Genomic DNA, 115,343 nt, shown 5'->3' with positions numbered 1-115,343 from the left:
TCACTTTCGATCAGCTCCTTGTACCTCGCTTCACTATAGCCGACATATACGCCCACCCGTGAGCCACGGATACGTTCTCCGCCATAACCTGCATCCTCAATGGCCTCATAACCGGTTTCCATAAACATACGCTGCTGCGGGTCCATATATTTGGCTTCCCCTGGGAGGATATTAAAGAATGCAGCGTCAAACGTATCAATTTCGTCTAGATAACCTGCTGGCATATACGGCCCTTGATTGTGTTCATCCAAAAAAGGTCGGATCTGCTCCAAACGTGAGCTTGGAAACATTCGTATCCCATTCAGACCATGAACCAGATTGTTCCAATATTGCTCCTTGGTATCTGCCTGCGGGAATCGTCCAGCTACGCCGATGATGGCTATATCCCTGTTGCGGTTTATCCCCTCGTGGACTGCAGACGATGACGCAGCTTTGAGCTGAACTTGATATTGCTTGATCAGAGAATACGCATGCTCTTCAGATAATTCCTGTTTGGCTACAAGCTGCAAAATGGCTTCAACAAACGTATCCCTCATATGCTTTCATATCCTTTCATAGCCTCATCCACTGAAATAGCGTCCTCCTTTACCCGCTTGATCAGACTCCGCAAATCCTCATCCGCATGGTCAAGGTCAGAAGCTTTGACCGATGATTGCGGGCCTTCGGTTATCACTTCTCTCGTACTGGCAGCAAGCCTGCCTTCTATAAATTGCGCCAGCTGTGAAACTGTACCGTATGAGAACAGGTCTCCGGCCTCCACTTCAGGATCAACCCGTTCATTCAGAAGACTCAGCACTTTTAAAATAAGCAGGGAATCCCCACCAATTTCAAAAAAATGTTGACTCACATTAATTTCCTCGTATCCCAGCACCTCGGCCCAAATTTGAGCAATCTGCTGTTCCAATTCTGTGTAAGGTTCTGTCGGTTTCCCTTTCAGACTGACCTTCACATCTGTCACCAAACGGTTAGGCTTGACGAATGACGGAGCTCCTACCTCCTTAGTGGATTGCGGTACAGCTCGTCGTCGATCCGTCAGCATATCCGGTGCAAGCTGAATTTTCATCATCGGCGCCCATTCACGGAGCTTCTGTGTATCAAACTTGCCAATAGCCACTTGATCCAGCGGACAAGACAAGCTCATGTGGAAAGCAGCCAGTGCATCCGGTACAGGCATATAATCCATACAGCCTGGTCCTGTAAGTCCCTCCCATGCGTACCAGTTGATTGCCAACGTCGTTTGCCCCCGCATGTTCCGCTGTGCGCTGAAGGCATCCATAAAATTGTTGGCAGCCGCATAATCCCCACCGCCAGCTCCGCCCCATAGCGAAGCTACCGAAGAGAAGAGAACGAAGAAATCTGTCTCTCGCTCAGCTAGAAGCTTATCCAGTACTAACGTGCCATGAATTTTGGGGCAAAGTACCTTCCCAAAGTCATCCCTATTCTGAACTTCCAGCGGACGGCTGGTATCGCCGCTAGCTGCTGCGCAATGAACCACTCCTTTAATGGGGCCAAAACGAGCTTGCACATCTTCAAAAATCAGCTGCACCTGCCTAAAATCAGACACATCTCCCGCGTAGTAATGGACCTGTGAGCCGTGTTTTTCCATATCTACAAAGGCTGACAACTTACGATAAGTTGCAGTATCAGCTTGTCTTTCCACCGGATCATGTATGATTTGTGACCAATGCTCTTTTTCCGGTAGCTCCGTCCGATTCAGAATGACCAGATGGATCGGAGCTTGCTGGGACAAATACCGGCAGACCTCCAGCCCCAAGCCTCCTGCGCCACCAGTCACGATATACACCGCACCCGGACGAATGGTGACGGAACGCCGAGGTGGAGTATTCAGATGATTCCGAGTATCCGGGGTGCTTACCATGTCCGATTCCAGACGGGCCATGCCTTGGATATATCGTTCCTGACGGACGACAACGAACGAGTCTGTTTTATTTTCTTGCAGCTCGGTCATGATCAGATCCGCAACTTGCTCCCTCGTGTGGTGGATCGTATCAACATCCAGTCCGAAACATTGCAATTGTGGATGCTCCTGAGAAATAACCTTCACTAAACCGTGAATCGCAGATTTTTCAGGTGATATATACTGTTCATCCGAAATCCGCTGTGTAAAGTTCGAAACCACTCGCAAATCGAACGTTTCATGTAAGCCCTGATGCAGTAATGCTTTTGTCAGAAAATAAAGGCTATAAACACCTGACTCCAAAGCAACATCAACAGTTTCAATATTGACTGGAGTTGAAGGGGGATCTGTGCAGGTCCAGAGATGAACGATACCGTTCAAGCGCTGATTCCGTTGTCTCAGTTCACTCATGAGTTGAAGGTAATCTGCTTCTACACCCGCCCGGATGGTGTATTGATGATGGCTCTGTTTTTCAAACATCTGCCCCATCTCTACGGTCACCACTTGATGGTCAGAATGCGTCAAGCGAAGCGCCAGCTCGTCACCAATTCCCAGCTTGTCTTTAAAGATTAGCCAGTTTCCCTGAACTAGTGCACCTTCTCTTGTCTTCTTCAGTTCTTTTGGAGTCCAGCGAACACGGTACATTAAATCTTCGATTGTACTCACCTGTGCTTGTTCACTCATTCGACCGATAATCAGTGCGGTCTCAGCCTTAGTACGGTTTGGCAAACGCACAGGGAAGGTCCGTACTTCCGTGAATTGCTCTTCCTTCAACAACTGCTCCCATGTTTCCGTCGGAACCAGTGGAGAATCCTTTCGTATATCCTGATCTTCGAACAGCCACCATCCCTCTGTCATTCCCCACACGAGATTTTCCGCAGGCTCGTTCTGCACCTTTTCGATCATAAACAGGGCTCCACCAGGGGCAAGTACCTTTTTCAACTGGGACAAGGAGGTTCGCAAACGGCTCGTGGCATGAATCACATTCAGACCAATAATGATATCAAACTGTTCCGGCACAAAGCCTTGCGTCAAAGGATCTTCTTCAATATTAAAAGTTTGATATTGAACAAACGGATACGCTGCAAACTGCTTTTGTGCTTCCAAAATGATGCCTCGTCCCAAATCGGTATAGCAATACTCCACTTGGAGACCTGCTATGACTGGAAAAAGTACCTTACCCACCGTTCCCGAGCCAGCCCCGACTTCCAGAATGCGGAGTCGTTTTCCCGCTTGTGCTAAAATATGCTGCTTTAATGCGTCCAGCGCCATCGTCTCACACAGATCGCCCAGGGTACGTCCCTGATTGGCAAAGCCCGCCAGAAATTGCGGTGTGCCATCGGGAAACAGTACACTCAAAGGCGATCTTTTCCCCGTTAACACAGCCGGATAGGCGTCCAGACAATACTTCAACACCTTGAAGGTTCCAGCAAATGCCGGATATTGCTCGATGTATTGGGTACATAACACCGACAGGTCGGGAACAGACTGTTCAACGGTCAGCATGATATTTTCACCGTCCAAGCGTACGTGGCCCTGCTTCTCTACGAAACGCAGCATGAACTGGAAGAGACGCTGATATGTGGAGGTGATCCCTATCGTATGCAGCATTTCAGACTCTTTGTATACTTTTCCAGGTTCTGTGAGCGTCCCCCATTGCCTGAATAGTTCGATGATAAGCTGGGCCGCAAATTCATCAACCGCCTCTTTATATCCCTGGACTACCGCGAATCCGCTCTCCTCCAATAACCGTTCACCGAATTGAAAAACCATCTCGGTAGCCTGCCAGAAATCGGGAGCTCCCTTCTGTGTGTCAGCGATCAATTCCGCACTGGCTGGTACATCCGGTGATTGCTGAACTTTAGGTTCAACCCAGTAGCGCTTCTCTTCAAACGGGTAGCCTGGAAGAGGGACACGCACCCGGTTCTGTCCGCGATAATAGTCATCCCACTCCAGCTCACTGCCCTGCATATAAGCCTCCACCAAACGTTCCAGTGATTCCGCAGGCTGGACTCTGTACGGCGCTGGATTTCCCCCTGTTTTGCCTATCGTATTTACGTATATTCGTTCGCGATCTAGTAATATGGAAGCCGCATTTTGATCGCCCTGCTCTGCAAACAGCTTGAGTTTACGCTGTAATTCTTCCTGCGAGCTGACGACGGTAGCCAAACGATAAGCATCGTTTCCACGACTGATATTGGTGCAGTAACAAATATCTGCCAAAGCTTCGTGGTTATTTCCCAAATAAGCCGCAAACCTCTCGGCATAAGCGTAGAGCGCTTGTTCGGTCCGGGCAGACAAAGTGAACAAATATTCTTCGCCCGGAGGCGGAGCTTCTCTTTGGAGCGTATATTCCTCCAATACAACATGGCAGTTCGTTCCGCTCAGACCAAATGAGCTTACACCTGCACGACGAATCCCGCATTCAGGCATCCATTCCTGAAGTGACGGAGCGACATAAACCGGAGAATTGACAAAATCAATATGCGGGTTAGGCACTTTAAAATGAAGGGATGCTGGAATCTGACGTTTGGTCATGGCCAGCACTGCCTTCATAAACCCGGCAATCCCTGCTGCTGAATCCAGATGCCCGATATTGCTCTTGACCGATCCTACCGCACAGAACTGTTTACGATTTGTATAGCGTCCAAAAGCCCGCGCAATGCCTTCCATTTCAATAGGATCGCCTAGCTTGGTGCCTGTTCCATGTGTCTCGATATATGAAATTGTCTCTGGATCAATCCCCGCGCGCTTCCAGGCTTCCTCAATCACATCAGCCTGCGCAGCGGCATTAGGAGCGGTCATTCCGTTGGATCGCCCATCCGAGTTAGCCGCGCTTCCTTTGATCACTGCGTAAATATAATCACCATCAGCCACGGCCTGCTCCAGTGACTTGAGTACAACAGCACCTACTCCTTCGCCACCACCTGTACCGTCCGCCGATGCGTCGTACGCTTTCGTCTTGCCATCAGGCGCTGCGATTCCCATGTTGAAGAGATTTTCATCTACCATCGACAGGTACAGATTGACACCGCCAGCCACGGCCATTTCGCAGCTACCAGACGTGATCTCCTGTACCGCATGATGCACAGCCATGAGTGAAGAGGAACAGGCCGTGTTAATGACCTCTGCCGGGCCTGTCCAATTAAAGACATAAGCAATCCTTCCGGCAATCACAGCTTGTAAATTCCCCGGTATAGCAGAGGGCTCAATCTGTGGCATCAGGTCCAAATATTGCGGTGTACCTGTTCCTACAAATACTCCCGTCTTCGACCCGTACACCGCTTTTTCCGAGTATCCCGCATTCATCATTGCTTCCCAAACAACTTGTAACAGCAGGCGCTGCTGTGGGTCCATCATTCGTGCTTCATTTGGAGCTATATGGAAAAACGATGCATCAAAGCCATCAATTCGCTCCAGATATGCCCCTTGCGGTAACTGCCCTAACTGTCCAGCTACATTATCTGAACCATGAACTATATCCTGTAACCGATGAGTTGGAATGTCGCGAACAGCATCCACCTCGTGACACAGATTGTCCCAGAAGGCATCGCAACTGTCCGCCATGGGAAAACGACAAGCCATGCCAATCACAGCAACATCACCGTGTCTTCCCTTGGCCCCAAGCTCAGCCCTGTGGATATGTTGCCGTCTTGTATCCATTTCGCCAAGGGGTTTGATAGGTTTCTCCACACCGCCGGACTGAATGATTTTGGCCTGCATCGCGATCGTATGATGTGTAAAAAGCTGCGGAATGGTCAGCTGAGTCTTTAGTAAATGGTGGATTCTGCTTTGCAGTCGCACGATAGACAACGAGTTGCCACCTGCTTCAAAAAAACTGTCCTCCACACTAACGGCAGGCACGGACAGCAACTTCTTCCAGATATCCGCCAGTTGTTCCTCCAACTCATTACGTGGTGCCACATATGCACGAGTATGGACTACTCCAATCCGATGCAAAGGCAGCGCCTTTTTATCCACTTTGCCATTTACCGTGACAGGCATGGACTCCAGACAAACTACATGTGCCGGAACCATATAGTCCGGTACATATTGCTTCAGGTACAATTGGATGTCATTGGTTCCTAACGGAGATGCTTTCGAGGTCTTCAGCCTCTTCAATGTATAAAAGGTTGCAAGTTCCTCGGTGTGCTCCCCTGATCCATGCGGGATGACCACCGCTTCTTTGATAGACGGATGACTTCTGAGAAGAGACTCAATCTCTCCCAGTTCCACACGCATCCCTCGGATTTTAACCTGGTCATCCGACCTGCCGACAAACTCCAGATTACCGTCTGGCAACCATCTCACCAGATCGCCTGTTTTATACATCCGCTCTGCTTGGGTTCCAAACGGGTTCGGCACAAAGCGTTCGTCCGTCAAGCGTGGATTGTATAAGTATCCTTGCGCCAATCCAGCTCCAGCGATGAACAGCTCTCCAATCGCCCCAAAGGGCAGCAAGCGTTGCTGTGGATCTAGAACATACACCTGATAATTTAATAGCGGCTTGCCTATGGGTAGAGTTGCCCGTTGCTCTACAGGTTGGCATTCATACAAAGTCGTATTAATAGCCGCTTCTGTCGGGCCGTAAATGTTAAACAGCTTGTCTATGTTCAGCTTATCGCGTAATTGCTGTACCAGTTGCCCGCTACAAACCTCACCTGCCATGATGATAAAAGCAAAGGGATGCTCAATATCCGGTGCCTGCTCCAACAGCACTTCCATTAGTGAAGGTACGGTATTTAACACATTAATCCGTTCCTTCCGTACCAATCCCCAAAAGGCGCTTGGATCTGTCTTGGCTTCTTTTGGAACCAGATACAGTGTCCCTCCGGTAGCTAAAGGCAAAAAAATCTGCTGCACAGAAGGATCGAATGTGAATGGAGCCATCAAAATATGTCTCAATTGTTCATGGAAATCATAGCTGTGTTTCAGCCCAGCCAATTGATTAACAATATGTCGATGCTCTATCATCACGCCTTTGGGCGTTCCAGTCGAGCCTGATGTATATATGACATACGCCATATGATCAGGTCTGCCTTGAACTGGCAGATTGGACGTCTCGCCTGTATAGAAGGCGGGATTGGACAGATCAAGCACTGTTCCTTGAAAAGGATGGGCATCCACATACTGTGGCGGTGAGATCAGCAACTCCATCCGACTATCCGTAAAAAGCTGCTGTACCCGCTCTGCTGGAAACGCCGGATCTATCGGACAATACGCCCCTCCTGCCTTTAGTACCGCCAGGATTGCCACGATAACTTCCACCGTCGGCTCAGTCATGATGCCGACAATATCATCTGGACCCACTCCATGACGTTGTAAAGCACGGGCAAGTTGATTGGCTCTTGCATTTAGCTCTCTGTAACTAATGCAATATTCTGCTTCGACTACAGCAGCTTGCTCAGGCGTTTGTACCACCTGTTCTTCGAACAACTGATGCAGCATATTCACATCCGTCAGTTCTACAGCCGTCTGATTTAAGCCCTTTACTAGAAGCTCTCGTTGCTGTGGAGCCAGCATATTTGCCGCATCATCCTCCAGAGAAACCGCTGATTTCTTAGGCCATTGAGCCAGAACATACAGCAAGTTGGCAGCAAAGGATTCAATCAAGGACATCGAGTACACCTCAGGTCGATAAACGAGTTGCAGTATCCGACCTTCTTCTTCGTTCGGTACAAGCTTGATTATCAGATCGAATCGATCCAGGTCATCGACCGCCGTTTGTAATCCCTCATCCACACATGCCAGTTGCCACAGTGCTTGCAGCTCTCTCCCATGAAGAGATGTCCACTTGTCATAGAGAAGGGACAAAGAATTGGCCTGATGGTTCAATGTTCGGGAAAACTCGGCCTTCATGTCTTCGTTTAGCTCACGCCACGTTCGACTTCCTTGAACCCGAGGCTTGAGAAAAAGCAGACTCCCTGGCTCGGATTGGCCCTGTACAAGCGTCGTCGTACCAATACATATATCTTCTGACTGCGAATAGCGATGAAGCAGCCCAGACAGCGCCGTCAAGAACAAAATAAAACGTCCCAGCTCTGAACCTTTCGACATTTGATCCAGTTGGCGGATTGTCTCCCTGGGAATAACCCGTTTTAGCGTTTCCCTGCGTGCTCCTGGTTGATAGTTAGACTTGCTTTTGCTTACAGGCAATAATTCCCGCGGCAGATCTTGAGACCATTTTTTCATCCAATATTCTTCAATGATCCGGTCTTTCAGATGCGTACTCTTGTTCATACACACTCCCCTCTCTGTCAACCGTTCCCGGCCTTCATGAGCTGACGAATCCACATGATCTTTAATTGGTGGACTACTTGATTAATTCACTATTTAAAATACTCAATCTCTCCTCAAAAGGAGGATGCACGTGCTTCAATTCTTTCTCCCATTCCGCCTTGCAGCTGCAATCCAGATGCTCCAGAACGCTTGGATCAAGAGTGTGATTATACTCCTTCAACGCCTCCATCACTCGATCACTGCATTGCGGGCAATTGTAAGGCACCCCGACAGGAGAAGGATAAAATTGGAATAATCCGACGATGATCTTCCCCAAATGCGCCGTCCGTTTTACCACCTCAACGATGCTCCAGAGCCATGCCGGTTTATAGGCCTCTTGATCACTTAAATACTGAACCAGTGTATAATCCTGTACGGTACAGCTTTCCAGTGAAACAGTCGTCGTACCGATCTCAAAAGCATGTTCAATCGTTTGTACGGCATGCTCGATAGCCTCTTGTTCCGTAATAAAAGGCGGCTTCAGCAACACATAGCTGCGTAAATTTAGCTCCTGAGTCACCAAGCGGGCGGCCTTGTCAAATTGTTTTAATGAAAAGCCCTTGTTTATGCATACATACCGCAAAAAATCATCAATCATTTCGAGTCCCATGGCGACTTCCACATGCTTATCCGGTAAAAGGCGCTTAATTTCCGCCATATTTTCCTTCGTTACAAACTCGGGTCTGGTTTCAATAACCAGCATTTTGATTTCGGGCTTTTCCCCAACCATGCGTATGATCTCCCACAATGCTTCAGCTGGAACTTCATTGTCGTTGAGGATGGAGCCGTTATTATACAGATTGAGTAAAGGATATTTGGTAAAATCAATCCGATTGAACTCCTTCCGAAATTGCTCCAAATAATAATGGGCGGATAGAGGGCCGTCTTTGCGCGTTTGCTTGGCTAAATGACCGCACATGGTGCAGCCGTTTCCATTTTTCAGAGCCCACTCGCATCCGTTCGACATTAAATACATGACTGCGCGTTGGTAGTTTTTCCCTTGAAAGTTTTCCTCACGAATATCCGTTTCTGTCGCTACTTTGTCCAAATGATACTGTTCATCCGGAATTTTGGCGTGAATTTCCTTCATTAAATTAGCAATGAGTCGGTAATAGTGGGCAGTTTCCTTCGTAGTCATCCATTGATAGGAATCCATTTGTTCCCAGTCCTTCGGCTTTCTCATCTTCATACACCCCTTTTCAAAGTATCCGGGCTATAATCAAATTCAATCGCCCAGACCTCTTGCAGTCCCTTTTCCATCTCCGTCAAGGAGTGAATATCCTGAATAGCACAATCTCTTTCTGTAACCATCAGCCTGAGCAAAGCGACATAACGTTCACATAAGAGTTCTATTGTCGATGTTTCATATGTTGAAGGCTGATACAACATTTGGATGGCTGTTTGCTCCTTTTGATGAATACTCACTAGAAGTGAATAATCCGTTACGCTATGCCCGGCAAAGGATTCCAAGGTCAATTCACTTTGTCGATTGATCTCCAGCGGATAATTTTCAATCACGAGCAATGTATCAAATAGAGGCTCTGTGCTTCTGAAATTTCCGTAAGACTGTATATCCACAAGCGGTGTTGTTTCGTAAGGCTGCCTCGCTATACTCGCTTGCTGAACATCGAGCAGCGCTTGTTGCAGCGTATCGCTATTCCCAGACTGCAACCGCATAGGAACCGTGTTCATCAGAAGACCTACCATTCGTTCAATTCCAGGCAAGCTGCTGGAGCGGCCAGATACTGTTGTGCCGAAAAGCACGTCTTGCCGACCGCTAACCCTTTGTAGCAGAACGCCCCAAGCCGCTGTAAAAAGGGTACCTATCGTTACCGATTCTTCCTTCGCGACAACTTCCAACTCACTCACCAGATCTGGCGGCAATATATACGATTCGCAAGCCGTATCGCTTATTTTTGGGGCAGAAGTGGTATTAAGCAGGTACAGGGGCTGAGCTTCATATCCAGCCAGATAAGCTTGCCAAAATGCCTTGCTTCCGCTCTTATCCTGCTTTCCAAGCCATTTCACGTACTCTCGGAAATGCGGCTTGCTTATCTTTTCCGGTTCTCGGCCTGCACGCAGCGTATGATATGCGCGGATAAACTCACCCAGCACAATGCCATTACTCCAGCCATCCATCACGATATGATGGTTGCTGACCATCATGATATGACGATCATGCATTAGCCTAAACACTGTAATCCGCAGTAGTGGACCCTCGGACAGGTCAAATCCTACAGCACGGTCCGCCGCGCGCAGTTCCTGTATTATCGTCTCTTGCTCCATCTCCTCCATTTCTGTGAGGTCATGGAAAGCGAAAGATAGTACGCGTCCTTTTAGGATAATCTGAACCGGGTTCTGGATCTTTTCCCAGCGGAATACGCTTCTCAGCACTTCATGCTGTTGAATCGTCCATTTCCACGCCTCACAGCAGACAGACAGATCAAGTTGGCCACGTAGCGTGTAGCTGTATTGTTCAAAATAAGCTCCTGTGTCCTTGTCCCGCAAATAGTGGTAGAGCATCCCTTCCTGCATGGGAGTCAAACCAATAACATCCTCCACACGTGTTTTGTTCAATGGACGGTGGCTCATGGTTGTTCCCCCTTACATTTGAATGATAGTGCCAATCCCATATGCGAATAGTCCCTCTTGCGGGTGACGGATAAACGGTTCTCGACAGCCTGTTGGGTCTACAAATTCCTGAAAGGACGGATAACTTTGTTTCACTTCGTCCCAAAAAACACCAACATCGTATCCTCTTCCCCACGTCTCAGGTCGCATGCTGATATCATGAAAAGCAATCATGCCGCCCGGTGCCACCAGCTCTTGATACATGCGGAAATCCGAACTCACACCACCGTAGGAATGATCTCCATCAATAAATAGAAGGTCAATCTGGCGATTTCCCAGAACCTTTTTCAAATCCTGTTTGGTCGAGCAGTGAAATGAACGATCGCGAATAAAAGAAAACTGCTGTTTCGCGCTGCCGAAACTGGAGTAAAGCTGCACCTCATTGTCATCCTGACCGCCTCCATACGGTCCACCCGGATAATCAATACTGACGAGCAGGGCTTCCGGGTCGGCCAGTTGGCTTAAGCAATAAAATACGCCGCCGCTGGCTGTCCCGATCTCAACGACTGTTTTAGGCTTTTGGAGCTTCACGACCTCCAGAAAACGACGCAGCTCATAGGGATTCTGAATGGCTGGAAAAACAGGTACATGCTCAGCGACCTGCTCCAAAATAGCTCTTAACCGGATGGATTGCGGACTGGTTACGTCCTCTTTAAGATTTTCCGGGGAAAGAAGTTCAAACAACTCGGGCACGATAACCTTAGCCAAGAGTCCTTCTACATCAGGTTCATCTTCCCCGTCCACTAACCAGGCTTCCGGCAACTTAGGAAGCTTGTCCTCTGCATTCTCTCCTTTTTCAATGGCTGCTTTGAAGTGACTCGCCTGCTCCCGTGTTAGCTTCACATACCCAGGCTTCCACGCATGAATGAGCAGAAAATCACCTTTCACCTTGATATGATCCAAGCCAAACTTGTGCACCCATGGCAGATCGTTGTATCGCTTTTGCAAATAATAATTTAAGGGGCCTGTCGGAAGAATTCGTAAATGGTCCAATCTGTTACTCATGCTCTCACCTCGTCCTCGTTGAAATCCATCCCGACATTACGCAAAAATGAGCCGGTATGGGAATGCACACAGGCTGCAACCTGCTCAGGGGTTCCAGCCACCACCAGCTGTCCACCTCTGGTCCCTCCTTCGGGACCAAGATCCAACACATAATCTGCCGTTTTGATCAAATGTAGATTATGTTCAATGATGAGGACGGTATTACCCTCATCTACGAGCTGTTGAAGGATGGTTAGCAGGCGCTGGATGTCGTCAGGATGCAAGCCTGTGGTCGGTTCATCCAAGATGTATAACTGGCTGCGCACCTTTTTTAACTGACCTAGCTCCTCCACCAGCTTAATACGCTGGGCTTCCCCGCCAGATAATGTCGTTGCAGACTGACCCAGCTTCATATAACCAAGACCCAGTTGGTTCATAAGCTTCAGCTTGCTGTAAATAACAGGCTGGTCAGCAAAGAAAACTGCAGCTTCTTCAATACTCATCTCCAATACATCCGCAATATTCTTCTCTTGATATGTAATGGCCAGTATATCTTCGCTGTAGCGTCTGCCCCGGCACGTCTCGCACATCATTTCAACGTCAGACATAAACTGCATTTCAGTGACGATCACCCCGAGTCCTGAACAAACTTCACAGCGTCCACCCGGTGAATTGAAGCTAAAATGTGCATCCTTCCGTTGCAGCTGTCTGGCTCTTTCAGTCCTGGCAAACAACTTACGGATAGCGTCAAACACCCCCACATAGGTAGCCGGAGTGGATCGCGATGTTCGTCCAATTGGCTTCTGATCGATACAAATCACCTGATCAATCGACGCTTCTCCTTTCATCTCTACATCGTGCTTCAGATATGCAGGCTTACCATCCAGGTGAGCACGCAATTTTTCATATATAACGTTATGAACCAGCGTGGTTTTCCCTGATCCGGATACCCCTGTGACACAAACCAAGCAACCGAGCGGTATGCGTATGTTCAGGTTCTGTAGATTATTCTCCCTCGCTCCCAGCACCTCCAGATACTTCCCGTCACGAGCCTTTCTCCGCCTTGAGGGCAATGGAATACCTCGCCGGCCGGCCAAATATTGTCCCGTCAAAGAATTGGGATTGCTCATGACTTGTTCCACCGTCCCCTGTGCCACAATTTCACCACCGAGCGCTCCTGCACCAGGTCCAATATCCACAAGATAATCCGCTTGGGCCATAATCTCTTCATCATGTTCGACGACCAAGATGGTGTTTCCCAAATCCCGTAGCCTGTGAAGCATGGCTATCATTTTGCCGGTATCCTTCGGGTGCAATCCGACACTGGGTTCATCCAAAATGTAGATCATCCCCATCAGTCCTGAACTTAGTTGAGTCGTTAAGCGTATGCGCTGCGATTCACCACCCGAGAGCATCGTCACCGGACGGTTCAGACTTAAGTAGTCCAGTCCCATGTCGAGCAGCAACGCCAGACGAGTCTTCATTTCCTGTAAAATAGGCTGTGCGACAGCCGCAAGACTCTGGAAAAATCGGGGGGCCGTTCGCAGTAGTTCATCGCAGTATGCATGCAGCTCAACTAACGGCATATTCGAAAAATCACGGATCGTTTGATCCCCTACACGATACAGAAGACGTTCTGCCTTCAAACGGGCTCCTCCGCAGCTCGGACACACTTGTTCTCTCATGACTTCCTTATCTTCCGCTTTCATGGCGCTCATTTCGTCCTTGGCATTAGCGTTGAAGCGCTCATAAATGAGATTTACAATGCCTGCAAATTTTTCATGCATCGGCTTGCCACCTGTAGCAGGGTTCTCAATGGCAATCTTTTCTCCTTGAGTACCGTATAGCACAGCGTGTAACGCCTCATCCGGCAGGTCTTTTACCGCCGTATTCAGGTCAAAATGATACCGGGTCGCCAGTCCCTCTAAAATTTTTCGATTTTTATGAAATTTCTCTTTCTCGCATTGCCAGCCAAGCAGGTGGATCGCTCCTTCGGCCACACTTTTGGATCGATCAGGAATCACACGTTCGAGATTCACTTCATAATGTGTGCCAAGTCCTGTACATGTCGGACAAGCACCCAGAGGACTATTGGATGAAAAAGCTCCTGCCGAGATTTCACTGACCATCATTCCGCAACGGCAACACCCGGAGTTTGGAGTACATGCAGATCGTTTATCGACCATAGGTCGAATTTGCATCCATCCGTCTCCCACATCCAGCGCCTTGTCTACCAGAACTTGAATATCTTTGACTTGCTCCACGGAATTTGAAATCGTCACTCGACCAACCAGTACCTCCAGCCGGTTGTACTCTTTTCCTAGGTGTACTACCTGTGGAGACATGCTGGAGAACAAAACTTCTGCTTGCTGTACATCCAGCAATTTTTGGTTCCAATTTAACTGGGTATAGCCCTTTTTTCGTATTTCCTTCAGCAACGCTACAGGCCCGCCATGTGGCATGGAAAGAATTGGCGCATATACGTCAATAGATGTATCAGATGGATATTGGAGCACCTGCTCTGTGATTTTCTTTCTGCTTTGAACAGGCAATGCTTCCTGGCAATAGGGACAAACGGCCTGACTTGTTCGTGAAAACAATAACCGCACATAAGAAGAAAGCTCGGTCAATGTTCCCACCGTAGACCTTGGGTTCCGCGACAACGTCTTTTGCTCCATCGCAATTGCCGGAGACAGTCCTTCGATCAAGTCCACATCCGCATCTTCCGTTTTTCGCAAGCCCATTCGCTCATATGCGGACAGCGACTCCATTAAGCGTCGCCGTCCTTCTGCATATAGTGTATTGAACACTAGTGACGATTTCCCTGAGCCGCTTACTCCCGTGAAGACGACCAATTGATCACGCGGAATCCGCAAAGAGATATTTTTCAGGTTATGCTGTCTGGCGCCTTTGACAACAATGTAGTTTTGCATGTTTAAGCCCACACTTTTTTATAAATTTGAATGGATTGGTTATGAGCCACTAACTTCAGCACTCAGTACTTCCAGCTCCTTCATCTGTCCCATTTCCATCTTCAGCAGGCGGTCTGCGGTATGAAAATAATGGTCATCATGCGTGATGGCGAACACAATTTTGCCTGCCGCCTTCATTTCAGGCAGAAGTGTATGATAAAAGAACTTTCGGAACTCTGGATCTTGATCCGCAGCCCATTCGTCAAACAAATATACAGGTCGATTCTCCAGATAACAGATCAATAGCGCAAGCCGCTTCCGCTGGCCGCCAGAAAGCTTGAGCGTGCTGAAATATCCATCCTTAACCGTTACTTTATCCTCCAATCCCAGCCTTTTCAGATAACGCTCAATGTCAGATTGCTTTTCCTTATAATCAATGTCGTACAAACGCTCAAACAAATGGAAATCAGAGAACACGGTGGAGAAATACTCGCCCGAGGTACGTGGGTCAATGACTTCTCCATTGATCGTGATGTTTCCCGTTTGTGGCGGGTAAAGAGCGGTCATTAGCTTGGCAAGCGTTGTTTTACCACTGCCGTTGCCGCCTGTAATAAAAATGATCTGTCCTTTAGCGGCCTCCAGTGTAATAGGTCCGACCACAAAGCTGGACTCTCCAGTCACGTTGCTGTACTCAAAGCTAAGATTGTGAAAACCAATGCGTTCCACAGCAACCTCTTCATCTACCCCACTCGCAGTATCATGTACTTCTCCACTGTCATTAGTTGGCATTTCCGCAATAAAGGTTTTAATTCTTCGCCATGAGGTCCGAATCTGGAACAACTCCGGCACAGCCTGCAACAAGCCGTTGATCGGTCCAATCAAATAAAGAAACACGACAACAAATTGAATTAATGTATAATCCTTTATGTTCGGGAAAATCGTCGGGAACACAAAGGTTACTACACCTAAAATTAAAATCAACAGCGTTTCGCCCAGCACCAGCGCATTGGTAAATTTAATACGGGACACCGAGCGTTTTTGCCGATACTGTTCACAGCTATCCTGAATATCGCTCCCGAACTCCGCCTTTTTGCGACCATGCATACTAAGCTCTTTAAAGCCTTTGAGCATGTGATCGATAAATCCCAAATATACGTTTTGAGTATCCCTCGCCTCTTCCCAATAACGGTTAGCTGTACCGCTGACAAGGCTATAAAATGCGGCAATCACCGCAATCACGACCAGTGAGAGAATTGTTCCCCAAAACGAAATCGTACCGAGATAAACAAAGCAGCAGATGACAGTCAGCAAGCTGGTTGCGAATCCGACCGCCACATTAGCCGAGAAACCGACCATCTCCGTATCATTATTTAAAGTGGCTAAAATTTTGCCATTGTCCATGCGCTCTAATTTGTCATAAGAGCTGTGTAGCACTCGTTGAATGAGTTCCATCCGTTTTCGATAAATCATGTTATAGGTGATCTTCACTAATTTGGTTTCAATCAGCTTGCGGCCGAAAATATATACTGCCAGCGCCAGCCCGAAATAATACAGCAGGTATTTGAGCGGAATCTCGCTGCCAATCGAGAAATTGACGATAAAAATGACAAAGGCATTCGCCGCACCGCTCAGCAAGCTCATCATCACCAACAAAGGAAGCGAACGTCTAGTTTCATCTGCGTTAGGGAAAAGCGTACCCAGCACCAAGTAGACAAAGCTCAAGAGCAATCCTAGGCCCAAGGCCCCGATCGCAAACGGAAAGCTAAACGGAGACCAGACAATCGCGGTTGTCCAGGAAACCCCCTGCATCGCAGTAGGAACCAGATAAACTCCATACAAAAACGGTGTACTGCAAAGTAAAAACACCAGCCATGTAAGCAGCTTTTTTGGATTCAAAGACTTATAAACACGTTGTTTGCGGATGATGTCCCGTACAACTGTAATCAGCAGAACTCCTACAGCCAGCACATAACATGCCAGCATAATCGTAATGACGGACCATGCATTATCTGTTTTCTGATCCGGCTCATACGGAGACACAGGTTGACGATCTCGTAAAATATCCATCAGACCGTGACCCGTAATATACGTTAAAGTGGTACCGTTATTCGCCATGATCCCTACAGCGAGCTGATCTTGAGGGCGAAAAACCATATATGCAGAAAAATTCGGATTTAAACCCGCCTTCGACACCTCTCCATTTCCGCTTTGATAATCAGCCCAGCCCATAGCATAAGACGACATATCAAACTTGCTGGGAGCTACAGTGCGGTCAGGCGCATGCGTTTCCATAATTAATGGAGTCATGGGAGATTTCAGGCTGCCCAGTTGATACTTGAGCCAGGTAGCGAGGTCATTACCGTCCATCATGATATAACCAGCAGGACGATTTCCCCTAAAGACAGGGGATTGATATTCACGTGCTTGAAAAAAGCCGTTCTTGTAGCCTGTTGCCAGTGTGGGTGCGGCTTCTGTGGGGTAAAGAGTGGTCTTATGCAGACCCAATGGCTGAAAAATATGGGCCTTCATATAATCTTCGTAAGGCTGCCCTGTGACCTTTTGAATGACAGCTCCCACGATGGCATAGTTAATGGTGGCATATTCAAAGCGTTCGCCAGGACGGTTATGTAATTCTAAGCCATTCACATTCCTCACGACCTGTTCGAGTGAATCGACGCGGTTGGAGATCGGAATGTCGGTAATCGTATACCATGGAATGCCGCTGGAGTGGTGTAGCAACTGTCGTAGTGTAATCTCGACATTTTGGTGTTTGTACTTGGCTTGGAACCATGGAAAATACTTCGAAACAGGATCATCCAGCTTCAACAAACCCTGCTGCTGTAGCTGCAGTACGGCAAGTGCTGTGAATCCTTTAGAACAAGAGGCAATTTCAAAGCTTGTCTCAGGTGTAACAGGAGCTTGCTTGTCCACATTTGCATACCCAAAACTTTTGAGGTAAGCCGTTTCTTTTCCCCGAACCACCACTACTGTCATTCCGGGGATATGACCTTCCTGCATTTTCTCATGAATAAATGCTTCTAGACGTTGAGTCGTGGCTTGATCCAAACCTGCTGCGGCTTCCGCGTGATTAGGCAGAATACATGCTGCCACTAAAGCGAAAATCAGAATAACCGCTGCCATTTTTCTCATGATCATCTTTTTACATTCCATAATCGCTCCAGCTTTCTTTGTAATATGTAATCAAAGCATGCTTGACCAATATATGTAAGACTAATTATCTAGTAATTATATAAAAACACTAGGATAAATAGTATTCAAAATGAAGCATTCAATATGGCGTATAAATATGCGTAATTTTATATTTATTTTATGGATATTTAAGCAATTTATAATGAATATATATTAAATAGGAATGGGTTTATGTGACGAAAAATCGGGAGATTACCAGGTATTGATCTTAATTCGGAGAGTCAATTGCCAAAAATACGTAATAAACTAATAATTATCAATTTAATTGAATTTGTATTAACACCTTAACATTTCATCCCGTTCGGATGTAGTGAGTTAATTCACACTTTTTCGAAATTCCCTAGTAAACCTACAAAAACCTTTTAAAGGGAACTCGTATGTTTAAATTGGTATACAATTGTCGAAAATCCGTTTTATTTTCCTCATAAAAATACAATTTTTCTGCTTGATTGTTTTTATTTGGTCGGATAGCATCATTTTTATGTAGACTCTACGTTTTTCAAAATCTGCATGTATAAGGAGGCTAATGTATGTTCTATGCATTGACGCATGCTCAAAAAAGAATTTGGTATAACGAAAAAATACATGGCACGACAGCCATGCATAATCTGACCGGACTAGTACGCATTCAAAAGGAACTCGAGCTTGGTGCACTGGAGAATGCGATTCAGCTCTTCATTTCCAAAACTGAAGGCCTCCGTATCCGGATCGAAGAGCAAGATGGAGAACCCGTACAATACGTTAAGCCCTATGAAAAGGAGAATATCGAATATCTTGATTTTAGTCATGAGACTGATCCTTTACAGCATTTTGAACAATGGCTGAAGGTCGTGAGCGGACAAGCGATGCCTCTGTTGAACTCCAAACTATATTCTTTTGTTATCTTTCGGCTGGGACCTGATGATGTTGGTTATTTGGGTAAATTTCATCATATTATTGCGGACGGTTGGGCTTTACATATCGTGTCGGAACGAATTTCGCAGTATTATACTCTACTAGTCAACCACCGTCCTCTCCCTGCTGATGAAGAATATTCCTACATACCTATCATTGATCAAGAACAAGCCTATCTAGCATCTGAACGTTTTATCAAAAATAAAATGTTCTGGAATGAAAAGTTTCAAACCTTACCTGATATGATACCCATCAACAAAAGTAAAGATATTTCGGCCGTTCGCTCATCCTTTGCCATCGATAGCGAAACCTCTCGCATCATCCAGAATTTTATCCAAAGCTCCAAGCTTTCTGTAAATGTGTTATTCGTATCCGCCCTTCTGCTTTACATCTACCGAACGACTCAAGAAACCGATGTAGTCATCGGGACACCTGTCCTGAACAGATCAGGAAAAAAGCAAAAAAATACGTTTGGCATGTTCACCAGCACAATGCCGTTTCGTATCCAAGTGGATGAAGCTTTAGATGCCTACTCCTGGATGAAGCAGGTGGGAACAGAGCTAATGAATTTTTACTTTCATCAAAAATATCCGTATGATCTTCTGGCTGGTGATTTGGAGCTTGCCCAAAAAGGATATGACGGCCTGTTTGATATGTGTGTTAATTATTACAATATGAAATTTAGTCCCCAATTTGATGGATGCCCCTATGAAGTTCAGGAGGTATTCAGTGGTTATCAGCCTTATGCCCTGCAGTTGGTTATACGTGATTGGGAGGGGAGCGGAAAAATTACGCTGGATTTTGACTATAGAGTGAAGGCTTTCAGCGAGATGCAGATTGCCAAAATGTTTGAGCATCTCATGCATATGATTCGCGAGATGATCGAGCAGCCATACACTCCGATTGCGGAAATTGAAATGCTGTCTACGCAGGAACACAATGAGCTAATCTATGAGCTGAATCAAACTCACTCCCCCTATCCTTCGTCCCTAACCATTACTCAGTTATTTGAACAGCAGGTCGTTGAAAAAGCTAATGAAATTGTCTGTTACTTTGAAGAGCAAACGTTAACCTATCGTGAGTTAAACGAACGAGCTAACCAACTGGCGAGGTTTTTAAAAAGTAGGGGGATTGGCCAAGAGAGTATCGTCGGAATCATGGCGGGGCATTCGTTTGAACTTATCATTTCGATCTTAGCTGTATTGAAATCAGGCGGGGCCTACCTGCCGATAGATCCACACTATCCAGCTGACCGTGTTAGCTTTATGCTGGAGGATTCCGGGGCTGCCTTGCTGCTCACCGACGCACCATTGGATGATGATATCTCTTTTTCCAAAGAAGCCTATCGTATGGATGATGCATCCCTGTACGATGGTGATGACTCCAATCTGGAGCCGAAAATCGGATCGGACCAGCTCGCTTATGTCATTTATACCTCTGGTTCCACAGGCAAGCCTAAAGGAGTTGCAGTCCACCACAAGGGACTTGTGAATTACATATATTGGGCGAATAAAACCTACTTTACCGCCGCACGTGAGGTCTTTGCCTGTTATTCGTCAATAGCCTTTGACTTGACCGTCACTTCCATATTCACCCCATTAATCAGCGGTCATGCCATGAGCCTCTACAGGGATGACGATTACAGCGAATTTGTATTGTTTCGCATTCTGAAAGACCAGCGTACAACCATTGTGAAGCTTACTCCCGCCCATTTGTCCCTTCTTCAAGAGTCGAATATTCGTACATCGAACGTCCGCAAATTCATTGTAGGTGGAGAAGATTTCAAAGTCAGTCTTGCCCGGAACGTTCATGACATATTTGGTGGTAATGTTACTCTGTACAATGAGTACGGACCGACAGAAACTGTTGTAGGCTGCATGATCCATATTTATGATGCGAACCGAGATATCCGAAGATCCGTTCCTATCGGCGTACCTTCTGATAACGTGGCTATATATGTGCTGGATGCGTACTTAAAGCCTGTTCCTATGCAGGTAAAAGGAGAAATTTACATTTCCGGTCCCGGAGTGGCGAGAGGATATTTGAATAGACCTGAACTCACAAAAGAAAGATTTCTCGATAATCCTTTTGTTCCAGGAGAACGAATGTATAAAACCGGAGACTTGGGAATACGGCTGGAAAATGGCCTGATTGAATACCTTGGCCGGAAAGATCACCAAGTCAAAATCAAAGGCTTTCGTATCGAACTGGGCGAAATTGAAGGTGCGTTATCTTCATATCATGGTATCCAGCATGCTGTTGTCAATGTGGTGGAATCGGATGAAGATAATAGTCAGCCTATGTTATATGCCTATTATGTATCAGATGCTACTGTCTCTCCCGAGCTTCTTAAGCATTATTTACATGCTTGTCTTCCCCATTATATGGTGCCAAACCATATACTCAGGCTGGATACCGTCCCACTTACGTCAAACGGTAAGGTCGACAAGCGAAAACTTCCTGTACCAGACTTGTCCTCTGGATTAACGAGCATATATGAGGAAGCTCATAATGAGGTTGAAAATATTCTCGTACAGGTTTGGGGAGAGCTATTCCAGATGGTTAACATAGGTATCCATGATAATTTCTTCGCACTGGGCGGAGACTCTATTAAGGCGATCCAAATGACATCCAAATTAAATAACTATGATCTGGAGATAGGCGTACAGGATATTTTAGCGCATCCCAATATTGCGGAGCTTGCTCATTATACACGTCCAAAGCGTCAGCTATACGATTCAGCGCCAGCCAGCGGAGAAATTCTGCCCACTCCTATCTCCAGTTGGTTTATGGCGCAGACATTTTACAATCCTCATCACTATAATCAATCGATCATGCTTCTGCTGAAAAACGAAATGGATCGTTCCGCTTTGGAAAAGGCCTTTCAGAAGGTGATCGAGCATCACGATGCTTTAAGGATGAGCCTGGAGCCTGATGGCAAGTTATTTTATAATCCAGAACTGGCCACCGTCTCGTTCAAGCTGGATTGTTACGATATGATGCATATTTCAGCCGAGGCCCGGCAACATGAATTCAATAACCTGGTGCATAACCTGCAATCCGGTTTCGATCTGTCCCACCGTCTTCCTATCCGCGCAGTTCTATTCGATCACGGACAGGAAACTCGGGAACTGTTCATCACTGCCCATCATCTGGTTGTAGACGGAGTTTCCTGGAGAATTATATTGGAGGATTTATTGAATGCATACCATGCTATAAAAGAAGATGAGGAGGTAAATTTCCCAAGAAAAACAGCCTCAGTTCAAGCCTTTGCCAAGGAGCTGTACCACTATTCTACGACTACGGATCTACAGAAAGAGCAAGATTTTTGGCATGAAATGGAGGGAGGCAGTCGTCATTTTCCAGCATCCATCACATGCCTACCATCCGCTGCCGTAAACTATGCTTCATGCGCTGTGGTTGAAGAACATCTGTCTCCTGTCCAAACATACAAACTGCTTCATGAGATGCCTCAGACTTACCGTACCGAACCTGTAGATTTACTGCTGGCTGCCTTGGCGCTAAGTGTCAAGGAATGGATCGGATTGGACGATTTCACTTATGAGGTTGAGCATCACGGAAGGAGTGTAGATCACATAGATGTATCCAGAACGGTTGGCTGGTTTACTGCGTTATATCCCTTACGTATTCAAATGCCGGGCACAGAAATAGGCAGTATCCTTGCATATGTCAAGGAACTGCGAAGACGTGTTCCCCATCAGGGTATAGGTTATGGCATCTTAAAATATATGCTAGGGGCTATTGAAAAGCATACAGACATTCGTCCTATACGCTTCAATTATTTGGGCCAGTTCGATCACGAAAGTCAAAGTTCAGACTATGTATATAGGCATACTATAGACAATCAAAATGTAGACAACGCCAATCATCTAACAGCCGCTATCGAAGTTAACTGCCTGGTTGTTAACGACCAATTGGTGATCGATATGATGTACAGCACAGAAATGTTTGAAGAAGAAAGTATAACTGAATTTATGCATATGTATGTCCAAGCAATCATTCGGATCATTGATTTTACCGTTCGTCAGCAGAATGTTCATTTCACTCCTTCGGACTTTGAAACCGTTCAGATTAGTCAGGAGGATATTGAATTACTTTTCGAGTAAAGAAGCATTTTCCATTTACCTTTTTTGGGATTCAGCCTATTCAGAGATCCTAAAAAACATCACTAAACCATAAGGGCAGGCGGCTGCATTTAACCGCCTGTCTATTTAGGCTTCGCTCGTAGTTTCTTTACTCATTTCATATAAAAGTGGGATGGGCAGTGTATAAGTTCTTTCGAAGATCATTTGTCTTTTTTAAACACACCCAGACGGTTCAACACGACCAGTAAGCGATAAAAATCATAACTGCTTGGCAGTTTCGCATCCACAATCGGGCTTGCCGGATTAACTGCAACAGCAGCACCCACCGCTTCCTTGGCCCAGGCCGGTACAGGCATCGCCTGACGCGCCTCCAGTTCAGCTACTCGCTGATCCACCTTTTTAATATACGCGCTCTGTTCATTTAAAGTTTGCTTGAGCACATCTTTGCTGTTTTCAAGGGCGTCTATCTGCTGCTGCAGGGCCTTAAATGCCGCTTTTTCCTCTGCTGTCATTGGCTCATCCCTCTCTTCTCCTGCAAATGCTTGGCGTAGCTCGGCCTCTGTTCCGGCATATACATTCAGATCCACAGGCCCTTGAATGCCATCAACCCGTCCACTATCGCTGTATTGCCAGAAATCCCAGCGCTTCCATGCTGTGGTATCACTAGGGAGTCGTGTACTATAACGTGCAATCCACAGATTATAACTACCCAGCGGGTCTTTAAAATGGGCAGCAAAAGCATTGCCCGTATATACCATCGGCTTGCGGCCGCTTACTCGTTCAAATTCCGTCAAAAATGCCAGCGCAACCTCATGAATCGCGGCCGAGCTAAGCTTTCCCGGATTGTTTTCATAATCCATCACCGCTGGTAAGCCGAGCGCTTTCGCGCCTCCCACCTGATCCAGTACCTCGGCGAAATGTCTGGCTTCCGCTTTAGCTGCGTTTACACTGGTTGCATCTACAAAATGGTAAGCTCCCAGCAGAAGCCCGGCTGCCTTGATCCCTTTTGCATTCGTGATAAATGTTGGATCAACGTAACGCTGTCCTTGACTTGCTTTAATAAATGCAAACGATTTACCATCGGCTCGTACGCGTTTCCAATCAATCGTTCCCTGATATCGGGACACGTCAATGCCTTCGGCAGCATTAGGGATGCGATTTTGCATAAGGCGCTCCCTCCTTGTCATTCATAATGTTGTAGCACTCTGTATCTGTTATATATGCTTGGACCAAGGAAACGGTTTAGGCTTTTCCACTTTTACGCCGAAAAAGGGCGATAAGGTAGTCTTCCTTTTTTGTAATGGCAACAGTCAGCACTTTATAAAGCTTTATTTTGCTTGTCAGAAGGATCGGTTGGCTTTATTTTTTCCCCACTCGACTTGGACTCAAAAATGGCGACCGCATTCCGCAAAATATCCGGCATCGGCACTCCCATTCTGCCCACATTTTCTATAATAGACAACAGCTCGTTCGCTAAATAAAAGAAAACGACGGCATCCCGGAAATAGTGTGCATCCCCGAGAATACCGTCGATTAGATGGGCTACCGTAATGAGCAAAAACACGGTAACCTTGCGAAAAATACCGTAATATCCTTGGCGGCTTTTCAGCTCCCCATTAATCCAGGCCGCTGCCCATCCGGTGAAAAAGTCGATCACGACCATCCACCACAGCAACGTCAACATTGTAGTCCACCCCCCGAAAAAATAACCGATCAAGGTCCCCGTGGAAAACCCCAGCCAAATCTGATCGATCTTTTCATGCATATTTGTTCCCCCTTTTGAACCTAGGTGTAAAATGAATGCCCTTGGTTAATCCAAGGGCATTCAACCATTATTTTTGTTTTGTTCTCTATACTGTTTTCTTGCGGAAAATAGAGTTATACCATTTAACCGTTTCTTCCTGTTCATTCGGAGCATCGGTTGATGATGAATCATCTACGTTATCCGGTACTAGATCGGAACGAGTGGATAAAATAATCTTCATTACGTGTTCCCGCTGTTCTTCATTTAAAGCGTAGCTTCCCATGATCGTTACTATATCACCTTCTCCACGATCATAGCGGGTGATGCAAGCATGAGCACAAATACGCATTTGAGCCTCTGTTAAAGCTGCCATGGTTATGACTTCACCTCTTTTTACAAAGATTGCTGTTACATATAATCGTTAGCACACGTTATTTTCCTATGCCACCAAGCATGAGCTGGCTCAACGTCACTTCAAGATCTGCAATGCGCTGCTTCAGTTGATCTGTCTCGCTTGGCTGTTGCTCCGCTTTTTGAGTCAGTTCCTTAATTTCTTCCTCACTCAATCCTTCACTCCAGAACGTCGCCGGGTCTCTTCGTTCTGGGGTCTTAAAAGTGGGAGCAGGATATATAGGTTCATCTCCACGCTCGTTTTCCGGCTTATTTCGCCATTCATCATACTGCTCCTGAAATAAAGCTTGGGATTCGTTGTTCAACTGATCAAAAGCCTTTTGCGCTTCTAACAGATTTTTTGCATATTCTGCTTCGTAGACCAGCCAACCTTGGATGTCAAATCGAGGATGGTATAGACCTGGTGGTACTGGAATCCCTACTGTATAACCAGCAGGGGTGCTTTCTGAATTGATTACATCTATTGTACTAGAGCTACTGTCAGCAAGCCGATGAGTGTCTAGTTGCTGGTTTGTATCAGATAGCGTAGGCGAAGATGGAGTATAAAAAGGGACGACACCTGAAAAGGCATCGTCCACCAGCTCGTCCTCTAGATAGAGGCCGTTTGTATTTACTTTAGGTACTGCTTTCATTTGTTAGACCTCCTTATTGTTCAGCTATAAACGAAACCCCATCCAGCCAAACAGCCGTGTATATAGTGTTCTGGATCAGTACATTTCCGTTCGTGTTTATAACTACGGTGGAATTGCTGGATTCGTTACCCCCGCCGTTTGATCTTACCCGTATCTCCGTTCTTATAGCAGGTCTATACTGCGGAGGAAGGGTGAACAATATAGTTCCAGGTGTTGTAATTCCCCCTGAAATTGAATCTCTGAAATAGACTACGTTATCGCTAAGTTTAATGAAACCGAACAATGAAGAAGCCCACCCATTAATCAACGTAGGTTTGAGCCACGCGGGATTATCTTTTTCAGCCTTCTTGTTCTCAAGTACACTCACACGCGCGGTGTTTTGCTGTACGCTGTCTACCAAGTCCACAAGCAGCGTTGTTTCGTTGGCTGCGTATGTGCCCACAAATGGTACGACTGGCGAGGCTTCGGTAGTTGTATAGGTCGTGCTGTAAGATGCAGACGGGTCAAACTTAGCGGCAGGAGCATAGGCCTGAACAAGACCATATGTGCTCTTGTCAGCATCGGCATGAGTAATTGTTCCCCATCTATCGTTCTTGCTGTTTTTATAAACAACGAAAATTTTATTGGGTCTTTCACGAAGTTTGCCAAGTCCACCTAAAGCGCCGTTAATCCAGTATTGGTTACTTGAAATTGATGGTTTAGATTCCTCCCTAACAATCATCCCTGTACCTACTTCAACCTGGTTGTCGCCCTCAACAAATGATAGTTGCCCCTCGGATACAATAGGTTCCACGGTAGGCGTTGCAAGCTGGAATACAAGTTGATACGGCGTATACCCTGCATAGGATTGTTGCGGTACGGATTGCGTGAAGTTAGGTGCGCCCACACGCTGAACCCAATACTTTGTACCCGTACCGTTCCAAGTTGCCGTAGTTGCTGCTTGTGCTTGTGCTGGTGTTAGGGTATTAGCGTCATAAGCCTTGTACCCGAAAAAGTAGGCTCTGATGTCGTCTAATGTAGGTGGGTAGCTATCAGCCCATCCACTGTCTGAAACAGATACAGAGATGGCAAAATTGGGCGAAGTCGCATCTATCCCCCATCTGTCGGCTGTTGTGTCTTGACCACCCCACAATAGTATCTTACCGTCAAACTTTACTGCCGATCCACTGCCGACAAACGCATAATTTACATCGGGCACTACAGGATAAAGGGCTTTGAAGCCTGTCCCCGACACTACATTATTCACTTTAGTTATTTTACTACCATCTAGTAGGACACTTTCAAACCTTTTCACTTTGAAGTATTGACCATCACGCTCAAAAACTGTATCCGCATTAACTCCTATAACTGGATCAGCGTACAGGTCTGTTTGCAATGCCAACATGGAATCCTCGCGCGGCTTGAATGCTTTAGCTGTGCTGCCCATGTTGAGCATTGGCTTTGTCATGGTAACGGCTGTTGATGATGTCCCTAGCAATCGAATATTAGCAGCTCGACTCGTTGCTGTGAATGTGGCGCTTAACAACCCCGAACCCACTGCCTCAACTATAATAGCGGACTCAGGATCGTCCGTAACCGTAACCCTACCAGTCGCCCCACCCGATTGAACTGATACAGTGTACTTTTGTCCGGGCACTAGCGGCGACACAGTGTGTACTATTTTGTTATCCAACGTGACAGTAATGCTTTTTTCGTCCACTATAATAGGTGTTCCCTGTTTGGCTGACCACTCAAAGAGAGAAGGCAACATATTCTCCCCATATCTAATCACATACGGATTACGAACAGGCATTATGCTGTCCACATATGGATATTTGGTAACTACCTGTTCAGCGGTCATGCTGTCTAAGGCAGCATAATCTGAAGCGCTAATCTCATAAAGACGAATAGCGTCTGCATAAAAAGTTTGGCCAGTTGCTGTTGAAATTGATGCAACTTCCAAGTTGATAGCAGTATCGTTTGTCGGTGCACATTTTGTATAAATCGTTACAAATCGACTCTGATCTTTGGACTGTTTGAGCGCCTTATTACCACCTGTAGAAAAGTTTACATAGATATTATTTGAGGCATTGATGTTTTTAACATCAGCTAGGGCGATATAGTATCTTCCACCAGTAAGCTTTAATCCGGTACTATACACGTTATATACACCGGAAGCATTCTTCGCAGTAACCTTGATAGATCCCGTACCCTGCGCCTTATTAGATGTATCCACTGCAAGATCAGCTTCCCAACCTAAAAGGCTGTCGATTCGGTCACAAGAGCCTGCCCGCCCCAACAAATTCACCAACATACGTCCGCTTATTCCCGTCAACGAAAATGGCGCAGCCTTCTCCGCATGAACAATCTGTACCCCAGGTTCCAAAGCTACCGCCTTGCGTTCCGTCGTATCCAGACGCTTCTTAATCTCGTTTACACCGTCATTCACGTCACCTGCAAATTTATCTACAGACCGCCAGTTTTCATCCAAGTACTTCTCCAGATCAAAATATGTTGTTTTGGGCGATGTACGGTCAATTTGATTTAAACCAAGATTCGGTGTTTTTTCGCTTGCCATGTTATGCGCCACCTCCTAAATATCTATCCTGTGTTGTATGTTCATTTTCATAGAGGGTCATGGACTCCACTTCCGCAATGGTCAAGTAGCGTAATTTATACTCTACCGCCATATGAGCAGGTTTGATCTCCTCAATGGCTGCTTTAAGATCCTCAACGTTGGGCGGAATTCCGATGGTGTCCATAAATTTGACCGTAAATCCCCATTCGGCAGGGTGAAAAGTAACATCTACCGTGCCTCCGTCATACGCCTCAGCTACATTTTTGACAAGCTTGCCTGAAAAGGTTCCTGCCCCCCGTAGCTTCGATTCCACCACTGCGCGCCGCTGATCCAACGGCTTCCCCAGATCGGTTTCGATCCCCAGCTCCGTTTCCCAGCGTTCCAGCCCCCAGGTGGCGGTACGTACGAAAAACTGTCCCACCGTTGCATCCATTGCAAGATACAAGGCGTCCAGTTCGCTTCCTTTAGCATCCATATCGGAACGCATCACACGTGAGGTTTCATAATAGGCAGGCAAATAGGAAAGCAGCTCGCGTCCCCGCTCGCTGCTCATTTGGCTTACTGTATCTCTCGCTATTGCTACCCGGTTAGCAAAGATGTCACCACGGTTTACACGTTTTCCCTGGTCTGGGTCATTCAATAAATCTTCAAAACTGTCTATTCCGTTGTTACTCACCGACGCTCACCGTCCCCAGCACGGCCACCTGACCTGATCCAATCTCAATATTCTGATTGCTCTGTCCGTTGATTTTCAGCTCAGAGAAATCAATAATTATTGGAATGTCTAACAGCACAGCAGAAATCCGGGTGTACCTTACCAACGGATCTGCCTTGTAAAAAGCAAGCTGCTTCAAATACGTCCGCACACCGTTTTCGATCAGCTTTTTGATTTCATCCAGTGTGGACGGCTTCTCTTTGGTGCGCTGTACCTTGACCGAAATGTTTATTTCCACTTCTGCCGCTGGCATGATCGTCACCACAGGACCTGCTGGTGCTAACCCTTCGCCTTGCCCATCCTGGGTCGGATCGATATACTTCTGCACCGCAGCCACGATTTCCGGGCTGGCAGCGCGTTTATCCGTATCCAGCACATATAACCCCACTGTTCCTGGCCCTTTCCAGAGTGGAACAACTTCCACGCCACCCACTCCAGCAATCTCATTCGCCCACTGGGTATACTGCGCCTTGTTGCCGCTTGTACCCTGGTTCCGCACCTTGGCATAAAAACGCTCCAGCAACAGTTGGTCGCTTTCAATGTCTGTGCCGCTTTTGGTTTCCTCCGTATTGATCACGGAGGAAACCCCGCTAATCGGAGTAGCCATCACCTGAATGACACCCGCTGGCACGTTGCCGCTGCGTCCAGGATTGACCGCCCGAATGGCCGCTTCCCCGGTACCCTGTTCATCCAGCGTGACTGAGGTCGTGGTCGCATACTCAATGGAGGCTTCCCCGGATACATCATCTGCCGGAGTCGCCACCAACGTTCCCGCCGGGACGATTGTTCCAGCTGTGCCTGTGAACTTGACCTTCCCTGATGCAGCAACGGCTTCCCGTCGTGTCACTCCATGCTCTGCTGTACGCAAATCCAGTTCCGGCGAGCGAAAATCCGGGTTATCACTGGCTGCTGTGCTGGCAAACCCCCGACGCAGCAGCTCCTGCGCCCAGATTGCCGCTTCAGAAAGCATAAATGCCACTGGCGCCTGCGCATCCCAAATAAAAGAGCCCTCGGACTTATCGATGTCCGAAGGCACTTTTTCCAGCATTCGATTTAAAATTTCCTCTTCCGTCTGGTCTACCAAATATTCCGGCAAGTCTGCCATTAGATCACCACACTTTCCACAATTTCTGTCTCATCCCGCACGTTCGTAATCTGGCAGCTAAAATAGCATGCCTCACCTTCCCATCGAAACGTGAACTGATCCACACTAGCCGTACGTGCATCTGCTAGCAACGCCTCTGTGACCATGCGCTTAATTTCACTTTCTTGCACACCGTGCCCATAGCTGCTGCCAATCAGCTCCTCCAGCTCACTTCCATAATCAGGCGAATAGATTACATGACGGTAGCGAGGAGTGCGTATGGCTTTTTCACACCACTGTACCCAAGCTTCTTTCTCGCCTGTAGTCACGATTTTACGGCTAGGGCTCATTACAAACTCCCCAGCTTCAAAATCAAACCTCCAGCTTCGCCCAAATACCGCACGGTTATCCTCCAGCACATCTGGATTGGTCACATCTATGTCTGTCCAGATCATATCATCTGTTTCGGGAAATAAATTAGCCACGTCCATTCACCACCTTACACACGACCACCACATCGTTACCACTATTCACCCGCACCGCGAGTACACGATCCCCAGGCTTAAGTCCTTTGTTCAGGCTCAGATTTACATCCTCCAGCTCATCCTCCCCGGTATAAAAAGAGGTTTTCAGCTCTTTGCCTTCCCAATTTTCTGATTCTACCGATGTTGAGGTACCTTTGTACATATGGCGTGGTACAGATAGCAGCCCCGGCAGCTCGGCGACCAGATAATCCTGAAGCTCATGTTTAAAATCATCCAGCTTGAGTCCTGTGGAAGTGATGGTACCTAATACTGCACCTACTCCACTCAGCGCTTGCTTGGTGTGTTTATGAAATGAAGATTGCAGCGCAGTGGCTAAATGCCCGTAGGGGTCCTTATTCAAGGTAAAACCTCCTTTTTACATCGTCATACGTTCCGAGTTCTAGCGACATACTGCCAGGGTTGCCCAATTCCCTGCTTACTGAAATCACCATCAGCTTCATGTTCCCTAACATTACCGCGTCTCCTGCTCGAATCGTATTCATATCTGGCGCATTTACCGATATCGTTTGTTGTATGCCTCTCAGCTTACTTTTGGCCAACTCACGTGCTGCCGCACCCGATTTCACCTCGTCATCCTGTACGATCACCTGAAGTGTTCCATATTTGGCAATGTCCTTTTCCTCAAGCGCCATCACCTTGGAAGGAACCTCTTTCCCTGTTTCACTGGCCGCCGTAGCCAACACCTTTACTCTCGTGGCTGCGCCTTCCAACGTACGGGATTGTGTCGTATCGGTCACTTTCTCCAAAACATATACATCTTTGTTCGTGCCCAGTTCGTACAGCTCCAAGCCGGAAGAAATCATACGTGGATGATACAGCTTGCCGCCCGCCTTGGCCGTCTCCCGCAGATCGCCCAGCATCATGGAATAAATGGACTGCGTCCGGTATACGGCGCGCCCGAGCTGCTTTTTTGTGTCCGGCAAAGAAGCGATTTTCAGCTTCCAATCCCTCGCATATTTCTGAAAACGCTGGGTAGCCGTCTGCTTGGCAGGAAGTAAATATTCATCCTCCGACTTGTCCAAATATACCGTACGGTCATACAGCGTCAGCGTCATACGTTTAAGCCCGTTGTTGGAGGTTTCCACTTCCCAGATCACCGCTGGAGACAACAGAGGAACATAGTCTTTTTTACCATAAGGAATACCACTAACCCGGATTGACATCCCTGGAGAAATGACCGGCATATCGGACGTAACGACCAAATTGACCGTCCCCTGATAGGCGATTTGCTCCAGCGAATCCCTTAAATTAATGTTCTCCACAAGTGGCGAAAGATCATATTTATCCTGTAAAATGACTTTATAGCTCATGACAGCACCAGCTTTTGCCCCGGTTTAATCGCATTCGGATTTTTCCCGATGGTCTTTTTGTTAAGCTGATAAATACGACTCCATTGAGAGCTGTCTCCCAGCTCCAGCTTGGCAATTTTGGACAAGGAATCTCCCGATTTAACCGTGTAAGTTTTCTTTTTTTCTTTCATATCCGTGCGAGGCTTTTTGTTGACTGTCGCGGACTTCGAGCCGGTGCCAGCTTTTTTGGCTACCTTCATTTCACTCCAGGTTCGCAGTGACAAATCAAAATTGACATCCCCATATTCCCCGCCCCGAAAGATTGAATTATGAGAAGCGACAATTACTGGCACATTCACGGCTGTCTCCGTAATGATAAAACGTAGCGGACTCTTGGATAACAAAAAGCCATTCAACGTGTTCATGGCCTCCTGCGGATCAGGGATGTCTTCATATGTGCAATATGCTGGATTGTATTCTTTCGGAAAAAAAGAAGAGAAGGAGATTTCCTTCACCTTCTCCCCTTGTGGAAAGTCAAACTCCCCATAGGATAAAATCGTCGTTGTATCAAATCCCTTTTGCCGTGAAATCGTTACTTCCTCAGGATTTACTGGAAACTGAAACTTTTTTCCCTTACCATCCGTCAAACTAAATTCCATCTTTCTCCTCCTTCCCTATTGCTACCATTTACTGCATTACATAGTTCCAGCGCCCGTTGGCTTGGTGTTCTGCGTTGCACGCAAAATTTCAGCTTTAAGACGGTAGCCAATTTGCGTAATAAGCCCATCCACATCCAGCTTGTTCTCATGTACAGTGACCTGTACAGCCCCCGCAGGAAGATTGAATTGGTTAGTAGTTTCGGTTTTAAAATCCTTCAAAAAGCCAGACAATGTTCCCATTTGTTCAGGACTGATCTGTACTACTTGAGGAGTGGGATTACCGTTGGCCTTACCTTTAGCTTTGGCGCCATTGTTCGCATGCGCCGCAGTATTCAACATTGGGCTTGGGTTTACCCCTTGGTTAGCGATAGCCATCGGTCCGTAAGGATTAGGAACGCCTTTGGCGCCCGGTTGTGGAGGCACGAATGCGGATGCACTATATAAAGGCGGCATAGTTGCTAAGGGCTTAAGGGACGCACCTATATTTGAATTAGGTGGGATTGAAGGTTTATGAACTTCAGGTGGCTTAGTTGGCTCTTTTTTAGGTTCGTCTTTTTTACCGAAAGAAAAGAAATCAGAAAAACTTTTACCAAAGTCTCCAGCCTTATCCGAAATCCAGCCTTTGACCTGTGAAGCCTTTTCTCCAAGAAATTTACCGGCGGACTTCGCTTTTTCCATCATAGCTGGACCATAATCTGAGACTAATCCGCCAATTTTACCTCCGACAAAATCTCCCGCCATACCCCCAAGTGTTGAACCAACCACAGTACCAATACCCGGCAGCAAAAATGAACCTATAGCTCCACCTAACGCAGAACCAGCAGTACCGCCTACCGTGGAACCAATAGCTTCTGCGCGTTCTTTACCAGAGGTGGCCTTCGCGATGTTCACAATATCCATTCCATAGCTTAAAGGCCCCAACAGTTTTTTTGCGCCGCCTTTTAAAAGGTTTTTGAACAAGCCTGATCCGGCTTCCTCAGCTGCACCTGCAACACTACTTGGTCTGATAATACTAGAAGCTGCATCTGCAGCAGCACTCGAACTTGCAGCGCTAGGTACTGCACCAGCAGCTTCGCTTGGATTAATCATCCCCCAGCCTTTAGCCTGCTCAAACAATCCCTGTCCACCTTCAATTAAATCTGAGCCTCCTCCAACCTTTTCTAAAAATTCACCTCCAGATTTCCCTACGTTAAATGCTTTACTAGCAAAATCTTTAAACTTCTCTCTTCGGTTAGCTCCCTGGAGCGGTCCCTTTAAAATACCAAAATCGGTTTTAAATTTTTTAAATGCTTCAGGAACTTCAGATATGCTTTTTACCCCTTCACCAACTTTTTTTACATTACCAAGAAAATCCTTTACCTGAGTTAATGCATCCTTAGGCTCTTCTTTTTTCTCTGCAGCTGGTGTCACAGATCCCAACTTAGTACTCAAATCCGCAATAGCCTTCGTATTGGCCTCTACAGCAGTAGTATTTGCTTTCAAAACCGTACTCAGATTGTTATCAGACTTGACCGGGTCTGCTTTAGCAGTGCCGCTATTTACCTTCACATTCACATTCCCAGAGGCATTAATAATCTGAGATTTAACCCGGTTAATCTTGTTTAACAGATTATCCAAGCCTTTGGAGGCCATATCGTTCAGGACAATTTCCGGAGCCATGCGGGTACGACCGATTTTTAGAACGCGTCCCTGAATTCGCTCAAAATAGCGTTCCATTGCGCGCAATTCTCTGTTGGCCTTAATGACGTTTTTGGGATCGATCACAAGGTTCATGCGGTAATTTAATGCTTCTGCCATCTATCATGTTCACCTCCTTGTTTATGCTTTTGAAGCTGCAATGCTATCCATTTCCTGTTCGGCAAACGCCAGCAGCAGCATGCGCTCACCGCGGGGAAGCCGCCAAAAGTCTCCGGGACGGAGGTGGTGCCGGACCCACAAGTGGTACAGCATCGTCGTCATTCCCCCGGAGCCGATTAGTTTTTTAGATCAGCAATCTCAACGCCAAAACCGGACAGTTCCAGCACTTTATCTCCCACTGCATCCAGTTCACCCGCCAGCAGCATACGGCGGACAGACTGTTCGCCACCGGACAGCTTCAAGCGGCTTGTAATCCGGGGATCTCCCCAACCATTAAGGGACAGGCCCTTCACTTCCAACTTTCCGGTGGCTTCCGAAATCAACAAGGCGTTGAACGTTTCGGTATCTACCTTTTCGTCTACAGCACCCTTCACGGTTCGGCGAATCGTGCAACGCTCACGAATGCTGTCCACCTTACTAGAGGTCAGTCCGTGCAGTACAATTTTCATATCGAGGCGCTTGATACGAACCGTTTCTTCCGGTAGTTTCTCAGCGGCTTCAAACAGACTGTCCAAAATTTGTTCTTCTGTCATATTCTCATTCATACTCATAGGTCATTCTCCCTTATTGTTAATTTCAGAATTTCACAAATTCTTATTTTCATTTGGGGAACGGGACACCTGACAGCATCCCAATTCCCCGTTAACCAATTTAGTTCGCTACAATCGGATCCAGCAGCTCATAGCCTTCGAAGGTGAAGGTCGTTTCTTCCTGTACTTCCTCGCCTGCTGTCCAGTTGGCTAGCTGGATTTTGTCAGCAGTGCAACGGATGAGACGAATACTTTCATGTCCAAAAGCTTCTGGATCATCCAGCTTCGTAATAATCTCAAAACGATTAAAACCACGACGAATCATATCGGACGTAACTTTGTAGCCACTCATCGTCCCCGTCCCTTTTTTGATGCCGCGCTTATGCACCTTCCACTCATTGCCCACGAGATTCAGCTCGCGTTTTTCCATTTCCACGCTGGCTTCCAGCTTATTGATATTCGTCTGCCACACCCCATCCACATGCGCCTGACCAAACGTACCTAAAATAACTCTTGAAGCATCCAACATTTCTTTTTCCTCCTCAAAATAATTCATAATATAGTTCGGGATTTCACAAAATCCTCGTTGTTAAATTGCTACTGCAATCCTACTGAGCGCCACCGAAATGCTTAGGCGCGTAAAATGCTTATTTATTGCACGTAAAATGTGCCGAACAGCTGCTCCATCACGTCGGTGAGCTTCACATTCCATTGCAGGAACACTTGATCCGGCTCCGGTTTGATGACTGGCGCATCACCGTAGTAAGCCGGATCGAGAATGACATCGTAGCCATCCGCCTCGATCACGTTGCTCAGCGACAGCTGTGCCAGGTATTCTTTGATCGCACCGATGAGTGCCAGACGACCTTCTACTGTGTTGTTGATTTTGCCAATGTAAGTCTCTTCGGCTGCACGCTGCAAGTCAGCGTTAATGGCATCCATGACACGGATGGAACGGATTTTCTTCCACGCATTGTTTTGTCCGGCAGACGGGTTCACCAAGCTGTTGATTCCACGCAGCGCTTTGACCTGACGGCCATCGAAGAACAGGAGGAACACCCCGTTACGGACAGCCTGTTCCTGCTCGGAACGTGTCCAGCGGCGAGTTACATCCTCAAAAGGCGTAACCGCATACGTTGCGGATTGGTTCAACCGTTGGCCTGCGATCAGTCCGGCTACATAGGCAGCCGTTTGGGCGGAGCTGTAGTCCGTACCTGCCAGACGTACGCCTGTGCCCACGTTTACGATGCCTTCATGGTTCAGTGCCAAAGAACGTGCAGAAGCCAAGCTGACAGCCGTTTTGGACACATCATCTGCCGCAGAACCGCCGAATACAGCGATGACGCCTTTGCCTTCATTCCGGACACGTTTGATCCAGGCAGCAAAGCTTTGCAGCAATGCCAGATCGGCTGCATAATCCAGGGCCAGCACATTAAACTCCTGTCCTTCCAATGCTTCCTGCATGGCGATGTAATCGGCATTAACCAGCTTGCTATTGCCGCTATTGCCACCTGTCAGATGTACGCCGCTGACATCCGCTGGAATGCCGCCTTCGCCGACAACCTCAGCTTTCACCCATACGTTTTCGCTGTTTTCGTTCAGCGCTTTGGCAATCGAAGCAGCCGTACCGTCGCTGCCTTTGTACGTACCCAGCAGTTTGGTTCCTTCATAGAGGCGCACCTCACGAGCTTGCTCGTCGCCCAAAGTTGGCTGTACCGTTACGGCAAAACCATTACCACGGCTACCTGTGTACAAAGCCTTCAAACGCAGCACGTCGGTTGGGGTCTCGCCACCACTTTTCAGCGTTACAGACGCCTCAGCAGCCGTGTCATCTGCCAATCGGTAAGCGAGCAGTTTTTTCGGACCGCCCAGCAAAGCCAGATACAACGTGGAATATGCTGTCGCACCGTTCTCACTGTCGCCGGAGAAGATTTGGCTAATAGCCGTTTCGCTACCCACCTCTACAAACTCACGTACAGGGCCCCAATTCGCCTTGACGGGTACAACGACCGTACCACGTGATCCACCTTGAATCGCTGAAGCTGCTGCTGCCTGAAAATTCATATACAAACCCGGTAATACCGGTTTATTCGTGTTTTCCCATGTTCCGCCTGCCATAATTAATCCACCTTCGCTTTCATAAATTGTTCGATTTTAGTGTGTGCTTCTGCTACCGTAAATAGCTTGTCCTGTGTGCCAAAAAAGGCGCCTGCCAGCACTTCTACCTTTACAGAAAACAATTGTTCTGCGTGTTCCTTTAGTTCCTCTAGCGTATAGCGTGGGCCATTTGCTTCCTGCCCGCTATGTAGCGGGGTCTTCTCATGGCTTTCCAAGGTCACTCGGACCACCTCATTTCAAAATAGGATGAATTTCCACTCTGCGAATCAATGCCGCTTCCTCAGCCGGACGCATACGCCGCTGTACCAGCGTCAGCCGAAGCTGACCGTCTAAAATGGCATCCGCCTGCAAATCGGCTGAGGCTTCAGCCGTAGACATATAACGGCCCTTGTCCTGCTCCAGAGGAAGCTGGATTTGAGCGGCAAAGCCTTCGACCAGCGCGGAAGCTGCGCGGTTCTCTTCGGTGGTGACCGGGGCAGTGATATGCCCGATGAACCGTTTGCGGAGCTCATACATGGAGGCTCCTGCCATCCGGGTTTCACAGCCGCTCAGCCGCCATAATACCGCGTGGCTTCCCGGCTGTGCGGGCCATGCGTCGGCGTATACCGACCACAATTCGCCCAGTTGCTTCTGCGTCCAGCCGACCAGTGCTGCCAGCCATTCTTCCGGCTGTGCTGCACCAGGTGCTGAAGCGGCCGATCCACCTTCTGTTTCAGGCACATACACGCCAAAACGCAGCGTTCTATAGGCCTTGCCCGTAACCGTGTCCAGCATTTCTGCATCCCGCACGCCCAAATAGTGCGCGGTAAAAGCAGACGTGTCCTCACCTTTACCTGTCACCGATGCTCGGTGCAGTCCGGCAATCAGGGTATTCGCCCATACATCGGCCTGCGCCAGCCCCGCTTGTCCTGCGTACAGCTTGATGCGGACAACCTGCCGGTAACCGGCCCAGGAAGACTTCCAGATTTCCTCGCCCAGCACCATAACCGCATACGGCTCCTCTGCCGTCTGCGACGGAGGTTGAACATCGTATACACGCCCTTGCAGCGCCGGAATAATGTCAATGAGCTTTTGCTTAAAGGCTTGTCTCATCCTGTGGCATGCCACCCTTGCGTATCCTGTGCTCGCATGCTGTGGCTGTTTAGCCAGGCTTTTTTCCACTTCCATGCTCTCAGCCGGCGTAGCCTTGTACTCATGCATTGCAGCATCCCTTGCTTAGGCAACACGACTCCTCCTTTCTATACATCGAATTCCCGGGAAGTGACAAAGACGATGACCGCATGAAAAAACCGGCCCTATTGGCCGGCTAACGTTTGACGGTGTGTGTCTTCGGTATGTCCTCTTGTCTTGATTCCCGATGATATAATCTTACACCCTTATAACGAATGCGTTGCCGGGGAAATGGACGATAAAAGTAGAGACTAGGGATGAAGTTAGATGGTATTTCGCGAACGTTTGTTCTTATATTAAAAATGCGTTTAATCTCATTGTTGATGTGCACACAAAAAAATAACCGCCCTTTAAAAAAGGCGGTTATTACATCGTTCAATTCAATGAATTATAAATATTTGCAGTATACCTAGTGATGGCTTCATCGTAATCTGGATACTCATACTCCAAACTTCTGGCCACAGCCTTAGCGTATTTTCTAAACAATGCATAGCAAGTAAGTAAAGACTCCCACATTTCTCGATAGCCATTTTCAGAGTAACTGGATAGTAAACTTTCCCAGTCTTCATTAGGAAGGTACTGATTTATAAATTTATAGTTTTTTCCTACGCTAAAGGTGTACCCTTGCTCTGAGCCAATCTTCCAAGCCATCATTCGCAGCAAATTAGGTCGTGCTATCTCGTGCAAATGGTCAATAGCAAACAGGATTTCTTTTCTCGCCAATCCTTTTACGATATAAGTTGAAACCATCCAAAACTCATTACAGCAATCATCAAATTCCTTTGCCGTGAGCTTTTTAATCCAATATTGATGGTCATTTGCGATCACTTCCTCTTGGATCAGCACATCCTTGTCGAGCAGAACCTCAACTAAACCATCGCTATTCGTAAAATAATCCTCTACCTCGTTTATAGGGATCAGTGTCAGATCTAATTTGTTTCCATCCTCAAAAAGAATGATATATGAAAACCAGTTACCTAGTTCTGATGGAAAAAGTTCCATATCCTCGGGTTTTTGCATCATAAGCCTATCCCCAAACACGTGGAGCCATTGATCACTTTCCTTGAAAGAATCCATATCTGTTACAAAGTAAGAAATATCATAATCTTGAAATGAATCAGGAGGAATATTGAAGTTTGTACGTGATCCTTCCATCGTGACCAATCGTATTCTTTTATCGTTCATAGCAAACTTTATAAGGATATTCATCATTTCTGGTTCACTTCTCAATACATCCGTCCTCCGTTCCTATTTTAATTGAGACCTATGCTTCTTATTCACCGTTGCGGTTCATACTCCTTGCTGTCTAGGTTAATAGAGCCACAGGTTGTGACCCCTATGCATTTACCTACCCCAGTCTTCGATCCGCACCCTTTTGCAAGCTTGCCAGATTCAGAACGCCTTGGTCTGCCAGCGCTAGCGCCATTTTGTAAAAAGCACGTGTGCGAAGCTTCGTATACGTATCTTTGCTGACTGGCGGGTCCAGCACATAATTGTAAACCTTGTAATCGAACACATCATCATCCTTTAAATAACGTTCACGGATCAGCAACTGTTCACGTTCATTCAAGCGGCTCACTACGGCATCCACCATTTGGCAATAGGCCAAGCGGGCGGCAGGAGCATCTACATTATATACAGCAGTCCGAGCCGTTGGGTCGCTTGTCACATTCGTGGGTCCGTTCGGGCGATCCGTATAGCCAGCAGTAATAAAGCTTTCCCGATCCATAAAGGTTATTGTTTTATAAATCCGGTATTTCTCAAATACACCCTCCAATGCATTCTGCGTTTTGCGACGGTCTAATTCGGGTAAGTTATTTCTCATGAAAAGCAACACTCCTTATATTATGCCTTTTGACAATGATGTATTTTCAAATAAAAATGCACTTGTTTACATTTTGTTCCCCTTTTGTTCGTATCTTGAGTATAACATAACATTATTTAGGATAGGTATCCATCGTGAAAAAAAGCAATATAGCTCCAAAAACAGGATATTCGCTCTACTTTTCTATGCCTTTTGGCATATTACGTGCTTTTACTATTTGCCTAATGGTATAATAAGGCTAATTCTATGATTCTATTGCAGAAAGGAGCTCCATTGTGGAACAGCCAGCATTCGGAACTTACCTAAAACAGCAGCGTGAGCACAAGCAATTGAGCATCAACCAATTAGCAGATGCCGCAGGTATTAGTAATTCACAAATTTCCCGCATCGAAAATGGGCTGCGCGGAGTGCCCAAACCCTCCACCCTCCGCAAAATAGCGGACGCGCTCAGCGTATCCTATACCGAAATGATGAAGGCCGCCGGATATTGGGCGGACGATGATTCAATAGAGCAAAACCCACACGAACTTTATCGTTCTACTGTACCAGAATGGGCAAACTCCAAAGACCGCCGGGATTTTAAAAAAATGCTGGAGGAAGACGACGAATTAATGTTTGATGGCATTCCGCTGGATGAAAAAGACCGACAACGAATCAAGGACGTACTGACAGGCCTGTTCTGGGAAGCCAAGCAAATGAACAAACATAAAAAGCCCGCAGATCCCGGTGCGAGCAAAGATCAGGGATAGTAGGTGATCGTATGAAGGAACTCATTCACCAACTTGTCCGAAAATACCGTACCAATTGCCCCTTTGATATCGCAAAAGCCTTAGGCATCCATATCCGATACTGCGATCTGGGTTCCACAACCAAAGGGTTGTATTATCACAAGCTGCGCAGAAGATTCATCGTCATTCACAATGGCCTTACACCAGTATGGGAACGGTTCGTCTGTGCGCATGAATTGGGACATGACCGACTGCATAAAGGTATTAGTCGCTTTTTTATGGAGGAGCATTCCTACTTTTCTCCAGGAAAATTTGAACAGCAGGCTAATCGCTTTGCCGTGCTTTTGCTGAGTGCAGGCAATCCGCCGCTGGCTGACGAAACATTGGATCACTATTTACCCCGGATCGGGCTGCCCAAAGAGACTGCCCTTTTTTTTGATCACAAAACTGAACAATAGTTCCTATTCTATGAGTTGCTGTCTATTACTGCCTCTACAATATAGGTAACTAGACGGTGTGTTTAACAACCGATATCTCAAAAAAATGTAGTGCTTTGATATAAAATAAGAGTTATTTTTACAATCATCTGATAAAATGTGGACGTAAGCGGTTTCTCTAATTCATTCATTTTATGGGAGGTTGAAGGAACAACATGAACTCATGGAAAAAACTCTCGTCGATCTTGACGACCGCCGCGCTTCTGTTCGGATGTCTCGGTACAGCAGCAGCGGACCCAGCTACTACTGCGGGAACGGGGACAACAACGACTCCAGTCAGCGGTAAACACATCACCATCCTACATACGAATGATACCCATGCTCACGTGGTCGCTAACGACAAGGAAATGGGCTTCGCCAAGCTGGCGGGTATCATCGATCAATATCGCGCTGCCAATCCCAATACATTACTGCTGGATGATGGGGATACCGTTCATGGAACGACCTTCGCTACTTTGGTCAATGGTGAGAGTATCGTAAAAGTAATCAACAAGCTGCGCTATGATGCAATGGTTCCAGGTAACCATGAGTTTAACTACGGCTGGAAGCATCTGGTTGAGCTGAGTAAAGAGATTCAGTTCCCTGTACTGAGCGCCAACATTAAGCAAACCGACGGAACACGCTTGTTCCAACCGTATACTATTAAAGAAGTCGATGGCGTTAAAATCGGTATTATCGGCCTAACTACGCCTGAAACAGCATATAAAACCAATCCTAAAAATGTGGAGGGCATTCAATTCACCGACCCTGCGGCTGAAGCCAAAGCGGCAGTAGACGAAATCCGCAGCAAAGTAGATGTCGTCGTTGCTCTGGGTCACCTGGGACAAGATGCGTCCAGCAAAGACACCAGCCTCAAGGTTGTGAAGGAAGTGCCTGGCATTGATATTTTCATCGATGGACACAGCCATACCGTGTTGGAAAAAGGCCTGGTCGGTGACCATGGCACGTTAATCGCTAGTGCAGGTGAATACACCAAGTATCTAGGTGTGGTGGATCTGTGGGTCGATGGCGGCAAGGTTATCCAAAAGCAAGCGAAGCTGATCGATTCGACTCAAGCTGCTGACGTGCAGCCCAACGCTGAAATTGCTGCATTAATCGCCTCCATTCAGAAGGAGCAAGAACCAATTCTTAAAGAGGTTGTAGCACAAACCAGTGTAGATCTGGAAGGCGCGCGCGAAAAGGTACGTGCGGGTGAAACTAATCTCGGCGACCTGCTCACTGATGCTATGCGTGACGTTTCGGGAGCAGACGTGGCTTTAACGAACGGTGGCGGCATCCGCGCTTCCATCAAAGCAGGAACGGTTACCAAGGGAGACATCATCACCGTACTGCCTTTCGGCAACCAAATCGTTACCCTGAAAGTGAAAGGCTCTGACCTTCAGGCCGCACTGGAAAATGGCGCAGCCTCCTACCCGGAACCAAGCGGGGGCTTCCCGCAAGTGTCCGGTATCTCGTTCAAAATAGACACCTCAGCAGCCAAAGGCAACCGTGTTCACTCCATTCTGATTGCTGGAAAAGCCCTTGATCCTGAGGCAACATACACACTGGCTACCAATGATTTTACTGCCGTAGGTGGTGACCAATATACGATGTTCGCTAAATATCCACAGGCAGGTATGTTCGGATCGCTGGATGAAGCGTTAATCCGCTATATGCAAAAAGTGGGCTCTGCCAGCCTGCAAGTACAAGCAGACGGCCGTATTCAAGAAGCCAAGGCAGACGGAAAAACTTCTGTCCCTGCCACACAAGCTGTACCGTCTGCTCCAGCCACGACGCCAGCACCTCTGCAGGAGATACCGCAATCCGATTCCACATCGGCTGCGAAACCAGCACCTGTGAAATCGACACCTGCAAAGTCTCAAACTAGCAAGCCACAGCAGGCTTCGACTACTGCACAAGCTGCAAATAGCCACGTATATGTTGTAAAATCTGGGGATACACTGTATGACATTTCCCGCAAACACGGTACTACCTGGCAACAGCTTCAGCAGTTGAATAAGTTGAAGAATCCTCACCGCATTTATCCGGGTCAAAAGTTGGACCTCCCGGCCTAATTCAATAGCTAGCATAAACAGCATTCAGAATCCAAGTGGTTTCGGATGCTGCTATATGTCAGGAGTTTTTAGATATGCGATAGTCCAAGCTCATTTGGACATCGCATATTTTTTTTGAAAGCAAGCCTTTTAACCGCTGACAAGTTGTGAACCGAGAGGTATGATGGAGAAGAGTTATTCGGGCAGAGAACATTTGTCCCGGTATCCATCGGGATCAGTTATGTGTGTGGAAGGAGTCCATTATATGCAATACATTATTTATGATCTTGAATTTACCGTTAGCCGTAACGCCAGATATTCCTCCGAAATTATTGATATCGGTGCCGTCAAAGTTATTCAGGGAGACGATGGCCTATTCGTTGCGGATACATTTCACAGTTTTGTGAGACCATCGAATCGACCTGTGATCTCTACAGATACCGTTCAATTCACGGGTATTGCTCAACGAGACATTGATGCCGCTCCACTCTTTCCTGAAGCTGTGAAGCAATTTATTGCCTGGCTCGGTACAGATTCGCCCTATTATTTATGCGCATGGGGACCGGATGACCGTCAGAAGCTGGTATCCCATTGTCGTACCCATCATGTAGATCTCGGTTGGATTCATAATACAAATGATATACAGAAGCAAATTTCCCGTCTGTTTAGTTCCAATGGAAAATATCGTCAGTTGAGCCTGTCTCAGGCGTTGGAATTGTGCAACATTGACTTTGACGGTCAACAGCATCGGGCACTGGATGATGCCGTGAACACCGCTCAGGTTTTCATGTACCATTTTGATCGTCTTACATTAGTTCATAATGCTGCCGACGATGAGGAAAGTCGCGGCTCGAAGCTCGTCTACTCCTCACCAGAAGAAGAACAGGAGCAGTACAGTCCCTTCGGCAATCTCGCCAACCTGTTTAAGGACCGTTAAGCAGATAGCTCCCCGGCCCGTTCCGGGGGATCTCCCCCCTGTTATTCTTGATTTCCTGCCTTTTTATCGAAGTAAAACGCCCCCCAGGTTCGCAGCATTTCTTGCATACGTTTGCGGTACCGTAAAGGTTCCAGAATCTCGGCCTCAGCTCCATAGGATGTGAGCCAATCCAGAAATTCACGGTCATGATTGACCGTCACCTCAAACAACAAACTTCCATCTGGCAAATCCTTGAGAAGAGGCTTGATGAACAGCTCCTCTTCTTTGACCCGATATACAGAATCGGCAGAGAAACGTACGACAAACCGAATATTTTGATTTCCTTTGGTCACCGACCAGGTGCCTTTAAAAAACATTTCCATTTCAGATGTATTTTTTTGAAACGTATACGGCAAAATCCTCATATTCCGAAAACGGCTGATCCGAAAGGTTCTCATGGCGGATTGCTTATGACAAAAACCAAGCATATAGAATCGCCGATCTTGAGGAACCAAACAATAAGGATCTACTTGCACCAATGATACATCTTCATTTTGAGGCGAGCTGTATTCCGCTTCAATTGTCTGCTGCGTAAGACTCGCCAAAACAATCAGCCTGAGCAGATAGGGCTGGTTTTCCCGATCAAGTGTCGAGCCGAGCCGGATGATATTTTTCATTTCCTGCGCGAAGCTCGTCTGGTCCATCTTTTTTTTCTGACTAGAGGCCATCACTTTCTCATAAGCACTTTCAAAAGCTGGCGGTAGAAGAGGCTTTATCGTTTCCATCATCTCTCCCAGCTTGGTAAAAGCCTCTGCCTCTTCTTCTGTCCAATTCAGAGGATACAAAGCAAAATTGCTAATAAAAATGTACCCCTTGCCATGCCCCATATTCGTAATCGGAATATGCATAGCGCTTAGCGCCTCCATATCTCGGTATATGGTACGTTCTGATGTTTCACAACGTTCGGCAAGCTCTCTTGCCAATATTCCTGGATTTGCCTGAACAATAGTAATAATCCGCATTAAACGTATCAACCGATCAGTCAAGGAAGTCTCTCCTTTACAAAAAAATAGTAAATTAGACTCACTAATTTGCACAAATAAACTAGCACAATTACCTATCTCAACCTATTATTCTTCGTAAAACGAACATCTCCTAACGATATTTCCTTATTAAAAAAGACCTTAGAACTATACGCAGTAAACGATACAAAAGACCCACTCCATTTATTGCGTATGGATAGAAGTAACTCGGCTTCCTCAAGATAATCCATGTCTTCGCTTCTAGCTGCACATATAAGCAATTCATCTGCTTGTCTCGTAAGGATGAACGCCCCTCGCTCAGGCTCCCCTTTCTCATACATACGTAATGCCTTTTTTACAATTGGGGACGTCTCATTCAGCTTTATGTATTTTTCCACCTTCGGGTTGGATGGAATGCTCAGCAGACCAAGATGATGCGTGTAATGGATATAAAGCTGGTCTGTGCGGATCAGCGTTCGCTTTTCCTGCGATGGCTTGCGCCAGCTCCACTCGATCATTCCAATCGTATGTCTTCCGGACGCGTGAGCCGGTATAGAAAACGTTAAAATAGCTTGTCTATATTTTCCCCGTCGCACATCACCACAGTGAACCAGCATGCAATCTCCGTTTTCTGATTGTTTAAACCCGAGCCTCACCCCTTCAGCTTTTAATAGATTTACCCCGTTTTCTGGAATGAACTGAAGTTGAAGGTCACATCCCGCTGCCTTCGGTATTAGATTCCCTTTTCTTTTACGTATAGCCCCATAGCCCCATTCTATCAGTAGATTTACTTGTTTGGACCCATTCGCCGATATAGACTCTTTGTCCCATGTGTACGTTACATTGAGCATTGACTTCACCACTGGTAAATTCCCCCTAAAAGAACATGTAACTCTAAATTAACAGTGTTATCTGACACTATATTGTCAGGGAACATATGTTTGATTGTGAAAATTATACATGGTAATCTTTATGAAAGGGGACCTAATTCGGCAAATAACATTTTCATCCATTCTAATTACATAAATACGCAAAAATAGCCCGGCTTTTGCCGGGCTACATGATAGTCTGCTTCTATATTTAAAATTATGAAATCGTAGTTTCTGTTAAAGATACTTTCGTATTTGTGCAAATATCGGATATTGGAGCAAAAGTAGTGCTATCCACGATAAGCTCCTTCGATAATGGCTTGCCATTTACAGTGATTTTTAAAATTGTATAGTTTTGTTCTCTCTCATTCATCTTTCAGGATCTCCTTCTATATCTATTTTAATATTTCTAGTTCATATATTTTGTTCAAGCCCTGATCAGGTGCGGATGGTTCTTAATTCGTTTGTTGGGAAAAATGCCGGAATGTTGCCGCTTCCTTGATATACCCGTTTTAGGTTACACTTAAACTAATAATCGAGTTTTTTTGATAATCTTTTCCCGTATTTGTCGTCTATATATTCTAAAAGCTGCATCCAAATCATTATATTATACGTAACCATGTGATGTGGGTAATGATCTGTAACATCTAACATCTTGGTTTCTCAAAAGGGGGAACATCACTTGGCACGAGCAACTTATCGCTTTGCTTTGTACCGCCGCATTGTCTGCGCTGCTATAGCGCTTTTGTTTATTTTTGGAGTAACCCGTGTACCCGAAGCTCATGCTGCTTATTGGGATGATGTATATCAAGGCTTTGAGCAGTTTTCACGTTTGCCAGGCGATGTATATCAGCTCAAGGAAAGCTACCGCCAAACACAGGAAGACCTGGAAAAGGCCCGTACCAGCATCGAGACCTACCAGAAGCAAAACGCCCAACTGCTGGAGCAAAATCGCAAGCTGAACGACACCGTTACAGAACTAAAAAATCTTCAAACCCAGCGCGATCAGGCTTCACACCGAAATAAAATGCTCATCATCACGGCTGTCATTCTGCTGGCCGGTTATTTTATAGGTATCCGACTGTTACGTTACGGGATGCGTCGACGCTCGGGAAGATACTAACTGCCTGAAAGGATGAAGGGTCTGAATGGACATACAAGCAGGACAACACCATGATGAAAGTGTCGGTTCGGTCGTAACGCTCGACCTGGCTGAAGGGGAAAAGCTGCACGTTCTGCATCCGCAGCAAATCATCGCCTATCGCGGACCCAGCTCAGGTCGCAGTGATAAGCTGATGAATATTAAAGGCATGTATCGCAAGCACAAACTGATTCAGGCCGATTTCACAGGCGCTTGCCGGCTAATTGCCGCACTTCCTCCTGGCTTTAGTCTGAAGATGATCAAGCTGGAAGGAAGCGACGATTTGCTATACGATTTCCGCAACCTGTTCTGGTACAGCTCCGGCATCCAAATGCGTACCAAGCTGCTAAGCATGAAAAACATGTTGTTTAGCCGTGATGTCATTAAAATGAAATTTGACGGTATCGGCCACATTGGCATTTTGACGCAGGGATTGGTATGTCAAGAACAGCTTCATCCGTCGGAGCCGATCTACGTCGATGCGAGCAGCGTCATTGCCTATCCCGAAAACGCCAAGCTGGAGTTAACCGTATATGGTAACCATTTGGCCAGCCAGCATATGAACTATCATTTTAAAATGACGGGGCACGGTACCGTACTATTTCATGCTGGTGAGCATCATCGGCGACTTCAGCAGGATATGAACGACGATGGCGTGATCAAACGATTTTTAAGGGAAGTCATTCCATTTGGTGGAGTGTTTATCAAATAGCCCTGCCATGCTATAATGGCAATGCTATCAAGGAAGCTGTCTGTCCTTGTGGCAGCTGCTAATGAAGAAAATCCATGCATAACGCATGGGAGAGGTTCGCGAACTCCCTCTATAAAAAACTAACGATGCTTTGTCCTCCGCATTGAAAAATGAATTTGCGGGGCAAGGCCTGTTTTTTGTTGAAGCCGGTTCAAGAACTCTCCTTCTTCCACGTGACAAGACTCTGTGTCTTACACCATTCCAAGAAGATCGAGAGGTTTTTTTATGTTTACAAACGAAAAAGCAGTCGTCGTATTCAGCGGCGGCCAAGACAGTACAACCTGTTTATTTTGGGCAAAAAAACATTTTGCCGAAGTAGAAACTGTGACGTTCGATTACGGTCAGCGCCACAAGCAGGAAATTGAAGTTGCCGCCGGAATCGCCAGCGAGCTGGGTGTTCCGCAAACGGTACTGGATATGAGCCTGCTCAACCAACTTGCCCCCAATGCCCTCACACGCACCGACATTGACATTACTCAAGAGGAAGGCGAACTGCCTAGCACCTTTGTAGACGGTCGTAATCTTTTGTTCCTAAGCTTCGCAGCGGTTCTCGCCAAGCAAAAAGGAGCGCGCCACATCATTACAGGCGTTTGCGAGACAGATTTCAGCGGCTATCCCGATTGCCGGGATTCCTTTATTAAATCGCTGAACGTCACACTGAACCTTTCGATGGACTATCCCTTTGTGATTCATACCCCGCTCATGTGGTTGAACAAGGCCGAAACCTGGCAAATGGCCGATGAGCTGAAAGCTTTTGAATTTGTAAGAACCCGTACACTAACGTGCTATAACGGCATCATTGGCGATGGCTGTGGCGAATGTCCTGCTTGCAATCTTCGTCGTGCTGGACTGGAGCAGTATCTTGCAGTTCGCGGCGCTTCGTCCCAAGGAGCTGAAGGCCATGCGTGAGCCAGGTACCTTTCGTATTGTCGACAAGCTCCAGCAGTTCGGGACAGACATTGAACACTCTCAGTTGCGTTATCACCGCAAGCGTGTACTTGTAAGCAAACAATTTACGTTCGATGCAGCCCACCATTTGCACTGTTACGAAGGCAAATGCAAAAATCTGCACGGACATACTTATATCGTCGTATTTGGCATAAGCGGTATCCCGAGCGAAATAGGTCTGACGCTGGATTTTGGTGATATCAAAACGATCTGGAAAGAGCGAATTGAGCCTTTTCTGGACCACCGTTACTTGAATGAAACGCTTCCTCCAATGAATACAACGGCGGAAAATATGGTCGTCTGGATCTTTGAACAAATGGAGTCAGCCTTGACCTCGGATGCATACTGCAATCGTGTTGAAGGCGGACGTACCGAATTTGTACGACTGTTCGAAACACCTACCAGCTACGCCGAATTTCGACGGGAGTGGATGTACGATGAGTAATACTGTAACTACTCACCAACCTATGGCAACCCCCGACAGGGCTAAAGCAGCCCCTATTCCTGTGCTGGAGGTGTTTGGTCCCACCGTGCAGGGCGAAGGTATGGTCATTGGTCGTAAAACGATGTTTGTGCGTACCGCAGGCTGCGATTACCATTGCTCATGGTGCGACTCCGCCTTTACCTGGGACGGCAGCGCCAAGGATCAAATCCGTCGTCTCAGTGCCACTGATATTTGGCAGGAACTACAGTCCATCGGCGGCGAACAGTTCTCGCATGTGACCCTTTCCGGAGGCAATCCCGCCCTGCTGCCACAGCTCGGGACGCTGATTACCCTGTTACGCAGTCAAGGCATTGCCACAGCTGTCGAAACACAAGGCTCCCGTTGGCAGGAATGGCTGTATGATATTGATGAGGTGACCTTATCCCCGAAGCCGCCCAGCTCTGGCATGACGACCAACTGGGACGTGCTGGATGATATCGTGGCCCGTCTGACCAACCGGAAAATGGCTGGAGCGTCCAAGTCTACAACAAACGTCTCAGTTACAACGTGCACCCAGGAATCAAATAATGAATCGGTCAGACTATATGCTGGAGCATGCAGCCTGAAGGTCGTCATCTTCGATGACACCGATCTCGCCTATGCCCGCACCGTTCATGAGCGCTATCCACACGTACCGTTGTTCCTCCAGACGGGTAATCCAGATGTGAACACGGAGAACACCGGGCAGATCGCAGAGTCTCTTTTACATCGTTATGAATGGCTTATCGACCGCGTCATGGACGATTCCCGGCTCAACGATGTAAGAGTACTCCCGCAGCTCCACACCCTCGTATGGGGCAACAAACGCGGTGTATAACATGCATATACAATATATTCCAGATGGTCTGTATGTGATACACAAGATACACCAAATTAGTCGAAGTACACCCTCGACACCCAAAGCCATATAAAAAGAGAGAAACGCTCGTCCGCGAGGACGGGGTTTCACAATAAAATATCGCTCCTTAAATATAAGGAGCGAAATTCCATTTCCGCCCAACCCACATGTAAACGAGCAGGGACTTTATGGTGATGACGGCGGTCGGCCAGCGGAGCGGAGGATTTGAAGCTGGAGAAGCGTTAGCGCTCGCCTTTGAAATGGGATTCTAACCTATAGATCTTTTATCAGAAAGAATCCCATTTCAACAGCGATCGGAAGCTCAAATCCTTCGCGAAGCGACCTCCCCACCACCATAACTCCCTCTCTCTTTTACCAGACTAAACCAACTTTAAGGAGCCTCACTCAACATGACCGGAAGAAAACCTGAAGAAATGACCGACGTTACCCTACTTGGCAATCAAGGCACACAATACACATTTGCCTATGATCCCGCCATTCTCGAAAGCTTTGATAATAAACACCCGTACCGCGATTATTTTGTAAAATTCAATTGTCCAGAGTTCACCAGCCTGTGTCCGATCACAGGACAGCCTGATTTTGCAACCATCTACATCAGCTACATTCCTGATATTAAAATGGTTGAAAGTAAGTCCCTTAAGCTATACCTATTCAGCTTCCGCAACCACGGTGATTTCCATGAAGACTGCGTCAATATCATCATGAATGACTTGATTAAGCTGATGGACCCTCGCTACATTGAAGTATGGGGCAAATTTACGCCACGCGGCGGCATCTCTATCGACCCGTACACCAACTATGGCAAGCCGGGAACGAAGTATGTGCAAATCGCAGAACATCGTATGATGAACCATGATATGTATCCAGAGACGGTGGATAATCGATAGGCTGATCCCCTCTATTCGCAAACAAATATAAATAAGGGGCTGTCCCAATAGTCATAAAATGACTCAAGGACAGCCCTCATATTTTTAGTCTATCGAAATCATCCATAAGAGTATAGCGCTTGTGGCGTCGTTTACACACTCAGATCAAATTTTGATTTTTTATATTCATAAGGGGTCTTACCCATAACTTCCTTAAAAGCTTTTCTAAAAGACTTCTCGTTGGGAAAGCCTGCCTCGTAAGAAATTTCTGTAAGTGACTTATTCGTTGTTTCCAATAAATCAATCGCCTTTTCCAAACAAAGAATTTGCTTGTACTCCGTAAACGTCTGACCTGTATATTCATGAAACATTCTCGACAAATAAGCCTCCGAATAGCCACATATTCGAGCTGTTTTCGCTAGGCTAATATTTTCAGCGTAATGTTCTTTAATAAAGTCCATGATCGTCTTTATCTTTTGCTGCTTTTCACTAAATACCTCCGGCTGTAGGTCTGCTGCCTGACTAAAATGATTAACAAGCAAATACTTAAGTTCAATAATTCGGCTTTGCTCTAAAATATAGTCATATTTCCCTTTGGAAATATGCAGGTTATATATATCCATAAATAACTCTCTTAATTTAGAAAGTATAGTATGTTCAACTTGTTGCTCTTGCGTGTTTAATTGGATGGATACTTGTTCATTGGAAAAAAAGGTAGCTGGAAATTGCAGTACAACGACCTGGTTTTCCGTAATACTTTGGGTGGAATGCGGTACATTGCTATTAATGAACAGTGCATCCTTTTCCATCAAAATGGTTATCTTTCCTTCATGCCACACCTTGAGACTTCCACTTGTACAATAAATTAATTCCATATTACTGTGAAAATGCATGGGGATGACTCTTTCTGTATCTGTCGATTGAAACATAAAGAGGTTAATCATTTTTCTTCTGTCTATTTCAATATGTTCATATATTTTCTTCATACGACACCTCATCAACCAGCTATGAGTAATCAACAGTAATTATATTCAGTCATATACTCTAATACTCATACTATACCGATAGTAAAATGCCTACACAAGCTGAAATCTCTTCAGCCGACTAAGACAAAAAAAGGCAGTTCTTCTCGCAAACGGAGAAATGAACAGCCTTTCCTTGCCTGCTTGTAGCTCTCAGGTAAAAGATAAGAATAAAGTTTTAATGATTGATTATGGTATCACATTCCTGCAACTGATAAATCTCAATTTCTCCTTCATTGTCTCCTGCTTCAAGCACCATACTGCGTTGTTCCGTATCTTCCAGGAAATAACGCAGAGAAAATACTTCCTCGCCTTCGTTCACAAAGATCTCCAGACTTGAGCTTTCTATAAATATTTGCATGCCTGCAACTTGACTGGCTAACGTTGCTTTTCTGTACTCTCTCTGGTTCGTCAACCAGTTGGTTCTCCATACGGTTAAACTGTTTTCTTCCAAATCATAGTCAATTTCCACCGCATTTCTGACTATCATTTTGAAGTTCTCTGTAAGCTTCGAAAAATGAACATTGCACTCCACCTGCAGGGAAGGCAGCAGCCAAACCCTATTTTTGTGAATGTTCTCCTTGGAATGTACACCGTCCATTCTTAGCAATTGTAATTCCGGCAATGGTTTCTGGTATAGCACACCGTTAGACAATACGATTTCTCTAGGAAGAGTCAGCGCATGAATCCAGCCTTCCTGAATGGTGGGAACAGCCCTCTCTGCTTCTTCATTCATGGCGCTCATCCATCCGAACATAATGGTTCTATTATTTACCTTGAATGATTGTGGCGCGTAGAAATCAAACCCCCGATCAAGCTCTTTAAAATGGGTAAGGTTTCCGTTGAATTTTCCTGTACTCGTTAATTTCCCAACAACATATCCCGATTGGTTAGGGTTTCTATAATATTCGCCTGCTTCTGGTAAGCCCTGAGGAGAGAACACAAAAATATCATTTTCCGCAAATTGAAGTAGATCAGGGCATTCCCACATATATCCGAATTCATGATCATGGTCCAAAAATGATCCTTGGCATTCCCAATCAGACAAATCTATAGATTTGTAGATAAGCGCATCTCCAGTCAAATCCTCTCTTTGAGCGCCAACGATCAGCCACCAGTTCCCGTTCCGATCTCTCCATACTTTCGGGTCTCGGACATGTCTGGTATAGCCTTGTGGATGTTCAAACAAAGGACCCATTTTCTCGAAATGCTCCCCATCTTCCGAAATGGCTACGCATTGATAGCTTTCTCGGACTCCATCTTCCCTGATTACATTTCCTGTGTAAAACAGATACAGCTTTTCATCATGGACTATGGCGCCTCCGGAATAAATGCCGTCCTTGTCATACCATTCCGAAGGCTCAAGCGCGATGCCTTTCCTTTGCCAATGCACCAGATCGCTCGAAACTACATGGCCCCAGCATTTATTTCGATGTTCGGTTCCTTTAGGGTTCCACTGATAGAACACATGATATTGTTGATTGAAAAAGGCAAGTCCATTAGGATCGTTTAATAGCCCGTAAGGAGGAGTAATATGATATTTAAGATGATAAGCGTCGCTTTTATTCATGTTTATCCTCCGGTAACAAAGTAAAACTAAAGCTTAACAAAATGTCCTGTGAGCTTGAACCGATATAAACCTCAAATTCACCTGGCTCACTCTTGTATTCCATTTCACGCCCATAAAATTTGAGCATGTCTTCATCAATTGAAAATTCCACAACTGTAGTCTCGCCACGTTGTAAAAATACTTTTCTAAAGTCTTTTAATTCTTTCACTGGCCTTGCAACACTTGCAAATTTATCGCGGATATATAATTGAATCGTTTCTTTTCCATCATACGTTCCAGTGTTGGATACAGAAATACGGATATCCACTGATTCATTTGTTTTTATTTCCTTTTGACTGACGGTTAATAGACTGTATTCAAATGAGGTATAAGATAAACCGTAGCCAAACGGATACAAGGGTTCGTTCACTTCATCAATATATCGGGACGCAAAGCGGTAAGATCCATTTTCCTTTAAATTCGGTCTCCCTGTATTCAGCTCATTGTAGTAGACCGGAATCTGACCGACGCTACGTGGAAAGGTCATTGCTAATTTCCCGGACGGATTTACTTTCCCATACAATATATTAGCCAGTGCTTCTCCGCCCATCGTTCCTGGATACCAGGCCTGAACTATAGCGTCAACCTTTTCAACAACATCGGTAAGGATCAAAGGTCTTCCACTATATACGATCAGAACGATCCTTTTGCCCAATAAGCTTAATTCATGAAGTAATCTCAATTGCGGCTCTGGCAGCGTCGGATTCGTTCGTGATCCACCTTCTCCGCTCTGATAAATACTTTCTCCCAAAGCAAGGACTATGACCTCTGCTTCATTTGCATGCCTAATGGCTTCTTGCAGTAGAACTTCCTCAGAGCTTGTTTCAATAGCCAGTTTGTCCGCATATTTATCGAAGGTTTCCCTTGCATCAAGAGGTAGCAGATAACTTCCTCTACATACCGAGAGATTGTCGGGGCCAACAAGCTGTAACAACCCCGTTTTCAAATTAATAGTGTCTGTCTGCTCTCCCTTGATCGCCCACATACCCAGGGTGGAATTTTCTTCTGCATAGGGACCCATTAAAGCTACCTTCGTTTCCTTTGACAATGGCAATACATTATTTTCGTTTTTCAGCAGCACAACGGATTCTTCTACCAAGGACAGTGCCGCTTGTTTATGTTCGTCTGACAGAATGCTGCTGGTTGAACGTTTAACGATTTCCTGTAATCCGCGGAACGGGTCCTCAAACAGCCCCAAATCATTTTTCAGCTGTAAGACACGGTATACAGCCTCATTCAGAAGCTCCAGCATATAGTCGTTACCAGATATTACATTCTTCAATTGATTAGCGTACACTGCCGTCTTCATATCCACATCCACACCCGCCAACAGTGCCAGCCTGGCGGCGGAAGTCTCATCTTCGGCATAACCATGCATGATTAACTCTTCAATAGCGGCGTAATCCGAGATCAATACACCGTCAAACTTCATTTCCTGTCTTAGTACGTCACGGTTAAGCCACTCGTTTCCAGTCGCAGGGATACCATTCAAGGTATTAAAAGCCGTCATGACAAGCTTGGCGCCCGCTTCTATTGCTGCTTGATATCCAGGTAAATAATATTCTCGCAATGCATGCTCCGATAGATCCACGGCATTGTATTCACGTCCCGCTACAGGTGCTCCATAAGCGGCAAAATGCTTGACACAAGCAGCAATTTTATTAGCTGGTACGGCTCCATCTTCCAAGTTGCTGCCCTGGATTCCCAGAACTACGCTTTGCGCATATTTCTGCGCCAGCAAGGTATCTTCTCCAGGCGATTCCATCACCCGCCCCCAGCGAGGATCTCTAACCATATCTACCATGGGGGAAAAGGTTACATGAATGCCTTCCTCGTAGCACTCCTGAGCAGCAATCGAAGCCGCATTCTCTATCCCCTCATAGTTCCAGCTACATGCTTGAGCGATCGGAATTGGGAAAATGGTTCGATAGCCATAGATAATATCCGCCATGAATAACAGTGGAATTTTATGAACCGATTTTTCCAAATAATCGGTTTGCAACCGGATTATTTTTTCCGGGTTGGTAATGTTTAATATGGAGCCCGTGTTATAAATATTATAGTCCGTGTTTAGCCCCAATTTTTTCAAAGGGCCCGTCACAACCGTATCCATGTCTCCTTCAAAAAAATCACCAGTCAGTTGGATGAGCTGGCCGATCTTCTCTTCTATTGAAAGACTGTTCAATTTCTCAAGCAATGTTTTGTTGTCCATGATTTTCTCCACCAAATTTTATTTATTCTCTATTTGTTCTCTATTTTTTCTTTAAATCCAAAGATCCACGTCAACGCAAATGCTACACCAAAACCGATTAAACAAACTAAAGCATACAGAAAAATTTGATTATTCAGATACAATAACAAGCCAGGTATAGCTGTAATCGACATGCCTGTGGCTTGAACATTAAAGATACGTGCGAAGAATCCTCCAACCGCTCCTCCAATCAAGCCCATCACGAATGGTTTACCATACCGAATGTTCACCCCAAAAATTGCCGGTTCTGTAATGCCCAGCAGTGCAGACACGGCAGAAGGATAGGCAATAGATTTGGTTTTTAATCTTTTCGATTTCAGGCCGACAGCTAACGCCGCACCTGCTTGTGCACAAATAGAGGCCGAGCTGATCGGGTTAACCATATTCCAGCCGCCATCCACCAGCATCTGTATTTCGATCAGGTTGAGCGCATGGTGCAGTCCGGTAACGACAATAATCTGATTAATGCCACCATAAATAAACCCGCCAATGCCAAATGGCAATTTTAAAATAGCTGTAACTGCCGATAATATTAAAACCTCTACTTCATGGAAGATGGGACCAATCACGAACAAGCCCAGTACCAGTGTGAGCAACAATGTCAGAAACGGTGTTAGAATCAAGTCCAATGCCTCTGGAACGGATTTTCTAATTCTTTTCTCCATCATCGCTCCCACGATCCCTATAATGAACGCCGGCAGAACGGAGCCCTGATAGCCTGCGATTTTGATGAAGCCCAAAAATAAAAGAGGTTCCTTCACATGTTGAGCGACATCCCAGGAAGTAGGTAAAGAAGGACTTACCAGCATGAGTCCGAGCAAAATTCCCAAGATCGGCGACCCGCCAAACACTCTGAATGCAGACCAGCAGACCAGCACGGGTAAAAATGCAAACGCGGTATCGGTCAGTATTTGCGTAAATAATATGAAATTCGCAGAAATATCATCCGGTGTAAGTCCAAATAACTGTAGCAGTGCAGGCTGAGTTACCAAGCCCCTAACTCCCATAAACAAGCCGGTAGCTACCAATGCAGGGATAATGGGAACGAATACATCCCCAAAAACCCGGATCATTCTTTTGAAAAAGTTGTCATCTTGCGTGGAGGCCTTCTCTTTCAGCTCTGCCTTTGATGTCGCAGATACGTTCTGGCCAACCATCGCTTCGTAAACTTTGTTCACGGTACCGGTTCCAAAAATAATTTGATATTGTCCGGAGGTAAAAAAGACCCCTTTTGCCTTATCAATATTTTCAATAAATTCATCATCAATAATATCCCTGTCTTTTACAATCAATCTCAACCGTGTAGCACAATGTGCCATAGAAATAATGTTGTCTTCTCCGCCAAGCCCTTTAATGACATCCTGGGCTATTTTAACGTATTCTTTCTCAAGACTCATCAGTCTTCTTCCTTTCCTCTGTTCCTCTTAGTTAGTCTGAACCTTTAAAACTTGGACTAATATGCTTCTTAAGAATAACATGACTGCGCTTTCAAACAGTGCGATTATTTTACTACATTAAGGTCAAATTTTGACCTTTTTATACCTTTGGCTATAAATAACTCCGAAAAATAGGCTTTATACTGGAACAAAAAATGCACCTTCAGAATGGGCACTGGATAACTTCATGGTTTATCCGGTGTATTCCAAAGGTGCACTTTTTATTGTCCTATTTGGTTACTTCGTGACTTTCAACTGAACACGATCAGCTGTATAGACAACCTTCACTTTATAGTTGCTCGGCAAACCTGCTACTTCGATGGAAGAAAATTCTCCGCTTCGTTTACCGTAGGTTAAAATGGTCGCACCGCTAGCTGGTACATATTTGTTAGCAAAATTCAGGCGTAATTTCCCGTTAAGTTGGGCGGTTCCCTTAATTTTGAGCACGTCATTTTTACTGCCCAGGTTGAGTTCAAGCTTGCCCTTGGCAGTTTGTTTGTAATTGCTGCCAACAATCAGCTTTCCAGCATTGTTTTTAAGAAGAGTCCCCCCGTTATTTGTAACTGTACCACTTCCGAAAGCTGTCTCCGAATTACCTTCAAGTATACCTTGATCGATCTGTGTACCACCGGAATACGTATTGCTACCCATAAGCTTCAACGTACCTGTTCCCTTTTTAATCAGCTTTCCAACACCAGAAATATGGTTGCGCCAGCGATCCAATGCATTGAAACCGCCTTTGGAAGCGTCCATATTCACCGTAACATTATTGGCAAAAGCACCGTAGCCGTCCGCAGCGGAAAACAGGTTCAAGCGTCCCCATCCTTCGGCATCGTCAAGCACAGGATAACCGGATGGAAGGCCTGTAGTGGCCAATACCCAACGGCGTTGTATGCTGTCAAGGTAAGGCTGACGTGTCTCCAACAGCACTTCAGCTCCCTTAGGTACTGTCATTGGCGTCGTGGTTGGGTTAATTTGATTAAATCCATACGTTAATCGTTCATTATAATTTTTTTTGTTCGTAGCATAATTGCTGAACCGATCTGGGGCAGTACCTTTTTGGGACAGCAATTGTTTATGAGCATCCTGGTAAGCTGCTTTCTTCAAGTTGCTATTGGCTGGATCAGACAGGATGGCAGCAGCCATCGCCGTTGCCATGACACGTCCTCCCATAACATCAAGCGGGGAATGCATGCCAGCAACAACACGGTTATTGCCCAGCTCCGAAGCTCGTGTCAGCAATTCCTGATAACGCTCCGGCATAGCATAGGCCATAGCAATAGAACTGAGATACGCAGCATTGGTATGACCGCTAGGAAAGCCGCCATCATTAGTAGCATCAGATTTGAGGGCAGGGATCAGACTTGGAACAACTACTGAATTGTCGCTCCAACGGAACGGACGAGGATAACTAAAGTAAGATTTGGCCGGGTTCGTCGTAGAGTAGTCCCCACGCAAGGTATTGACCAGATTCACGACGTTGCCGAGACTGGAGCTTATATCCCCTGCATTCGTTCCCTCATCTTCATATTTTTTAGTTGTGGCATCGGCCGGAACGTCGTTGATTGTTGTCGTGGCACCTGCCTTCTTTCGATATATATCAGTCAGCGAACCCAGACCGTCGATTACACTGTAGCTCTGATTTCGGCGGTCGTCCAAATAAGCCGCATCGGCCTCACTGGAAGTGCGACGGGCAGCAATATCAATCACTTTTTGAATATTAGCGTCCAGTACACTGCTGTTTAGTTTGGTCCCTGTGTCCCAGGTAGCGCCAGGAGTCCAAAGCTTATTAAATTCAGAGAGCAACCCGAGAGTCGGATTGGTGCTTTCCGTCTTATTAGCAGCACTATTATTTTTGTAATGATCTACGAAATATCCCCATGACGGTTCTGTTGGAGTTACTGTTGTTGGCAAGGTTGCTGCACTCGCGAAATTTCCACCCAGAGAACCTAGAAGTAATGGTACAGATAATAATGCAACTGATAGTGGTTTTCTTAGCAATTTCATTCTCAAATCAGATCCTCTCTTTTCTTGTGCCCTTCATCCTGTTTCTACGGAGCTATTATCTATACAACAAGTTGTATGACATAAAGAATCATATCTTAAGTTTGTTAAATAAAGAGCCTAGTTTTGTTAAATTCTTCTTGCTTATTTATATGTAAGAGGAATATCAACAACATTCAACCGAGAACCAACTCATGCATGTTAGAGAGTAAAATGATAAGTAAAGGATATCTTATACAGATACCATACACTCAGAGCGAGATAATCTGTTGTAAATTAAAGGATCGAGCAATAAAGAGTATCCAGCAGGATAGGCAAGCAGCGATGAGTAAATAGGGACTTTATCCCACTTTCAGCCATTTGCTGCAAATGGATTGCTTCCTATATCTTAAAATATACATACATACCCGGAGGTTGCCATGACTACTAAATCTGCTACAAAAAAAGAAACGGGCCAATCGCTCCCCCTCCAGGGGCCGCAAGCGAAAGGTACCGTTTTTGCGATTCTGATTGCCATCAGTTTCGTCCATCTGTTCAATGACTCGATTCAATCGGTCATTCCAGCGATCTTTCCGATCCTGAAGGAATCTATGAGTCTGAGCTACACGCAGATCGGCTGGATTTCATTCGCCATCAACTTTACAGCTTCGATCATGCAGCCTGTCATTGGCTTGTTTTCGGACAAACGACCTACGCCCGCTATCCTTCCCATCGGTATGGGCTTTACGCTGACCGGCATGCTGCTGCTCGCCTATGCTGCCGATTATAAAGCGGTGCTAATCGCAGTCATCTTCGTAGGTCTGGGCTCAGCTGCCTTTCACCCGGAAGGCTCGCGCGTGTCCCATATGGCGGCAGGATCACGCCGGGGATTGGCACAATCCATTTTCCAGGTTGGCGGCAATGCAGGTCAATCGCTGGCACCGATGCTCACAAGCTGGATTTTTATTCCGTTGGGGCAATTTGGCGCTATTTGGTTCACAGGTATTGCGGCAGCCGGGATTGTAGTGCAATCATTCATTGCTCGCTGGTACGGTAACGTCCTCCGTACAGAAGGCATTGCACGCAAAAAAGCGGCGACACGCCGCATGAAGCCCGAAGTGCGCAGCCGGATTATGTTTGCCATGATTGTCCTCATTCTGCTGGTATTTGTCCGTTCGTGGTATTCAACCTCGGTGGGAAGCTACTATTCGTTTTACCTGATGGAAGTATTTAAAATGCCATTGGCGGATGCACAGCTGTACATTTTCCTGTTCCTCGGGGCTGGAGCGCTAGGTACCTTCTTTGGTGGTCCGCTGGCAGACCGTTTTGGCAAGCGCAATATGATTTTTCTGTCCATGGTATTAGCTGCACCATTGGCGCTGCTGCTGCCTTATGCCAACCAATTCTGGACGGCGATCCTGCTGGCGATTATTGGATTTATTATGTTGTCCAGCTTTTCGGTCACAGTCGTATATGCACAGATGCTCGTGCCTGGCAAAATCGGGACGGTGTCCGGTCTCATTACTGGCCTGGCCTTTGGCCTTGGCGGTGTGGGTGCACTCGTGCTTGGCAACTGGATCGACAAAGTAGGCATCACCAACATTATGTTCCTATGCGGCTTTTTGCCACTGCTCGGCATTTTAACCTTCTTACTTCCTACAGACAAAACCCTGAATCGCTGGGCGGAAGAAAATGGAGCCGAAGTGTAATAGGCTGACGTGCGGCGGCCAACTAGGCCGCTGCACACCTTTATAGCAAAGGTTTCAATCCATTCTCTTCTTCTGCCAAACGCATCAAAATACGGCGCTTCCGATATAGCATTTTCCCTGCTTCAGCTACGTCACTAATCGCGCTTCGATTGGCAATGGAGCCAAACAAAATGCCCGCAATCGGGACCATTTGCAGCAGCTTTTTCCATCCAAACTGATCACGATAGGTGTTAATGACCTCTTTCCAACCCTGCATCTGGGAAAAAACCTGTGCCTGACGTGAAGGATCATCGAACAAGGCCAGTTCCTCTAATACAGCTTTCTTCCCCACAATATCAGATGAAGCGAATTGCATACATTTAATAATAAAAATGCGCTCCTGCTTATCATGGGGGTTAAACCCATAGCACAAAGCGATTTCCTGAAGCACTTTGAGTGACAAGCCAAGCAAAATAGGGATATCCGCCGCAATCGTAAACACACCGCCAATTCCCGTGGTTGCTCCCTGAGCGGTGGCAAAGGTAATGCGACCCGACGTCATCTCGTCCGCAGTCTGATCCATGATCGTTAGTGGGAGCTCAGCCGCCTGCTTCAAATCCCACGTGGATTCCTCACTATGCTCCGCATCTGCGTTTTCCCCGGAATGGGGCTGATTCTCCGTATCCAAGGCTGAAGCTGCACTATTTTGCTGAATCATATATTCACGGGCCGTCTTGTTCAGCTTACTCAGGACTGTTTCTTCTTTCACCAAATATTTGCCACCATTTTGAATGAAGCTACCCATCTCGTTAAGCAGCTGCTCCAGCTTGTCCTTAATGATTTTGGGCGTCAGCCGATCCAACAGCATAAAGGGCCATCTGCCGATTTTTTCCCAGAAAAAAATATCCTTCTGCTCCTTCTCCCACTTTTCAATCTGCTTCAGCTCTTGGTGCAATACATCCTGACTTTCCCGATATTCTATAAGCGGCTTCATAAGCGTAGACGTCTCCTTTTGACTATGCTAGTTTATGTATGGATAATACGTAAGTAAGGCGAGTTCAGGTTTCTTTTTTTAGCAAACGAGATGTATAGTAAGTTAAAATTCGTACAGATCGGAGTGTAATGATGAATAATGTAGGGCTTGTCCCTTACCATTGTGAGCATGATGCGATTTTACATACCTTTTATTTGCCCGATGAGCAGAAGCAATTTACTGGAATGCCAGCTGAAATGCTGGCACTGGCCAAGGAAGACCCACACCGCCATCCAGTCGTGATTACGGCTACTGGAAGGCCGGTTGGATTTTTCATTTTATACGATGGAGATGAATTAGCAGACTATACGAATACTTCTGAGGCACTGCTGCTGCGTGCGTTTTCTATTCATTATGCAGATCAGGGACAAGGGTTTGCTAAACAAGGACTGCTTCTGTTACCACAGTTCATCTCTACACACTTTCCACATATTCGCGAGATTGTACTAGGCGTCAATGCCCGTAATCTTTCTGCCCAAAGTCTATATCTCAAATGCGGCTTTATCGATGAAGGTAACACTAAAATGGGACAACACGGCTTGCAGCATATTTTTAAAATGAGCCTATAACACTGACTTCAATAGCCCTCGTAAACAAAAGCTTTCGGAACAAAATGCCGAAAGCTTTTATCATTAAATTTCGCCAATGGAAAAGCTCAATTTGTAGTTACCAAACTTCGTAAGTTCATCCAGCATGGTATTTAACTCTGACTGTGATGACATGCGCACCCGCATCCAATAACAGCCCTCCCCACTTACCCGATGGATTTCGACAATAGAGGAATGCTCCCGTGCAAAAGTCTGAAAAGCACTGTGAGTCGTTCCTGAATTCAGAAAAACCGTAATAAAGGCATGAATCGTCTGCCCAATTTTCTCCGGGTTCCAGCGTAGTGTATAGCCCTCAATAATACCTGCATCCTGCATTTTTCGAACACGCGCCCCTACTGCTTGGCCTGTCAAATGAACTAGCTGACCGATCTCCTTATGCGTTAAAGAGCTGTCTTCAATTAAATGATGAAGAATACGCAGGTCGGTCTCATCAGGTACGAATAGTTCCATAGTTATTTTTCCTTTCATGATGAAACGAGAATACTGGTTTTCCTTTCAGCAGGCCGTAGCCTGCATCTGCTTGCGTCAGATATGATTGTAGCAGAAACAAAGAACGGCCGAAAATACATTCGGTCAAAAAAACATTTACGATCAAAGGAGCTTCCATATATGAATATCACACTAATCCGCAACGCAACCTTATGGATCGAATACGCAGGAGTAAAATTTCTGATTGATCCGATGCTGAGTGATGCTGGCCTAAATCCACCAGTTCCCAATACGGAAAACACTCTCCGCAATCCGCTGGTTCCCTTGCCACCACAATGGCAAACGCTTGGACAGCCTGACGTTGTCATCGTCACGCATTTGCATCCAGACCATTGGGACCCGGCAGCAGTACGCTGGCTGGACAAACAGCTTCCCGTCTTCTGCCAGCCCGGAAATGAAGAACAAATCATGGCTGACGGTTTTACACAGGTTACTCCGATTTCGGTGGCTGTTTCTGTCGGAGAAATTGAGATCAACCGTACTGCTGGACATCACGGTACCGGAGAAATCGGGGAACAGATGGGACCCGTATCCGGCTTTGTATTTCAGGCTCCAGGTGAGCCTGTCGTCTACGTGGCCGGGGATACCATTTGGTGCAGTGAAGTCGCGGAAGCACTGGATAAATACCGCCCAGACTGGACGATCGTAAACGCTGGAGGAGCGCGGTTTACAGTGGGCGATCCCATTATTATGACTGCCCAAGATGTAACAGCTGTTGCACAGCATGCTCCTTACACCCAAGTCGTTGCTGTCCATATGGAAGCCATCAACCATTGTGTACTGACTCGCTCCGAGCTTACGGAACATATCCATCGTGAAGGTCTGGAGAAGCGTGTCCATATTCCGGCAGATGGAGCGACGATTTCGGCATAAGACGATAATTCCCGATTCACCGTTTGCGCCTATTTCGAATATATTGGATTTCAAAACGCCTAAAAGAAGGGATTATTCAATGAATTGGCAATATCAGCATCCTTATTATGGTACAGAAACCCAATGTAAAGAAGTTCCGATTGCTTTTCCTCCCCAGCATCAATATAGACAGCCGGGGTTGGAATACCTGGTGGTTCCACGCCCTATCTTTGATAATCCAAAGTATATCGGTACGGGAAAGCTTCAGGATCGGGTGGCGATTATTAGCGGCGGGGACAGTGGCATTGGTCGCGCGGTTGCAGTCGCATTTGCCAAGGAAGGGGCCGATGTGGTCATTGCCTATCTCGATGAGCATCGAGATGCGATGGAGACCCGTGATGTCATTCACCGGCTTGGCCGACGTTGCTTGCTAATTCCAGGTGATCTAAGGCTTAGAAGCAACTGCTGTCTGGTTGTTCAAAAAACGATGGAAACCTTCGGTCGTATTGATATCCTCATTAATAATATGGGTGTTCAGTTTGTGCGCGAATCCTATCTGGATATCAGTGAGCAGCAGCTTCGTGATACGTTTGATACGAATATTATTTCCTTCTTCCATATGACTACAGAAGCCTTGCCGTATATGCGGGCTGGGGCCAGCATCGTCAATACGGCATCGGTTACGGCCTATGTTGGGCAAAAAAATATGATTGACTATTCAGCTACCAAAGGAGCCATTGTCAGCTTCACGCGCGCTTTGGCTAATAATCTGGTCGATCAGGGTATTCGCGTGAATGCCATTGCTCCCGGTCCGATCTGGACTCCGCTGAATCCGGCCACACAGTCGCCTGAAGTCATTCGCACCTTTGGCAGCAATACGCCGATGAAGCGTGCCGGGCAGCCTTATGAATTGGCCCCTGCCTATGTGCTGTTGGCTTCAGATGACGGCTCTTACATTACGGGCCAGACGCTGCATGTAAACGGCGGACAAATGGTGACGACTTAGTTGGGTTAGCTAATAGCCATAAAACCTAACAAAGCAAAAACCTCCAGCATCCACAGTTTCAAGTGGGACTGGAGGTTTGCTTATTTTACAATGTTGAATATAAGCTTAAACTGATCTTTTGTTTTTGTTGTAAATATCGAAGGCAACCGCCAGCAGCAGTACCAAGCCCTTGATCCCTTGCTGCCAGTCAATCCCCAGGCCGATCAGAGACATACCGTTATTCAGTACGCCCATAACCAAACCACCGATAATCGCTCCAAAAACCGTGCCGATCCCGCCCGACGCCGAAGCTCCACCAATAAAGCAAGCTGCGATGGCATCCAGCTCAAAGTTCGTGCCCGCTCTCGGCGTAGCCGCGTTCAGACGTGCAGCAAAGATGAGACCAGAAATGGCAGCCAGTACGCCCATGTTGACAAATACCCAGAATGTTACTTTTTTCGTTTTGACACCAGACAGGCCCGCTGCCTTTTCATTTCCACCCAGCGCATACACATGGCGCCCCATAACCGTGCGGTTCATGACGAAGGAGTATACCACGATCAGGATGAACAGCAGGACGAGAATGTTCGGAATCCCCGCATAGCTCGCGAGCATGAAGGTGAACAGATTAATCACAGCAGCCACCACGATCAATTTGAGTACAAATAACACCTGTGACGGAACCTCAAATCCATATTTAAGCTGAGAGCGGCGTTCGCGAATTTCGTTCACGATAAACCATACCGTAAGTGCAATGCCGACAATGATGGATACCAGGTTATAACCGGTAGATGAAAAATCCGGCAGGAAGCCTGAACTGATTTTCTGGAATCCCCCCGGAAAAGGAGAGATCGATTGGCCTTCCAGCACGATCATTGTCAATCCGCGGAAGAGCAGCATCCCCGCCAAGGTAACGATAAATGCCGGAATCCGTACATAAGCGACCCAGAACCCTTGCCATGCCCCAATTAACGCTCCGACCAGCAAAGCTGCAATCACAGCGACCCACGCTGGAAGCTGCCAATCGACCATCATAATGGCGGCAACCGCACCGACAAAAGCGGCTATGGAGCCGACGGACAAGTCAATGTGCCCAGTGATGATAACCAGCACCATCCCGATCGCTAGTACGAGAATGTAGCTATTTTGCAGAATCAGATTGGTAATATTAATCGGCTTCAATAGCAGGCCGCCTGTCAGCACCTCGAACAAAATCATAATGACGACCAGCGCAATCATCATGCCATATTGGCGGATGTTATTTTTAAATAGTTTAGTTATGGTTTCCATGCTTCACGCCTCCTGACTTGGTCATATATCTCATCAACGTTTCCTGCGAAGCGTCCTCACGGCTAACCTCTCCGGTGATCCGCCCGGCATTCATAACATAAATCCGGTCACACAAGCCCAGTACCTCTGGCAGCTCGGACGAAATAACCAGTACCCCCTTGCCTTCAGCGGCAAGACGATGAATAATCGTATAAATTTCGTATTTGGCACCCACATCTATGCCGCGCGTCGGTTCATCCAGAATCAGAATATCCGGTCCGGCAAAAATCCATTTGCTCAGTACTACTTTTTGCTGGTTGCCGCCACTTAGATTACCGGTTTTCTGTAAAATACTCGGCGCTTTGATGTTCATGCTTTTTTTCATTTCCTCTGCAACGACGACTTCCTCCTGCTCATTAACTACAGCGCCCTTTGCCAGCTTGTTCAGACCGGTCAACGAAATATTGCGCTTGATATCATCCATTAAAATGAGACCGTACTCCTTGCGGTCCTCCGTCACATAGGCAAAGCCATTGTTAATGGCGTCCGTAACCGTGTTGTTCTGGATCGGCTTGCCGTCCTTAATCAGTTGACCCGAGATGTTGCGTCCGTATGACTTGCCAAAGATGCTCATCGCCAGCTCGGTCCGTCCCGCCCCCATCAGCCCGGCAATGCCGACAATTTCACCGCGGCGAATGTTCAGATTCACCTGATCCAGCACCTTGCGGTCTGCATGATGCTCGTGATACACCGTCCAGTCCTTCACTTCCAACACGACTTTGCCAATCTCGGCATGACGTTCTGGATAACGGCTGGTCAGATCGCGTCCAACCATCCCGCTAATGATCCGATCCTCCGTGACCTCATCCTTTTTCATATCCAGCGTCTCAATCGTCTTCCCATCCCGCAAAATCGTAATTGAATCCGATACCTTTGCGACCTCATTCAGCTTGTGGGAGATCAGAATGCAGGAAATGCCCTGTTTTTTAAATTCCAGCATCAAATTAAGCAGATTTTCACTATCATCCTCATTCAAGGCCGCTGTTGGTTCATCCAGAATAAGCAGCTTTACCTTTTTAGAGAGCGCTTTCGCAATTTCGACCAGTTGTTGCTTGCCGACCCCGATGTTCGTAACCAAGGTATTGGGGTTTTCACTCAACCCGACCTTGGACAGTAGCTCGCGTGTCCCGACAAAAGTCTCTTTCCAATCAATCACGCCACCGCTGGCGCGTTCGTTGCCCAGATAAATATTTTCTGCAATCGAGAGATACGGGATCAATGCCAGTTCCTGATGGATAATGACGATGCCCAATTCCTCGCTCTGCTTGATATCCTTGAACTCACACGTTTTGCCCTGGAAAATAATATCCCCTTCGTAGGTTCCATGTGGATATACACCACTCAGTACCTTCATCAGCGTCGATTTGCCCGCCCCGTTCTCGCCACACAGCGAATGAATCTCGCCTTCCTTGACCTTGAGATTCACATTTTCCAATGCCTTTACGCCAGGAAAGGTTTTGGTAATTCCCTTCATTTCCAAAATGATTCCAGTCATGGGATACGCTCCTTTCGGTTGGATTCTTACTCTTATTTCAGTCCGATTTGTTCTTTGGTGTAATAGTGACTGCCGACAATATCCTTCTCTACATTCGTCCGATCCACCGAGATTGGATCAAGCAAGTACGCAGGCACTATCTTTTTACCGTTGTTATAGGATTTAACGTCATTCACTTCCGCTTGCTTGCCTTGTAAAATGCTATTGGCCATCACAACTGTTTGCTCAGCCAGCTTGCGGGTGTCCTTAAATATGGTTTGTGTCTGCTCACCAGCCACAATGGACTTGATCGAAGCCAGCTCTGCATCCTGTCCCGTAATGATCGGCAGCGGCTTGCTCGCTGTTCCGTATCCGACCCCTTTCAGGGATGAAATGATACCGATGCTAATGCCGTCATACGGAGAGAGCACCGCATCCAGATTGGCCCCTGAATAGTAGGCACTCAGCAGATTATCCATCCGCGACTGCGCCAAAGCTCCATCCCATCGCAGTGTAGCGATCTGCGCCATCGTCATCTGCTTGCTGCGCACGACCAGCTTACCGGAATCAATGTATGGCTTAAGTACGGACATCGCACCATTAAAGAAGAAGTATGCGTTATTGTCATCCGGTGAACCACCGAACAGCTCGATATTGAAAGGGCCTTTGCCTTCCTTGAGTCCCAGCTTTTTCTCAATATATGCTGCCTGTAGTACGCCCACCTTGAAGTTATCAAAGGTCGCATAATACGTCAGATACGGTGTGTTGCGAATCAGACGGTCATAAGAAATGACCTGAATGCCTCGGTCGTGTGCCTTCTGAATCACATCCGTCAGCGTGTTTCCGTCGACCGAAGCGATTACCATAACATTGACACCCTTGGTGATCATATTTTCGATTTGGGAGATTTGATTTTCCACTACGTCCTCGGCGTACTGTAAATCCGTTTTATAGCCTTGCTCCTGAAACAACCGAACCATATTCTCCCCGTCTCCTACCCAACGCTCGGACGATTTGGTCGGCATGGAAATACCCACATAGCCTTTTTCCTTGCTGCCCGTTCCACTCTCCGCCAGATTACAGGCCGAGAGCATCAGGGCCAAAACCAGAAGCCAAACAACAACAGCTCCCTTTTTCATATGAAGTTCCCCTTTCCTCATGTGATGCAGGTCATTTGAAGGTAAGGATTTTGCAAAATCCTCAGGTCATTGCTGATTAGACTAGAAGTTAGATAGCGCTTACATAAGTGAGGCGATGAGCACCTCTCTTTTTTTATGTGCAAACACATGGTATCATTCCAGGCCGGGGAAGGTCTTTGCAGGTTTTGAACTTTTTTTATAAAATTTTAACCTTTGTGGTGGGGGAGGTATTACTTAATGACGTTAAGCTTCGTCGACATCAATTAAGAACACCCGCTCCTGGAATCCGCCTCGTGCCTCGGCTTTGTCCGCCCGCAGCTTGTCCAGCTCGGGTACATTCGCTCCATGTACTTCTGCCAGCGCTCGGATGACTTCGAGCATATCCGCTAGTTCTTCCAGCGCATCCTGATCTTTGTCCGCTGCAAAATATTCCTCAGTCTCTTCACGAAGCTTCGTTCGCAGTTCCTGCTTATACTCCTCTAGGTCCAAAATGCGTGTCCGACATTCCTTACCCTGAGACATAATGATATGCGGGATCCGATCCCGCACCAGCTTGTTGTATGTAGGCATTTCAAATAACACCCTTTCTGATATGAAGAATAAAAAATTTTAACAATTTAATTGAACGGGTTTTCTTTAAAAATAGACGGATACCGCTTAGACGGATCAGCTACGATCCGTTGTGACAGAGACTCTAGAATAGAGTCTGTTTTATAAAGCAACATGTCTACTTCCTCCTGTTTCATCGTCTCCTTGGATGGATCATCCTCTCCTGAAACCAGATAATGCACGGTGCCCATAAACAGTACCATATCTAAACAAGGCTCCGCATCCGAGCGAATTAGCCTGAGCAGATCGTTCATGGATAGGCTGATGGATAAAGGCATGATTTGATTTCGATGTACATAGATGGCCTTCGCCATAGAAAACATGGCGCGATCACAAAGAATGAGGCAATTTAGCCATTGATTATGATCACGCATCATCTGGGCAAGCTGCATTTGGTATTGGGCAAGCTTTTGAAAATCCATCATGCAATTCAATATGTGGGTGTCACTATACTTAGGCAATTTGAAATCAGCTTCACTATGTAGTTGGTTGCTTAAGGAGTAGTGTTTCATGGGGGAATCAACTCCTGATTTAGAATTTCATAAATAAGGGTTTTGCAAAATCCTGAAACAAATGTGAGCAACGTAGCATATCATTAGACCACTAAAATGTATAATTTTCTAGCTATCGGACAAGCTTCATAATGAATATTACTATATAGTAGTTTTTAATTCAATTTACTTACTAACGCATATTAATTAGATGTAACTCTTTCTCTACACTTCTAACTATAGAGAGGTGTATTCATGTCAGAACTATTAGAATTAGTCGGCACACGTATTCGAGATATTCGAAAGTCTAAAGGGCTTTCCCAAGAAGCTTTAGCCGAAAAAGCAGGTTTCAATTCGAGTTATATTGGTTTCATTGAGCGTGCGGAGAGAAATATATCTTTGAAAAATCTGGAGAAAATAGCGAAGGCATTGAACGTGGGCGTCTATCAATTGCTTACATATGTGAAGGAAAATGATGAGCTTACCGAAGAAGATTCGAGTATAAAAGCCATTTTGTCTCTCCTAAGAACTCGTGAAACCAAAGATACTGAGCTGGCCTTAAAGATTCTTACGGATATATTTATTAGAATGGATGAACGATGAAACAAAAAAAAGGAACTGCACTCTGCAGTTCCCCACCTACCTCTTACGACAACGCCAGCATCGCTTTCATATCTTCCTCTGCGGTCGTAATTAGCTTCAAGCCAAACATCTCCACCAGTACATCAAGTACACCCGAAGAAATAAACTCAGGCGGCTTTGGCCCAATGCGAATATCCTGGATGCCAAGGCTGAACAAGCCTAGCAGGATGGCAACTGCTTTTTGCTCAAACCAGGACAGCACAATGCTGACAGGTAGCTCATTCACCGTACAACCAAAAGCATCCGCTAAAGCCAGAGCGATTTTCACAGTAGAACCGGAATTGTTGCATTGCCCCAAATCAATATAACGTGGAATGCCAGTATCTCCAACGGTGCCGTAGTCCACATCATTAAAGCGGAATTTACCACAAGACGTGGTCAGAATAACCGTGTCGTTCGGCAAGGATGTAGCCAGCTCGCGGTAATAGTTGCCGCCTTTGCCTGGTGCGTCACAGCCCGCGATGACGAAGAAACGGCGGATATGTCCGTCTTTGACTGCCTGAATGATCTCAGGTGCCAGCCCGATGACCGTCTCATGATGGTATCCTGTCGTAAGCACTTGTTCAGAGTCTACATCTGCGGCTGGCAGAGCCAACGCGCGTTCAATCAGTGGAGAGAAATCGTCGTTCACAATTTTGGCAACACCCTCCAGCCCTGCTACTTCATAAGAGAAGAAGCGGTCTGCATATGTGCCTTTAATCGGCATAACACAGTTCGTCGTAGCAAGAATCGCCCCTGGGAATTCCTCGAACAATCTGCGTTGATCGTACCAGGCCTTGCCGATATTGCCCTTGAGATGTGCATATTTCTTCAACGCCGGATAACCGTGGGCAGGCAGCATCTCCGAGTGAGTGTAGATATTGATGCCCTTTCCTTCGGTCTGACGCAGTAATTCTTCCAGCGCGTACAGATTATGTCCGGTCACGACGATGCATTGACCTTCGATTTTATTTTGGCTGACGGTAATCGGCTGTGGAATGCCAAAACGATCCGTATGCGCACGATCCAGCACATCCATGATCCGTACAGCTGCATTTCCGACCTTCATCGCCATTTCCAAATGCTCTTGTACATTAAAGTTAGAATTGGTTAAGGTCATATATAACGCTTCATGCGTGATCCGATCCACCTCAGGATCGGTATATCCCAACTGACGTGCATGTGTGGCATAGGCAGCAATCCCTTTTAATGCAAAAATCATTGTATCCTGCAAGCTCGCTACTGTCTCATTTTTTCCGCACACCCCAATGACTTTACACCCGCCACTCGGCGTCTGTTCACACTGATAACAAAACATATCGTTTTCCTCCAAATATTGATAGATATTTGTTCGTTATCTACAGCGTAACAAACCCCTGAACGTGCGGGTGTGATTACACACACACTTTTTAGCACAGATTATCATGAGAGGGCGCAAGGCAATTCCGCAATCCAACATTCCTATTCCGACGAATTTTCCTGAATTCCCCCGCCCTTACGGTACTGCACAGGCGACACGCCCATGGTCTTTTTAAAAGCAGTGCTAAAATAGTGCTGACTATCGTATCCCGTACGTTCTGCTATATCAAGCACAGATAACGTCGTAGAGTCCAGTAGCTGCACTGCTTTGCGGATACGGGCACGCGTGACGAGGGTCACGAAGCTGTCGTTGAGCTCCTTTTTGAGCACACGGCTAAGATATACAGCCGATACCTGTAGCCGCGAGGCAAGAGCTTCCAGCGTCAGCTCGCGATCGGCATAACCTTCCTGAATAAGCTGCCGTGCCCGGCGTACGATGGGAGATAGCTGCGCTTCACCGTACACCCGATCCCGGCTCACCCGGTACGCATTGATTGCGCCTTCCAGCCCACCCTCGTTGGACTCCACATGGGTGTGAACCGCTATATTCAGGTAGCCTCCAATGGCCTGCTCTATAGAAGCGCCGATCGTCTCGGGTGCCTCCTGCCACAGGCATATGCCGATCAGCCCGTTCGCATCGCGAAACAACACATGCGATCGGTCCTCCAGCAGTTCGCCAATAATATTTTCAGCGGCGAAAAGAAACAACTGGCGGTCATTCTCACGCATAATCGTCTGCCGTGCTTCTGCTGCAGGCCACCGTACCGCGCCGATTTGTACAGGCGGCCGGGATGGAAGACGTAAAAACGCCAACTGCTCCATGACGTCTTTTCCCGTGTGCTGTCCTTCCAGCCATTCCAGGCAAAACCGCTGACGCAGCAGCGGAATATTCCGTTCAATCTGCCCGGCAGCTTGTTCTACATAGGCGGCGCGTTTGTGCTCCTCGTCCAGTCGCTGACGAAGCCGTGACAATGCAGCGTGAAGCTGATCCGCATTTACCGGCTTCAGAATATAATCTTCTACGCCAAGCCGTACAGCTTCCTGTGCATAAGCAAATTCATCATGCCCGGAAATGATCAGGCAACGGCACTCCGAGCGTCCTTCCCGCAGCTGCCGAATCAGTTCAATTCCATCCATGAATGGCATATTCATATCGACCAGCACGATGTCGATGCTAAGCTGACCAATCAGTTCCAGCGCTTCTTCACCGTCCTCTGCCTCTGCTACAACCTCCATGCCCAGAGCCGTCCAGTCTAGGCAGTCCCGAATCCCCTCACGGATGATCGGCTCATCATCTGCGATCAATACTTGATAACGTCGGGCCGTCCCTATCGTCACTTCTGGTATGGCTTGGTCAATCAGACTCGCCGTTGTCGCGTTGTCTGTTCCCTTGGATTTCGTCATCCTGACCCTCTCCTTTGTCATAAGGCTTCTTCAGTTGCGCCATATCCAGCAGCAACGGATGAGTGATTGTAACGCAGGTACCTGTCCCTTCCTTACTGTCCAATGTAATTCCATATTCCTCGCCAAAAGACAATCGGATACGCGCTTGTACATTCAGCATGCCGTAGCTTCTGCCATTTGTACGAACTTCCTTTTGTTTCCGTTTTCCTTCCATCGCCTCCAGCGGTATTTCCAGCCATTCACGCAGCTCACGCAGACGCTCTGCCGTCATCCCTGCACCGTCGTCACGTACCGTCAGCAGCAGCTTGCCGTCCTCGGCTTTAGCTTCTACGCAAATCGTGCCTGGACCACGTCTGGCCTTAATGCCGTGGTAAATCGCATTTTCCACCACAGGCTGAAGCATAAGCTTCAACACAAACAGATCCTTCAGCCCGTCGGGTACATTTAATTCCCAGCGAAGTCGGTCACGATAACGGGTTTGCTGGATTTGCATATAGCTTGAGATATGCTCAATCTCAGAGCGCAGCGGAATAAAGTCATCCCCTTTGCTCAGTCCAAGGCGGAACAATCTCGATAACGCCCCCACCATATCGGATACGTCGTCTGCTCCATTTTTTCGGGCCATCCAATGAATGGTATCTAGCGTATTGTATAGAAAATGCGGCTTAATATGCTCTTGAAGACTGCGTAGTTCGGCATCCCGTTTTTGTCGTTCCCTCAGTTCGCTAAGCGACATGAGACGGCGGATTTGCTCCAGCATCCGGTTAAAGCTCCGGCCCAGCATTCCGATTTCATCCCCGCGCTCACTCCATTGGCGAACCGTAAGATCCCCCGTCTCTGCTGTACGCATATAAGACATAAGCCGGAAAATTGGCTGCGCGATAGAACTGGACAATCGCAAGGATGCCGTTAAGCCAAACAGACATACAATGAAAACAAAACAGACAACGTAGAACTGAATTTGCCGCACTTCCAGTGTAGATTCGCGTGCCGGGAATACTCCCACGGTTCTCCAGCCCGTGAACTCGGAAGCCTGGAACATGAACAGCAATTCCCTGCCTCCGGCTTCACGGGTAAACATCCCGCTATCCTCTGGCCCGAACCATTGCGACGGAATGCGCTCAATCAAAGGCATATCTGGCATATATACACTGCGTCCCTTGGCATCTGTCACCATGACATACCCGCTTTTGCCCAAGGTTACATCTCTGGCAGCTTGCGACACAGCCCGCAGCTTGAGATCAATCATAATTACACCCAGTACATGTCCTGTCTCCGAATCCGTGACCGAACGGACGACAGAGACAATTTCACTGTCCTTGTACCGGACATGAGTGGTCACATTACGGTGACTTGGCTGTCCCAGCACAGTGAATATCCCTGCATGCTGCGCCGCCTGTGTGTACCAGTCTTCTTCCGTCAGACTGCGTGTGCTTCGAGCATACATTTCATTGCTGATATAATCTCCTTTTTCGTTCACGATCAGAATCCCGGCAATTTCAGGATATAACGTGGTAAAACCCTGCAAAAATTGCTTCATTTCATACAAGGTATCCTGCTCCTGTACGGAACTTACAACCTGCTTGGAGCCGGGAGCCTGGTTAAGGAGAGGCTTCTGTGCTTGCTCCGCCTGATTTTCTGGCATTACACTACTCGTATGACCCGCGTGACCATCAGCCAGCGTCCGCCCTTTCCAAAACTCCCCAACTTCAGGATTAAACGCAATCAGATACGTCATGTTCTGTAAATTTTCCATTTTGGTATCCAGTGCTTCGTTCACCTTGCCAATTAACTGCATCGTATGGTTTTCCACCTGCCGCTCAATAATCCGTTCCACCGTCCAATTCACCAGCAGGCCTAGTCCCAGTGAAGGCACGATGCCAAACAGCAAGAACAGCACCATGAGCTGATAGCGTAAAGGCATATTGCGCAAGCGTAACCTCGGCATCATTTGATGCATCCCTAAGTGGATGCGCTTCCAATATTTATTTTGCATAATAATCATCTACATTCGCTCGGGTGACGACGGAAATCCCAGTATCCACCCGCACGGGGAGCGGGGTGTTATCTCCAGACGAAGAAGGTGCAGGAATCGTCAAATGATGATGCAGATGGAACAGATATTGAAGTGACCAATAGCCCATATTCCATGTCCCTTGGGCAATCGTTGCCGAGATGGTCCCATCACGAATCATATCCAGTGTCGCTTTATTCGTATCAAAAGAAATAATTTTTAGCGGATGACTGCCTTTTTGGCTCAGTGCCGCCTCACCCACACCTGTTCCTCCGGTGGCTTCGGTCACAAAAATACCCGCCAGTTTCGGATAAGCTTTCATCAACCTTAGCGATTCATCCCTGGACACCATCACGTCAGCACGACCATCTACCACTTCCACCACCTTCATGGCAGGATACTGCCGCTGAATGGTATCGCGAAAGCCGCGCGAACGTTCCTCATGATTTTGCTGCCCCGGCAGTGTCAGAACAGCGACTTGTCCTTCACGTCCCAACAGCTCAGCCATTTTTTCCGCAGCGGTCACGCCCGCCTTATAATTATCCGTGCCCAAAAAGGTATACGCCCGGCTCCCCGGCGCTCCGGCGTCAAACAGCACGACAGGAATGTCCGCATCCAGCGCCTTATTAATGACCGGGATCAGGGAGTGTGGATCAATCGCTGATATGGCAATGCCTGCGGGTTTACGGGCAATCGCCTGCTCAATGATGGTCATCTGCTCCTGTGCATCATACCGGGTAGCCCCCCGGTACTCCACCGTTACCCCCAAGGCATCCCCAGCATCCTCGAAGCCTTTGAGCCCGCTTTTCCAATACTCCAAACCGGACTGGAACGTAATCATCATATACGTTTCTCCGATGCTGCCTCGCAGCCCTTTTTCCTCCCAAGCTCCATTCAACCGCTCGGATTGTTCATATCTGAACACATAGAGAGCAAAGGCCGCAATCAACAGCATGTACACCAGCAGCGTTTTCTTCATCCTTCCTCTCCTCTTCCTATGCGCATCCTTAAATTTAATTTGCTTTGTTTTTATTTAGATTGTAAACGCAATCATATTAAATTGGAACCACTTCACTCTCCATACTTTCAGGTAGCGTTAATCCTGCACTAATGTTCCTACGGTACAATACCTACAATTGTGCTAGGAAAAACATGTGCGAATCTTGAGGAAAAGGAGTGATATGGATGAGCAAGCCGCGTATCGCAGAGTGGACAGAACTACGGGGTCTTGCCTACCTCGCTGTCGTGCTTCAGCATTGCATTGGCGAATATATTTATCGCAGCGACATCCAACAGCCGGATTCCGTTATGCTCGCGATGCTGTACCATTTGACACGTTTTGGCACACCGACGTTCGTTTTCCTGTCTGCGGCGCTGTTATTTTATAATGGTAACAAACCGATTGGCTATTCCCGTTATATTGGCAGACGGTTTCGAGATATTTATGTTCCTTTTCTCTGCTGGACGGTTGTCTATTGGGTGTGTACTCAGAACTGGTCAACCGCGCAGTGGGGAAATTTATCCTTTTACAAAGGTATGTTCGAGGAAATGATCATCCCTGTCAGCGGATATCATCTATGGTTTGTGGTCATGATCTTTCAGTTTTATATTTGGTTTCCTTTATTTGCAAAAGCAACCGAGCAGATTCGAACGTTTCTACGTCGTTATAGCACCAAAAAGCGCAAGCAGCTTGTTTTGGCTGTTATGCTGATTGCTGCTGCGGCTTATGCGTTGCTGTTACAATGGTCCTACTATGACATGTCTGCATGGAGCGCTTGGTTGCCGTCCTTTGGGCAGACTTTGTTAGATTACCGCACTTATAACTTTGTTATGTATTTTTTCTATTTTATGCTGGGCGCAGTGTGCGCCTATATGACGGACACCTGGCGGGGATTGGCCCAGCAGACGTTGCCATGGAATGTATTTGTTTTTATTGGTCTGTTCATGCTCATGGGTCATACGATGCTGATCCAGTCGGGCGATACGATCAATCTCAATATTTCTACCTATCTGAAGCCAAGCACCTTCGTACTGATTGTCTCGCAGTTGCTTTTGTTGTATGGGCTGCTACTTCATCTGCAAAAAGACCAGCGTTCCGAGCCGTTTCGTCGTATGCTAAACTGGATCGGACGCTATTCCTTCGGAGGATATCTGGCCCATGCGCTCGTGCTGTCCTTCATATCCTTTTACACCCGTCCGCTTGCCCTAGGGGATCATCATTTTACAGCTACGCTCATTACATTTGTCGTCGTGGCAAGTGCTTCTCTCGGTATCAGCTGGCTCTTTGCCCATCTGCCTGGCGGCAACTGGATTGTTGGCTCCAAAGGCAGACAGCGATTGAACTGGCGGCTTCATTTTCAGTTACTTTCCTCCAAACGTGCTTCCAAAAGCACGCAGGAGCTTGGCTAATCTTCTGTCCCAGCGTTTCAGCATAGGGATTCAAATACCGTCAAAGGCTTTTGCAGGGCTCACATATTGAGCTCTGCTTTTTTGCTGTCTAAGTGTGATGAATCATGTTCCAAACTGATTAACATTTTATGACATGGATATGTATTTTATTTTAAAATAAGTCATTATATTGAATAATTATAAGCATTACGTGGGAGAAATCACAGTTTTGCATAATAGAAATGGGGGGATGAACTCAGCATACCATCGTCGTTGTTAAGGATCTGGTCCAAAACTTGGTGAGGCTGCTTCCTGGTCTGAAACATACGGTTGAACTGATTAATCAGTTCATCCAAACGCATAGACTGCTCCAGTACACAGGCATGTCCTAGGCCATACTCTGCGTAAAGATCATGCATGTGTTGTCTGGCATGTTCCATTTGTTGAATTAACGTTACCTTTTCATCCTTGTTCATCCTACATACCTCCTCTGAATTTCATTTTAAGAAGGGATGTACAAATAGGCCAAGATCAATTTTGAAGCAAAAAATTACAAAATAATACAAAAAGAGACCAGCAATAAGCTGGCCAATAAAAAACTAAAATATTGTTTAAGCTGTGCCAATGTGTCCTTGAACTTGGATTGTGTTAGCGCTTGGGATTCCAGTTGGAACTGGTAATGCAAATACCAGTAAAAAACTAATTGTTGCCAAAACTAAAGCCGTCTTCTTGATCATTTCTTTTCCACACCTCCTCATAAGCAGAGTGAAATTGTGCCTGCATTTCAGGAGTAGCAAGCTCACTGAAACGGAAAAATAAGCCTGCACAATTAGAAATAAGTAGTGCATGGTTAATTATACCAGCTTTTTTCAACGCTTCTATTAAGCATTTAAACCCATAAAGGTACCTTCCTTTATATAAGTTGTATTTAGCCAACTTATACCAGAATCGCACGGTTTCTTCGTGTATGACTTGCTGCTCTGTTAATGTACTCGTATATTCTTGATTTCGATAAGCTGTAATTTGGGGTTCGAAGTGCTGAAGAATATGATCAATGTCAATGTTGTACCGATTAGCTACTTCTAAGACATTTAAAAGTTCCGCAAATATATGTTGTTCTCCAGATATATAACTAACGTAATCCGGCAGCGCCCTAATATCTCCAGACATAAGCTTATTTACACAGGTATTAATTTTTGCCCAGTGCTCAAATTTTCTTAGCCAATGGAGTGTATCTGGATCATTTTCCTTAACCCAGCTTAGATCGGAATAACCACGAATATGTGCTAATGCTTGTTCATGATCTCCTTTTGCATCACAAGCATTAGCACACATCAATTCTGCGTAAGCTATGTATACAAACAATGGTCTGCTTAGCTTTTTTCGTGGCTCTGTTCCTTTTCGCTTGGAATTGTGAACCAGATGATATTGGAGTTGTCCTAACTGACCCATTTGATGTGCGAATTCATACACCTTATCCCACATGCTTAATGATCTATAGACATTCGCCAAATCTTTTAAAGCATCCAATTGCTCTATCTCATCTAAGCGATCCACAAAAGGGGCGAATTCAATAGCAGCCTGAAGGTTTACAGCCTGATCCTGTCCGACTTTGATTTGGAACAAGCGATACTGGCAGATTGCCAATCGCTCTGAATGTTGCTGCTTTTCGCTTTCAGCTACCTTTTTGTATAAGTAAGCGGCTGCTTCGTTGTAACCGTCTTGGTATACATTTTCGGCGACTTCAAAGAGCGATGGCAGATAATTAGGGTTATCCAATAATAGAATTACAACTCGCTGCAAGCAGTCCAATCGCCCTAGCTCAATGCATCGGTACAGGAACGGGCTGATTTTTTTCCAGTTGAGTGGACATTCTTCAATGCATTCTTCAATGTAACGTTCGTAAAAATAATCCGGTGGTAAATTCATTCCCGCAGTAATACTATCCAGTTGGTGAACCGACATAGATCGATTGCCCGTCACAATACCACTAACTGTACCTACATTCAAATCGATCGTGTGACCAAACTCGGTCATGGTTAAGCTTTTGCGTTTTAGATAGGTTTGAACTTCTGCCTGTATCGTAGGTGTGATTTCCATGGATAAACCACCCTTTCAGCATCTTCATAGATTCCCATTTCAATAATTCATATAGTTTTGAAACTAATAGTATACTTATTGTTTTTCATTCATGATAATACCATCTTTTGGAACATCGATAAATACTTTTACTTTATAGATTTTTATTTTTTTATTAGGAGATTATTGGTTGATAGATTATTATGATAAGGAGAAGGTCACTTGAAAAATACAGGTATGACACGTCCCTTGGACACGCTTGGCCGGATTGTTATTCCTAAGGAAATGCGAAACTCTATGGGAATTCAAGCTGGCGAGTCTTTGGAATTTTACTTGGATGTTGAAACAGGATTGTTAAGTATGCGGAAATATATTGGTGTCTGCTGCCATTTATGCTATTCGGTTCAGGATTTAAGCTATTTCAGAGATTCATTTTTATGTAAAAAATGCATACACGATTTGAAAGGAAACAGCGTCAATTGATCGTCATCACAACTTTGGTTGAACATCTAAGAAGCCTCATCCGTGAGCATCCCACAGCCAAGCAAGGCGAATATGCTGAATGGATTGGCGTGTCACATATCCGTATTTCCCAAGTTAAAAAGCTATTGTAGTTTCACTTCACTCGCATCCGAGCAAAACTCAATAACCAGTCGCTGTTTATTTCAAGGTGACTGGTTATTTTTTAATTTGAATCCATACTGACCAAAATTCAACAAGTTAGATTACCAAAACTTATTGATATTGCTGTAAAATATGGATTTAAACTCTTCAAGATGATATATTCTGACTATATGTAATCTTCCTAAAGGCTTTTAACGGACTTAAACTAAAAAATTGTTAGTGGGTGTATAAATGAAGTCACATGTTCTAATTTATGATGGTTATGTTAGTTTTGAAATTATGCTGGCAACCTATTTTATGAAAACCAAAGGGGATATTGTTACGATTGGAGTAACCAAAGAACCTGTTATTTCCTATGAGGATTTTAAAGTTACGCCTGCGGTAGCCCTTGATGAAGTGGCTGCGGAGGACATTCAACTCCTCATTATACCTGGTGGAGATAACACTCAATTGAAGACAAACAAGCAACTTCTAGCTCTCATCAAAGCACTAAATAATGATCATAAAGTGATTGCAACCATTTGTTCTGCCAATGAACTATTGGAGCTAGCAGGTGTTTCCCCTAAAAATCATGTGAGTCATCCATCGGGTCTGGAGATCCACAAGAATATAATATCTGCTAAACCCAATAAGTATGTAGATTTTGCAATCGAAATAGGCAAGGTTATGAACATTTATACGGACGATGAAGATTTTAATGAAACCATTGACTTTTTTAAGCTTTTTAAAGATAGCTGATTCTCCTCACAACAGTCACTTTATGAAGGAAGTTGAAATATAAGGATGGGTTCTCCCCATCCTTTTTTATTGTAAAACAATTTTATTCCCCATCTAACGCTTCAATTGAGCCTCATTCGAAGTCCCGGACTTACGATCGAAGGTAATCGGACCTTTACGGTTTACAAGCCGCTTCAAATCCACGGTCATTTCATTCTTCAATTTATCAATAAGTTGATCCTCGCGAATGCCTTTGCTTTTAGCAACGTCGGCCAACGATTTCCCTTGCCCCAGCTCTTTCTCTAACTGGACAGGGGTGATACCCAGCAGCCTAGCTACTTTCTCGTTGAGATGGTGATTCAAGCCGCCCGGCCTTTTGCCGTGTCTATGTCTATGCACATGTCCATGCCCGTGGTCATCCTGTGGATCAATATTCCACTGGTGGGCTTCTCCTTGGACAGAATCGTTGGGAGTGAGAGCTTGCAACGGATTACCCGATTCAATACCAGATGCTCCTGCACTCGCAGTACCATACATCATCACTCCTCCATATAGGATAGCAGCGGTCAATTTCCATTGTTTTTTCATGTTGTGGCCCCTCCTTTCATCCTTTTTCATCTATATTTTCTCTTTCAGCTTTTTTTATTCATTTTATATGTTTTTCACAACATTCCTTATTTGAAAATAACAAATTCTTGAAAATTGCAATCTGTTGTACAATGGCGGGTAACAACTAGAAGTCGCTACAAAAACATTTATAAGAGATGCGGGTGATGGCCATGGAGTGGTATTTTGCATACAAAGAAGAATTGGAAAAGGTATTTCGTCAAGCGGAGGAACGGACGGCCACATTTCAGGCTCCCTTTCAGCAAGAGGGGTTAGACTACCTGGCACGGTTTAATCCGTTGCGTGAAGACAGTACGCGTAATTACATATGCTATTTGCTTCCATTTTGGCTGCAGGAACTCACCGGACTGCCTCCCGAAACATGTCGCAAGCTGTCACTCGGCAACGTGTTCGTCATGGCTCATTATTTAATCCAAGACGACGTGATGGACACAGCAGCAGACAACCGTAAAACGCAACTTGCCTTAAGCCAGCTTTTCTATACCGAGTGCCAAAACATTTATCAGGAGCTTTTTCCGGCAACCTCCCCTTTTTGGACATATGCCCGGACGTATGTGGACGAATGGGCCGTTAGTGTGGTATCCGAAGGAGCAGCAGACTATTTTCAAGGTGACAGAAATAAGGTCGCACTGAAAGCCAGTCCATTAAAAATGGCCGGAACGGGTGCTCTACTGCTCGCAGACCATGCTGACCTGATCGAGATCGTTACAGCGATGACGGATTTGACCCTGCTCGTGCTCCAAATGTCGGATGATTGGGCAGATTGGGCAGAAGATTTGATGGAGCATAGCTATAACTGCCTATTGTCCCATATTAGCGCCGAGCGGAAGAAGCCGTACTGTGAAGGACTAGGACCACAAGAAATTCAGGAAGCGATTTATGTGCGAGGCGCACTCGCTAGCTATGTAAATATTGCGAATCAAGCCGTTCAGGAGCTAGAGACGATGGAGCCTACTATCCACGGCCTGCATAGGTTCGCACATTCCATTGCAGCAGAACTCAGCGAAGAGGCAGCAGAAATTGAAGGCGGACGCTCACATTTGCGAAGAGGCGGGCTTGATTATTGGCTCTCCAAAAATATGAAGTAATGCTAGATTTTTCTGAGTCTTACGTGGTATACTGACTAGGTAAATATAACCAATCGAATGAGAGGGTGATTTTTGATGGCTACTGAAGTTCTTCAAACACAAGTCATTCAAAAAGCTTGGGAGGATGCCAGTTTCAGAGAAAAACTGATGGCAGATCCCAAATCTGCAATTCGTGATGTGTTAGGAGTCGTGATCCCCGATCATATCCAAATCAAAACGGTAGAGGAAACGTCTGACCAGTTCTATCTAGTAATCCCTCCAAACCCTTCAGGTGTGCTTGCTACATCCCAGAAGCCTCGCTCGATGTGGTAGATTGGCACTTGTAGCTTATTTAATCTATACTTCTTAATCTCAGGCGGGTGGGCTCAGCAAGCTTCCCTCCGTTTTCTCCGAAAGCAAAAAAGCCGGATGTTATCCGGCTACGGGGAAGCGGATGGTCGCTTCTGTTCCCACCCCTTTTGCACTTGTAAAAGATATTTTACCATTCATCGTTTCAATAATCCGAAATGTCACCATCATCCCCAAACCCGTGCCTTTAGTCTTATTCGAAAAATAAGGCTCACCTAGTCTGGATAAGGTCTGAGCATCCATCCCTTCACCATTATCCCGAATATGAATGACTGCTTCTCCATTGTCCACATAAGCCCATATATGAATATGTCCCTGTTCTCGCAGCGCTTCAATACTATTTTTGATAATATTGATAAATGCCTGCTTGAATTTGGAGGAATTCCCACGCACTTTAATTTCCTGGGGAATATCCAGCGAAATTTTGCCACCTTGCAAATTTGCCATTGGACTGATAATTCCTTCAATATGCTTGAACTCATCCAATATGGTCAACGTTTTGGTATGGTCAAACTCCGGCTTGGCAAAAGTCAGAAAATCGGTAATAATCGCGGACGCTCGATCCAGCTCCTCCAGAGCGATATGCAGATAGTCTTTGTTTTTACCATCCTCCTGCTTGCTCATCAACTGAAGAAATCCACGTGTAACCTGAAGCGGATTGCGCACTTCATGAGCTACAGATGCAGCCAAATCGCTAATAATCTCCATTTTCTCTGAACGTTGAAGCTCATTATTGAACATCTCCAGTTCTCTGGAATACCGAACCACCTGCTTGTGCTTTTCCGCCAGCCTTCTGCCCAAGATCGCAATCAATGCCAGGACAAAACCAAACACGCCCCATTTCCATAAAAACATATTGTAGTGTCCGTCCCGGATAAAGAACCAGCTGAGTTCTGCGATAGTGATGACTGCAAAAAATGCAAAGCCTGTCGATAAAATGATCGCTTCGTGGTCTCCCTTAAGCGCCATGCGAACCGAAGCAAATACCAAAAGTACCATCAAAGCTACGAGCAATATACCGAGGACGATTACACTAAAGAAATAATATACATCGTTGAGTCGCTCCTGTGCTCCTAAATTCACAATCATGATGATGAAGCAGAACAAAGAGTAGGCGGTTAACAATTTTCTGAATTTCCGAATCAGTAAAATAGAATTGATATTTTGCTCAAAAAAGAAGGCTAATGAAGGCAGCAGAATAAATAGCGCCACATCAAAAAGTTGTAAATACAGCTTGCCATAGCCGCGATAGAACGTATATAAAAACGGTGAATACGTTACAATCATCAAACCGATAGACAATACAATCGCACTTAGGGACAACCACATCGCCATACTTGGACGGAACAGGAAAAACGAGCAAATCAATAGCACCAGGGCGATAAAGATAAATGTACTGCCTAGTACAATATCCAAGACATCCATTCTGACCAAGTTTCCCAACAAGTCACGATAATCACCAGTCATCACATTTCCGATAATGCCCAGTCTATTTTTGCTGCTTTCCGTCCATATGTATAATGTTTTACCACTGTCTTCTGGCTTCAGCGGAATCAGAATACGATTATTCTCATAATTATAGCCACGGTACGATTCATAAAAATTGGTACCATCCTTATACAGCGTAATGTGCCTGCCATAAATATTTTCAAAAAGCACCGCTGGTGTTTCATCATTTAACGAAGGTAGCTTAATACGAATCCAGGCGGTGCCTCTATTGCCTGGCTGCTTGAGTAGCTGTGTATCATCTTCAATATGCATCCAGACCTTACTGTGATCATTTACCTCATCTAAAGAGCCATCCTCGTCTTCTGCTCCCCATCTCATATCCCAGGAGGGTATCTTATACTCCCTTTCCGGGGTCATTTTGGCCGCATAGCCAATGTGGTCCAGCGACAATAGTATCACAATGACCGCTAGCAGAGCGGCGACAGCTTTGGGCACATGCCTCATATTAAGCACCTCAAAGTTACGTAGTAGGATTTACAAATTTGTATATGTTTTAACATTTTTATCTTCCTGAAATTATATTATTCTATACGATGATGTTCATACCTTCTTCATAATAAGGGTATCATGTTCTTTTTAATCATTATTTGTAAAATCTTCATATTGGTTAATGATCATTTCCTGTTCGCGTCGCTCCATCTGCTCTCTAAGCCCTATCCAAGGTTCACATTCTTCATCCTCATAGATCGTCCAAATATCGGAGAATAAATAATCGCGTATTTCTACTACTTTTCCGGCCTGTCCGCCGTCTGTCCAATATAAACCATTCGGACGCCGAATAACGGTACGCGAATAGCCTGGAGTAGACGCCTTTTGACCTACTCGGATTCGGCTAATCATCGGACCAAACATGTACCATTCCAATTCATATCCCTCCAACTCCTCTTTATCATATCACAGCAGTTACCAAAAAAACGCTAATTGGGAAAGAGCATATCTCTATTCGCATGATTTTAACTTTTTACAGACACACTAACTCTAAGTTTAGCCATTCTGCGGTTTGGGTAAGGTCGAAATAAGCAACAAAAAGTAAAGGAGCTGAGTTAGATGGCAAATCGCGACAATCAAAAGACTGAGCTACAGGATCATGATTTTGAGCCTTCCCTGCAAAATGCAGAAACAAACTGGGAGAATCTGATTGAGGGGCCGGATACTCCTCTGGAGGACGTGCCTGATGCCGATGAACTAACACCGAATAGTCCTGTTGATCCCTCTGCGCCTGCTGAATTCCTGCATGGTACAGATTTGCTGAACGGTACAGACGGGGATGAAGAAGAGCAACTGGACAGTGACGATATTCTGGATTAATTACTGCATATGATAGGATATAAGAAAGCGATTTCTCCTCCTGCTATGCGGGTAATGAAGTATATACACCGAAAGGAGTTGACCAATCTCCTATGTATAAAGATCCGATGTCTCAGGCTGATATGGAGTACAAACGCTATAAAGCCTTGAATCCTGTAGAAGAGGATGACCGCAGGACTGCGGACAAGACTCATACGGATGATACCTTAGCCGAAGATAACCCACGAGGAGTCGCATCAGCGAAGCCCGAACCCAGGGATCAAGCAAGATGAAAGAACAGATAGGGAATGCAAAAACTAGAATCGGAAATCAGGGCTTGCCTTCTGCATCCACTTTGTTTAAAATAAGGTCAAATCTTTTGAATACCATGAACAAAGACATAGACGGAGACAAGTAAGCGTCATCGGATTCCCACAGAAAGGTACGTATTGCTGAGAGCGTACCGCTATCCCGCGTTGAAATTCACTCCCGAGTCGAGCCTTGAACCGACGACAGAAGGATTCATTCTTTTGGCCGCAGTAGAGGTTTCCGGAAGCCCCCGTTACGGGCATCAAGCTCAGAGGTTACTGCCGTCGATTGAATGACGTTGACGACTTGCATGTATACTTCTGTAATTAGGGTGGTACCACGGCATTCGTCCCTTGCGACGAGTGCCTTTTTGTGTTATTTTCTGCAAAAAGTCTAAGGGCTGAAAGAAAAAACAATTTAAATTCGGGAAGGGTGTACTGTATGTCAACCAATGAAAATTCTTTGGAGCTGTTGCGGGAACAGCTCGATGCTACAAACTTGCAATTGCTGGAGCTGCTGTCCCAACGCGCTGAACTGGCGGGACAGCTTGGAAAATTGAAAGAAGCTCAAGGAGTGCCTGACTTTGATCCAGTGCGCGAGCAACAAATGCTGGACAAGCTGATTGCAGCTAATCGTGGACCTTTCGACGATGCTACAATTCGCCAGTTGTTCAAAAATATTTTCAAGGCTTCTCTGAACTATCAAAAAGAAGAACACAAAAAACATTTGATTGTCAGCCGCAAAAATCAGCCGGATAGCACGGTTATCAAGGTTAAAGACACACTGGTAGGTGGCAAAGCCTCCATCATGGTTGCAGGTCCTTGCTCGGTGGAAAGCTACCAACAAACGCGCGAGGTAGGTGCGGCTCTCAAGGAAGCCGGTGTGCCGATTCTGCGTGGTGGTGCGTTCAAACCACGTACATCTCCGTATGATTTCCAAGGACTGGGTATTGAAGGCCTACAAATTCTCAAACGCGTTGGCGACGAGTTCGGGCTGGCTACAATCAGTGAGATCGTCGATCCAAGACATTTGGAGGAAGCGATCCCTTACATCGATATCATTCAAATTGGCGCGCGCAACATGCACAACTTTGAATTGCTGAAAGCTGCGGGTGAAACGAGAACTCCGGTTCTGCTCAAACGCGGATTGGCTGCCACCATGGAAGAGTTCCTTCATGCTGCTGAGTACATCGTATCCCGTGGTAATACACAAGTCATGTTGATTGAACGCGGTATTCGTACGTATGAAAAATGGACACGTAACACGCTGGATATTTCCGCTGTTCCGATTTTGAAAAAGGAAAGCCATCTGCCTGTATTGGTGGACGTAACTCACTCTACAGGACGTAAAGACATCCTGGCCCCTTGTGCCAAGGCTGCCCTGGCTGCTGGTGCCGACGGCATCATGGTAGAAGTTCACCCGAACCCGGCAGTCGCTTTGTCCGATGCTCAGCAACAGCTGAACATCCCTGAATTCCACAACTTCCTGTCTGAAGTTAAAGAATCCGGTTTATTCAAAGCGTAAAACTAATTTTGTGCTAAGAGTCATAAACCGCTTTCATTTTGTCAGATTATGATGTAGAATCTAATCAGGATTGTGACTGATCATGCAGGCAAAACCTAAATGTATATATGCTCGACTTTTGTTGAGACATATATATGTTTAGGTTTTTTTTATGCCCAATTCTTGAATAATAACAATACCTGCATGGTTATAATCCTAAAAAATCATCATAGGAACGTTCAGAGAGGGGAACAGAAATGAGAAAAAGAAAAGGGTTAAGCATTTTTGTGTTAGCTATGATATGTATTTTAATCATCAGTGGTTGCAGTGGTAAGTCGCCAGCCGTCGTAAAGGATGAAAGCGCTGCTCCAACAGAACAACCAGCGGGAAATAAAGTGGAAAATAAAGCGACCAAGGCTAGAACGGTTATTACTACTGACGGAGAAGTAGATGATATGAACTCAGTCATACGCTTTCTTCTCTACTCTAACGAAATGGATTTGTCCGGGATTGTACTGACTAGCTCCGTATATCATTATGCAGGTGATGAAAAGGCCGGCATCAAGCCATTCAGATGGACCGGAACCCAATGGGTAACGCATATGATTGATGCCTATGGAGAGATTTACCCCAACCTAATCAAACATGCTGAAGGGTATCCAAAACCTGAATATATTAAAAGCGTTACCAAGATCGGAAATATTTCAAACAAAGGTGAAATGGACAAGGAAACGGAAGGTTCGAATTTCCTGAAAACACTTTTCCTAGACAATGACAAAAGAGATCTGTATGTACAAACCTGGGGAGGAACCAATACCACAGCCAGAGCTCTAAAATCCATTGAAGACGAATATAAAAATACAGATCAATGGGAAACGATTCGGAAAAAAGTAAGTGATAAACTCGTTCTGTACATCATTTTGGATCAGGACGATAGCTACAATAATTACATCGCCAAAAATTGGCCTGACATCAGAATTATCAATGACCAATCTAACTTCTGGCATTTCGCTTATGCTTGGAAAATGCACACGGAAGAAGTAAACAGCAAGTTACACGGGGAATGGAACTTCAAAAACATTAAAGACGGTCATGGCAAGCTGCTAAATATGTATGCCTTGATGGGCGACGGCAATATCATCAAAGGTGAATTGGATGAAGAACAAAGAGGCAGTGAAGCCTACTTGAAGAAAAATCCACAATACGACAAGTATGACTTTATTTCCGAAGGAGATTCTCCATCTTTCTTCTATTTAATTGATAACGGATTACGGAGCATGGAAAACCCAACCTATGGTGGCTGGGGAGGTCGTTTTGGTGTCGTTAACGATAAATTATTTAGAAATACGGTGTTAGATTATGATGTGCATACGAAAAAATTCGAAGCAGAGTACTCTCTGATGCGTTGGTTTGATGATATTCAAAATGACTTTGCTGCCCGTGCAGATTGGGCTATTGCTTCCGACTATAAAGATGCTAACCATAATCCAACATTGACCATTAAAGAAGGATTAGATCTAACGGCTAGTCCAGGGGAGAACATAACTCTACATGCAGAAGGAACAGATCCTGACGGTGATGCATTGACCTATAAATGGTGGAGATATTTCGAAGCTGACACCTATGAAGATTCTAAGGTCAAACCCGCGCAAGTTAAACCTGAAATGCTGGGTGATATGCAGCTTGGGCTTCACCGAGAATTAGCTGAAGGCGAGAAAGTAAACACGATTGACCTGCAAGGTAGCGACACAAATACTGCAAGTTTTACAGTTCCGGCAGATGCGAAGTCTGGGGATACGATTCATATCATTGCAGAAGTACAGGACAATGGTAAACATTCTTTGAAACATTATCAGCGTGTGATTGTAACCGTAAAATAACAGAAGACAGCACTCAATAAATTAGGCTCATGGAATCATACTCCATGGGCCTGTTTATTTTTGCGTATCGGACCTCGGACAATCTCTATACACGTTTAATACTTTTTTCAGTCAAAGGAACATAATATCCCTTTCCATTCGGACCCATGGCGAATTTATTGCGAAGATGGATTAGATTAGGGCCGAATTTGGCCTCCAATTCTTCACGGAACTCATATAGGATTTCCATGATATAAATATCATGAATAATTACTTCCGTAATCGGCATTACAAGACCCGGGTGTAGCGTCCATGCAGCACGGCTGTCATCACCAAGTGAAAGTATGCCAGCTACAACCTCCCGGTCATCCACGCTAAGCACAATCCATCGACCACCGATTTCGGACGTAATCTCCTCACTCATATCATGGCGGTAAACAGTAGCAAAATCAAAGTTAAGATCACCATATGCTACAAGGATCACCTCAATTCCTTGCTGAGCAGCTTGCTCTAAGGCATCCCGGAACATCTCGGCATCCTCTTTCCAAATTTCCAGTAAAATTCGGTGTTTTGCTCCCTTCACGCCTTCATTGATGCGATTGATAATGGCTTCATACCCCGAAATATTCCAAATGTTCTCTCTGTTTTGAAACGATGCTGTGTACTGCTCCAAACTCTCTTGCGCCACGTTGAAAATCTGCTCTGCTTTGCGCTTTCTCTGGGCAATCAATTCATGTGGAGGAAGCGGCACATATAGAGGTGTATTTTCTTGACTTACCATGATGTCCCCACGGTTGACCATTCCCGACAAAACCTCGTAAATCTTGGATCTCGGTACTCCAGAGTTCAATGAAACGGCATATCCCGAAAGTGGAGAGCTTTCCAATAAGGTCACATAAGCTTTGGCCTCATATTCACTAAAATTCAAATCACGTAGAATTTCTAATATATTTGGTTTTGATTTCATGACGTCTTCTCCTCAATTCATGTTCTTCCTTACTATATCACTTCCCCTTGACAAAAACTGATATACAAATTATCTTTTTAGTAGCATTTTCATAGTAGTAACTATAGTAGCTACTATCACTATCATATTTCATAGGGGATGAACTCAGGGAGGATATAACTTGAACAAAGTCATAGCTCATCACAGCGAAAGCAACCGGATTTACTATACTTCTACGATTCTAGCCCTATTGATCTGGAGCACATCGTTTATTGCCACCAAAGCAGCCTATACGACGTTCCCTCCTCTTACCTTGGGTCTATCCAGATTTATCATAGCTTCCATCGTACTAGGTATCGTTCTGCTGATCAAAAAAGAACATGTCAAAGTAAAGCCAAAGGATTTGGCTACGATTTCGTTTAGTGGGGTTTTGGGAATCACTCTTTATTTTTCAATGGAGAATATAGGGGTTAGCCTGACGACCGCTTCCAACGCAGCATTAATTGTCGCATCGTATCCCGCAATTACATCGCTGCTTGAATTTATTTTGTATAAAGTCAAATTATCCAAATATAAAGTCTGCGGCATAGCACTGGCCATGATCGGGGTATATTTCTTAACCTCCGTTGGCGAAATCTCGGATGGTAAGAATCAACTCATCGGAAATTTAATATTGATTGGCACCGGATTTGCGTGGGCGTTTTACACTTTCATGACGCGTAAGGTTGTGGACAAATATCCGCCGGTGACGTTATCTTTTTATCAAACCGTTGCAGGTAGTATCTTTTTCATACCGTTAGCCCTATTAGAAAAGGATAGCTGGCAGGCTCCGACAACGGGATCGTTTATGTTGCTCATGTATCTGGGTGTGTTCTGCTCCGTTATCGCATTTTTACTTTATAATTACGGATTAATCAAGCTGTCACCGAGCAGTTCCGTTTCTTTAATGAATTTGGTTCCGATATTTGGGGTGTTGTTCTCTGTCTTACTATTGCACGAAACGATTACATGGCGCCAAATCATTGGCGGCTTGGTCGTTATTATAGGGGTCTTGATGAGTGCGCATCAAACTAACCGTACCTAAAGATATTGCAGCCCTACAATACAAGGGCGAGTGGCCTTTTTAAAAGATCTCGCCCAGTTGGTTATATCTATGCAGTCGGCTTTTTTTCTTTTATATAAAAAAGGTGGTTATATTGATTGATGAGGTTATCCATAATTACAGACTGTTTGAGCACACTGGCATGATTAAAGCCATGTTTTGCTTGTAAAATATACAGCTTTTGACGGGCATTCTCAAGCTGTTGACGCAAAATGTCGTCTCTTATCATAATATATCCCTCCCTGTCATATGATCAGTGTAAAGGGTTATGAATAATATACTAAAAATAAGGGTTTGGGATAATTATCTAATTGGCCTATCCGGCAGAATGAATATTCTGATCCGTTGCGTTATTTTGGGCTGAAATCGGGAAAACGTTTTTTCCCTTCGCCCATAGCAACAACGCTGCAACCAGCAAGATGCCACCGTTTAATACGAAGATCCAGCGAATGGGCATCCAGCTACCAAGCATGCCGCCAATCAGCGGCCCCGCCATCGTCGCGAGCTGGGTAGCTGATTGATTCAGGCTAAAGGCTCGTCCGCGAAACTCTGGCTTGGTGACTTCCACAGTCATGGCATTAATCGCCGGCATGACAGACGCATAAAACAATCCATATCCAAACCGAAGCGCACCAAAACCAACAAAGTTGGTTACAAAAAACTGCAAGATGTTCCCAATCCCCGAACCGATCAGCCCAATCAGCAACACTTGGGCAAAGCCGATTTTCCCTCCAATCCGGCCCCATCGGGGAGCCATCAGCACTGCCGCGATGCCTACAGCTGAGAATACAATCCCGGAACTTAAAGACGCATGGCTACGGTCCACACCCATTTCAAGCACATACACCGTAATTAACGGTTCCAAGATCATAACAGAAAAGGTACTTAATCCAGCTAGAATAAGCAAAAAGTATAATGGCCGATTAGCAATAGCCTCTTTGATATCATCCCGAACATGCGAGCGGGTACTGGTGCCCTTGAAGCTATCCTCTCTAGCGCCAAATGTCGCGATGAACGCAGATACCAGAACAAGAGCCGCTGAGAAAAAAAAGGCATTTCGATTGCCATAATAATGGCTCACCACACCACCGATCAGCGGACCTATAATGCTGCCAGTCGCTCCAGCAGTCGCCATAATGCCAAGGGCATAGCCCGTTTTTTCTTCAGGCGAGCCCGTTCCGACCAGCGCAATCGCCGCAGGAATAAATCCGGAGAGAAGTCCTTGAAACAAGCGAACCCCTACAAATACATAGGGGTCTGTCACTAAAGCACATACCAGATACAATACAGCCAAGCTAAAACCTGATCGAATCAGCATCGGCTTACGTCCATACTTATCTGCCAGCGAACCCCAAAACGGGGCAATCAGCGCGCTCGCTAAAAAAGTGACTCCAAAGGCAATTCCTGACCATAATTCCAGTTGATCGTTAACGCCCAATTCCGTATTCAGAAAAATAGGTAAAAACGGAATCGACACGGAATAGGCCATGCTGCAAAACAATACTCCGATCCACAAAACAATCAGGTTTCGCTTCCAATATAGATGCATGCTGCCACACGTCCCTTCTGTTCATTCCATTATTACCCTCTAAATTAGAAAAGTCTACCGTAAACCTTAGCCTTTCATCGTGGAACAACCACGAAGAAGCTGATATAATCGAATGGAATGGAGATGATGACATGGCTAAAAAGAGAAATTCGTCTTTCGCTGCTCCTGCGGCTCAGGACAAACCTGCTACCTTAAAGGATCTGTTGAGTCAGGACGTGCTGAACAAGCTTAAGGCTCAAGCCAATGAAGCGCAAGCAGAACAAGACAAGCGTAAAGAAGACGAACGGCAACGTGCCCTTGAAGCAAAAAAAGCTGAACAAAAGAAGCTGGACAACAACTTTGAACATCTGTTGAATAACAGCAATTTGGACTGGCACAAATATAAATAAGCCAAAACCATTGCGGTTTTGGCCTATCTTTACACTTTATGTTATAGCCAGTCACGAATATGTTGTACTGAGTACAGTACCCCTACCCAAACTGGCAGACTGAACGCCATACCCCATATGAGACCTTTAGCCAGTTTTTTGTCTACCTCCATCATGATCCTGCCCCTTTCCTTGGGAATAGCAGCAGTATGGGTCAAGAATACGGCTTTCAAACCCGTATTTCCTTATCCCCAACAAAAAAGGTATGATAGTAAATGGAAAAGTGTTCTGCGCTGTCCCCAAACTATAAATTAGGATGTTACACCATCCAACCTTTCAGGAGGAATATTAATGAACCGAAAATCGATACGCCCATGGTACACATTGTGCCTGCTGGCCATCATGCTCGTGCTGGTTGCCGGATGTGGCACAAAAGCCACCGATGTGGAAGCAGCAAGCCGGACAAGCACCACAACTCCCGCTGCAACTAAAGACAAAAGCAAGGCTGTTTCACATCCAGTTGTCACGATTGTCATGAACGATGGCAAGAAAATCAAGCTTGAGCTGTATCCGGAAGTAGCACCGAACACGGTTAACAATTTCATCTCCTTGGTGCAAAAGGGAGCTTATAACGGTACCATTTTCCACCGCGTCATCCCCGGCTTTATGATTCAGGGTGGTGATCCGCAAGGTAACGGTACAGGCGGCCCCGGCTACAGTATCAAAGGGGAATTCAAGAGCAACGGCGTTAACAATACACTCAAACATACACGTGGCGTATTATCCATGGCCCGCTCAGCGGATCTGGATTCAGCCGGATCGCAATTTTTTATCATGGTTGACGATGCGGACTACCTCGACGGTCAGTATGCCGCTTTCGGTAAAGTAACGTCCGGAATGGACGTGGTCGACGCTATCGTCAACTCCAAACGGGATAGCAATGACAAACCTACCAAACCAGCTACAATGAAAAAAGTTACTGTAGATACGCTGGGTAAAAAATATCCAGAACCCGTCAAAGTAAAATAATCCGTCTTTCATAACGGGATAACCGCAACGACCTTGTGCATACGCATGAGGTCGTTTTTGCTTATCCCCTGATACTTTCTAAGCTGCTGATTCTGTGATGTAGTAAGAGTATATACACAAAAGGAAGCGTTTTCAATCATTATTTTTAGATTTTTTTACTGTTAAATGAGTCTACAGCGTTCGACAAAAGTTACTTAAATAAGCAGTAAACTCGTTTAATTGGATTTGGTCTCGACTGAACGGATGCCTTCCATCTCTTGCAGCAGTGACAACAATTCCTCCACTCCCTCTGACCGAGACAGTTTTAGAAGCATATGAACCATCAACTGCTCACCGTTATTGATGCGCTCGGCGTGAAAGCTGTGAATGGTCAGTTTTTTGTTCTCCAGCAGTTCTTTAATTTGAATCATTACACCCGGCTCATTATCAACCTGAACTACCACTTGCCGTGTGGACGGGGTAGCCATCTGATAAAAACGACTATGGAGCAAGGACTGCGCCGCCAAAATAAACAGCGTTACACCCGCGCCAAGCCCATACATTCCTGCACCGACAGCAATACCAATCCCGGCGGTGGTCCAGATGCCCGCAGCGGTAGTTAGCCCTTTGATTCTATTTTTTTGTGTAAAAATCATTCCTGCGCCGATAAAGCCAACTCCACTTATAACCTGTGCTGCTATTCTGGAAGGGTCCAGCGATAGGTTAGACCATACAGTCTGGTCTTGAAAACCATATTTGGATACCACCATCATAAGCGACGCCCCGATCCCGACAATGAAATGCGTGCGAATGCCTGCCTCCTTCATCCGACTTTTGCGTTCATAGCCGATTAATGCGCCACACAATCCGGCAAACATGACCCGAATCAGGTAATCCCAATCCCACATACCTTTTTCACTCCACTATTGTTTATGTTATGAAAAGATGTTGCCTTAATATATAATTCATGATGCTCCGGCAAATGAGCCGTTATACAGCTGTTATTTTGTTATTACCCAAATTTTAAGGAACCTTTACTTCATGTTCGGGAAGATTGCGGTGTGCCTTTCTTCCCTTGAGTAGCCACAGCTCTGGTGTATCCTGCACACCGTCTATACGGATACTAAATGTTCTCGATGGTAAATTACGTACACGGAGCAATAGACGGTTTCCGTCTGCTGCTGCCTCCACAAGCTCTAGCAGTGTTAGTGAATCATTCGCTAGCTTGCGATTCAAAGCGCGAGTTGAATCTGCGCTGTCCTCCCGGCTCCAAATACGCAGCTCATCTAAAGACGGCGTAGCAATTCGCTTACTGAAAGAAATAACCACCTCATCTTCGGCGGAACGTTCCGCCCTAAGAGGTACTGGAGGCTCATCGTACATGTAGCCTCCCAGATGGTACTCATACGCAGTCCAGGCGTTGTAGTCGCCCTCCAGGGCGGTAGCCCCGAATTGCCGCGTCCACTCGCGGTCCCGAACCATCCGCGCGAGCGAGCCGATATCCGCCTGCACTCCGAGGGGCAAGCCCGGATAAGCGGCGCGTATGGACTGCGCGATGCGAGCATAGCCGCGAATATACTGTGGCGGCAGGCGGCGGCGCATCCAGTCTGGCCAATGGGTCTGGAGTACGTGCATATCCGGGGCTACGCTCCCGATCATGGCTACCGCGTCCAGACCCTGCCATTCCCGCAGCTGACCGGGAATATCGCCACGCCCGCTCACAGCGAGCGACCATGTCGCCACGCAGATGTCCGGCCGGACATCACGCACACCGCCTGCGCCGTTCACCAGCTCACGGATGAGCCCATTCACGGCGTCCACGCGCAGATCGACCCACTGCGCGTACAGCTTCGGGACCTTCCGGTAGTAGTTCCGCGCATGCTTATCACGAAAATTCGGAATGTCCTCACCGTAGCGCGCGCGGAAGGCACGCTGCGCATGCGGCCCAATATCCCCGTACACTCCACTGCGCAGCCCGTTCCATTCGGGGAAATAAGGCTCCGCCACCTCAAAGCCGTCAAACGGAATATCGGTGACGAGCCGGGCAGCGGCTTTCTTTTTCCATTCCACATATTCCTGGGCAAAATGCGAAAGCCGCTGAAAACCATCATTGGGCTCGCGTAGAAGCTCCATGCGCCATTCCTTCCACGCTGGCGGCAGCTGGGACACACCAAAAGAACCGTTGCCCAGCACCATCGCCCATACCGCGATGCCTCTACGCTGGAAAGCAGCAACAAGCGCTCCGTCCACTTCATTTTCACGCACGACAAAATAATGCACGGTCTGGTAGCCTGCAAGGGCGATCTCATCCGCTATGCTATCCCGCGACCGATTGGCATAATAGGGAAACAACGGATCAATTTGAATGCTGGAACCGCTCATGACCCATGGTTTCATTTTTCCAATTTGTGCTATAGCGTCTGACGATTCGGGTCGCTCATCTCTCTTATTGTCCAATTCGATCCACCTCCGTCACTCGCGTCTTCTCCGATACTTGCTCAGAATCTATATATTTGGGCTATAAGTTTCTACTGGTTCGCCTATGTTACCATATTTCTCAAATGGGGTGAAATACAGCGGCTACTGTTTCACCATCAACGTTCAGAGGTATTGGAATAACGAGTCAGGTTTAGCTTATGAACGGAATGGGAGGAATAGTCAATGGCAGAGCAGAGATTGCAAGGAAAGATAGCAGTGGTCAGCGGCGGCGGTTCAGGAATCGGTAAAGCAACCGCCATTCGTTTTGCAGAACAAGGCGCCAAGGTGGTCATGCTGGATCGGACACCTGAGCATGCAGAGGAGACCAAAGCAATCATTGAGCAGGCAGGCGGTGAAGCACTTGTGCTGGAATGTGATATTGCCAAGCCAGACATGATTCAGCAAGGGTTCGCTAAAGTCGTGGAAACATACGGAAAGCTGGATATCGTGTTCGCCAACGCAGGCATTAATGGTACCATGGCCCCTATTGAGACCATGGAGCTGGAGGAATGGGACCGCACGATAAATATTAATCTACGCGGCACCTTCGCCACCGTTAAATATGCTGTTCCATACTTGAAAGAACACGGCGGCAGCATTATCATCACCAGTTCCATCAACGGTAACCGAACCTTTTCGGGTATTGGGTTCTCAGCTTACGCCTCTACCAAGGCGGCTCAGGTTGCTTTTATGAAAATGGCAGCGCTGGAGCTGGCACGTTACAAAATACGGGTCAACGCGATATGCCCAGGAGCTATCGACACGAAAATTGATGATAACACGTACCCTACCGAAGACTTGAAGAAGGTACAAATTCCAGTCGAATTTCCGAAGGGCGGAGAGCATCCGCTGGAGGATGCTCCCGGTGAACCAGAGCAGGTCGCCAATCTGGTCCTGTTTCTCGCCTCAGATGAATCATCTCATGTATCGGGTACAGAGATCTATGTAGACGGAGCAGAATCGCTGCTGCGTTAAGCATAAAGGGGATCGTTGTCCCCGTATAAGCTACTGCTCAGACATTCTTAGCAGCCTTATCCCAAGTCATTACTAGTGGAAAGGGCTGCTTTTGCATGGCTTTACAACTATTTTATAACGCCCTGTCAGCATTATGCACAGCTCCTTTGCGAAGGCGGACATACAATCTGCCTCCTGGCAGCACCTCAAACAACAGCATCAGAAGAGAAAAGAATAGCAGTGCAATGACCTCTTCTGCCAAAATATAAACAGGGTATGGCCCCAAAACATCCAATATCGATGGTGTCGACGGCTTTCCGGTCAGAAACATGTAGTTGGCACCAAACGCACGGTCTACAATCCACACCATCAACGCCAAGCCATTGAGGAATAGCATAACTCCCCCTACACTCTTCCATGTCGGTCGGAGTGCTGCGATCCAGGTCATATATAGGGCAGCCAAAATAATAGCACTATGAGCTACGAAAAAATGGATAAAACGATAGTGCGGAAAGGCATAAGCCAAATTAGGCGTAAGTACTGCTTGGAGCGCTCCTCCAATTCCGGCAAACAGGACGACCGGATATAACCAACGGCTGCGGAACATAAGCATCAGGATGGACAACAGCAGTGTCACACTGCACAATTCCAAGGGCAATGATGTCTGGACATCCCAAATATGCTGTGCCACATACCATATATTCAAAGTCACCTCTGAAAGAATGAGGACCGTAATTAATAACCAGCGAATTCCCTCACTTACAGGCTTATTTGACCGAACCCATCCCCGCGTTAGCCACAGCAGCAAAGCACATACAATGAGCCCCAGTATAGCCAAAGCATGTGACGGAGTAAAGGCTTCGAACCCTTCCGGCGCATACGCATCGAACCAAGACCCTGACCATAGCCAGTCCATAGAAAGCCCCCTTCGATTTCTTTCTCTCTTTGCATCTTCTATTTTATACCAAATAGTCGAATATGTTCTAGCCGTCTTTCTTGCTTGTTCAATACCCTAACCTTTATGATAAAAGATATTATATTCAAAGGAGAACACTCATGCCGATTAATCGCCGATTAATTACAGATCAGGATTTCAGCGAGGCACTGGAACGTCATCTTCGTGTCCGGGTATTTCAAGATGACCAATTGATTGGCTCAGGCGGGACGATAATCCGTTTTGACGATCAGACCATCGTTGTGCAGTCTAGCGTCAGTGACCTGGCTTACCATCCCAGAAAACAATGTGAATTTTTTGAAATTAAAAAATAGCCACCACACACCGGAGAACCACTTTGCTTCGTTTTCCGGTGTGTAGCAGCTACGTTTTTATGGGTATGCATCATGCCTCACATGACGTTTTTAGTTATAGTTGATTCCACGTGTTTTCATCATGAGTTTATTCGTAAGCACTTTCAAGTCCTCGGAAGAGGATGAAATTTCCTGCATAATAGCCGTCTCCTCATGAGCAGCCGTATAAATTTTGTGAGCACCTTCAGAGAACGCCCCTGACATTTGCTGGATACGATGAATCTGCTCAAAGGTTTGATCCACCCGATTCGTCTGCTCTGTTACGGCTTCTTCCATGGTGCGAATGCTTTCGACAAATTCACGTACAATAGCGTTCAAACGGTTCAGCGTCTGGTCGACAGAGCTTGTCCGTTCCGCCTCAGCACTGACTAAAGACGTTTGCTGATGCATCAACTCCACAGTCTCTACGATTTGTGACTGTACACGGCTAACGATAGCATTAATTTGCTGTACAGACTCCGTACTTTGGGCGGCCAGTGCGCGAATTTGGTGCGCCACTACAGCAAAGCCGTTCCCTTCTTCTCCCGCACGTGCCGCTTCTATAGAAGCATTCAGCGCCAACAGATGGGTCTGTTCGGCAATATCCTTCACCGTGCTTGTAATCGCTTCAATTTGTGAAGCTTCTTTTTCCAGTCGTGCAATCACCTGCTGTGAACGACTATGTGAAGCTGTCAGCTCACCCATGCCATCCATCAGGGATGAAAATACAGTCTGCGTTGAATCCACCGAATGCTCCATATGGCCTGACAGTTCAAGCATATGTCCCGATTTGCTACGCATCATTTTAAAATCGCCCAGCATTCGATCCGCTGTTTTAATAGATTGGGCAGATGCTTGCTTTTGCTGCTCCACGCCATCCAAAATATCTTCTACTACCGTAGACATGGACTCGATTTGCGCCGTAGCCTGTACAATAGCCAAGCTCAGATTTTCTGCACTTTGCGAAGTTGTTCTGGTGCTATACGAGATCTCATTGAACATATCTTTAATGTTCAACATCAGATGCCGAAATGCATCGTACAACACTTTGATTTCATCATCTGAACGACGCTCTGGAATTACGACAGACAGGTTGCCCGCCGAAGCTTCCTCTGCCGCCTTGGCCAATCTAACAATCGGCCGTGTAAGTAATTTTGAGATCAACCAGCCCAAAATGCCACTCCACAGGACACCCAATAACAAAATAATCGAGGTGTATACCCATTCCTGTGTACCATGAGCAAGCCAGTCCTTGAGTACAAAAATAAAAAAAGCGCTTGTTCCATAGGTTATTGCTGAAATCAAGACAAATGCAGTAACCATTTTCGTACCTAGTGACATCTTCATGTACTGTAGCCCACCCCAAAAAACTCAAATTTGATTCCATTTTACCATAAAATTGCTACATTTCTAGTAGTATTTTTCACAGACACCTATATTTATAAGCATAAAGATGCAGAGTCTTAAGTCCCCTGACCTAACTACAAAAACAACATGCTATTCAGGCAGCAAATTACGTCAAAAAAGCGGACGAATCGCGCTGCCGCTTAATTTGCAGGACATTCGCCACATCTGAAGCGATCTATTGCTTCGCCATGCCATTTTCCATCATTGAGAATAACTGTCATCCTTCTGTTCAACAATCACCTTTTTAACCGCTTCAATTGTGTCTATTTGGTGACTGTTTTTTTCCAGTACAGTAAACTCCCATAATCCGCTGGTCAGCTTGTCTCCTTGTTGGATATCAAAACGTTCGGAAAGCATCCAACCGCCAATCGTATATACGTCCCCGGCCTCAATATCTGTCTCCAAGCGCCGATTGACCTCATGGATAAGCGCCTGTGATTTGAGTATGTAACGATGATCATCTGTTTTTGTAATGAGTGGTGTTAGCGCTGCGGGGGTTTCGGTATCCGTATAGGAAGGAATGTCTCCAACAATTTCCTCCATAATGTCCTCTAGGGTGACAAGCCCAGACGTTCCACCATATTCATCCACCAGCACCGCTACTGGGATACGTCGTTTTTGCATCTGAATCAGCAAATCCCGAGCCTGAACCGTCTCAATCACCTGAAGCACCGGATGAATGTAAGAAGCCATCGTTGTATTTCCTGTGCTATGCCCACGGGCCAAGTCATGCAGAGCTTCCTTCACACGAATCATCCCGATAATACGATCCCGGTCTCCATGTTCAGCTACAGGTAGAAAATTATAAACTTTGTCCTCGATCAGCTCCATAAACTCGGCTACCGTTGCCTGGTGGGAAATGGAACGAATGTGGATCCGCGGTACCATAATTTCTTGCGCTGCACGGTCGTCAAAATCAAATACATTGTTCAGGTATCGATATTCTGTCGGTGTAATTTCACCACTACGAAACCCTTCAGATAACGCCAGTCGAAGCTCGGCTTCACTGAGTGCTGCATCTTCTTCGGATACTTTTTTTAGCCCAAAAAGCCCCGTAATGACACGTGAAGAACGACTGAGCACCCAATTCAGAGGATACGTTATTTTATAGAAAACCGTAATCGGACGGGCAAAAAACAATGCCATCGGTTCGGCAATTTGTATGGCGAAGGTTTTGGGTACCAGTTCCCCAACGACCACCTCGAAATAGGTCAAAATCAGAAAAGCCAGCAAAAAGGAGAGCACTCCCGTTAGTCCAGCTGGAATATGCGCCAACACAAACAGGGGATGTAGCAGCTTCTCAACTGTAGATTCCCCTAACCAACCTAGCGCCATTGAAGTTAATGTGGTTCCAAGCTGACAAGCGGATAAATACTCGTCGAGCCGAGACAGAATATTTTTAACGGCTTTCGCATTTTTGTTGCCCTCTGAGGCCAATTGGTTGATACGAGATACCCGTACACGAATAATGGAATACTCTGAGGCCACAAAAAAAGCTGTTAAGGTGATAAGTAAAATAACTAGAATGATATTTATCGTTTCCATAGCCCTCTCTTGCTCCGTTGATGCCGAAGCAAGAAGCACCCCCTTTGACATTCATTTTTGGTTGGAACCATAACATAAGTAATGATGTCCATAATCGTGTATTACCCAAAAATGACAAGGAATAGACTATGTATGACTTTGTTAACGAATCGCCAGCGGACTCTTTTGCACGATATCTATCCATTGATCAGCTATTAACTGGTGCCCGACCGCTGTCGGATGAACCCCGTCATGCAGCCAATAGGAAGCGTCCGCCTTGGTAGCGGCCTCGTTCAACATGCTCTGGAGCGGCACAAATACGGCCCCATATTTGTCGGCAAGTTGACGTACAATACGCTGGTAGCCCGTTATTTTTTCTTGCCAAATGTCCCAGCGCGCCTCGGTAGCTCCTGTTTTCAAAATAAACGGCTCACACAGCACCAGCCCGGTATCAGGCATCACTTCACGCGTCTCCTCCAGCAGGTGGCAATAGGCTCGTTCAAATCGGTCCGTCACCCCGGATGGCTCCTGCTCCACGATCCGCCAGGCATCGTTCACTCCGATTAGAATACTGAGCAGGTTCGGCTGTAGGCTAAACGTGTCTTCATTCCAACGAGCATACAAATCCGAAACCCGATCCCCCGAAACACCCCGGTTTACAAATTCCGGTTGTGTAGCAGTCAGTCGACTCCCGAGTGTCCCAGCGATCAGATACACATAGCTCTGACCCAGCCAATGGTTCGCGTCCTCATTCCGTCCCCTTCCTCCGTCTGTAATGGAATCTCCTTGAAAAAGAATACGTGTGTGTCCTGTACTCGGCATTTTTCCACTGTCCCCCTTCACAATTTCCAATAATACCCTTATCATACCTCGTATTCTCCGAATTGGAAAGCGGTTTCAGAATTTGAGAGAGTTATAGCCATTATGCAGGTGGATGGTGCTTCCCACCGCTATTGCTTGTGCAGCACCATTCCACCTACTCCGTTTTGATGTTAATTTCTCGATTTCAGACCGCGCGGTACTTACACACCTCGCGAAAATTACAGCCGCCGCAGACCCTGCGTGAAGGCATCGGTGTAAAGAAAGACTCGGGCTTGGGTCGATTATAGTAATCATCATCGAGGCAGGACTTCATTTCCTCGATGTAACGTCCTACATTGCCAACTACCTTGTCGATATCCTCTACTGTGGGGCGATATACTTCATGCTCTCCTGTCATCAAATACTCTACCCGTACCTCAATCTTCTCCAAAGGAAGCTGATAATGCTCCTGCACATAGGAAGCATACAAAAATAACTGGTCGGAGAAGTCGCCTTCCTTACCTGTTTTCCAATCTACAATAACCATGTCTCCGTTGTCTCTACGATAGAGCAAATCCATTTTGACATATACTTTTGTCTCATGTAGGAGCATCGTATCCCATTTTTCCACCTCAACGATTCGGGCTTGGCCCTGTTGCAGCTCACGCCAAACCGCGGTACGGTACAAATTGTGTACCACCGCGTGCTGCCGCTCCTTAATCCGGGTAATCCGTTCCGGAAGCACTTCATCATCATAATAAATCTCTGCAAGCATGACCCGATTTTTGGGATCTTGCAGCCATAGCTCACGGTGCAACGATTCCTTGTAGCTGTCATTCAACATGTTCTTCATAGCGGTCTCCAGAAATGCTGTGCGCGGGACAGCCCCTTTTTCCATCCACCCACGTATGACCGATTCACACATTTGGTGCGTAATATTCCCGAATAAAATATATAAGTTGCTCAGTTGCTTAAGTCGATACAACGTAACTTGTTCTTCAGTGCCCTGTGCCGAATTCCAGCCATTATGCGAGCCGTAATAATGATAATAGTATTTGCGTAAGCATTCGTCGAACGTTTGGGCCCTTGATTGTGAATAGGACCAGGACGGATATATTGCCATGACAGGCCCTCCTTCATTAGAACTTCCATCTCTCTATTATAACGCATGCCTAAGCTGTATCGGCCATAAAAAGAACAAAGACTTTAACCCATAGGTTAAAGTCTTCGATTGATTAGTTAGTACACTAGCTACGAGTCCGTTCAGCATTGATCAATTCACTTACATTAACAGCACCATCCTCACGGACGTTGACAACGAGCACCGGAGTTCCCAGCATTCCGCTAATCCACTCCTTGTAATCCTCCACATGATCATTGGGAAGAATCGTCAAGATCACACCAGCAAAGCCACCACCATGTACCCTGCATGCGCTATCACCAATTGATTTTAAATACATTTCCGTTAAAGCCAGTGCAACCGATACGTCTTGTTCCCGATCAATCCCACTCCTATATACGTTCTGTAGCCATTTCCAGGAAGAGTTACCAGATTCGGTGACGAGCTTTAAAAAATCAGAAAAGCGTCCTTCCTCCAGCGATTTCACTTGCTCATCTACACGCTTGTTTTCTTCAAAAAAATGCAAAGCACGGAGCACTGCCCGATCCCCCGCTTTTTCCCTAACCATTTTGAGATTGGCGTACAGATTCTCGGGCATTAAGTCACGGCAAACAGAAGCGCCTAAAGACTGAGCCACAGCACGCATTTCGTTCGGCACCGCTGCGTAGTCATCCGTTAAATCAGCATGATTTCCACCTGTATTTACAATAACCAGGGAGTACCCGTTTTGTTCAAAATTCCAATGGACTGGATTAATGATCGGTTCCTTGGGATTTTCAAAATCAATGGAAATCAAGCCGCCATAGGCGCAAGCCATCTGATCGAGCAGCCCCGAAGGCTTGTTCCAGTAGACATTCTCCGCATACTGACCAATTTTGGATTTAGCAACAGTATCTAATGCTCCCTCGTTATAAAAATGATTTAATATTGTGCATATCAACATTTCAAACGAAGCGGAAGAGCTTAATCCTGAAGCAGAGAATACATTACTCGATATATAAGCCTGAAAACCTCCGATGCGATACCCGAATTCAAGTAAACCAGCTGCAATGCCACGGATCAGCAGCATCGTACCGTCATCCTCCGGTTTTGGTGCCAAGTCGTTTAAATCAATGACGTATTTCGTTTGGTAGCCCTCAGAAAAGAAGGTAATAACAGGTTCTTCCACTCTAGCTGCTACAGCGATCGTATCAAGTGTAATACTGCCTGCCAGCACCTTCCCGTGGTTGTGGTCTGTATGATTCCCTCCAATTTCGCATCGCCCTGGAGCACTAAATAATTCAATATCCCCTACACCAAAATGCTCCTGATACGCCTGTATAAGTGATTGATATCTAGAGGTTTGCTCGGAAACTTGTTGTTGACCGTACATTCGAGCAAGCACCATCTGTCCCTCGCTGGAATTCAATAGCTCCATATCTTTCATCGTATATCCCCCTACTTGTATGTGTTTTCCACTCAGAATGATGCTTTAATTATCTCAATTTTTCCTGTGTAAAAGTATGGCACAATTTTAATCTGTAAGCGCTTATTTTAATCGCTTTTATGAGCATTTTACCAATATAACTAAAAAAGAACCAGCCCCTAATCCGGACTGGTTCCTGTATTTATACCTGATTCATTCCATGCAATAACCGTTAAGAAGAAGAAAGTGTACTTTGAGTTCTTTTTAATCGCGTTTCAGTACATATTCTCCAGCATTGTTACGAGTTACAGTAGCGCCAAGTGCCTCTGCAACAGATTTGAAAGGAACATACAATGTGCCATATTCATCCGTATATGGAGCTTGTGGCAACGTCAATGTGCTCCCTTCCAGTACAGCCTGCTTAGAGCCACTTTTCAGCTTAATCGTTTTACCAGTAATATCATCAATTACAGTTGTTTGTTTGGCAGCTGCATCCCATTTTAGTTCTGAGCTCAATTCACCTGTCAGTTCACGCAGTGGGATGAAGGCCGTACCTCCACGATTCTCCAAAACGTAGTAATCGTCTTTAGGATCGAAAGTGGTTTCTACTTTTGTAATTTCCAAATCATTTTTTAAAATATTGTAGATCGGAGAATTTGCTTCAAAATTGCGCAGCGTCGCTCCCGGAGTTAATTCAGCTTGTGTATTCAAGTCAATAACGCCGTTAGAAAGATCTACTTTATCGGCCGTTACACTACCATTGACGTTCCAGGCTTGAGTCTCGGTCAGAATGGTAAAGGACTTCACCGGAAGATCGTCCACATCTGGCAACGCGACTGTCAAGTCTGTCAGCGCTTTGCGAACATTTCCTTTTTCATCAAAATACATGTCGTTTTTCAGCACCGTGTTGGCACTCAGGACTGTTTTGATTTCAGGTGCCTGTGCATACATAGTGCTGACTCCTACATCATACTGTGCCACAGCCAGGTCCAAATACTTTTTAACCTCAGTGTAAGCCTCGTTGACCAGCTTTTCTTTGTTTTCATTTAGTTCTGTTGTTACTTTATCACTACCCTCAATAGCTACGCCGGAAGCGATGGTTTTAGTCACATCAATAGCTTGGCCGATCAATTCTTTTAAGCCAGCTTCATCCTTGGCCAGATTTGTCAGGAACGGTTTTACCAATGCAACCAGTTCATCACCGCGCAGTTCTGTATGGAGACGGGTCAGTTTCACCTTGTCTTTTTCACCGTATACTTCCTCGGTTACAGATGTGGCAGAAATGGTCGAAGGGTTAGGAGCATGCTTGAGCATAAGTGCAGCGGCTGTTTTGGTCAGATCTCTCACGTCTTTGGAATATGCATAAGGATCAAACCCAGCAGGCAGACCGCTCAAACGCTCTTGCGAGTTCAGAGATATGTAATAAGGTTTTTTGGCACCTTCCAGGTGAATAGCCATACCTTGGCGATCCAAAGCAAGCTCAAATGGCAAATTATACTTATCAATGTGTAAAGTACCCTTAGCGGAAGCAACTTCCTCCGATTGTACCTTAGCTTCATCTACAGTCACCGAAATCGAATTAATCAAATCTACGATTTGTTGATCTCCTTGCGTGATTCCTTCTTTTGGAGTTAATTTAAGAGAAATTTTCTCCGTTGTCTGCTGGGATTTCACATCAAGTGTTCCCAACAAATTCTTACTTACATCAAATCCGCCTACTGCCTGGCAACCTGTCAAAGCTACCATTAACAGAATAAGAGGGACGGCAATCCATTTTTTTATATTCATATTAATCCCCTTTCAAGATATTTCCGTTATCTCTTCTATTATCTCAGTGTTAACACGCATTGTAAATGAGTAGAATAGAAAATAGAACTAGTTATTTAGGATCAATTTTCAGCCTGAAGCATCCGGTAAGCCAGGAGTGCCATCTCCAGACAACGACGTTTGTCAGGGTCTGCCAAATTCCCCTCTACGATTTCATTAATTTTATCCAGCCGATTATAAAGAGTCTGCCTATGAATATACAAAACTCCGGCGGTATCACGCTTGGAGCCATGACATTGAAAGTAGGCATCCAGCGTATCCAGAAGCTGCATATGATGCTCACGATCATGCGCAATCAGCTCGCCCAAATGGTCCTGTACAAATTCTTGTAAAAAAGGAATGCGAGGCACTGCTTTCAACAATTGATAGATTCCGATGCTGTCGTAAAATAGCCGATCCTTCATGACCGGGACGCTTCGCGCGACTTCAATGACCTGATATGCCTCTTCAAAACTGCGGTCCGTCCCGGTCATGCGGTGCCTTACCTTACCAAAGCCTGCATGAATGCGCACTTTATCAAGCTGTCCTGCGGCATAGTTCTGAATATATTGGACCGTATGAGCCAGCACTTTTTTCATCTGCGCTTCGGAACGCAGCGTTAATTCCTCCTTGGCACAAAGGATGTAGCATTGACTTCCTTTCATCATCAACAGATTGTGCAACGCTTCTTTTTTCAACAGAGAACGAAGCAGCACTAATACATCCTGATTGATGGATTCCTTGCGCACCTGACTCGCGTCCTTGTCCTGATGCTCTACCTCGATGACTCCTGCCCAAAATAAATACCGACCCTTCGTTAACAATCGCAGTCCCATCCGGGTCTGGGCCTGTTCTTCATTGGGAAGCTGGCCGTTCAATACATCCTGAATCAGTTCATTTTGATTACGTAGCAATCGGTCTTCAAGAAACTGTGTTCTCAGTACTAATGTAGCGGCCGCCTTGGCTGTGTAATCAATGAGCAGCGACATTTCTTCCGTCGGCATTTCATTATGCAGTACCACACCTACAGCGGAAAACACCTGACCGAAGCATACAACAGGCTGAAACAAGACGGCAGTGGATTCATTTAGGTGAAACAGCAGGTGCCCTTCACGATCGGCAGTCATACTGGATTCCACTTCATTGGCATAAAAATCCGCAATATGGTCTGCCACATCCGGCTGGACGGAAGGCACGAATCGATTGGTATCAATGGAGGACATGTAGATGACCTGCCGGGCAGCGTAGTCATGAAGCACACGCAAGAGGGCGTTCATATCGGTGCTGCGTAGGGTTTCCTGCTGAAGCTGACGTGAAAATCGCTCCAGATCTTTTAATAGTTCATGATGTCGGTTAATAAGTAGGGAGTGAATATCTTGTGTAATTTCAACAAAACGCACCGGCTGTTCAAATACGATGACCGGGAAGTGATGCCGTTCCGCCAGCTCCAGTATTTCAGAGGGGATCTCATGGATGCTTGTGCCCAGCTCCACACATAATCCCGCGGCTTCCGAGCGGATCAGCTGCTCCATATACTCGGCGCGCTCTTCCCCCTTCCGGAATAACCACAGGCCGGTCGTCAAAATCAGGTCATGACGGCTCACAAAGGGGGATACATTGGTGATTTCTAGCACATGAACCCAACCCACACGGCGATCTACGCCATGTTCCCCCGCTGCCAGCTTCGCCCGCCGGAAAACAGGACGTTCCAGCACATCCGCAATGGTAAATGTTTTTTTACCTTTCATGGGCATTCTCCCTATGTGTATGTCTTTATGTCATTTTATATGACATATATTCATCAAAAAGTCGAGCCTTTAAGTCAGATAATCCGACAAAATGTATGATGCGAAGGAGTCGCACCCCTTGTAAACTGTACCTAATCTAACATGAATTGCATTTATGGGCTTGAGTCCATGTAACTAATCAGCAGACTGCTTACAAATGTTAGTACAATTTTCTAAGCTCGTTTGGTCGCATCCAACAGTAAACCATAGCAGGGGGAGCTGCCCTAAAAACACGTTCAACAAACATTGATTCTGCAGCATAGCTGCCCTAGAAAACATGATCAACAAACATTGATTCTGCAGCGTAGCTGCCCTAGAAAACATGATCAACAAACATTGATTCTGCAGCGTAGCTGCCCTAAAAACAATTATTTGCCGTTGGATAACAATTATTTTTAGGAGAGGTGAAACGAATGAGAATTGGGATTCCAAAAGAGATTAAAAACAATGAAAATCGTGTCGCTCTGACACCTGCGGGTGCTGCTCAAATGATTCAACACGGACATCAAGTGTTTGTAGAAAGCCATGCAGGGGTTGAAAGTGGCTATACAGACGGAGATTATGCCACTGCGGGTGCGATCCTTGTTCAGCAAGCGGCAGATGTGTGGTCCCAGGCGGATATGATTATCAAAGTAAAAGAGCCTCTCCCCTCTGAATACGGGTATTTTCGACCAGGTTTGATTTTGTTCACCTATCTGCATCTGGCTGCCGAGCCCGCACTGGCCCGGGCTTTAACAGACAACGGCGTGGCCGCCATTTCCTATGAAACGCTAAATGTGGAAGGAAGCCTACCGTTGCTTACCCCCATGAGCGAGGTTGCAGGCCGAATGGCTGTACAAATCGGAGCACAGCTGTTGGAAAAACCAAAAGGCGGTAAAGGCATCCTACTGGCAGGTGTGCCAGGGGTCAAACGCGGTAAAGTAACTATTATTGGTGGTGGGGTGGTCGGCACCAATGCTGCCAAGGTCGCTATCGGTCTCGGCGCAGATGTTACATTGATCGATCTAAGCCTGCAAAGATTGCGCCAACTGGACGATATTTTTGGCAATCAGCTCCATACGCTGGTGTCCACCCCGTCCAACATTGCGGAAGCCGTGGCGCAAAGTGATTTGCTGATCGGTGCTGTCCTGATCACTGGTGCCAAAGCCCCGCGGCTCGTAACAGAGGCCATGGTGCAGACAATGCAACCCGGTTCAGTGATCGTCGATGTCGCCATTGACCAAGGTGGCATTGTTGAGACGATTGACCACATCACGACACATGATCAGCCAACCTATGTAAAGCATGGCGTCATTCACTATGCAGTAGCGAACATGCCTGGCGCAGTACCACAAACCTCCACGCTCGCTCTGACGAACGCGACGCTCCCCTTTGCTCTCCAACTTGCGGATCTCGGTGTGCAAGAGGCACTTCGCAGAAGCAAGCCGCTGCTTAGCGGTACCAATGTCCTGAACGGACATATCACCTACGAAGCAGTCGCCCGTGATCTGGGGTATCCTTATGTTCCTGTGGAACAGGCATGGCAGACCAAAACCCTACAATAGAAAAGAAGCAGCACAAAGAACCATACACTTTTCCCAGTAAGGATTAAAGTGTATGGTTCTTTGTATGCTGCATCTACCAAACATAGCCGCATTTTAGACGGCTTCTGACGAAAGGAACGTTTGGAGACGGCGATAAATATCCGTGATTTCTTCCAGCGACATGCGCACCAGTCCACTAGACGAAGGTGCCACAAATTCATGCATTTCGGGGATTAGCGGTTCAGGCTGAAATCCCCAATCCGCTTTGGATTTTTTACTATATTCGGTGTACACGCCTTTGCCGACAAAGCAAGCGACCTTCGGGCGGTATTCCATTAGCTTCGCATGCAGCTTCAGACGTCCTTCGGCGTATTCCTCACGGGTAATGTCCTCCACTCCTCTGGTAGGACGGGAGACAATGTTGGTAAAACCGAAACCCAGCTTTAGCAGCTCCCGATCTTCCGATGGATCGTATAAGCGAGGGGTCAAGCCAGCCCCCTCCAGTATGCGCCAAAAGCGGTTGCGCGGATTAGCGTAATGATGTCCTACCTCGCCGGATTTCAGACTGGGATTAAAGCCGATAAATACAACGGATAATCCATAGTCGAGATGATCATCTACCTCGTGTAGTTCTGTCTCTGGTTCTGTCATCGGGCCCCTCCTTCCTCAAACCATTTCCAGCGGCTGCTTCCTCGTTGGCGGAGGAAAAGCCTCGTCTATTTGTTGAAGTTGTTCAGGGGTGAGCCGAATGCTTGCTGCCGCTGCATTTTCTCGTACATGCGATTCTTGTACCGCCTTGGGAATTGCCCACACATCACCGTCCCGTATAACCCATGCGAGTGCGATTTGCGATGGAGTTACTCCGTGGCTGGCAGCAATGTCTACCATAATGGGATGCTCCAGTAGTCCTCGTCGCAGGCGTCCACCTTGGGCAATCGGGCAATAGGCCATTACAGGCACCCCATGCGTACGGCTCCAAGGAAGCAGATCATATTCGATACCTCGCGAAGCCGCGTGATACAGCACTTGGTTGACAGCACAGGCTTTGCCATTACTCAGGCTCCAAAGCTCCTCCATATCGGATTTGTCGAGATTGGACACGCCCCAGTTGCGGATTTTGCCTTGCTCACGCAGTTTTTCCATACCTTGTATTGTCTCTTCTAGTGGAATATTCCCGCGCCAATGCAGCAGATACATGTCCACGTGTTCGGTTCCCATTCGGGTTAGGCTTGCTTCGCAGGCTTGAGCCAATCCTTGACGGTCCGCATGATGAGGGTAGGCTTTGCTGACAAGATACACATCGTCCCGGCGGCCTCGAATGGCCTCCCCGACGATCTCTTCTGCGCCGCCCTCCGCATACATTTCAGCCGTGTCTACTAGCGTCATCCCCAGCTCGAAGCCAAGTTGAAGCGCACGCACCTCCTCCTGCCGAAGGGAGGCTTTTTCGCCCATATACCACGTGCCCTGCCCAATGAGTGGTACTTCACGACCGTCCGTCCATGTAATCGCACTTCTCTTATGTTGACTCAACTACATTCCCTCCTTAGGAGCCTGGTGTCACAGGCTTGTCAAATACATGACTCTGCGTCCAGTGCTGACCACCATCCGAGGTGATATATAGGATCGGGGCCTGCTCTGAATCCGAGAAAATAGCCCAGCCTTCCTTGGCATTGGCCATCCCGATTTGCTGACCGCCATAACCATCAAAGCCTTGTTTGCCATTGTTCCACGTCTTGCCTCCGTCATTGGTCCAACCAATCGTATTAGGCTTGTCACACGGTGCACAGTACCCACCCATCAAAGCGGTACTGCTGTTAACCGCATAGAGCATGCCTGGTGCCGTCCCTTCATTTTTGGTAACCTGATTGTCTTGCTGGCTAACACCTGGTGCAGGACCGCCGCCGGCAGTAGAATTCGCCAGTACAGTACGCCAGCTTTGTCCGCTATCAGCCGTATGCCAAAGCGAATACGACGTCTGATTCATCCCTGTATCTCCAACCAGCTCAATCCATGCGTTGCCCCGTTCTACCGATCGAATAGTTACTCCGTTCAGAGGCCCCTCGGTTGTCCGCGACATGACAGGAGTCCAATTTTGGCCCCCGTTAACGGTGTGCAAAATCTGGATCGAGCGATCTGTTTTCTGGGTTACTGCCCAGCCGTTTTGCCGATCATGATAATATGGCTGTCCTACCATGTGGCTAGGCACAGGGAGCGAAGACCAGCGTTGTCCACCATCCTTGGTATATTGGTTGCCACTAAATCCTTCCTTGGATGATACAAAGTGTAAAAAGCCCGCTTGTCCTTGCTCAGGTACAGTTCCGACAGCTTCCCAAAGCTTGCCGCCATCGTGAGTTGCCAGCAGTGAACCACTATCTTCCATAACAGCCCAGGCCTGCTCTCCATTCAAGGCAAAAATCTGTTGAACCGTACCTTTGCCTTGATACTGCACATTCCAAGCTGAACCGACTGAACCGGATGGAGCCGCGTCTGTTCGGGCAATCCATCCATTACCGCCGATCCAGCCGGATTGACCGTCGATTAATCGCAGCGCGGTAATATTGTCCATGCGGACGTTCGCTATACTAGCATCTGTCTTCGTTTGCCCTCCTGTCTCCACTGCTTTGTCAGTGCTGGACGGGGATGTGCTGCTTTTGCCGTCAGAAGCAGTCTGCTGTTCCGGTGTATCTACAGTGGCTCCCGAATCATTGACTTGTGTCGATGCAGAATCTTTTGGTTTATTCTGAGCCGTTTGTCCTGTTTGTGATCCTGTTTCACAACCTGCTGCTACTATGGCTACGGCGAGTAAAAGCACCCAAACCGATGTTTTTTTCTTCATTTTTGTTCATCCCCTTAAGTTGTTGATATACTTGCTGCGCGGGTATTGTATTCACAGCAAAGCATATTCTATGTATTACCCTGCTGTATTGGTTTCACTCTTGCGGTGAATATACGATACTGACTGTATTCGAATTGTTATAGGATTACGAGTTTACAGGAACAAAGCCGCCTTTTTCAATGGCATGAGTTCCTGCTTCGCTTTGCAGCCATTCGAGTAATCGTTGCATCGAAGTACGTGGCTTCTCACCTTCGCGTGTAACTACAAACAGTTGGGCTGTGAATGGATATTGTTTCGAACGAATGTGTTCTTTGTCGGGCTCCACTCCATTAATAGATAAAAATTTGACCTCTTGACGATTATGCATCACATTTGCGAAATAATAAAATGAATAACCGAGCGCGTTGTGATCCTTGTCAAAATCAGCAATTGCATTAATCATCTCACCCATTATACCAATTCGGAGTTCCCGAGGCGGTTCAGCCATGTCCTGACCTTTCATCACTTTCTTCTGCATATATGTTTGGCTTCCTGAGTTTTCCTCCCGCTGATAAGCAACGATCGGCTGATTCTTGCCCCCTACTTCACGCCAGTTACGAATAGATCCTTCATATATGCTGCGCACCTGCTCCGAAGAAAGTCCGTTAACCGGATTGCCTTTATGAACGAGAAAAATAAACGCATCCCACCCGATAGGTGTAAGCTTCATTTGAATTCCCCGACTTTTCGCCAGGCGCAATTCCTCATCGGATGGGCCCGCCACCAGTATCAGATCCGCCTTCTTTTCAATCAGATTGACATAAGCCTGATGTGTTGTGTTGAATCTCAGTTCGTGAGCCGCACGAACCTTGTTCATTCCGGTCAATTCATGCAGCATATCCTGTGCGAATGGAATGGCCGCTGTAGCGCCATCTACTACCGGAAAATCCCTCTCCGCAATGTACGGACGCTGAGGAAGCATGAGCGTAATCGTCAGCACAATGATGAGCGCAGCAGATATTGCAGCTACAACCCATTGCCATCTATGGTCCACCTTTCCGTGCTGGTCGGTCACCGCTGGATAGCGATCTACCCCAACACCGACTACCATGCCAGCTATGGGCAGCAGTGCGGTCAGCAGAAACCAGATTCCACCGAGCTGTGTATATGACCCCAATACTTCCAGTATAGGTTCCGCCCAAGCGTGATAGAGTGCAAAAAGCTCCCACGCTCCTCCAGATACTTCGGCAAGTTGGCCGCCAGATCCTCGTAGTCCTATAATCCACAACCACAGCCCGCATAATAAGGATGCTAGCCCAGTCAGCATCAGCAGAAGCTTATGCATATTGGACATATGCGCACTCAAAGCACCATAAACTGCAAAAATGAGACCGACCAGCCATACATATAGCAGCAATATTACAACCACGGTTATATCCGTCACACCTTCATGCCTCAGCAAATACTGCACTTGAGGTGCTACAACCATACTCCAAATAATATTAAACATGACTGAAAACAATCCAAACATAAACGTACCGACCA

97 protein-coding genes, 1 pseudogene, 1 riboswitch and 1 other annotated feature (2 of these 100 running past the window's edge) are annotated in these 115,343 nt (G+C 46.3%); of the genes and pseudogenes, 31 read left to right on the top strand and 67 right to left on the bottom strand.

The features are described from left to right. The 7 genes from HFE01_RS00900 to HFE01_RS00870 all read right to left on the bottom strand — a co-directional run. On the bottom strand, nucleotides 1-536 hold the 5' portion of the coding sequence (locus HFE01_RS00900) for a condensation domain-containing protein (RefSeq protein WP_167438296.1). 4,387 nt of this gene lie to the left of the window's left edge; only the first 536 of its 4,923 coding nucleotides appear in the window; the start codon lies at nucleotides 534-536; its stop codon lies off the left edge, out of view. Then, on the bottom strand, nucleotides 533-8,158 hold the full coding sequence (locus HFE01_RS00895) for an amino acid adenylation domain-containing protein (RefSeq protein ID WP_167438297.1): 7,626 nt from the start codon (nucleotides 8,156-8,158) through the stop codon (nucleotides 533-535). The genes HFE01_RS00900 and HFE01_RS00895 overlap by 4 nt, the downstream gene beginning before the upstream one ends. A 73-nt stretch (nucleotides 8,159-8,231) precedes the next feature. Continuing rightward, on the bottom strand, nucleotides 8,232-9,380 hold the full coding sequence (locus HFE01_RS00890; protein ID WP_016821281.1) for an archaeosine biosynthesis radical SAM protein RaSEA: 1,149 nt from the start codon (nucleotides 9,378-9,380) through the stop codon (nucleotides 8,232-8,234). A 2-nt stretch (nucleotides 9,381-9,382) separates the two neighbouring features. After that, nucleotides 9,383-10,789: a condensation domain-containing protein gene (locus HFE01_RS00885; protein WP_107734052.1), complete on the bottom strand. Its 1,407-nt coding sequence runs from the start codon at nucleotides 10,787-10,789 to the stop codon at nucleotides 9,383-9,385. 12 nt (nucleotides 10,790-10,801) lie between these two features. After that, the gene (locus HFE01_RS00880; RefSeq protein WP_107734053.1) at nucleotides 10,802-11,833 is read right to left on the bottom strand and encodes a class I SAM-dependent methyltransferase; all 1,032 of its coding nucleotides are present in this window, start codon (nucleotides 11,831-11,833) and stop codon (nucleotides 10,802-10,804) included. Next, the gene (gene uvrA / locus HFE01_RS00875) at nucleotides 11,830-14,745 is read right to left on the bottom strand and encodes an excinuclease ABC subunit UvrA (RefSeq protein WP_107734054.1); all 2,916 of its coding nucleotides are present in this window, start codon (nucleotides 14,743-14,745) and stop codon (nucleotides 11,830-11,832) included. Before uvrA ends, HFE01_RS00880 begins: the two co-directional genes overlap by 4 nt. Before the next feature lie 39 nt (nucleotides 14,746-14,784). Further along, the gene (locus tag HFE01_RS00870; RefSeq protein ID WP_243208113.1) at nucleotides 14,785-17,874 is read right to left on the bottom strand and encodes a cyclic peptide export ABC transporter; all 3,090 of its coding nucleotides are present in this window, start codon (nucleotides 17,872-17,874) and stop codon (nucleotides 14,785-14,787) included. A gap of 590 nt (nucleotides 17,875-18,464) precedes the next feature. Between HFE01_RS00870 and HFE01_RS00865 the strand changes: the two genes are divergently transcribed. Beyond that, entirely contained in the window at nucleotides 18,465-22,955 is a 4,491-nt protein-coding gene (locus HFE01_RS00865) for a non-ribosomal peptide synthetase (RefSeq protein ID WP_107734056.1), read from the top strand. A gap of 179 nt (nucleotides 22,956-23,134) precedes the next feature. On the opposite strand, the gene HFE01_RS00860 is transcribed toward HFE01_RS00865, so the two are convergent. The 19 genes from HFE01_RS00860 to HFE01_RS00770 form a co-directional block, all read right to left on the bottom strand. Beyond that, a complete protein-coding gene (locus HFE01_RS00860; protein ID WP_107734057.1) occupies nucleotides 23,135-24,100 on the bottom strand; it encodes a glycoside hydrolase family 25 protein in 966 nt (321 codons plus the stop codon). A 152-nt stretch (nucleotides 24,101-24,252) separates the two neighbouring features. Then, nucleotides 24,253-24,699, bottom strand: coding sequence for a phage holin family protein (locus HFE01_RS00855; RefSeq protein WP_016821295.1), 447 nt, complete (start codon nucleotides 24,697-24,699; stop codon nucleotides 24,253-24,255). Between the two features lie 85 nt (nucleotides 24,700-24,784). Next, a complete protein-coding gene (locus HFE01_RS00850) occupies nucleotides 24,785-25,051 on the bottom strand; it encodes a hypothetical protein (RefSeq protein WP_107734058.1) in 267 nt (88 codons plus the stop codon). A 58-nt stretch (nucleotides 25,052-25,109) separates the two neighbouring features. After that, a complete protein-coding gene (locus tag HFE01_RS00845; RefSeq protein ID WP_107734059.1) occupies nucleotides 25,110-25,721 on the bottom strand; it encodes a hypothetical protein in 612 nt (203 codons plus the stop codon). A 13-nt stretch (nucleotides 25,722-25,734) separates the two neighbouring features. Next, nucleotides 25,735-28,278: a hypothetical protein gene (locus tag HFE01_RS00840; protein ID WP_167438298.1), complete on the bottom strand. Its 2,544-nt coding sequence runs from the start codon at nucleotides 28,276-28,278 to the stop codon at nucleotides 25,735-25,737. Between the two features lies 1 nt (nucleotide 28,279). After that, the gene (locus HFE01_RS00835) at nucleotides 28,280-28,954 is read right to left on the bottom strand and encodes a YmfQ family protein (RefSeq protein WP_167438299.1); all 675 of its coding nucleotides are present in this window, start codon (nucleotides 28,952-28,954) and stop codon (nucleotides 28,280-28,282) included. Next, nucleotides 28,947-30,098, bottom strand: coding sequence for a baseplate J/gp47 family protein (locus tag HFE01_RS00830; RefSeq protein ID WP_167438300.1), 1,152 nt, complete (start codon nucleotides 30,096-30,098; stop codon nucleotides 28,947-28,949). Before HFE01_RS00830 ends, HFE01_RS00835 begins: the two co-directional genes overlap by 8 nt. Then, a complete protein-coding gene (locus tag HFE01_RS00825) occupies nucleotides 30,098-30,568 on the bottom strand; it encodes a DUF2634 domain-containing protein (protein WP_164964693.1) in 471 nt (156 codons plus the stop codon). The genes HFE01_RS00830 and HFE01_RS00825 overlap by 1 nt, the downstream gene beginning before the upstream one ends. Then, on the bottom strand, nucleotides 30,555-30,962 hold the full coding sequence (locus tag HFE01_RS00820; RefSeq protein ID WP_167438301.1) for a hypothetical protein: 408 nt from the start codon (nucleotides 30,960-30,962) through the stop codon (nucleotides 30,555-30,557). The genes HFE01_RS00825 and HFE01_RS00820 overlap by 14 nt, the downstream gene beginning before the upstream one ends. Further along, on the bottom strand, nucleotides 30,955-31,932 hold the full coding sequence (locus tag HFE01_RS00815) for an XkdQ/YqbQ family protein (RefSeq protein WP_167438302.1): 978 nt from the start codon (nucleotides 31,930-31,932) through the stop codon (nucleotides 30,955-30,957). The genes HFE01_RS00820 and HFE01_RS00815 overlap by 8 nt, the downstream gene beginning before the upstream one ends. Next, on the bottom strand, nucleotides 31,929-32,570 hold the full coding sequence (locus HFE01_RS00810) for a LysM peptidoglycan-binding domain-containing protein (protein ID WP_151255446.1): 642 nt from the start codon (nucleotides 32,568-32,570) through the stop codon (nucleotides 31,929-31,931). Before HFE01_RS00810 ends, HFE01_RS00815 begins: the two co-directional genes overlap by 4 nt. Before the next feature lie 36 nt (nucleotides 32,571-32,606). Continuing rightward, the gene (locus HFE01_RS00805) at nucleotides 32,607-34,367 is read right to left on the bottom strand and encodes a hypothetical protein (protein WP_107734061.1); all 1,761 of its coding nucleotides are present in this window, start codon (nucleotides 34,365-34,367) and stop codon (nucleotides 32,607-32,609) included. A 176-nt stretch (nucleotides 34,368-34,543) separates the two neighbouring features. Next, on the bottom strand, nucleotides 34,544-34,978 hold the full coding sequence (locus tag HFE01_RS00800; protein WP_107734062.1) for a phage tail assembly chaperone: 435 nt from the start codon (nucleotides 34,976-34,978) through the stop codon (nucleotides 34,544-34,546). A gap of 100 nt (nucleotides 34,979-35,078) precedes the next feature. After that, on the bottom strand, nucleotides 35,079-35,486 hold the full coding sequence (locus HFE01_RS00795) for a phage tail tube protein (RefSeq protein WP_016821317.1): 408 nt from the start codon (nucleotides 35,484-35,486) through the stop codon (nucleotides 35,079-35,081). Between the two features lie 122 nt (nucleotides 35,487-35,608). Further along, nucleotides 35,609-37,075, bottom strand: a complete 1,467-nt coding sequence (locus tag HFE01_RS00790; RefSeq protein WP_017426412.1) for a phage tail sheath family protein — start codon at nucleotides 37,073-37,075, stop codon at nucleotides 35,609-35,611. A 2-nt stretch (nucleotides 37,076-37,077) separates the two neighbouring features. Beyond that, nucleotides 37,078-37,296 (bottom strand): YqzN/YkzM domain-containing protein, encoded by a 219-nt coding sequence (locus HFE01_RS00785; protein WP_107734063.1) that lies wholly within the window; start codon nucleotides 37,294-37,296, stop codon nucleotides 37,078-37,080. 10 nt (nucleotides 37,297-37,306) lie between these two features. Then, nucleotides 37,307-38,275: a hypothetical protein gene (locus HFE01_RS00780; RefSeq protein WP_025364225.1), complete on the bottom strand. Its 969-nt coding sequence runs from the start codon at nucleotides 38,273-38,275 to the stop codon at nucleotides 37,307-37,309. 345 nt (nucleotides 38,276-38,620) lie between these two features. After that, nucleotides 38,621-39,475, bottom strand: a complete 855-nt coding sequence (ant(6), locus tag HFE01_RS00775) for an aminoglycoside 6-adenylyltransferase (protein WP_107734064.1) — start codon at nucleotides 39,473-39,475, stop codon at nucleotides 38,621-38,623. A gap of 118 nt (nucleotides 39,476-39,593) precedes the next feature. Next, entirely contained in the window at nucleotides 39,594-40,070 is a 477-nt protein-coding gene (locus tag HFE01_RS00770; protein WP_090888190.1) for an ArpU family phage packaging/lysis transcriptional regulator, read from the bottom strand. Between the two features lie 275 nt (nucleotides 40,071-40,345). Here HFE01_RS00770 and HFE01_RS00765 point away from each other — a divergent pair, with 275 nt between their 5' ends. The 4 genes from HFE01_RS00765 (at nucleotide 40,346) to HFE01_RS00750 (ending at nucleotide 44,265) form a co-directional block, all read left to right on the top strand. Beyond that, the gene (locus tag HFE01_RS00765; RefSeq protein ID WP_013369769.1) at nucleotides 40,346-40,819 is read left to right on the top strand and encodes a helix-turn-helix domain-containing protein; all 474 of its coding nucleotides are present in this window, start codon (nucleotides 40,346-40,348) and stop codon (nucleotides 40,817-40,819) included. Between the two features lie 11 nt (nucleotides 40,820-40,830). Then, complete coding sequence (locus tag HFE01_RS00760) at nucleotides 40,831-41,256, top strand: ImmA/IrrE family metallo-endopeptidase (protein WP_107734065.1); 426 nt, start codon at nucleotides 40,831-40,833, stop codon at nucleotides 41,254-41,256. A gap of 194 nt (nucleotides 41,257-41,450) precedes the next feature. After that, nucleotides 41,451-43,349: a 5'-nucleotidase C-terminal domain-containing protein gene (locus HFE01_RS00755; protein WP_107734066.1), complete on the top strand. Its 1,899-nt coding sequence runs from the start codon at nucleotides 41,451-41,453 to the stop codon at nucleotides 43,347-43,349. A 244-nt stretch (nucleotides 43,350-43,593) separates the two neighbouring features. Then, nucleotides 43,594-44,265: a 3'-5' exonuclease gene (locus HFE01_RS00750; RefSeq protein ID WP_107734067.1), complete on the top strand. Its 672-nt coding sequence runs from the start codon at nucleotides 43,594-43,596 to the stop codon at nucleotides 44,263-44,265. A 41-nt stretch (nucleotides 44,266-44,306) separates the two neighbouring features. Here the strand turns inward: HFE01_RS00750 and HFE01_RS00745 are convergent, their stop codons facing one another. The 3 genes from HFE01_RS00745 to HFE01_RS00735 all read right to left on the bottom strand — a co-directional run bounded on the left by HFE01_RS00745 (nucleotide 44,307) and on the right by HFE01_RS00735 (nucleotide 46,508). After that, nucleotides 44,307-45,290 carry a helix-turn-helix transcriptional regulator gene (locus HFE01_RS00745; protein WP_016821327.1) on the bottom strand — a complete coding sequence of 328 codons (984 nt, stop codon included), beginning with the start codon at nucleotides 45,288-45,290 and terminating at the stop codon, nucleotides 44,307-44,309. Nucleotides 45,291-45,361: 71 nt separating this feature from the next. Further along, a complete protein-coding gene (locus HFE01_RS00740; RefSeq protein ID WP_016821328.1) occupies nucleotides 45,362-46,129 on the bottom strand; it encodes a hypothetical protein in 768 nt (255 codons plus the stop codon). Between the two features lie 223 nt (nucleotides 46,130-46,352). Next, nucleotides 46,353-46,508, bottom strand: coding sequence for a hypothetical protein (locus HFE01_RS00735; RefSeq protein ID WP_016821329.1), 156 nt, complete (start codon nucleotides 46,506-46,508; stop codon nucleotides 46,353-46,355). Between the two features lie 309 nt (nucleotides 46,509-46,817). Between HFE01_RS00735 and HFE01_RS00730 the strand changes: the two genes are divergently transcribed. The 6 genes from HFE01_RS00730 (at nucleotide 46,818) to queF (ending at nucleotide 51,205) form a co-directional block, all read left to right on the top strand. Next, nucleotides 46,818-47,258, top strand: a complete 441-nt coding sequence (locus HFE01_RS00730; protein ID WP_031463042.1) for an SH3 domain-containing protein — start codon at nucleotides 46,818-46,820, stop codon at nucleotides 47,256-47,258. A 25-nt stretch (nucleotides 47,259-47,283) separates the two neighbouring features. Then, complete coding sequence (locus tag HFE01_RS00725) at nucleotides 47,284-47,988, top strand: AIM24 family protein (RefSeq protein WP_016821331.1); 705 nt, start codon at nucleotides 47,284-47,286, stop codon at nucleotides 47,986-47,988. Nucleotides 47,989-48,073: 85 nt separating this feature from the next. Beyond that, nucleotides 48,074-48,117, top strand: a riboswitch (PreQ1 riboswitch). 135 nt (nucleotides 48,118-48,252) lie between these two features. Continuing rightward, entirely contained in the window at nucleotides 48,253-48,936 is a 684-nt protein-coding gene (gene queC / locus HFE01_RS00720) for a 7-cyano-7-deazaguanine synthase QueC (RefSeq protein ID WP_016821332.1), read from the top strand. Next, nucleotides 48,929-49,420: a 6-carboxytetrahydropterin synthase QueD gene (gene queD / locus HFE01_RS00715; RefSeq protein WP_164964685.1), complete on the top strand. Its 492-nt coding sequence runs from the start codon at nucleotides 48,929-48,931 to the stop codon at nucleotides 49,418-49,420. The genes queC and queD overlap by 8 nt, the downstream gene beginning before the upstream one ends. Further along, on the top strand, nucleotides 49,413-50,276 hold the full coding sequence (gene queE, locus HFE01_RS00710; RefSeq protein ID WP_107734070.1) for a 7-carboxy-7-deazaguanine synthase QueE: 864 nt from the start codon (nucleotides 49,413-49,415) through the stop codon (nucleotides 50,274-50,276). The genes queD and queE overlap by 8 nt, the downstream gene beginning before the upstream one ends. A gap of 431 nt (nucleotides 50,277-50,707) precedes the next feature. Further along, a complete protein-coding gene (gene queF, locus HFE01_RS00705; protein WP_107734071.1) occupies nucleotides 50,708-51,205 on the top strand; it encodes a preQ(1) synthase in 498 nt (165 codons plus the stop codon). A 131-nt stretch (nucleotides 51,206-51,336) separates the two neighbouring features. On the opposite strand, the gene HFE01_RS00700 is transcribed toward queF, so the two are convergent. The 5 genes from HFE01_RS00700 to HFE01_RS00680 form a co-directional block, all read right to left on the bottom strand. Further along, a complete protein-coding gene (locus tag HFE01_RS00700) occupies nucleotides 51,337-52,170 on the bottom strand; it encodes an AraC family transcriptional regulator (RefSeq protein ID WP_167438303.1) in 834 nt (277 codons plus the stop codon). A gap of 214 nt (nucleotides 52,171-52,384) precedes the next feature. After that, a complete protein-coding gene (locus HFE01_RS00695; RefSeq protein WP_167438304.1) occupies nucleotides 52,385-53,776 on the bottom strand; it encodes a glycoside hydrolase family 32 protein in 1,392 nt (463 codons plus the stop codon). Further along, a complete protein-coding gene (bglX, locus tag HFE01_RS00690) occupies nucleotides 53,769-56,027 on the bottom strand; it encodes a beta-glucosidase BglX (RefSeq protein ID WP_167438305.1) in 2,259 nt (752 codons plus the stop codon). Before bglX ends, HFE01_RS00695 begins: the two co-directional genes overlap by 8 nt. A 29-nt stretch (nucleotides 56,028-56,056) precedes the next feature. Continuing rightward, complete coding sequence (locus HFE01_RS00685; protein ID WP_017426394.1) at nucleotides 56,057-57,463, bottom strand: sucrose-specific PTS transporter subunit IIBC; 1,407 nt, start codon at nucleotides 57,461-57,463, stop codon at nucleotides 56,057-56,059. Between the two features lie 276 nt (nucleotides 57,464-57,739). Beyond that, nucleotides 57,740-59,509 (bottom strand): acid phosphatase, encoded by a 1,770-nt coding sequence (locus HFE01_RS00680; protein WP_167438306.1) that lies wholly within the window; start codon nucleotides 59,507-59,509, stop codon nucleotides 57,740-57,742. A gap of 416 nt (nucleotides 59,510-59,925) precedes the next feature. Here HFE01_RS00680 and HFE01_RS00675 point away from each other — a divergent pair, with 416 nt between their 5' ends. Then, nucleotides 59,926-61,194 (top strand): MFS transporter, encoded by a 1,269-nt coding sequence (locus tag HFE01_RS00675; RefSeq protein WP_019686352.1) that lies wholly within the window; start codon nucleotides 59,926-59,928, stop codon nucleotides 61,192-61,194. A gap of 40 nt (nucleotides 61,195-61,234) precedes the next feature. On the opposite strand, the gene HFE01_RS00670 is transcribed toward HFE01_RS00675, so the two are convergent. Next, nucleotides 61,235-62,167 (bottom strand): EcsC family protein, encoded by a 933-nt coding sequence (locus tag HFE01_RS00670; RefSeq protein ID WP_167438307.1) that lies wholly within the window; start codon nucleotides 62,165-62,167, stop codon nucleotides 61,235-61,237. A gap of 131 nt (nucleotides 62,168-62,298) precedes the next feature. Between HFE01_RS00670 and HFE01_RS00665 the strand changes: the two genes are divergently transcribed. Then, entirely contained in the window at nucleotides 62,299-62,775 is a 477-nt protein-coding gene (locus HFE01_RS00665; protein WP_080942658.1) for a GNAT family N-acetyltransferase, read from the top strand. A 63-nt stretch (nucleotides 62,776-62,838) separates the two neighbouring features. On the opposite strand, the gene HFE01_RS00660 is transcribed toward HFE01_RS00665, so the two are convergent. Further along, nucleotides 62,839-63,264 carry an Lrp/AsnC family transcriptional regulator gene (locus tag HFE01_RS00660; RefSeq protein WP_017426389.1) on the bottom strand — a complete coding sequence of 142 codons (426 nt, stop codon included), beginning with the start codon at nucleotides 63,262-63,264 and terminating at the stop codon, nucleotides 62,839-62,841. Between the two features lie 159 nt (nucleotides 63,265-63,423). Here HFE01_RS00660 and HFE01_RS00655 point away from each other — a divergent pair, with 159 nt between their 5' ends. Both HFE01_RS00655 and HFE01_RS00650 read left to right on the top strand, forming a co-directional pair. Continuing rightward, nucleotides 63,424-64,176, top strand: a complete 753-nt coding sequence (locus HFE01_RS00655; RefSeq protein WP_153794291.1) for an MBL fold metallo-hydrolase — start codon at nucleotides 63,424-63,426, stop codon at nucleotides 64,174-64,176. Between the two features lie 79 nt (nucleotides 64,177-64,255). Next, nucleotides 64,256-65,161, top strand: a complete 906-nt coding sequence (locus HFE01_RS00650) for a glucose 1-dehydrogenase (RefSeq protein ID WP_040101954.1) — start codon at nucleotides 64,256-64,258, stop codon at nucleotides 65,159-65,161. Nucleotides 65,162-65,266: 105 nt separating this feature from the next. Here HFE01_RS00650 and mmsB read toward each other — a convergent pair whose 3' ends face one another. The 5 genes from mmsB to HFE01_RS00625 all read right to left on the bottom strand — a co-directional run bounded on the left by mmsB (nucleotide 65,267) and on the right by HFE01_RS00625 (nucleotide 70,203). Then, nucleotides 65,267-66,430, bottom strand: a complete 1,164-nt coding sequence (gene mmsB / locus HFE01_RS00645) for a multiple monosaccharide ABC transporter permease (protein WP_016821349.1) — start codon at nucleotides 66,428-66,430, stop codon at nucleotides 65,267-65,269. Next, nucleotides 66,414-67,964, bottom strand: a complete 1,551-nt coding sequence (gene mmsA / locus HFE01_RS00640) for a multiple monosaccharide ABC transporter ATP-binding protein (RefSeq protein WP_019686346.1) — start codon at nucleotides 67,962-67,964, stop codon at nucleotides 66,414-66,416. The genes mmsB and mmsA overlap by 17 nt, the downstream gene beginning before the upstream one ends. 32 nt (nucleotides 67,965-67,996) lie before the next feature. Further along, nucleotides 67,997-69,082 (bottom strand): multiple monosaccharide ABC transporter substrate-binding protein, encoded by a 1,086-nt coding sequence (chvE, locus tag HFE01_RS00635; protein ID WP_019686345.1) that lies wholly within the window; start codon nucleotides 69,080-69,082, stop codon nucleotides 67,997-67,999. Between the two features lie 243 nt (nucleotides 69,083-69,325). Continuing rightward, on the bottom strand, nucleotides 69,326-69,652 hold the full coding sequence (locus HFE01_RS00630) for a nucleoside triphosphate pyrophosphohydrolase (RefSeq protein ID WP_064795514.1): 327 nt from the start codon (nucleotides 69,650-69,652) through the stop codon (nucleotides 69,326-69,328). Nucleotides 69,653-69,699: 47 nt separating this feature from the next. Further along, nucleotides 69,700-70,203 (bottom strand): hypothetical protein, encoded by a 504-nt coding sequence (locus tag HFE01_RS00625; protein ID WP_167438308.1) that lies wholly within the window; start codon nucleotides 70,201-70,203, stop codon nucleotides 69,700-69,702. A gap of 234 nt (nucleotides 70,204-70,437) precedes the next feature. On the opposite strand from HFE01_RS00625, the gene HFE01_RS00620 reads away from it, so the two are divergent. Next, nucleotides 70,438-70,785, top strand: a complete 348-nt coding sequence (locus HFE01_RS00620; protein WP_016821354.1) for a helix-turn-helix domain-containing protein — start codon at nucleotides 70,438-70,440, stop codon at nucleotides 70,783-70,785. A 43-nt stretch (nucleotides 70,786-70,828) separates the two neighbouring features. On the opposite strand, the gene hcp is transcribed toward HFE01_RS00620, so the two are convergent. From hcp to HFE01_RS00600, 4 genes are all read right to left on the bottom strand, one after another. Further along, a complete protein-coding gene (gene hcp / locus HFE01_RS00615) occupies nucleotides 70,829-72,121 on the bottom strand; it encodes a hydroxylamine reductase (RefSeq protein WP_017426382.1) in 1,293 nt (430 codons plus the stop codon). 143 nt (nucleotides 72,122-72,264) lie between these two features. Beyond that, nucleotides 72,265-73,566, bottom strand: a complete 1,302-nt coding sequence (locus HFE01_RS00610; RefSeq protein ID WP_017426381.1) for a response regulator — start codon at nucleotides 73,564-73,566, stop codon at nucleotides 72,265-72,267. Continuing rightward, nucleotides 73,517-75,517, bottom strand: a complete 2,001-nt coding sequence (locus HFE01_RS00605) for a cache domain-containing sensor histidine kinase (RefSeq protein WP_038978144.1) — start codon at nucleotides 75,515-75,517, stop codon at nucleotides 73,517-73,519. The genes HFE01_RS00610 and HFE01_RS00605 overlap by 50 nt, the downstream gene beginning before the upstream one ends. A 34-nt stretch (nucleotides 75,518-75,551) precedes the next feature. Then, on the bottom strand, nucleotides 75,552-76,559 hold the full coding sequence (locus HFE01_RS00600; protein ID WP_017426379.1) for a substrate-binding domain-containing protein: 1,008 nt from the start codon (nucleotides 76,557-76,559) through the stop codon (nucleotides 75,552-75,554). Nucleotides 76,560-76,765: 206 nt separating this feature from the next. Between HFE01_RS00600 and HFE01_RS00595 the strand changes: the two genes are divergently transcribed. Next, nucleotides 76,766-77,989, top strand: coding sequence for an acyltransferase (locus HFE01_RS00595; protein ID WP_113050932.1), 1,224 nt, complete (start codon nucleotides 76,766-76,768; stop codon nucleotides 77,987-77,989). 200 nt (nucleotides 77,990-78,189) lie between these two features. On the opposite strand, the gene HFE01_RS00590 is transcribed toward HFE01_RS00595, so the two are convergent. Beyond that, on the bottom strand, nucleotides 78,190-78,444 hold the full coding sequence (locus tag HFE01_RS00590; RefSeq protein WP_113050933.1) for an aspartyl-phosphate phosphatase Spo0E family protein: 255 nt from the start codon (nucleotides 78,442-78,444) through the stop codon (nucleotides 78,190-78,192). A gap of 223 nt (nucleotides 78,445-78,667) precedes the next feature. Then, on the bottom strand, nucleotides 78,668-80,068 hold the full coding sequence (locus tag HFE01_RS00585; RefSeq protein ID WP_167438309.1) for a helix-turn-helix domain-containing protein: 1,401 nt from the start codon (nucleotides 80,066-80,068) through the stop codon (nucleotides 78,668-78,670). 201 nt (nucleotides 80,069-80,269) lie between these two features. Here HFE01_RS00585 and HFE01_RS00580 point away from each other — a divergent pair. Together HFE01_RS00580 and HFE01_RS00575 are read left to right on the top strand one after the other, a co-directional pair. Continuing rightward, nucleotides 80,270-80,661, top strand: a pseudogene (locus HFE01_RS00580) (AbrB/MazE/SpoVT family DNA-binding domain-containing protein). A 241-nt stretch (nucleotides 80,662-80,902) separates the two neighbouring features. Further along, complete coding sequence (locus tag HFE01_RS00575) at nucleotides 80,903-81,409, top strand: DJ-1/PfpI family protein (protein WP_113050934.1); 507 nt, start codon at nucleotides 80,903-80,905, stop codon at nucleotides 81,407-81,409. 93 nt (nucleotides 81,410-81,502) lie between these two features. On the opposite strand, the gene HFE01_RS00570 is transcribed toward HFE01_RS00575, so the two are convergent. Beyond that, nucleotides 81,503-81,976, bottom strand: coding sequence for a hypothetical protein (locus HFE01_RS00570; RefSeq protein ID WP_153794294.1), 474 nt, complete (start codon nucleotides 81,974-81,976; stop codon nucleotides 81,503-81,505). A gap of 191 nt (nucleotides 81,977-82,167) precedes the next feature. Here HFE01_RS00570 and HFE01_RS00565 point away from each other — a divergent pair, with 191 nt between their 5' ends. Both HFE01_RS00565 and HFE01_RS00560 read left to right on the top strand, forming a co-directional pair. After that, nucleotides 82,168-83,103, top strand: a complete 936-nt coding sequence (locus tag HFE01_RS00565) for a hypothetical protein (protein ID WP_167438337.1) — start codon at nucleotides 82,168-82,170, stop codon at nucleotides 83,101-83,103. A gap of 75 nt (nucleotides 83,104-83,178) precedes the next feature. After that, on the top strand, nucleotides 83,179-83,415 hold the full coding sequence (locus HFE01_RS00560; protein ID WP_016821365.1) for an NHLP leader peptide family RiPP precursor: 237 nt from the start codon (nucleotides 83,179-83,181) through the stop codon (nucleotides 83,413-83,415). A 99-nt stretch (nucleotides 83,416-83,514) separates the two neighbouring features. Here HFE01_RS00560 and HFE01_RS00555 read toward each other — a convergent pair whose 3' ends face one another. Next, a complete protein-coding gene (locus tag HFE01_RS00555) occupies nucleotides 83,515-85,404 on the bottom strand; it encodes an ATP-binding protein (RefSeq protein ID WP_017426374.1) in 1,890 nt (629 codons plus the stop codon). Between the two features lie 132 nt (nucleotides 85,405-85,536). Further along, nucleotides 85,537-85,824 carry a hypothetical protein gene (locus HFE01_RS00550; protein WP_167438310.1) on the bottom strand — a complete coding sequence of 96 codons (288 nt, stop codon included), beginning with the start codon at nucleotides 85,822-85,824 and terminating at the stop codon, nucleotides 85,537-85,539. A gap of 183 nt (nucleotides 85,825-86,007) precedes the next feature. On the opposite strand from HFE01_RS00550, the gene HFE01_RS00545 reads away from it, so the two are divergent. The 4 genes from HFE01_RS00545 to HFE01_RS00530 all read left to right on the top strand — a co-directional run bounded on the left by HFE01_RS00545 (nucleotide 86,008) and on the right by HFE01_RS00530 (nucleotide 89,939). Beyond that, a complete protein-coding gene (locus HFE01_RS00545) occupies nucleotides 86,008-86,268 on the top strand; it encodes a hypothetical protein (RefSeq protein WP_013369720.1) in 261 nt (86 codons plus the stop codon). A gap of 107 nt (nucleotides 86,269-86,375) precedes the next feature. Then, nucleotides 86,376-86,540, top strand: coding sequence for a hypothetical protein (locus HFE01_RS00540; protein ID WP_243208111.1), 165 nt, complete (start codon nucleotides 86,376-86,378; stop codon nucleotides 86,538-86,540). Between the two features lie 99 nt (nucleotides 86,541-86,639). Further along, nucleotides 86,640-86,913: a binding site (T-box leader), on the top strand. A gap of 84 nt (nucleotides 86,914-86,997) precedes the next feature. Further along, nucleotides 86,998-88,080 carry a bifunctional 3-deoxy-7-phosphoheptulonate synthase/chorismate mutase gene (locus HFE01_RS00535; protein WP_013369718.1) on the top strand — a complete coding sequence of 361 codons (1,083 nt, stop codon included), beginning with the start codon at nucleotides 86,998-87,000 and terminating at the stop codon, nucleotides 88,078-88,080. A 236-nt stretch (nucleotides 88,081-88,316) separates the two neighbouring features. After that, on the top strand, nucleotides 88,317-89,939 hold the full coding sequence (locus HFE01_RS00530) for a DUF1593 domain-containing protein (protein ID WP_019686328.1): 1,623 nt from the start codon (nucleotides 88,317-88,319) through the stop codon (nucleotides 89,937-89,939). Nucleotides 89,940-90,024: 85 nt separating this feature from the next. Here HFE01_RS00530 and HFE01_RS00525 read toward each other — a convergent pair whose 3' ends face one another. Continuing rightward, nucleotides 90,025-90,885, bottom strand: a complete 861-nt coding sequence (locus HFE01_RS00525; protein ID WP_019686327.1) for a TrmB family transcriptional regulator — start codon at nucleotides 90,883-90,885, stop codon at nucleotides 90,025-90,027. A 160-nt stretch (nucleotides 90,886-91,045) separates the two neighbouring features. On the opposite strand from HFE01_RS00525, the gene HFE01_RS00520 reads away from it, so the two are divergent. Continuing rightward, nucleotides 91,046-91,948, top strand: coding sequence for a DMT family transporter (locus HFE01_RS00520; protein WP_019686326.1), 903 nt, complete (start codon nucleotides 91,046-91,048; stop codon nucleotides 91,946-91,948). A 67-nt stretch (nucleotides 91,949-92,015) separates the two neighbouring features. Here HFE01_RS00520 and HFE01_RS00515 read toward each other — a convergent pair whose 3' ends face one another. After that, the gene (locus HFE01_RS00515; RefSeq protein ID WP_013369715.1) at nucleotides 92,016-92,195 is read right to left on the bottom strand and encodes an aspartyl-phosphate phosphatase Spo0E family protein; all 180 of its coding nucleotides are present in this window, start codon (nucleotides 92,193-92,195) and stop codon (nucleotides 92,016-92,018) included. 87 nt (nucleotides 92,196-92,282) lie between these two features. Continuing rightward, on the bottom strand, nucleotides 92,283-93,515 hold the full coding sequence (locus tag HFE01_RS00510; RefSeq protein WP_019686325.1) for an MFS transporter: 1,233 nt from the start codon (nucleotides 93,513-93,515) through the stop codon (nucleotides 92,283-92,285). 131 nt (nucleotides 93,516-93,646) lie between these two features. Here HFE01_RS00510 and HFE01_RS00505 point away from each other — a divergent pair, with 131 nt between their 5' ends. Both HFE01_RS00505 and HFE01_RS00500 read left to right on the top strand, forming a co-directional pair. Beyond that, nucleotides 93,647-93,904, top strand: a complete 258-nt coding sequence (locus HFE01_RS00505) for a YqkE family protein (RefSeq protein WP_016821374.1) — start codon at nucleotides 93,647-93,649, stop codon at nucleotides 93,902-93,904. Nucleotides 93,905-94,234: 330 nt separating this feature from the next. Then, nucleotides 94,235-94,912 (top strand): peptidylprolyl isomerase, encoded by a 678-nt coding sequence (locus HFE01_RS00500; RefSeq protein ID WP_017426371.1) that lies wholly within the window; start codon nucleotides 94,235-94,237, stop codon nucleotides 94,910-94,912. Between the two features lie 215 nt (nucleotides 94,913-95,127). Here the strand turns inward: HFE01_RS00500 and HFE01_RS00495 are convergent, their stop codons facing one another. Both HFE01_RS00495 and HFE01_RS00490 read right to left on the bottom strand, forming a co-directional pair. Continuing rightward, on the bottom strand, nucleotides 95,128-95,799 hold the full coding sequence (locus HFE01_RS00495; RefSeq protein WP_019686324.1) for an MgtC/SapB family protein: 672 nt from the start codon (nucleotides 95,797-95,799) through the stop codon (nucleotides 95,128-95,130). Nucleotides 95,800-95,914: 115 nt separating this feature from the next. Next, entirely contained in the window at nucleotides 95,915-97,348 is a 1,434-nt protein-coding gene (locus HFE01_RS00490; RefSeq protein ID WP_167438311.1) for an N-acyl-D-glucosamine 2-epimerase, read from the bottom strand. Between the two features lie 204 nt (nucleotides 97,349-97,552). On the opposite strand from HFE01_RS00490, the gene HFE01_RS00485 reads away from it, so the two are divergent. After that, nucleotides 97,553-98,344: an SDR family oxidoreductase gene (locus tag HFE01_RS00485; protein ID WP_016821378.1), complete on the top strand. Its 792-nt coding sequence runs from the start codon at nucleotides 97,553-97,555 to the stop codon at nucleotides 98,342-98,344. A gap of 112 nt (nucleotides 98,345-98,456) precedes the next feature. On the opposite strand, the gene HFE01_RS00480 is transcribed toward HFE01_RS00485, so the two are convergent. After that, nucleotides 98,457-99,239 carry a YwaF family protein gene (locus HFE01_RS00480; RefSeq protein WP_167438312.1) on the bottom strand — a complete coding sequence of 261 codons (783 nt, stop codon included), beginning with the start codon at nucleotides 99,237-99,239 and terminating at the stop codon, nucleotides 98,457-98,459. Nucleotides 99,240-99,379: 140 nt separating this feature from the next. On the opposite strand from HFE01_RS00480, the gene HFE01_RS00475 reads away from it, so the two are divergent. Continuing rightward, complete coding sequence (locus HFE01_RS00475; RefSeq protein WP_016821380.1) at nucleotides 99,380-99,592, top strand: hypothetical protein; 213 nt, start codon at nucleotides 99,380-99,382, stop codon at nucleotides 99,590-99,592. Between the two features lie 90 nt (nucleotides 99,593-99,682). Here HFE01_RS00475 and HFE01_RS00470 read toward each other — a convergent pair whose 3' ends face one another. The 7 genes from HFE01_RS00470 to HFE01_RS00440 all read right to left on the bottom strand — a co-directional run bounded on the left by HFE01_RS00470 (nucleotide 99,683) and on the right by HFE01_RS00440 (nucleotide 109,421). Further along, nucleotides 99,683-100,957 (bottom strand): methyl-accepting chemotaxis protein, encoded by a 1,275-nt coding sequence (locus tag HFE01_RS00470; protein WP_016821381.1) that lies wholly within the window; start codon nucleotides 100,955-100,957, stop codon nucleotides 99,683-99,685. 261 nt (nucleotides 100,958-101,218) lie between these two features. Continuing rightward, on the bottom strand, nucleotides 101,219-102,562 hold the full coding sequence (locus tag HFE01_RS00465) for a hemolysin family protein (RefSeq protein WP_103042251.1): 1,344 nt from the start codon (nucleotides 102,560-102,562) through the stop codon (nucleotides 101,219-101,221). Nucleotides 102,563-102,703: 141 nt separating this feature from the next. Continuing rightward, a complete protein-coding gene (locus HFE01_RS00460) occupies nucleotides 102,704-103,408 on the bottom strand; it encodes an SGNH/GDSL hydrolase family protein (protein WP_017426366.1) in 705 nt (234 codons plus the stop codon). Nucleotides 103,409-103,547: 139 nt separating this feature from the next. Beyond that, nucleotides 103,548-104,465 (bottom strand): PD-(D/E)XK nuclease family protein, encoded by a 918-nt coding sequence (locus HFE01_RS00455; protein WP_167438313.1) that lies wholly within the window; start codon nucleotides 104,463-104,465, stop codon nucleotides 103,548-103,550. A gap of 124 nt (nucleotides 104,466-104,589) precedes the next feature. After that, nucleotides 104,590-105,888, bottom strand: a complete 1,299-nt coding sequence (locus tag HFE01_RS00450) for a galactokinase (RefSeq protein WP_167438314.1) — start codon at nucleotides 105,886-105,888, stop codon at nucleotides 104,590-104,592. Between the two features lie 243 nt (nucleotides 105,889-106,131). Beyond that, nucleotides 106,132-107,655: a copper amine oxidase N-terminal domain-containing protein gene (locus HFE01_RS00445; protein ID WP_102998646.1), complete on the bottom strand. Its 1,524-nt coding sequence runs from the start codon at nucleotides 107,653-107,655 to the stop codon at nucleotides 106,132-106,134. Between the two features lie 101 nt (nucleotides 107,656-107,756). Then, nucleotides 107,757-109,421 carry a PucR family transcriptional regulator gene (locus tag HFE01_RS00440; protein WP_167438315.1) on the bottom strand — a complete coding sequence of 555 codons (1,665 nt, stop codon included), beginning with the start codon at nucleotides 109,419-109,421 and terminating at the stop codon, nucleotides 107,757-107,759. Nucleotides 109,422-109,873: 452 nt separating this feature from the next. On the opposite strand from HFE01_RS00440, the gene ald reads away from it, so the two are divergent. Next, a complete protein-coding gene (ald, locus tag HFE01_RS00435) occupies nucleotides 109,874-111,004 on the top strand; it encodes an alanine dehydrogenase (RefSeq protein WP_107734092.1) in 1,131 nt (376 codons plus the stop codon). A 93-nt stretch (nucleotides 111,005-111,097) separates the two neighbouring features. Here ald and HFE01_RS00430 read toward each other — a convergent pair whose 3' ends face one another. The 4 genes from HFE01_RS00430 to HFE01_RS00415 form a co-directional block, all read right to left on the bottom strand. Beyond that, complete coding sequence (locus tag HFE01_RS00430) at nucleotides 111,098-111,634, bottom strand: mismatch-specific DNA-glycosylase (RefSeq protein WP_016821389.1); 537 nt, start codon at nucleotides 111,632-111,634, stop codon at nucleotides 111,098-111,100. Between the two features lie 15 nt (nucleotides 111,635-111,649). Then, nucleotides 111,650-112,513 (bottom strand): aldo/keto reductase, encoded by an 864-nt coding sequence (locus HFE01_RS00425; protein ID WP_107734093.1) that lies wholly within the window; start codon nucleotides 112,511-112,513, stop codon nucleotides 111,650-111,652. Between the two features lie 13 nt (nucleotides 112,514-112,526). Continuing rightward, nucleotides 112,527-113,819 (bottom strand): WD40/YVTN/BNR-like repeat-containing protein, encoded by a 1,293-nt coding sequence (locus HFE01_RS00420; protein ID WP_107734094.1) that lies wholly within the window; start codon nucleotides 113,817-113,819, stop codon nucleotides 112,527-112,529. A 145-nt stretch (nucleotides 113,820-113,964) separates the two neighbouring features. Further along, nucleotides 113,965-115,343, bottom strand: partial view of a PstS family phosphate ABC transporter substrate-binding protein gene (locus HFE01_RS00415; protein ID WP_107734095.1) — the 3' portion only. It continues 76 nt past the right edge of the window; 1,379 of the gene's 1,455 nt are visible here — the last part of the coding sequence; the start codon falls outside the window, past its right edge; the stop codon is at nucleotides 113,965-113,967.

It is taken from the genome of Paenibacillus sp. EKM10P, assembly GCF_011800655.1.
Lineage (GTDB): Bacteria > Bacillota > Bacilli > Paenibacillales > Paenibacillaceae > Paenibacillus > Paenibacillus polymyxa.
This window is presented reverse-complemented; position numbering and strand designations above follow the sequence as displayed.

What these genes read in the sequence shown, in the direction of transcription:
- HFE01_RS00895 (WP_167438297.1), bottom strand. Translation starts at nt 8,158, where the DNA reads ATGAACAAGAGTACGCATCTGAAAGACCGGATCATTGAAGAATATTGG.
- HFE01_RS00890 (WP_016821281.1), bottom strand. Translation starts at nt 9,380, where the DNA reads ATGAGAAAGCCGAAGGACTGGGAACAAATGGATTCCTATCAATGGATG.
- HFE01_RS00885 (WP_107734052.1), bottom strand. Translation starts at nt 10,789, where the DNA reads ATGAGCCACCGTCCATTGAACAAAACACGTGTGGAGGATGTTATTGGT.
- HFE01_RS00880 (WP_107734053.1), bottom strand. Translation starts at nt 11,833, where the DNA reads ATGAGTAACAGATTGGACCATTTACGAATTCTTCCGACAGGCCCCTTA.
- uvrA (WP_107734054.1), bottom strand. Translation starts at nt 14,745, where the DNA reads ATGCAAAACTACATTGTTGTCAAAGGCGCCAGACAGCATAACCTGAAA.
- HFE01_RS00870 (WP_243208113.1), bottom strand. Translation starts at nt 17,874, where the DNA reads ATGAGAAAAATGGCAGCGGTTATTCTGATTTTCGCTTTAGTGGCAGCA.
- HFE01_RS00865 (WP_107734056.1), top strand. Translation starts at nt 18,465, where the DNA reads ATGTTCTATGCATTGACGCATGCTCAAAAAAGAATTTGGTATAACGAA.
- HFE01_RS00860 (WP_107734057.1), bottom strand. Translation starts at nt 24,100, where the DNA reads ATGCAAAATCGCATCCCTAATGCTGCCGAAGGCATTGACGTGTCCCGA.
- HFE01_RS00855 (WP_016821295.1), bottom strand. Translation starts at nt 24,699, where the DNA reads ATGCATGAAAAGATCGATCAGATTTGGCTGGGGTTTTCCACGGGGACC.
- HFE01_RS00850 (WP_107734058.1), bottom strand. Translation starts at nt 25,051, where the DNA reads ATGGCAGCTTTAACAGAGGCTCAAATGCGTATTTGTGCTCATGCTTGC.
- HFE01_RS00845 (WP_107734059.1), bottom strand. Translation starts at nt 25,721, where the DNA reads ATGAAAGCAGTACCTAAAGTAAATACAAACGGCCTCTATCTAGAGGAC.
- HFE01_RS00840 (WP_167438298.1), bottom strand. Translation starts at nt 28,278, where the DNA reads ATGGCAAGCGAAAAAACACCGAATCTTGGTTTAAATCAAATTGACCGT.
- HFE01_RS00830 (WP_167438300.1), bottom strand. Translation starts at nt 30,098, where the DNA reads ATGGCAGACTTGCCGGAATATTTGGTAGACCAGACGGAAGAGGAAATT.
- HFE01_RS00825 (WP_164964693.1), bottom strand. Translation starts at nt 30,568, where the DNA reads ATGGACGTGGCTAATTTATTTCCCGAAACAGATGATATGATCTGGACA.
- HFE01_RS00815 (WP_167438302.1), bottom strand. Translation starts at nt 31,932, where the DNA reads ATGAGCTATAAAGTCATTTTACAGGATAAATATGATCTTTCGCCACTT.
- HFE01_RS00810 (WP_151255446.1), bottom strand. Translation starts at nt 32,570, where the DNA reads ATGGAATTTAGTTTGACGGATGGTAAGGGAAAAAAGTTTCAGTTTCCA.
- HFE01_RS00805 (WP_107734061.1), bottom strand. Translation starts at nt 34,367, where the DNA reads ATGGCAGAAGCATTAAATTACCGCATGAACCTTGTGATCGATCCCAAA.
- HFE01_RS00800 (WP_107734062.1), bottom strand. Translation starts at nt 34,978, where the DNA reads ATGAGTATGAATGAGAATATGACAGAAGAACAAATTTTGGACAGTCTG.
- HFE01_RS00795 (WP_016821317.1), bottom strand. Translation starts at nt 35,486, where the DNA reads ATGTTGGATGCTTCAAGAGTTATTTTAGGTACGTTTGGTCAGGCGCAT.
- HFE01_RS00790 (WP_017426412.1), bottom strand. Translation starts at nt 37,075, where the DNA reads ATGGCAGGCGGAACATGGGAAAACACGAATAAACCGGTATTACCGGGT.
- HFE01_RS00780 (WP_025364225.1), bottom strand. Translation starts at nt 38,275, where the DNA reads ATGCATGAGTACAAGGCTACGCCGGCTGAGAGCATGGAAGTGGAAAAA.
- HFE01_RS00770 (WP_090888190.1), bottom strand. Translation starts at nt 40,070, where the DNA reads ATGAGAAATAACTTACCCGAATTAGACCGTCGCAAAACGCAGAATGCA.
- HFE01_RS00760 (WP_107734065.1), top strand. Translation starts at nt 40,831, where the DNA reads ATGAAGGAACTCATTCACCAACTTGTCCGAAAATACCGTACCAATTGC.
- HFE01_RS00755 (WP_107734066.1), top strand. Translation starts at nt 41,451, where the DNA reads ATGAACTCATGGAAAAAACTCTCGTCGATCTTGACGACCGCCGCGCTT.
- HFE01_RS00750 (WP_107734067.1), top strand. Translation starts at nt 43,594, where the DNA reads ATGCAATACATTATTTATGATCTTGAATTTACCGTTAGCCGTAACGCC.
- HFE01_RS00735 (WP_016821329.1), bottom strand. Translation starts at nt 46,508, where the DNA reads ATGAATGAGAGAGAACAAAACTATACAATTTTAAAAATCACTGTAAAT.
- HFE01_RS00725 (WP_016821331.1), top strand. Translation starts at nt 47,284, where the DNA reads ATGGACATACAAGCAGGACAACACCATGATGAAAGTGTCGGTTCGGTC.
- queC (WP_016821332.1), top strand. Translation starts at nt 48,253, where the DNA reads ATGTTTACAAACGAAAAAGCAGTCGTCGTATTCAGCGGCGGCCAAGAC.
- queD (WP_164964685.1), top strand. Translation starts at nt 48,929, where the DNA reads ATGCGTGAGCCAGGTACCTTTCGTATTGTCGACAAGCTCCAGCAGTTC.
- queE (WP_107734070.1), top strand. Translation starts at nt 49,413, where the DNA reads ATGAGTAATACTGTAACTACTCACCAACCTATGGCAACCCCCGACAGG.
- queF (WP_107734071.1), top strand. Translation starts at nt 50,708, where the DNA reads ATGACCGGAAGAAAACCTGAAGAAATGACCGACGTTACCCTACTTGGC.
- HFE01_RS00700 (WP_167438303.1), bottom strand. Translation starts at nt 52,170, where the DNA reads ATGAAGAAAATATATGAACATATTGAAATAGACAGAAGAAAAATGATT.
- HFE01_RS00695 (WP_167438304.1), bottom strand. Translation starts at nt 53,776, where the DNA reads ATGAATAAAAGCGACGCTTATCATCTTAAATATCATATTACTCCTCCT.
- bglX (WP_167438305.1), bottom strand. Translation starts at nt 56,027, where the DNA reads ATGGACAACAAAACATTGCTTGAGAAATTGAACAGTCTTTCAATAGAA.
- HFE01_RS00685 (WP_017426394.1), bottom strand. Translation starts at nt 57,463, where the DNA reads ATGAGTCTTGAGAAAGAATACGTTAAAATAGCCCAGGATGTCATTAAA.
- HFE01_RS00680 (WP_167438306.1), bottom strand. Translation starts at nt 59,509, where the DNA reads ATGAAATTGCTAAGAAAACCACTATCAGTTGCATTATTATCTGTACCA.
- HFE01_RS00675 (WP_019686352.1), top strand. Translation starts at nt 59,926, where the DNA reads ATGACTACTAAATCTGCTACAAAAAAAGAAACGGGCCAATCGCTCCCC.
- HFE01_RS00670 (WP_167438307.1), bottom strand. Translation starts at nt 62,167, where the DNA reads ATGAAGCCGCTTATAGAATATCGGGAAAGTCAGGATGTATTGCACCAA.
- HFE01_RS00665 (WP_080942658.1), top strand. Translation starts at nt 62,299, where the DNA reads ATGAATAATGTAGGGCTTGTCCCTTACCATTGTGAGCATGATGCGATT.
- HFE01_RS00660 (WP_017426389.1), bottom strand. Translation starts at nt 63,264, where the DNA reads ATGGAACTATTCGTACCTGATGAGACCGACCTGCGTATTCTTCATCAT.
- HFE01_RS00655 (WP_153794291.1), top strand. Translation starts at nt 63,424, where the DNA reads ATGAATATCACACTAATCCGCAACGCAACCTTATGGATCGAATACGCA.
- HFE01_RS00650 (WP_040101954.1), top strand. Translation starts at nt 64,256, where the DNA reads ATGAATTGGCAATATCAGCATCCTTATTATGGTACAGAAACCCAATGT.
- mmsB (WP_016821349.1), bottom strand. Translation starts at nt 66,430, where the DNA reads ATGGAAACCATAACTAAACTATTTAAAAATAACATCCGCCAATATGGC.
- mmsA (WP_019686346.1), bottom strand. Translation starts at nt 67,964, where the DNA reads ATGACTGGAATCATTTTGGAAATGAAGGGAATTACCAAAACCTTTCCT.
- chvE (WP_019686345.1), bottom strand. Translation starts at nt 69,082, where the DNA reads ATGAAAAAGGGAGCTGTTGTTGTTTGGCTTCTGGTTTTGGCCCTGATG.
- HFE01_RS00630 (WP_064795514.1), bottom strand. Translation starts at nt 69,652, where the DNA reads ATGCCTACATACAACAAGCTGGTGCGGGATCGGATCCCGCATATCATT.
- HFE01_RS00625 (WP_167438308.1), bottom strand. Translation starts at nt 70,203, where the DNA reads ATGAAACACTACTCCTTAAGCAACCAACTACATAGTGAAGCTGATTTC.
- HFE01_RS00620 (WP_016821354.1), top strand. Translation starts at nt 70,438, where the DNA reads ATGTCAGAACTATTAGAATTAGTCGGCACACGTATTCGAGATATTCGA.
- hcp (WP_017426382.1), bottom strand. Translation starts at nt 72,121, where the DNA reads ATGTTTTGTTATCAGTGTGAACAGACGCCGAGTGGCGGGTGTAAAGTC.
- HFE01_RS00610 (WP_017426381.1), bottom strand. Translation starts at nt 73,566, where the DNA reads ATGACGAAATCCAAGGGAACAGACAACGCGACAACGGCGAGTCTGATT.
- HFE01_RS00605 (WP_038978144.1), bottom strand. Translation starts at nt 75,517, where the DNA reads ATGATGCCGAGGTTACGCTTGCGCAATATGCCTTTACGCTATCAGCTC.
- HFE01_RS00600 (WP_017426379.1), bottom strand. Translation starts at nt 76,559, where the DNA reads ATGAAGAAAACGCTGCTGGTGTACATGCTGTTGATTGCGGCCTTTGCT.
- HFE01_RS00595 (WP_113050932.1), top strand. Translation starts at nt 76,766, where the DNA reads ATGAGCAAGCCGCGTATCGCAGAGTGGACAGAACTACGGGGTCTTGCC.
- HFE01_RS00590 (WP_113050933.1), bottom strand. Translation starts at nt 78,444, where the DNA reads ATGAACAAGGATGAAAAGGTAACGTTAATTCAACAAATGGAACATGCC.
- HFE01_RS00585 (WP_167438309.1), bottom strand. Translation starts at nt 80,068, where the DNA reads ATGGAAATCACACCTACGATACAGGCAGAAGTTCAAACCTATCTAAAA.
- HFE01_RS00575 (WP_113050934.1), top strand. Translation starts at nt 80,903, where the DNA reads ATGAAGTCACATGTTCTAATTTATGATGGTTATGTTAGTTTTGAAATT.
- HFE01_RS00570 (WP_153794294.1), bottom strand. Translation starts at nt 81,976, where the DNA reads ATGAAAAAACAATGGAAATTGACCGCTGCTATCCTATATGGAGGAGTG.
- HFE01_RS00565 (WP_167438337.1), top strand. Translation starts at nt 82,168, where the DNA reads ATGGAGTGGTATTTTGCATACAAAGAAGAATTGGAAAAGGTATTTCGT.
- HFE01_RS00560 (WP_016821365.1), top strand. Translation starts at nt 83,179, where the DNA reads ATGGCTACTGAAGTTCTTCAAACACAAGTCATTCAAAAAGCTTGGGAG.
- HFE01_RS00555 (WP_017426374.1), bottom strand. Translation starts at nt 85,404, where the DNA reads ATGAGGCATGTGCCCAAAGCTGTCGCCGCTCTGCTAGCGGTCATTGTG.
- HFE01_RS00545 (WP_013369720.1), top strand. Translation starts at nt 86,008, where the DNA reads ATGGCAAATCGCGACAATCAAAAGACTGAGCTACAGGATCATGATTTT.
- HFE01_RS00540 (WP_243208111.1), top strand. Translation starts at nt 86,376, where the DNA reads ATGTCTCAGGCTGATATGGAGTACAAACGCTATAAAGCCTTGAATCCT.
- HFE01_RS00535 (WP_013369718.1), top strand. Translation starts at nt 86,998, where the DNA reads ATGTCAACCAATGAAAATTCTTTGGAGCTGTTGCGGGAACAGCTCGAT.
- HFE01_RS00530 (WP_019686328.1), top strand. Translation starts at nt 88,317, where the DNA reads ATGAGAAAAAGAAAAGGGTTAAGCATTTTTGTGTTAGCTATGATATGT.
- HFE01_RS00525 (WP_019686327.1), bottom strand. Translation starts at nt 90,885, where the DNA reads ATGAAATCAAAACCAAATATATTAGAAATTCTACGTGATTTGAATTTT.
- HFE01_RS00515 (WP_013369715.1), bottom strand. Translation starts at nt 92,195, where the DNA reads ATGATAAGAGACGACATTTTGCGTCAACAGCTTGAGAATGCCCGTCAA.
- HFE01_RS00510 (WP_019686325.1), bottom strand. Translation starts at nt 93,515, where the DNA reads ATGCATCTATATTGGAAGCGAAACCTGATTGTTTTGTGGATCGGAGTA.
- HFE01_RS00505 (WP_016821374.1), top strand. Translation starts at nt 93,647, where the DNA reads ATGGCTAAAAAGAGAAATTCGTCTTTCGCTGCTCCTGCGGCTCAGGAC.
- HFE01_RS00500 (WP_017426371.1), top strand. Translation starts at nt 94,235, where the DNA reads ATGAACCGAAAATCGATACGCCCATGGTACACATTGTGCCTGCTGGCC.
- HFE01_RS00495 (WP_019686324.1), bottom strand. Translation starts at nt 95,799, where the DNA reads ATGTGGGATTGGGATTACCTGATTCGGGTCATGTTTGCCGGATTGTGT.
- HFE01_RS00485 (WP_016821378.1), top strand. Translation starts at nt 97,553, where the DNA reads ATGGCAGAGCAGAGATTGCAAGGAAAGATAGCAGTGGTCAGCGGCGGC.
- HFE01_RS00480 (WP_167438312.1), bottom strand. Translation starts at nt 99,239, where the DNA reads ATGGACTGGCTATGGTCAGGGTCTTGGTTCGATGCGTATGCGCCGGAA.
- HFE01_RS00475 (WP_016821380.1), top strand. Translation starts at nt 99,380, where the DNA reads ATGCCGATTAATCGCCGATTAATTACAGATCAGGATTTCAGCGAGGCA.
- HFE01_RS00470 (WP_016821381.1), bottom strand. Translation starts at nt 100,957, where the DNA reads ATGAAGATGTCACTAGGTACGAAAATGGTTACTGCATTTGTCTTGATT.
- HFE01_RS00465 (WP_103042251.1), bottom strand. Translation starts at nt 102,562, where the DNA reads ATGGAAACGATAAATATCATTCTAGTTATTTTACTTATCACCTTAACA.
- HFE01_RS00460 (WP_017426366.1), bottom strand. Translation starts at nt 103,408, where the DNA reads ATGATAAGGGTATTATTGGAAATTGTGAAGGGGGACAGTGGAAAAATG.
- HFE01_RS00455 (WP_167438313.1), bottom strand. Translation starts at nt 104,465, where the DNA reads ATGGCAATATATCCGTCCTGGTCCTATTCACAATCAAGGGCCCAAACG.
- HFE01_RS00450 (WP_167438314.1), bottom strand. Translation starts at nt 105,888, where the DNA reads ATGAAAGATATGGAGCTATTGAATTCCAGCGAGGGACAGATGGTGCTT.
- HFE01_RS00445 (WP_102998646.1), bottom strand. Translation starts at nt 107,655, where the DNA reads ATGAATATAAAAAAATGGATTGCCGTCCCTCTTATTCTGTTAATGGTA.
- HFE01_RS00440 (WP_167438315.1), bottom strand. Translation starts at nt 109,421, where the DNA reads ATGAAAGGTAAAAAAACATTTACCATTGCGGATGTGCTGGAACGTCCT.
- ald (WP_107734092.1), top strand. Translation starts at nt 109,874, where the DNA reads ATGAGAATTGGGATTCCAAAAGAGATTAAAAACAATGAAAATCGTGTC.
- HFE01_RS00430 (WP_016821389.1), bottom strand. Translation starts at nt 111,634, where the DNA reads ATGACAGAACCAGAGACAGAACTACACGAGGTAGATGATCATCTCGAC.
- HFE01_RS00420 (WP_107734094.1), bottom strand. Translation starts at nt 113,819, where the DNA reads ATGAAGAAAAAAACATCGGTTTGGGTGCTTTTACTCGCCGTAGCCATA.